Origin of the sequence: Salmonella sp. 741265073_HBA, assembly GCF_046569105.1 — a bacterium.
Taxonomy (GTDB): domain Bacteria; phylum Pseudomonadota; class Gammaproteobacteria; order Enterobacterales; family Enterobacteriaceae; genus Salmonella; species Salmonella enterica.
The window spans coordinates 57,672-173,014 of the sequence record NZ_JBKFRY010000007.1; the positions used below are offsets into that span (position 1 = coordinate 57,672).

Consider the following 115,343-nt stretch of genomic DNA (forward strand, 5'->3'; position numbering starts at 1 on the left):
CATCTGCGCCAGTTCAACCAGCGAGCGTCGGGCTACCGCCAGCGGCTTTTTGCCGTCGCTAAAATCGAACCCGCGCCCCGGCGCGATCCGCGCCAGTTTCTCCGGCGAGGGTCCGTAACCTGCCGACCAGACCATAAACGACGGCTTCATCTCCGTCAGCAGTTCGAGATTGGGTTCAGTGCGAAGACCCACATCAATCACCGAATCCGGCAACGGCGGTTCGCTAACCCACAGCTTATAATTTGGTACGTCCGCCACGCCATAAGGCGTAATACCGAGCGCCAGCAGCAGCTCAACCGGCAGCCACTCCAGCGCCACAATCCGGCGGGGATCGATAGCGGCAGCCTCCGCCGTATTCATTTGCCAAAGCAGCGGCGAGAGCGCCATCGCCGTTAATAAACGGCGGCGAGTAAGAGGATATAAATCACGCATTAATACACAAAACTCACAGGTGCGGCGCCCGCCGGATGCGGAAGGATACCCATCGGGATACCGTAAATCTTCTCCAGCGTTTCACTGCGCATCAGTTCCGCAGGCGTTCCTTGCGCAATCATTTCACCGCCGCGTAGCGCGACTAAATAATCACAGTAGCGGGCCGCCATGTTGATATCGTGCAGCACCGCAACCACCGTCAGCCCGCGCTGCTGGCTTAAGCGATGCACCAGCGCCAGCACGTCAACCTGATGGGCGATATCCAGCGCTGACGTCGGCTCATCCAGCAGCAAACAACGGCTGTCCTGCGCGACCAGCATGGCAATCCACGCGCGCTGGCGCTCGCCGCCGGAAAGGCTGTCTACCAGACGATGCGCCAGCTGTTTTAAGCCGACCAGCGTAATCGCCTCGTCTACTTTTTCCCGGTCCGCGACGCCAAAGCGTCCCAGCGCGCCGTGCCACGGATAGCGGCCAATCGCCACCAGTTCGCGCACCGTCATTCCTTCCGCCTGCGGCAATTGTTGAGGCAGATAGGCAACTTTGCGGGCAAACGCCTTGCTGCTCCAGCTCGCCAGCGGCTGATTGTCGAGCAGAATATCCCCTTCGGAAGGCGGCTGATGGCGGCCCAGCATTTTTAACAGCGTGGATTTACCGGAACCATTATGACCAATAAGTCCGGTGACGCGACCTGCGGGAAACGTTAACGAGAGAGGGTGTAAAAGCGTGCGGCCCGGCACACGAAAGGCGACGCTTCGCAGCGCAAAGGTGGTATCGGAATGAATGTGGTTTTCCTGCATCGCAGCCAACTTGTAAAACGGGCACGGCCAGCCGTGCCCAAAAAGAAATTAGAAACGGAAGGTTGCCGTTGCAACGACCTGACGTTCTGCGCCCCAGAAACAGCCGTAGGTCTGGAAGCAGCTGGCGACGTATTCGCGGTCGAGCAGATTATTAACGTTAACCGCAATGCTGGAGCCCGCCATACCAAAACGCGCCAGATCGTACTTGACGACCGCATCCATCACTGCTGCGCTGCCTACCTTGAAGCTATTGGCCGGATCGCCGTAACTGGAACCAATAAAACGACCGCCTGTTCCCAGCGTTAAACCTGACAACGGACCGTCGTTGAAGGTGTAATCGCCCCACAACGACGCCATGTGTTCAGGCACCTGCTCTGGCGTATTCCCTTTCAGATTAGTGTCTTTCGTGTATTCAGCATCAGTATAAGTGTAAGACGCCGTCATATTGATGTTAGCCGTCAATGCTGCTTTGGCTTCCAGCTCTACACCTCGCGCACGAATTTCGCCTGCCGGCACCTGCGCTAATGGGTTGGTTGGATCGGCGGTCAGGTTATTGGTTTTGGTCAGCTGATAAACGGCACCCGTAACAACAACCGGCATGTCTTTCGGTACATATTTCACCCCTGCTTCATATTGCTCGCCTTTTGACGGCTTGTAAGAAACGCGTGGGGTGCTCCACAAATCGAAGGCGCTTGGCTCGAAAGATTGGCTATAGCTGAAGTAAGGTGAAATTCCATTATCGAATACGTAGTTTACGCCACCGCGCCAGGTGAACTGGTGGTCATTACGTTCAATATATCCTTCTGTCGGCGTAGTGGAATTCTGACGCACCGTTGTCGCTTGTTTAGACCAGTCATAACGGCCGCCGAGAGTAAATACCCACTTATTCCATTCCGCCTGATCCTGAACATAAAGGCCTGTTTGTTTACTTTCGTTCATCTGGTACGGCTCGGCGCCGCCGAAAGCAAAGTATTCAGGATGGTAATTGTTATAGAGATCGATTGACGGCGCGCTACCAAACGTCGCGTTAATATCATTACGCATACGCATGAAATCGACCCCCGTCAGCAACGTATGATCAATATCGCCGGTCGCGAATTTACTTTCCAGTTGTGTATCTACGCTGAAATTCTGTAAACGCTCGTTGTCAACGATAGTACCGCGGTTAAGCGTATGGCCGTCCGCCGCAATCCCCGTGCCATAGACGCTTTTTTGCGCGGTTTTCATTTCGACAAAACGTAAATTCTGGCGCACGGTAAAAGTGTCGTTGAAGCCATGCTCGAAACTGTATCCCACCATTTTCTCGTTACGAGAATAGGTGTTGTTTGACGCCCCTTCGTTGAAATCCGTTGGCAAGCGTTTACCATTCGGTAACGGTTCAACCGTTCCCTCTTTCGGCAGCCAGCCGTAGTAGCCGGTCTCTGGTTCGTTCTGGAAATAAGAAAGGAACGTAAAATTCGTTTTCTCATCCGGACGCCAGGTAAAAGAGGGCGCAATCGCATAGCGCTGCGACTCAGAGCTCTTTTGCTGTTCGTTTGTCGAACGCGCCAGTCCCGTCAGACGATATGAGAACTCACCGTTGTCATCCAGGGAATCACTAAAATCAAAACCGGTCTGGAACAAATTGTCCGTCCCCATTTTGAATTGAATTTCTTTCAGCGGCTCAGTAGTCGGCCGCTTGCTAACCATCGAAATGATACCGCCCGGGTTGCTCTTACCGTAGAGAACGGACGTTGGGCCACGCATCAACTCAACACGCTCAAGCATGTAGGGATCAATAACCGCATCGTTGTAGAAGTTCCCCTGCAATTTCAGGCCATCCAGATAGTTGTTCTGGCTCAGGCCGACGGAAGAGAAGCCACGGATAATCACGAAGTCATAGGTATTGGAAGCGCCGCGACTGCTTACCGTTACGCCCGGCGTGTAACCCAACGCTTCTTTTACTGACTGGAATTGATGCATCTGCATCTCTTCGTTAGTGACCACCGAAACCGACTGTGGCGTTTTTTCGATAGGTGTATCAGTTTTGGTGGTAGTGGCGGAACGCTTCGCGGCGATGGTCGGAGCCGGTCCCCAGGCACTTTCCTGCGCGGCAGGCGCTGCGGTTACGGTAATGGTTTCTTCTTTCGGTTGAACCGCCGCCTGTGCATAGACAGACATGCCGCTAACCGCTGTGGCTACTACAACTGCGATTTTACGCAGTGAGGAGTTTGGCTGAGCAGTTTTAAGACGCGCCATTGGTATATCTCTGATGAAAGTGAATGATAACGTAAACGATAATTATTATTATAACCGCAGCATGATAGGCGAAATATCGTCGCAATGGCAAGCGATACGCGGCCCTACGAAAACTAAGGGGTTAAGAAATAACCAGATGAAAAGGAAGGGTTAATAAATTAGACTGAAATGTTATTTATAGGGGATTTGCCGGATGGCGACGTAAGCGTCTTATTCGGCCTACGTCGCGCGTAATAGAGTCGTAACGGTGTAGACCGGGTAAGCACAGCGCCACCCGGCACTATTACCGTGATTAATTGCCGCCGAACATCTCCTTAATCCAGCCGGCAACGCCGTCGCTCTTCTCTTCTTTCGGCGGCTGTTGCTGCGCAGGCTGCTGCGGCTGAGACGACTGATCGAACGGATTGCCTGACGGCTGCTGTTGCTGCTGCATCATCTCGCCCTGCTGGCACAGCGTATTTGGATCGTCCGTCCAGACCGGCAGAGTGCGCATACCGCCGCTACAGACAAAATTACCGTCGTAATCAACGCCCATATCCACCACATCTTCCGGCGGCGTCAGAACTAAAGGCGTCGGCGTCTGGTTCGCCAGATAGCGCTGGTAAATCGCCATCGCGCCGCTGGCGCCGTACAATTTCGTCGGCTGGTTGTTATCACGGCCTACCCAGGTGATAGTCACCTGGCTGCCGTCGATACCGGCAAACCAGGTATCGACATTGTTGTTTGTCGTCCCGGTTTTACCCGCCAGATGCAGACCCGGATATTTCGCGCCAAGCTGACGCCCCGTACCACGCTGGACGACCTGCTGCATTGTCCAGAGCGTCAGGTAAGCCGCCTGTGCCGGTACAGCGCGTTCAGCTTGCGGATAACTTTGGTACAGCACTTTACCATCTTCCGCAATAACCGAACGCAGCGCTGATAACGGCGCGCGATTTCCGCCGCTGGCGATAGTCTGGAACGCCTGCGCCACTTCGATCGGCGTCAGGTTCAGCGCCCCTAACAGCATCGCCGGAACCGGATTGAGCTGATCTTTCGGCACGCCGAGCTTCGTCCAGGTATCGGTTACCGCCGGTAGACCTAACGCCATCCCCAGATTGACCGTCGGTACGTTCATTGAGCGAGTTAACGCATCCACCAGCATCACTTTCCCGCTTTCGCTGTAGCGACGATCGTCGTTCTGCGGCGACCAGACCTGACCATTCGGCTGGCGCAGAGAAATCGGCGCATCGGCAATCCAGGTGTTCAGACGATATAAGTTCGGCTGACTTAACGCGGTCAGATAGGTCGCCGGTTTAGCCAGCGACCCGATGGAACGGCGCGCCTGCATGGCACGGTTATAGCCGGCATACTGCGGCTCCGCCCCGCCAACCATCGCGCGCACCTCGCCGCTAAAGCGATCCACCACCACCATCGCAGTTTCCAGATCGCTCAATTTACGCTGCTTCTTCAACGCCGGAATGCCTTCGACAACGGCTTTTTCTGCGGCATCCTGCGCCACGGAGTCAAAGGTGGTGAAGATCTTCACGCCGGAGAGATCTTTAATTTTATCCCCCAGCTTCGCCTGCAGTTCCTGACGAACCATCTGCATAAACGCTGGCTGCGGTGAAATAACGCCGCCACGCGGCTGTACGCCAAGCGGACGTGCGCTCAGCATGTCATAGAGTTCCTGATCGATGATTTTCTGCTGCTGTAACAGGCGTAACACCAGGTTACGACGCTCCAGCGCCAGTTTCGGGTTGCGCCACGGGTTATAAATCGACGCCCCTTTTACCATCCCCACCAGTAACGCCTGCTGATCGAGGCTCAGTTCCTCTACCGGACGACCAAAGTAATACAGGCTCGCCAGAGGAAAACCGCGAATTTCATTGTCCCCGCTTTGACCGAGGTAGACCTCGTTCATGTACAGCTCAAGAATACGATCTTTACTGTAACGGGCATCCATGATCAGCGCCATGTAGGCTTCATTCGCTTTACGCCAGTATGATCTTTCGCTGGAGAGGAACAGGTTCTTCACCAGCTGCTGGGTTAGCGTACTGGCCCCCTGCACCGTGCGTCCCGCCGTCAGGTTGGCCAGCACCGCACGCCCGATAGAGTAAAGACTAATGCCATCATGCTCATAGAAATGACGGTCTTCCGTCGCCAACAGCGTATCGACCAGCAGATCCGGGAAACCGCTGCGCGGGACGAATAAACGCTGCTCGCCATTTGGCGAAGAAAGCATGGTGATAAGCCGCGGATCGAGACGGAAGAAGCCAAACTGGCGGTTGTTATCCAGATTGACGATGGTTTCCAGACGCCCGTCACTGAACGTCAGCCGCGCGCGCACCTGCCCTTCTTTGCTGTCCGGGAAGTCAAACGGACGACGGATCATCTCAATGCTATTGGCCTGCACGGTAAATTCGCCGGGACGGGTCATCTTCGTCACCAGACGATACTGCGTCGCTTCCAGCAATTTCACCATCTCGTTTTTGCTGACAGGCATGTCTGGCTCAAGGTTCACCATCCGGCCATATACCGCCGCCGGAAGCTGCCAGACCTTGCCATCGATACGGCTGCGGATTTTTTGATCCAGATAGACGCCGTAAATGGCGAACAGCACCACAAAAACGATAAACAGTTTTAGCAATAGCCACAGCCAGCCGCGCTTGCCACGAGGCTTACGCCCTTTGCCCTTACCTTTACGCGGCATCGGTTCTTCATCCTCATAGTCATCATCATAATCGTCGTCATGCTGCCGACGACGGCTCACCTTTTGTTTCACAGGACGTGACGGTTTCCCCTTACGTCCAATCGGCTCGCGGTCATTCCCCGCCATGCTTTTTCTCCGCAACATACAGGCGCAAAGGCCCGATTCTCTATTCTTCCGCCAGACGACAGAAGAAGAAATCTCTCAATTATTACCGCTCTTTCGCCGGATGCGGCATAACGCCTTATCCGGCCTACAGTTACATTACGAATACTTCTTCGTGCGCCGCGTTGGGGCCGTATTCGCCGGATCGTCCGGCCAGACATGTTTGGGGTAACGGCCCTTCATCTCTTTTTGCACTTCGCGATACGCCCCCTGCCAGAAAGCGCTTAAATCGCGCGTAATCTGTAGCGGTCGCTGCGCTGGCGAAAGCAGTTCCAGCACCAGCGGCACGCGGCCCTGAGCGATGGTTGGGGTCTTCGCTTCGCCAAACATTTCCTGCATTCTGACCGCCAGTGCGGGCGGGTTATCTTCATGATAACGAATCGTTATTCGGCTTCCCGTCGGCACAGTGTAATGCCCAGGCAGTTCACTATCCAGACGTTGCAGCATGGCATAGTCAAGCAGTCCCCGTAACGCCTGAGTCACATTCAGAGATTTCAGACTCCGTAACGACTGTACGCCTGTCATGTGCGGCAGCAACCAGTTTTCCAGAGTCGCCAGCAGCGACGCCTCATCCACGGCAGGCCAGTCATATTCCGGCAGCCATTTCGCCGCACAGTGCAGACGCAGACGGAACTGCTCCGCTTCCAGCGTCCAGTTAAGGACGGCCAGACCTTTATCGCGGATGCCGTTCAGCATCGCCTGATGAAGCTCCTCTTCAGACGGTTTCGCCAGTGGCTGAACACTAACCGTCAACTGTCCAATACGCATTCTGCGCCACGCTTTCAACGTTCCCTGCGCTTCGTCCCATTCAACCGTGTCAGACTGGCGCAGTAAATCAGGACACGCCTGAATCAGCGAGGCGATATCCAGCGGCTGCGCCAACAATATTCGGGCGTCCGGCGAGGCGCTACCTTGCAGCAACAGCGGCGCGATCAGCCATTCATGACGTCCCAACGCGTCATCCGCATCTAACATCGCGCCCATACCATTGGCTAACTGATAGCGCCCTTCCTGACCACGACGCCGCGCGATGCGGTCGCTAAACGCTCTGGCCAACAGCGGCATAATAAGCGCGCTATCCGGCTCGCCATTACGCACCTGCAGCCGTTTTAAAAGCTGCTGGCTACGCTGCTGCCAGCCCGGCTGTCGCCGCGAAAATAGCACGCTTAAATCCGTACCACCGCCGCGCGGCGGGTCCTCAAGGATGGCCGCGAGCATGGCGGCGGTGGCGGCACTATCGCCCTCGCCGGCGTTGACTAACATCGCCGCCAGGCGCGGATCGTTACCTGTTGCCGCCATTTTCTGCCCGCGCGCGCTTAACCGCTCGCCCTCCAGCGCGCCTAACATCAATAATAAACGGCGGGCGGCCTGAAGATTCACCTCCGGCGGCCTGTCCAGCCAGAAAAGCGATGCCGGATCGTGACATCCCCACTGCAACACTTCCATCAACAAACCGGAGAGGTCGCTGTGTAAGATTTCCGGATCGCTTTGCGCCGCCGCCCGCTCCGCCTGTTCTTTGGCCAGCAGATGTAAACAGATTCCCGGCGCCAGTCTTCCGGCGCGCCCCGCGCGCTGCGTCATTGACGCCTGACTGATACGCTGCGTAACCAGCCGCGTCAGTCCCGTTCGCGCGTCGAATCGCGCCACGCGCTCCTGAGCGCTATCGACGACCAGACGAATCCCTTCAATCGTCAAACTGGTTTCGGCAATGTTAGTCGCCAACACCACTTTACGCATCCCGGCGGGGGCGGGAACAATCGCTTTGCGTTGCGCTTCCAGAGACAATGCGCCATACAGCGGACAAAGCAGGACATCGCTCCCTACCCGCGACGCCAGATGTTCATGAACGCGCTGTATTTCGCCTACGCCGGGTAAAAATAGCAGCAGCGAACCGTTTTCATTGCGCAGCAGTTCCGCTGTCGCCATCGCGACGGCTTCATCAAAACGCAAATGCGCCGCGAACGGCTGATAACGTCGCTCCACCGGGAACGCGCGCCCCTCCGAGACGATCGTCGGCGCATCAGGCAGTCGCTGACAGAGCTTGTCGTTATCCAGCGTCGCAGACATGATTAACAGCCTGAGATCGTCACGGAGCCCTTGCTGGATATCCAGCAACAGCGCCAACGCTAAATCCGCCTGTAAACTGCGCTCATGAAATTCATCCAGTATCACCAGCCCCACGCCGCGTAATTCGGGATCGCGCTGAATCATTCTGGTCAATACGCCTTCTGTCACCACTTCCAGCCGGGTACGCGGCCCCACGCAGCTTTGCGCGCGCATCCGGTAACCTACCGTTTCGCCAGGCTTTTCATTCAACGCTTCCGCCAGACGCTGCGCGACATTACGCGCCGCCAGACGACGCGGTTCAAGCAGGAGAATTTTTCCAGCAACCGGACCTTGTTGCAGGAGTTGCAACGGCAGCCAGGTGGATTTCCCCGCCCCGGTAGGCGCGGACAACAAAACCTGCGGCGCGGTTTTTAGGGCTGTCAACAATTCAGGCAATACGGCGGCAACGGGCAATGACGTCACAAACGGCTCCACGGGGTTAACTTTCTTTGCGCCGCATTGTAGCATCGTGTTAATCCATAACCGAGTATCCCTATGTCTGAGCCAAAACGGCTATTTTTTGCGATTGACTTACCCGACGACGCGCGCACGCAAATTATCGCCTGGCGCGCCGCTCATTTTGCGTCTGAAGACGGACGCCCCGTCGCAGCGGCGAACCTGCACCTGACGCTGGCCTTTTTAGGCGACGTCAGTAACGATAAGCAGCGCGCGCTTGCGCAACTGGCCGGACGAATTCGCCAGCCGGGCTTTACGCTACATCTGGATGACGCCGGTCAGTGGCTGCGTTCACGCGTGGTGTGGCTGGGGATGCGCCATCCGCCGCGCGGGTTGTTGCAGTTGGCTAATATGCTGCGCGCGCAGGCCGCCCGCAGCGGTTGTTACCAAAGCCCGCAGCCTTTTCACCCGCATATTACGCTGCTGCGCGACGCCAGCCATACGGTGGCTATCCCGCCGCCGGGCTTTTGCTGGTCATTTCCGGTTACGTCATTTGCGCTTTACGCCTCTTCGTATGGGCAAGGCCGTACCCGCTATGCCGAGCTGCAGCGCTGGACGCTGGGCGAATAATAATGAAGGAATGTCGATGCTATTCTCCCCCCCTTTACAACGCGCTACGTTGATTCAGCGCTATAAACGTTTTTTAGCCGATGTGATCACCCCTGACGGTACGACGCTTACGCTGCACTGTCCTAATACCGGCGCGATGACCGGCTGCGCCACGCCAGGCGATACCGTCTGGTATTCGACATCAGAAAATACTAAACGCAAATATCCGCATACCTGGGAATTAACTGAAACGCAATCCGGCGCATTCATTTGCGTGAATACGCTGCGGGCGAACCAGCTAACGAAAGAAGCGATTCAGGAGAATCGCCTGCCGGCGCTGGCGGGGTACAATATTCTGAAAAGTGAAGTCAAATATGGCACCGAGCGCAGCCGTATAGATTTTATGTTACAGGCAGATTTCCGCCCGGACTGCTATATTGAAGTGAAATCGGTCACGTTAGCGGAAAAAGAAAACGGTTATTTTCCCGACGCCATCACCGAACGAGGGCAAAAACATCTTCGGGAGTTGATGGGCGTTGCGGCGGCAGGTCATCGCGCGGTGGTGGTGTTCGCGGTGCTGCACTCCGCCATTACACGTTTTTCACCCGCACGTCATATCGATATAAAATACGCGCAGCTATTGAGCGAGGCTCAGAATAAAGGCGTGGAAGTTTTAGCTTATAAAGCAGAACTTTCAGCCCAAAAAATGGAACTGAACGAACCAGTACCCATAACGTTGTAGTGGAATAACAGCCTGATTATTAAGTATTCTGGCCGCGTGCGTAAATACGCTTTTCCTCACAGGGTTGTCAAGTGTTACGTTTAGATAATTGCTATCCGGAAAAGCATCTGCTATTTATAGCGACCTGATTTTCCCCCGAACATGGGGATCGATAGTGCGTGTTAAGGAGAAGCAACATGCAAGAAGGGCAAAACCGTAAAACATCGTCCCTGAGTATTCTCGCCATCGCTGGGGTGGAGCCGTACCAGGAGAAACCGGGCGAAGAGTATATGAACGAAGCCCAGCTATCGCACTTCAAGCGTATTCTTGAAGCATGGCGTAATCAACTCCGGGATGAAGTCGATCGCACTGTGACGCACATGCAGGACGAAGCCGCCAACTTCCCCGATCCGGTCGATCGCGCCGCGCAGGAAGAGGAGTTTAGCCTGGAGTTACGTAATCGTGACCGTGAGCGCAAACTGATCAAAAAGATCGAGAAGACGCTGAAGAAAGTGGAAGATGAAGACTTCGGTTATTGCGAGTCCTGCGGGGTGGAGATTGGTATCCGCCGCCTGGAAGCGCGTCCAACAGCCGATCTGTGCATCGACTGCAAAACGCTGGCTGAAATTCGCGAAAAACAGATGGCGGGTTAATCCCGTTCGTTTCTACCCTATTTATGACAGGCGGGAGTTTTCCCGCCTTATTCTTTATTGCCCGCAGCATGACTGACTCACACTATATTGGCCGTTTCGCGCCGTCGCCATCCGGCGAACTGCATTTCGGCTCGTTAATCGCCGCCCTCGGCAGCTATCTACAAGCCCGTGCGCAACGCGGAATTTGGCGCGTTCGCATAGAGGATATCGACCCCCCACGTGAAGTTCCCGGTGCCGCAGCGACCATTCTGCGCCAGCTGGAACATTACGGCCTGCACTGGGATGGCGAGGTCTTATGGCAATCACAGCGTCATGAGGCTTATCGCGAGGCGCTGGCCTGGCTTCACGAGCAGGGGCTGAGCTACTACTGCACTTGCCCCCGCTCGCGCATTCAACGTCTGGGCGGTATTTACGACGGCTATTGCCGGACGTTATATCACGGGCCGGAGAATGCCGCCGTCAGAATTAAACAGCAGCATCCGGTGATGCGTTTCCATGATGCCTTGCGCGGCGACATCCAGGCTGACCCACAGCTGGCGAGCGAAGATTTTATTATCCACCGCCGCGACGGACTGTTTGCTTATAATCTGGCCGTGGTGGTCGACGATCATTTTCAGGGGGTGACGGAGATCGTCCGCGGCGCAGATTTAATCGAACCCACTGTCCGACAACTTTCGCTGTATAAACAGTTTGGCTGGCGTGCGCCAGGCTACGTGCACCTTCCGCTGGCGCTCAACGAACAAGGCGCTAAACTTTCCAAGCAAAATCATGCGCCTGCGCTTGCGACAGGCGATCCGCGCCCGGTACTGATCCAGGCATTGCGCTTTTTAGGCCAACGCGACGTCGTAGCGTGGCAGGAGATGTCTGTTGAGGAGTTGCTGCGCTTTGCGGTGGCGCACTGGAGGCTTACAGCCGTACCCACATCGGCTAATGTAAATCCGGCATTCTCAAATGCGTCTCGCTGAGCTATGATTAGCCGCTATTTTTGCTCATCGTCTTTCGCATTGCTGCGGCGTTAATGATGCTTACAGCCCAGGTCGCGTTGCTCTCTTACGCCCGTCTGCCGTAATGCGAAAGACATAGAGTAAGTTGATCTTATTAATGTATGACACTACCGAGGTGCGCTATTTTTACCCGAGTCGCTAATTTTTGCCGTAAGGTGTTAAGCCGCGAGGAGAGCGAGGCAGAACAAGCCGTCGCCCGTCCACATATGACGATTATCCCGCGTGAACAGCACGCTATCTCCCGCAAAGATATCAGTGAAAATGCCCTCAAGGTACTGTACAGGCTGAACAAAGCGGGCTATGAAGCCTACCTGGTCGGCGGCGGCGTCCGCGATCTCCTGCTCGGCAAAAAGCCGAAGGATTTCGACGTGACCACCAACGCAACACCGGATCAGGTACGGAAATTATTCCGCAATTGCCGTCTGGTGGGGCGTCGTTTCCGCCTGGCTCACGTGATGTTTGGCCCGGAAATTATCGAAGTGGCAACGTTTCGTGGTCATCATGAAGGCAGTGAAAGCGACCGTACGACCTCTCAGCGTGGGCAAAACGGTATGCTGCTGCGCGATAATATCTTCGGCTCTATCGAAGAAGATGCCCAGCGCCGCGATTTCACCATTAACAGCCTTTACTACAGCGTAGCGGATTTTACCGTACGCGATTACGTCGGCGGGATGCAGGATCTGCAAGAAGGCGTGATTCGCCTGATCGGCAATCCGGAAACGCGCTACCGCGAAGATCCGGTTCGAATGCTGCGCGCCGTGCGTTTCGCTGCGAAGCTCAATATGCGTATCAGCCCTGAAACGGCTGAGCCAATCCCGCGTCTGGCAACCTTGCTAAACGACATTCCTCCCGCGCGCCTGTTCGAAGAGTCGCTGAAGCTGTTGCAGGCGGGGAACGGTTTTGAAACCTATCAACAACTGCGGGAATACCACCTCTTCCAGCCGTTGTTTCCTACTATTACGCGTTATTTCACCGAAAACGGCGACAGCGCAATGGAACGCATCATTGCGCAGGTGTTGAAGAATACGGATAACCGCATCCGTAACGAGATGCGCGTTAATCCGGCATTTTTGTTTGCCGCCATGTTCTGGTATCCGCTGCTGGAGATGGCGCAAAAAATCGCTCAGGAGAGCGGTCTGGCCTATTACGACGCTTTCGCGCTGGCCATGAATGACGTGCTGGATGAAGCCTGCCGTTCGCTGGCGATCCCGAAACGCCTTACCACGCTTACCCGTGATATTTGGCAGCTTCAGTTACGGATGTCGCGACGCCAGGGCAAACGCGCCTGGAAGCTGATGGAACATCCCAAATTCCGCGCCGCGTTTGATTTGCTGGAGCTGCGCGCTCAGGTGGAAAATAATACTGAGCTGCAACGTCTGGCGCAGTGGTGGGCCGAGTTTCAGGCTTCCGCGCCGCCGGAACAAAAAGGGATGCTCAACGAGCTGGACGACGATCCTGCTCCACGCCGCCGCCGTTCACGTCCGCGCAAACGCGCGCCGCGCCGCGAGGGAAGTGCGTGACTGTCGTTTATATCGCCATTGGCAGCAACCTCGCCTCCCCTTTGGAGCAGGTTAATGCTGCCGTGAAAGCGATCGGTGAAATCCCTGACAGCCGAATCGTGGCCGTTTCCTCGTTTTACCGCACACCGCCATTAGGCCCACAGGATCAACCCGATTACCTGAACGCCGCGGTGGCGCTGGATACCACTCTCGCCCCCGAAGAATTGCTTAACCATACCCAGCGCATTGAGCTACAGCAGGGCCGTGTGCGTAAAGCTGAACGCTGGGGGCCGCGAACGCTGGATCTCGACATTATGCTGTTTGGCGATGAAGTCATTAACACTGAGCGCCTGACGGTTCCGCACTACGATATGGAAAACCGCGGCTTTATGCTGTGGCCGCTGTTTGAAATCGCCCCGGAATTGCTCTTCCCAGGCAATACTCCGTTAAAAAACTATCTTGCTGCTTACCATCCTCACTGTCCCGCCCTCTGGTAATTTCGCTGTTAAAATAGCCGTTAAAAACTGTAAAATTATTTATACTAAACTATGAACTTAAAACAATTAATCATTCAATCAATAAATTAAATTTCATTTAATTTAAAATTAAATATTATTTAATTAAAAAAACCACTTACAAACAAAAAACCCCAATCAATTGAAAAGTAAGGAAATAATACCATTCTAATTTAGTTAGTTAAACCTCTAAGTTTCCAGATTACATCAAAAACCAAAAAAAACAATATAAAAATAAAATATCATCTTTACGATGAATTTTTAATAAAAAACAATTCACTCAACGGATTTTACAATGGAAAATAATGTCTGTATAAATCCCCACGAGTTCATAATTTTATTATGAGCTCACAACTAATTTTTTATAAGGATATTTTATGAATACGAAGTTACTGGCCCTTTCTGTCATCTTGTCCGCAAGTGTGTCCACATCTGCATTTGCATTGGATGGCGGTCAACTGAACTTTGCGGGTCTGGTAAGTGATAATACTTGCGATATGCACGTTGACGGAGGCGCGCAGGATAAAGACATTCAGTTATCAACAGCCTCTGTTGCTGAAGTCAATACTGCAGGCGACGTGAACCTCGCAACCCTCGGCGCAAAACCGAAGCTGTTCTCAATTACTGTCGATTGCAGTAACTCAGGAATGGATCTCACAGCGAAGCCGAACGCCACCATGGTGATGAGTTCACTGTTCTACAGTAACAGCCGCGGCACCCTGAATAACGATACCAGCATTAACAACCCATCAAGCGGTGTAAATCTGGCAATCCATAATGTTAAGGCTGATGGTACCTTCAAGCAGGTAAAAGTAAATGATCCTGCTGATGAATATACCGCTACTTTTAATACTAGCGGTGTAGCAAGCTGGGACTTTGCTGCTTCCTATGTGACACAAAACAAGACACTGGTACCGGTTGTTGCTGGCTTTGTAAAAAGCAACGCCGCTTACACTATTACTTATCCGTAATATTTACTTGTTATAAAGCGTCAACGAAAGGAAATAGTAGATGCTATTTCCTTTAATATCTATTCCGTTCACGGAGGAACAATAATGATTAAAGCACACGCTTTTACACTCGGGTTAATCAGCGCGATAGGCATGTTAGGTAGCCAATACGCGGCTGCTGATATCGTGCTTTCGGGTACGCGTATTGTATATAAAGAAGCACAAAAAGAAGCCGTCATTCGCATGGAAAATAAAGGCGAAAGGCCGCTGTTAGTACAAGCCTGGCTGGATACTGGCGATGATAACGCCGACCCTAGCACGCTAAATGTCCCCTTTACCGTTGTTCCTCCCGTTTCGCGTATTGAAGCAAAGCGTGGACAAACGGCAAAGATCACCTACACCGGCAACAAAGCTCTCGCTAAAGACCGAGAAACGGTTTACTGGTTTAACGCTCTGGAAATCCCCCCAAAAGTCAGTGAGCAAGATGCCAAAGGGAAAAACCTGCTACAGCTAGCATTTCGTACCAGAATTAAACTTTTTTACCGTCCGGACGGGCTGGAAGGCTCTGCGGCTGAAGCCCCCAGCAAATTAACATGGCGCGCACAGCAAAAAGACGGGCACCTGGTTATTCACATGAGTAACCCTACCCCTTATTTTGTCTCATTTAACTCTATCAATATTATCTCTGGCGGCAAAAAATATGAAGTACAGCCATCAATGTCAGAACCGAAGAGTGAAATGGATTTATTGGTAAAAGGGTTAAACAGCAAACCGACAGGCGCCACTCTGGAATATCATGCAATTAGCGATTTTGGCGGTGGAATAAAGGGCAAGGCCAATCTTTAATATTTTCAATTTTAATGTTTCACTGTGGAATTGTTATGTCGTATGCACCGAGTCATATTAAGTTTAAATACCTTGCTCAATTTGTTGCGTGCTGTACAACACTCGCGTGCAGTCATACAGTCCTGGCAGATGGGGAGAAGGTTGAATTTGACCAAAGCTTTCTAATGGGGCGCCAGGCAAATAGCATCGATTTAAGTCGTTATACACAAGGCAACGCTGCTCTACCTGGCACTTATGACGTCAGTATTTTTGTCAATGATAAATCCAACAGCAGTAAAAAAATTGAATTTATCGATATGGGTAAAGGCCAAAGCGCCCAGGCTTGTTTAACGCCGACCATGTTATTACAGCTTCATATTCGTCAACCCGAACGTAAAGATAACAATGAAGCCGTTTTGCGTAAAAGCACAGGGGATGGGGAAGACTGTCTTAATCTCTCCACCCTGATTCCCTTCTCATCTGTGCGTTACGATATGAGTGAACAACGCCTGGATATCACCGTACCGCAAGCGTTCGTTATGGCAGGGTATACCAATTATGTTGACCCTTCTCTGTGGGATGACGGTATCAATGCCGCCATGCTCTCATATAATCTCAATGCCTGGCGTAACGAGAACAACGGCATAAACAACGACAGCTTCTACGTGGGTTTAAATGGCGGAATTAATCTTGGCGGGTGGCATTTCCGTTCGCAGGGCAACTACTCGTGGGACAATAAAGGTAATAGATCCTTTGATTTCCAGAATCGCTATGTACAACATGATATTACCTCGCTTCGCTCACAGATTGTCTTAGGCGAAACAAGCACGTCAGGGGATGCATTTGACTCCGTTCGTTTTCGGGGCGCTCGCCTGTACAGTGAATCACGCATGTTGCCTAGCGCATTAGCCAGCTATGCGCCCGTTGTACGTGGTGTTGCGAAAAGTAACGCTAAAGTCACGATCACCCAAAATGGCTACAAGATATACGAAGCAACCGTCCCTCCTGGGCCATTTGAAATTAACAACCTGACGCCTTCGGGCTATGGTGCCGACCTGGACGTCACCGTCGAAGAAGCCGACGGTTCAAAACACACCTTCAGCCAACCATTTTCATCGCTAGTGCAGATGATGCATCCCGGTGTAGGCAGTTGGGATATCAATATTGGACAGGTCAATCAGGATGAGTTAGTCGATAAACCCGGCCTCGCCCAGGGGACATTTTATTATGGGCTGAACAATACCTTTACAGGTTATACCGGCTTTCAGGCCACGGACAATGGCTTCTACGCTGGATTGCTAGGTGCCGGTATGAATACTGTTCTCGGGGCGGTTTCTATCGATATTACGCAATCACATGCCGACATTCCCGACGATAAAAGTTACGAGGGGCAGAGTTACCGTGTTGCATGGAATAAATTTTTCGCACCCACAAATACATCGCTCAATATTGCGGCATATCGCTATTCAACCAAAAACTACCTTAGCCTGAATGATGCGCTATTGCTGATTGATAACGCGAATAATCCGACGAATGGTGATTACCACAGCATGTTGAGTGACAGACGCCTGAAAAATCAGTTCAACGTCAGCCTCAACCAAAGTTTGCAGAACGGTGACACAAATTATGGTTCATTATATTTAACGGGTACATGGAGCGACTACTGGGTTTCCAATAACACACAGAGCAGCTTCTCTTTTGGTTATAGTAATTCATTCAACTGGGGCAGCTACAGCGTCAGTCTGCAACGCAGCTACAACGAAGATGGCGATGAAGACGATTCAGTCTATGTCAGCCTGTCGATTCCGTTGGATAGATTATTCGGCACTGAACCCGACGCAGGTGGATTCCGCACGCTCAATACCAGTATGAGTAATGATTTTGATGGCACGAGCCAATATAACGTCAGCGCTAATGGCAACAGTGCGGATAATAAATGGAACTACAGCGTAGGCACCGGATACAACCTGGCGAAAGAGAGCCAGGATATCGCCACGGTCAACACCTTTGTGGGTTACGAATCCCCCTGGGGCACACTCTCTGGTTCTGCCTATGCCAGTAACAATAGTTCTCGTCAGTATTCATTAAGCACCGATGGCGGCTTTGTCTTGCACCGCGGTGGGTTAACCTTTACCAGTGATAGCTTTACCTCCAATGACACGCTGGTTGTCGTTAACGCTCCGGGTGCGGAAGGTGCCAACCTTAACTATGGCAACAGTACCATTGACCGTTTTGGTTATGGCGTGAGTAATTCCCTTTCTCCTTACCGTGAAAACACGATTTCTCTCGGCATTAGCAATCTGGAAAACGATGTTGAGCTAAAGAGCACAAGTACAACGCTGGTGCCAAGGCAAGGGGCCGTTTTGTTCAGTAAATTTGAGACCGATCAGGGGCGTTCTGCCATCCTGAATCTGATACGCAGCGACGGGTTACCCGTGCCTTTTGCCGCAGAATTGGTTACATCAAAAGGAACGGTCATCGGCGCAGTAGGGCAAGGTGGCGTCGCTTTTGTGCGTGGTATTGATGAGCAGGGGGAACTCACGGTGAATTGGATAGAGAAAAATCAATCGCGCGCCTGTCGGGTTCGCTACCAACTGCCTCAAACTATGCCGGAAAAAGGGAAGCCACTGGTCCTCAATGCCGTGATGTGCTCAATGGAATAAATCTCAAGGAAAGATGATGAAACTGCATTTGTATAAGCTCTTTCCGCTTGCGGGAATATTGTTCTTAGGGAGTGGGCACACCGCTGTTCGGGAACAGCAGTTGAGCGTTGATTACACCGCCACCATTGAAGAAACGACTTGCGTGATAACGATAACCGCCGTAGGAAGTACAACACTAACCAGCAGTGGCAACGCCGCTTATATCCTGACCCTCCCGGAAATGGGGGTACTGGATATCAGCAACCGCACCAGTCTCTCGGAGGGCAATTTTCGGCTTTTGCCAACAGAGTGTAATAACAATATTAGTTCGCTAACAATGACCATCACTGGGACCACTAGCGTAAGCAGTTATTTAATTGACGGTGACACAGGGGTAGCAAATGCCGCCGAGAATATTGCTCTGGGATTTAAACCGATGGGCAGCGATGATGGAAGCCGCGTAAAGGTCGATGGCTCGCAAAAAGTCACCTGGACTAACGATCAGGTTAAGAACGGCTATGATCTCAGCGCCATGATCCGCCGCTCGAACAGCAGCGCAGGTCCGCTTCCTGGAGAGTTTTCCGCCAAAGCCACCTTTGTATTTACCTATCAATGATGAGGGCGAACACAATGTTTAACCTGCGCTTTTCATGTTTGCCGCTATTATTTATCGCATTTATCGAAATGAGCATGGCGGGCAGTAATTCACTAGAGCTCACCGTAAAGACAACTGTGGCGCCAGGAACCTGCACCATGCAGCTTTATGACAATAACCACTCGCCAGGCTCAACGATTAATATTGGTGATGTTTATATTCCTGAGGTCATTAATAAATCCAAAGCGGTTCCCTTCTCGCTGGTATTTAGTGACTGTACCGGCCTGGCGAAAGAGCAGGCGATAGTCATCATGACCAGCACCACAGGTTGCGATGGCGTTGGTGGTAGCGGTAATAGTTATAAAAATGCTTTAAGCGGCGCAGGGGCGGCATCGGGCGTATCCGCAGAGGTATGGACCACGGAAACACCGCAGAGTACCGGGAGCAAGCAACTTACGTGTAAAGCAGCCCCACAAAATATCGTCGATGTCAGCGGTGCGAAAGATCAAAACACCGTCGTCTGGCCGCTCAGCACGCGCATCGTGCCTGAGACGGGCAAAACGACCAACGACCTACAGCCCGGTTCATTTGCGACCCAGGCCGTTTTCACGGTTCAATATGAGTAATATGCCAATGACACGATACCTCCCTTTTCTGATCGCTGGCGCGCTTGGCGTATCGACAAATAGTGTTGCAAACGAAAACGTCGAAATTAAGGCTAATATTCTTAATAGCAGCTGCGAAATCACACTTGAGAATAATGGGTCCATTGATTTAGGTACGGTAGATGGCAGCTATTTTGTCAACCAGGGCACGCCCGATGATATGCAAAGTGGTGGCCGCGCTTTTTATATCACACTAAAGTCATGTTATATGGTTGGTAGCACTACCCCGAGTAAAATTACTTTTCACTTTACACCGTTATCGGGAAATTTCTCCCGTTACTCTAATCAAATATTTGCTAATGAGACCGCCAGCGGCCCACAAAACGTAGGCGTCATAATATTGTCAACATATGACGCCCAGAATATTTTTAATGTTCTGAATACTGATGGCACGCCGCGCAGCATTTATGATGTTAGCGCAACAGAATATGAAAATACCCGTTACCCGTTTTATGCCAGGATGCAAAAAATTGTACCCGGCCAGTCAATCACCAGCGGAGCCGTATCCGCCAGCGTGCTTGTGGGAGTAACCTATGAATAAATATGTTATGCGATATACCATAACCGAGCATAAACAGTAACATATCATGGATGATAATAATATGAAGAAGATTCTTTACCTGTTTTTTTTACTGCTGTTTACACAAAACTGCGCAATAGCGCAAAATACGTTCGTTTACGGTGGTAATGTTGATGGTTCCGGGAAACGCGGCCCTGACAGGGATGGTTCGCAAACGTACACCTACAGCACCGGCAATACGCTGGTCTTTTCCAGAACATCAACGCTGGCCCCTGCCAATATTAAACTTGATTTAGGTGGCGCTTACTGGCGCGGCGCAACGGTTGGGTTGCTTTACTGTACGCGGAGTTCAAAAGGCTCAGGAGGCCCCCTTACGATTACATCTGGCATAGTGGATTCTGGTTATAGTTATGGCGGACATAAACTATTTAAAACCAATCTCACTGGGTTGTATTATACGTTTCACGTCACTGAGCTCCATGGATTTCACGTATCCTCAAATATTACTGAGTTTTATCTCGGCGAACAAAATTCGCTTAATGTTACCCTGACCGATGATTACGGCTGGTGTAACAATAGTTCTACCGGTAAAACCCCAGAATATGTTGATACCCAAGGCGCATTAAGTCTGATGGGACAAATTGAGTTCTTCACCGATGCTACTTTCGACCCTGCTGGTGGTGAATCCATCACGCTATTAACGACTGAAGATTATGTTTTTCGGGTTAAAAATGAAAACCCAGGCAGTGGCATTAGTAGTTATAATGATAAAATAATCACCAACCTGGTGGGGGTCAACGTAACGCTGCCTACCTGTATGACGACGCCGGTACTGAGCGGTTCAACCGTTAGCGGTTCCACCGTAAAACTGGGCTCATACAGCCCAAATAGCATTATAAATGGCGCTACCCCAGTCCAGTTTGCTATTGAGCTGCAAAACTGTATTCGTATTCATAATATTGAAGTCAAAATGGCTAGCTCAGTTACCGGGGTGGATACTTCTCTGTTAGGGAATACCATTGCCAGTAATGCCGCTCAGGGCGTTGGTGTAGAGATCAGCGGCCTGGCTAACGCGGTAAGCCCACAAATGGTATTAATCCCCAATGACAGCAACTCAATTTATAAAGATTATGAAGATGAAGAGGCTGGCTCCAATGGGATTTATGGTGATGGCGGTTCTGGAAGTACCACCTCACAAACCCTCCACTTCCAGGCATTATTAAAACGCGACGGTAACAGCACGATTACTTCTGGGGAGTTTAAAGCCACTAGCGTTTTCACCATCAGCTACCCATAACCTCTTTCTTCCCCGGCAGGCAAACTGCCGGGATTTCCCTACAAAAAGCTAACGTCTCCCCCTCTCTTCCCCTACAATGCGGCCATTCTATTCATCAATATTATGGCCGGAGAGGTTATGAGCAAACCCACTACTATCGCTGTGCTGCAGAAATGCAAACAAGAGAAAAAGCGCTTCGCGACGATTACCGCCTACGACTATAGCTTTGCCAAACTGTTCGCAGACGTTGGCATCAACGTGATGCTAGTCGGCGACTCGCTGGGCATGACCGTGCAGGGGCACGACTCCACCCTGCCGGTGACCATTGAAGATATCGCCTACCACACCCGCGCGGTACGCCGCGGCGCGCCCAACTGCCTGCTGCTGTCCGATCTGCCGTTTATGGCCTACGCTACGCCGGAACTGGCGTTTGAGCACTCTGCCACGGTGATGCGTGCCGGTGCCAACATGGTCAAAATCGAAGGCGGCGCATGGCTGGTTGATACCGTGAAAATGCTCACCGAACGCGCGGTGCCGGTTTGCGGTCATCTGGGGCTGACGCCGCAGTCGGTCAATATTTTTGGCGGCTACAAGGTACAGGGCCGCGGCGACGCCGGACAAGTGCTGCTGGATGACGCGCTGGCCTTAGAAGCCGCTGGCGCACAGCTGCTGGTGCTGGAGTGCGTGCCGGTTGAGCTGGCAAAACGCGTGACCGAAGCACTGTCGATTCCGGTGATCGGCATCGGCGCGGGCAACGTCACCGACGGTCAGATCCTGGTGATGCACGATGCGTTTGGCATCACCGGCGGCCACATCCCGAAATTTGCGAAAAATTTCCTTGCCGAAGCTGGCGACATGCGCGCCGCCGTACGGCAGTATATGGCTGAAGTGGAGTCCGGCGTTTATCCGGGCGAAGAACACAGCTTTCACTAATTTTTCTAACCGTGCCGGATGGCGACGCGACGCGTCTTATCCGGCCTACAGATCCTCAACGGATGTAGGCCTGATAAGCGCAGCGCCATCGGGCAGGATCATCAAGCAACTCAAGGAGTCTTGTTGTGCTAATCATTGAAACCCTGCCGCTGCTGCGCCAGCATATTCGTCGTCTGCGTCAGGAAGGCAAACGCGTCGCACTGGTTCCCACCATGGGCAATCTGCACGACGGTCATATGAAGCTGGTCGATGAGGCAAAAGCCCGGGCTGATGTGGTGTTCGTCAGCATTTTCGTCAATCCGATGCAGTTTGACCGGCCGGACGATCTGGTGCGTTATCCGCGCACGCTGCAGGAAGACTGTGAAAAGCTGAACAAGCGCAAAGTCGATTATGTCTTTGCGCCAGCCGTTGAGGAAATTTACCCGCAGGGGCTGGAAGGCCATACGTACGTTGATGTTCCCGGCCTCTCCACCATGCTGGAAGGCGCCAGCCGTCCAGGTCATTTCCGCGGCGTCTCGACCATCGTCAGCAAGCTGTTCAACCTGATCCAGCCGGATATCGCCTGCTTTGGCGAGAAGGATTTCCAGCAACTGGCGCTGATCCGCAAAATGGTGGCGGATATGAGTTATGACATTGAGATCGTCGGCGTGCCGATTATTCGCGCCAAAGACGGTCTGGCGCTCAGCTCACGTAACAGTTATCTGACCGCAGAGCAGCGCAAAATTGCGCCAGGTCTACACAACGTGATGAATAGCATCGCTGAAAAACTGATTGCGGGTAATCGTGAGCTGCAAGAGATTATTGCCATTGCCGAACAGGAATTGAATGAAAAAGGCTTCCGTGCCGACGACATTCAAATCCGTGATGCCGACACGCTGCAGGAGCTGACGGAAACCAGCAAACGCGCAGTGATTCTGGCCGCCGCCTGGCTGGGTCAGGCGCGTCTGATCGATAATCAAAGCGTTACATTAGCCCAGTAGACAGGGGTTAAAAATCGGGCAATACTGCCTGAGAATTTCCAAAGCAGGCCACAAGCGCCTGCTTAGTCAAGATAAACGACAGGGTATAGATGTTATGATTCGCACCATGCTGCAAGGCAAGCTCCACCGCGTAAAAGTCACGCAGGCGGACCTGCACTACGAAGGTTCCTGTGCCATTGACCAGGATTTCCTCGATGCCTCCGGTATTCTGGAAAACGAAGCGATTGATATCTGGAACGTGACCAATGGGAAACGTTTCTCAACCTATGCGATTGCGGCTGAACGCGGCTCCAGAATCATCTCGGTGAACGGCGCGGCGGCGCACTGCGCTGAGGTTGGCGACATTGTGATTATTGCCAGCTTCGTCACCATGTCTGATGAAGAAGCGCGTACATGGCGGCCGAAAGTGGCCTATTTTGAAGGCGACAACGAAATGAAGCGTACCGCGAAAGCCATTCCGGTCCAGGTTGCCTGATAGTCCTTACCCCTGCGGCTGGTTGCTGATCAGCCGCGACATCGTTTCCAGCGAATCCGTGCGCAGAATATACAGCCTTTTGAGCAGCATCGGATTATCTCCCGGCTTCACCTTCCCTCTCACCGTGGTGACCGCCAGATGGAAACCGGCGTCTTTTGCTGCTTTGATCGCGGTCGCGTTATAGCCGCCAAAGGGATAAGAAAGATAAAATACGTGCGGAGTAAACTGTGCGAGCGCCCGCCGCGAGCGTTCAAAATCAAACAAAATATTATGGTAGCTTCGGCTATATAAAATCGGACGACGATGCCCGTCCACCCGATGTAAAAAGTGGGTATGTGACTGAAAATCAAAAACATCGCTTATCTTGCGCAATTCGGACACGCTCATAAATTGCAGCGACATGGGATTCCATTTTTGCGGATGGCGCTTAATACGCGATGAGATAATAAATGCCGTCGCTTTCATATCGTACTGCTTTAATACCGGATACGCATAGCGACTCACCGATTTAAGGCCATCGTCAAAGGTGATAGCCACCGCGCGCGCCGGGAAATTAGCGCGGTTATGGATGTAATCCTCCAGTTGGTACATCGTCAACGTGGCATAGCCGCGATCGCGAAGCCAGGTCATTTGATTGCTGAATGCCCGAACCGAAGTCGTGGTGGACGTATGGCGAAAACGGGTATTCTCTTCATCACGTAAGATGTGATGATAGGTCAAAATCGGAATGCCGTTGTCTTCCTGCGCATCCATGGCGCTGACATAAGCCAGCCTGTCGCCAATACGAATCTGATACCAGGTTTGATGTAGCCTGCCTTTCAGCTTGCTAATAATGGGGTAACGCAAATTATCCACTAATACGCCAAACGGGGCGCTACTGATGTCCGGCGCGTTATACACCGGCGTGTCCTTCCAGGTCACCAGATTCTGATTGCTGAGCGGCTTGTTAAGATCGCCCAGCCCATCTTCCACTTTTTGTTTTCCCTGCACGGATTCCAGATGGCCTTTATCGATAAACGCCACACCGAAGCCAAATTTAAAGGCATAATAATCAGCCGCAACAGGCGTTACGGAAAGAATTTGTCCGGCGCGGATATTCCCTACGGTCACCATTTTATCGCCAATCTGCGACCAGATGGCGGCGTCTTTCGTCGTTTGCATATAACGAGCGGGCAAGGCAGCCAACACATTACCGGAGAAAAAGAACAGCAAGATAAGGACAACGCGCATAACCATATATCATAACCGAGGCGAAAGAACGCCGTTATTGTAGCAAAAGCGTCGTCAATGGTATTGATCAAAACTCATACAAATCATGCAGCAATACAAAAGGCGGATTTTTCTGCTGCTGATGCCAGAGACTGGTGACATCCGGTGCGCCAAGCGCGACAATCTGGTCGCGAAATGCTGAACTGCTCATCGACTCTCGCAAAGGAAGCATTTCCTCTATCAATGAATAGCTGACACCTGAAATAACTTCACATTGAGAATGTTTATGGCTCATCAGCGACGCTACACGATAAGGCGCCGCGCCGGAAATGTCGGTTAAAAATATCACGCCTTCACCGGAGTCGGTGGCATGGAGGGCATCACACATCATACGGCTCAGCATGTTTGAGCTCAGGCCGCGCCAAAAATTGACCGCCCGGCATTGCGCCAACGGACCATTTTTTCTCTCCAGGCGATCAAGCATATCCTGTGCGCGATCGTCATGGCAGGTAATCACCCAACCTAACATAGCCTACCTCCTTAGCAGTCAAGTAGTTTATCAGGGTTACCAATCAGGAATGATGACAGCCGTCAAAAGTCTCCTCCTCCCTCCTGGAGAAGAGGAGAATCGTATCAGCTACGCAAACCGCGCCCACGCTGGATCAGCGACCAGCACAGCAGGTAGAAAGCGGCGATAAAGATCACCAGTACGCCAAATGTGGTGACCAGCGGCACATCATGGATACCCAGGAAGCCGTAGCGGAAGCCGCTGATCATGTAGACGATCGGGTTCAGGTGCGACAACCCTTGCCAGAACGGCGGCAGCAGCGTCAGCGAGTAAAATACCCCGCCGAGGTAGGTTAGCGGCGTCAGCACAAAGGTCGGGATCAGGCTGATATCGTCAAAGGTTTTCGCAAACACGGCGTTCAGCAGTCCGGCCAACGAGAACAGAATCGCGGTCAGAATCAGCGTTAGCGCGACAAATACCCAGGAATGCACCTGGAAAGGCACGAAAAAGAGCGAAATCGCCGTCACCAGAATCCCCACGCACAGCCCGCGCGCTACGCCGCCGCCGACAAATCCGGCGATGATCACGTGCGTTGGTACCGGCGCGACCAGCAGTTCCTCAATATTGCGCTGAAACTTGGCGCTAAAAAATGACGACGCGACATTCGCGTAGGAGTTAGTAATAACCGCCATCATAATCAGGCCCGGCACAATAAATTGCATATAACTAAAACCATGCATTTCGCCAATGCGCGAACCGATCAGGTTACCGAAAATAATAAAATAGAGCGTCATCGTGATGACAGGCGGCACCAGAGTTTGCACCCAGATCCGCATAAAGCGGTGGATCTCTTTCGCCCAGATGCTTTTAAGGGCAACCCAGTAAAGCTGCATCATGCGCGATCTCCTTGTTTTTCATGCACCAGAGACACAAACAGTTCTTCCAGACGGTTGGCTTTATTACGCATACTTAATACCTGAACCCCCTGCTCGCTCAGTTGGCTAAAAACGCTGTTAACTCCCTGCTCGCGTAACACTTCCACCTCCAGAGTCGAGGTATCCACCAGACGATATTGATAACCCGCAAGCTTAGGCAGCGGGCTTTTTGGCGCTAAATCCAGAATAAACGTCTCCGATTTCAGCTTTGAAAGCAGATTTTTCATGGAGGTATTTTCCACCAGCTCGCCGTGCTGAATAATACCGATATTGCGGCACAGCATTTCCGCCTCTTCCAGATAGTGGGTGGTGAGAATAATCGTGGTGCCTTTGGCGTTTAAGTCTTTCAGGAATCCCCACATCGAGCGACGCAATTCGATATCGACGCCCGCCGTCGGCTCGTCGAGAATCAATAGTTTAGGTTCATGCATCAATGCGCGGGCGATCATCAGGCGGCGTTTCATCCCACCGGACAGCATCCGCGCGCGTTCACTACGTTTTTCCCACAGATCGAGCTGTTTTAAATACTTTTCGCTACGTAAAACCGCCTCTTTATGTTCCACGCCGTAATAACCGGCCTGATTCACTACGATCTGTTGCACCGTTTCAAACGGGTTAAAGTTAAACTCCTGTGGCACCAGTCCAAGCTGTCGCTTGGCGTTAACCACGTCTTTTTCCAGGTCGTAACCAAAAACGTTAACGCGCCCGGACGTTTTATTAACCAATGAGCTGATAATACCGATGGTGGTCGATTTCCCTGCTCCATTTGGCCCCAGAAGCGCGTAAAAATCCCCCGCTTCGACCTGCAAATCTATGCCGCGCAGCGCCTGAACGCCGCCGGGATAGGTTTTTTTAAGTTGTTGAAGTTCCAGCGCAATGGTCATAAATTCTCACTTACTTTACGTTCTTACACTTTATATATGGTTTAAATAACTACGGAGTTGCCCTATATTAGCCCAACGCACTTATTTGGTTACAGGTCGTTAACTTCCATGAAAGACATAGATACACTCATCAGCAACAATGCACTATGGTCAAAAATGCTGGTGGAAGAGGACCCCGGATTTTTTGAGAAACTGGCGCAAGCGCAAAAACCGCGCTTTCTATGGATTGGATGTTCCGACAGCCGCGTTCCCGCAGAGCGTTTAACCGGGCTTGAACCGGGCGAATTGTTTGTTCACCGTAATGTGGCTAACCTGGTTATTCACACCGATCTGAACTGTCTCTCCGTGGTTCAGTATGCGGTAGATGTTCTGGAAGTTGAGCATATTATCATTTGCGGCCACTCCGGTTGCGGCGGTATCAAGGCTGCGGTAGAAAACCCTGAGCTGGGCTTGATTAATAACTGGCTGCTGCATATTCGCGACATCTGGCTTAAACATAGCTCGCTGTTGGGAAAAATGCCTGAAGAGCAACGTCTGGACGCGCTCTATGAATTGAACGTCATGGAGCAGGTCTATAACCTGGGGCATTCCACCATTATGCAGTCAGCGTGGAAACGCGGGCAGAATGTGACCATTCACGGCTGGGCGTACAGTATCAATGATGGCCTGCTGCGCGATCTTGACGTCACCGCCACCAACAAAAAAACGCTGGAGAACGGCTATCATAAGGGTATCTCCGCCCTAAGTCTGAAATACATTCCCCACCAATAAGCCATTAGCTATAGGCCGGATAAGTCGCTTTAGCGACGCCATCCGGCATTTCTGCGCTTACTCGTCCAGCAGCACCACTTTACCAACATACGGTAGATGGCGATAACGCTGGGCGTAGTCGATACCGTAACCGACTACAAATTCGTCCGGAATCGAAAAGCCAACGAACTCAACCGGCACGTCCACTTCGCGGCGAGACGGTTTATCCAGCAGCGTACAAATCGCCAGCGATTTCGGCTCGCGCAGGCCCAGGATTTCACGGACCTTCGACAGCGTATTACCGGAATCAATAATGTCTTCGACAATCAGCACGTCTTTACCGCGAATATCCTCATCCAGATCTTTGAGGATTTTCACGTCGCGGGTGGTGGACATGCCGCTACCATAGCTGGAGGCGGTCATAAAATCGACTTCATGAGGAACCTGAACTTCACGGCACAGGTCCGCCATAAACATAAATGAGCCACGCAACAGACCTACCAGCACCATTTCACTGCCGCTGTCTTTATAACGTTCGGTAATCTGACGACCCAGCTCGGCAATACGTGCTTTGATCTCCGCTTCGGGGATCATGACTTCAACAGTATGTTTCATATTTATAACCATATGATTTAAAAACAAATCACTCAATGCCGGTGACTAATAACGCCGCATTGACGCGCAAGGCACGCAGTATAACAGCAAACGTATTCATTCGCGGCATTTGATAAGAAAGCTCATTTTGTGATGACGATCACACATGTTAATTCCTATACTTAATTGCTACTAAAAAATTAACAATTTGGGATGGTGTCTTTTTATGGCAGAAAATAACGCACGATCGCCACGATTACTCGTGACGCTGACGGCCCTCTTTGCAGCACTTTGTGGGCTGTATCTTCTTATCGGAGGTGTCTGGCTGGTTGCTATTGGCGGTTCCTGGTACTACCCCATCGCGGGCCTCGTGATGCTGGTTGTGGCCGGATTGCTATGGCGCAGTAAACGTGCCGCGCTGTGGCTGTATGCCGCCCTGCTGCTGGCGACAATGATTTGGGGCGTGTGGGAAGTCGGGTTCGACTTCTGGGCGCTCACGCCGCGTAGCGATATCCTGGTGTTTTTCGGCATCTGGCTAATATTGCCGTTTGTCTGGCATCGGCTGGTGGTTCCTTCCAGCGGCGCAGTAGCGGCACTGGTCGTGGCGCTGCTGATTAGCGGCGGCATTCTGACCTGGGCTGGCTTCAACGACCCGCAGGAGATCAACGGTACGCTTCGCGCCGACGCCACGCCCGCCGCAACAAGCTCGTCGATCGCCGACGAAGACTGGCCGGCCTATGGACGTAATCAGGAAGGCCAACGCTATTCGCCGCTGAAACAGATCACTGCGGATAACGTTCACCAACTGAAAGAAGCGTGGGTCTTCCGCACCGGCGATCTGAAACAACCCAACGATCCGGGCGAAATCACCAACGAAGTGACCCCGATTAAAGTCGGCGATACGCTTTATCTGTGTACAGCTCACCAGCGTCTGTTCGCGCTGGACGCCGCCAGCGGTAAAGAGAAGTGGCATTTTGATCCTCAGTTGAAGACCGATTCGTCTTTCCAGCATGTGACCTGCCGCGGCGTCTCTTATCATGAGGCCAAAGCGGATACCGCCTCGCCGGAGGTCATCGCCGACTGTCCGCGCCGCATTATCCTCCCGGTCAATGACGGTCGCCTTTTCGCGGTGAATGCCGAAACCGGCAAGCTGTGTGAAACCTTCGCCAACAAAGGCGTCCTGAATCTGCAAACCAATATGCCGGACACCACGCCGGGACTGTATGAACCGACGTCGCCGCCGATTATCACCGATAAAACGATTGTCATTGCCGGTTCGGTCACGGATAACTTCTCTACCCGCGAAACGTCCGGCGTTATCCGTGGTTTTGATGTTAATACCGGTAAACTACTGTGGGCCTTCGATCCAGGGGCGAAAGATCCGAACGCGATTCCAGCCGATGAGCACTCTTTTACCTTTAACTCGCCGAACTCCTGGGCGCCTGCCGCCTATGATGCGAAACTGGATCTGGTCTATCTGCCGATGGGCGTGACCACGCCGGATATCTGGGGCGGTAACCGCACGCCGGAGCAGGAACGTTATGCCAGCTCCATCCTGGCGCTGAATGCCACCACCGGGAAACTGGCCTGGAGTTATCAGACCGTCCATCACGATCTGTGGGATATGGACCTGCCGGCACAGCCGACGCTGGCAGATATTACCGTTGACGGTACTACCGTTCCGGTTATCTATGCGCCAGCGAAAACCGGTAATATCTTTGTGCTCGACAGACGTAATGGCGAGCTGGTCGTGCCCGCCCCGGAAAAACCGGTCCCGCAGGGCGCGGCAAAAGGCGATTACGTCGCCAAAACTCAGCCGTTCTCTGATTTAACCTTCCGCCCGAAAAAAGATCTCTCCGGCGCGGATATGTGGGGCGCGACCATGTTCGACCAACTGGTGTGCCGCGTTATGTTCCACCAGTTGCGCTATGAAGGTATCTTCACCCCGCCGTCCGAGCAGGGGACATTGGTATTCCCTGGCAACCTGGGGATGTTTGAATGGGGCGGTATTTCCGTCGATCCAGACCGTCAGGTCGCTATCGCTAACCCGATGGCGCTGCCGTTTGTCTCGAAGCTGATCCCACGCGGCCCGGGTAATCCAATGGAGCCGCCGAAAGACGCGAAAGGTACTGGTACAGAAGCAGGTATTCAGCCACAGTACGGCGTACCGTTCGGCGTCACGCTGAATCCGTTCCTTTCGCCGTTTGGCCTGCCGTGTAAACAACCGGCCTGGGGCTATATTTCCGCGTTGGATCTGAAGACCAATGAAATCGTGTGGAAGAAACGTATAGGGACGCCGCGCGACAGTATGCCGTTCCCGATGCCGGTTCCGGTGCCGTTCAACATGGGGATGCCCATGCTCGGCGGGCCAATCTCAACCGCCGGTAACGTGCTGTTTATCGCCGCGACCGCCGACAACTACCTGCGCGCTTATAACATGAGCAACGGAGAAAAACTGTGGCAGGGACGTTTACCCGCCGGAGGCCAGGCAACGCCGATGACCTATGAGGTAAACGGTAAGCAGTACGTGGTCGTTTCTGCCGGAGGCCACGGTTCGTTTGGTACGAAGATGGGCGACTATATCGTGGCCTATGCTTTGCCTGACGACGCGAAATAACCATTAATGCCCGGCGTATGCCGGGCATTGTGCCGGGTGGCGGCTTCGCCTTACCCGGCCTGCGTCACAGACATCGATTAGACCGTAAATCCTAACATCATTCCCGTATCTTCATGTTCTAACAGATGACAGTGCGCCATATAGGCATGTTCCTTCGGCGCGTCGTGATCGAACTTGACCAGCACTTCGCTGATACCGCCCTCAACGCGTACCGTATCCTTCCAGCCCGTTCTGTGCGCCGCTGGCGCTTTGCCGTTCTCTGACAGAATACGGAACTGCGTGCCGTGAATATGGAAAGGATGCAGCATCATGTCGCCCACGCCGGAAATCACCCAACGTTCATGTCGGCCTTTTTGCGCCGCGAACATCGGTTTGTTCATATCGAAGACCTGGCCGTTGATAAAGTTAGCGTTATGGAAGTCGAATTTTCCGCCGTGATTCATATTGCCCATCGCGCCATGATTCATCCCGCTGTGATCCATGTTGCCATGATCCATCTCGCCATGCCCCATATTGCCGCCCTGCATATGCGCGTTCATGCTGTCATGATCCATGCCGCTCATCGCCTGAGCGCCATATTTCTTCATCAGCATTTGCATCCCCATCATATCAAGGCGCGGGTCCATCGACAGTTTCAGGTTGCGCACCGTCAGCCCTTCCAGCGACGGCAGCGCCGGCATCGTCGTCAACGTATCCGGCAGCGTACCGGAGGCGGTAATCCGCAGCGGCTGGATACGCATCACCGGATGCGGTTTATCAAACGGAGCGATCGCCATTCCCATCTGGCTGACCGGCAGGGTCACCAGATCAAAGGCTTTCCCGTCGCTGATATCCACCAGCACTTCAAAACGCTCGCCCATTAATAACGGCAGTTCGGTGACTTTCACCGGCTCCGCCAGCAGGCCGCCGTCGCTGGCGATCACATAAAGCGGGCGATTATCGCTGGCGGCGATATTCAGCGAACGCGCATTACAGCCATTTAGCAAGCGCAGACGTAGCCAGCCTTTCGGCGCGGAATGCTGCGGATAGATAGCGCCATTGGTCAGCAGCGTATCGCCAAACCAGCCGACGGCGGCGGTCATAATATCCAGTTGATAATCAATCTGGCCATCGGCGGAGAAGCGTTTGTCCTGAATGATCACCGGCACATCGTCGATGCCCCACTGTTTCGGCAGGCGCAATTTGCGAATCTCGTCATCTTCAATCAGCACCAGCCCGGCAAGGCCCATCGCCACCTGGCGCCCGGTTTTGCCGTGTTTGTGCGGATGAATCCAGCAGGTCGCGGCGCGTTGCTCCGGCGTAAACGTCACCGTGCGGGTTCCGCCTGCGGGAATAATCCCCTGCGGGCCGCCGTCGACGATGCCCGGAATCTCCAGACCATGCCAGTGAAGCGTCGTGTCTTCGGCCAGTTGGTTATGGATATCAACGGTCACACTTTTTCCTTTGTGAAGCTGTACCGCTGGCCCCAGCAAATTACCGTTGTAGCCCCAGGTTGTCGCGTTCTTACCGGCGAATGTAGACTGTCCGGCTTTAACAATTAACTGCATACGGTTGCTCGCATCTGCCGTTAACAGGTCAGGAATAGGCAACGCGGGACGTTCGGCAGCAAAAGCGGCGCGGCTCCACAGCGGCAGCGCTGATGCAACCCCCAGCGCCACTGAATATTTTAAGAAATCACGGCGTAACATAATCATTTCCTTATAATGAACAGGCGGGTGTCTAAGCTTAGACCCTGCCCTAACGGGAAGGTCAAGCCAGCAACACGTCTTTACCATTCCTGACAGCAATACAATAAGAATGAAAACGCCGCGACCAATCCTGATAATAAAAGTCGTCGCTACGTTCTCAGTATGCTAACGTTGACTTTCCCTGATGCCGTGGTAGAAGCAATGAAGACGTTTTTCAGACCCGTGTTGTTTGGCAGCCTGATGGCCTTATGCGCAAATAGCTATGCGCTTACTGAATCCGAAGCTGAAGATATGGCCGATTTAACGGCGGTTTTCGTTTTTCTGAAAAATGACTGTGGTTACCAAAATTTACCCAACAGTCAGATTCGCCGTGCGCTGGTCTTTTTTGCCCAGCAAAATCAGTGGGACCTGAGTAACTACGACACCTTCGATATGAAATCGTTGGGCGAAGACAGCTACCGCGATCTTAGCGGCATCGGTATTCCGGTCGCTAAAAAATGCAAAGCTCTGGCCCGCGATTCTCTGAGCCTGTTAGCCTACGTTAAATAATCCTCCGCGATCCTATTGCTGAAATAATGACCGTGCATCCACGGTCATTGTTAGCTATGATGTTGCGCCCTTTTTTTACGGGTGTTAACAATGGAGGTATCAGCCAATGGCCGAAAATACGATGTGGCATGAAACGCTACACGACCAGTTTGGTCAATACTTTGCCGTAGACAACGTTCTGTATCATGAAAAAACCGATCACCAGGATTTAATCATCTTTGAAAACGCCGCTTTTGGCCGCGTGATGGCGCTGGACGGCGTGGTACAGACCACCGAACGCGACGAGTTTATTTATCATGAAATGATGACCCACGTCCCGCTGCTGGCGCACGGTCATGCGAAACACGTTCTGATTATCGGCGGCGGCGACGGCGCAATGCTACGTGAAGTTACCCGGCATAAAAACGTCGAAACCATCACCATGGTGGAGATCGACGCTGGCGTAGTCTCGTTTTGCCGCCAGTATTTACCCAACCACAATGCCGGCAGCTACGACGATCCGCGCTTTACGCTGGTGATCGACGACGGCGTGAATTTCGTCAATCAGACCCATCAGACCTTTGATGTGATCATTTCCGACTGTACCGATCCGATAGGCCCCGGCGAAAGCCTGTTTACCTCCGCCTTTTATGAAGGCTGTAAGCGTTGCCTGAATCCGGGCGGCATTTTTGTCGCCCAGAACGGCGTGTGCTTCCTGCAACAGGATGAAGCGCTCGACAGCCACCGCAAGCTGAGTCATTACTTCAGCGATGTCGGCTTCTACCAGGCGGCGATTCCGACCTATTACGGCGGCATTATGACCTTCGCCTGGGCGACGGACAACGACGCTCTTCGTCACCTGTCGAGCGAAATTATTCAGGCGCGTTTTCATGCCGCCGGCCTCAGATGTCGCTATTACAACCCGGCTATTCATGCCGCTGCATTTGCGCTACCGCAATATCTACATGACGCACTGTCCGCACAGTGACGTTAAGGAGGTGATAAAAATTGAAAAAGCTGAAACTGCATGGCTTTAACAATCTGACGAAAAGCCTGAGTTTTTGTATTTACGATATCTGCTACGCCAAAACCGCAGAAGAGCGCGATGGCTATATCGCCTATATCGATGAACTCTATAACGCCAACCGACTGACCGAGATCCTGTCGGAGACCTGCTCCATTATCGGCGCGAACATCCTGAACATCGCCCGTCAGGATTATGAACCCCAGGGCGCCAGCGTCACGATTCTGGTGAGCGAAGAGCCGATCGACCCGAAACTTATCGATCAAACCGAACATCCCGGCCCGCTGCCGGAAACCGTGGTGGCGCACCTCGATAAGAGCCATATCTGCGTGCATACCTATCCGGAAAGCCATCCGGAAGGCGGGCTTTGTACCTTTCGCGCCGACATCGAAGTGTCAACCTGCGGGGTGATTTCACCGCTAAAAGCGCTCAATTACCTGATCCACCAGCTAGAGTCCGATATTGTCACCATCGATTACCGCGTGCGCGGCTTTACGCGCGACGTCAACGGTATGAAGCACTTTATCGATCATGAGATTAATTCTATTCAGAATTTTATGTCGGAAGATATGAAGTCGCTGTATGACATGGTGGATGTAAACGTGTATCAGGAAAATATTTTCCATACCAAGATGCTGCTTAAAGAGTTCGATCTTAAGCACTACATGTTTCACACCAAACCGGAAGATCTCACTGAAACCGAACGCCAGGAGATCACCGCCGCGTTGTGGAAAGAGATGCGCGAGATTTACTACGGCCGCAATATTTCTGCGGTCTGATTCACCACTGGCAGCGCCTGACGGCGCTGTCACTCCGGCTGCACCAGCGTTAGCGCAAAAGCGCGCCCTTTCAGTTCAACCTGCGCTGACGGCGGCAGATTGACGTCGGTAATCACATCATTAAAGCGCTCAAGCGGCACCACATTAAAGAGCGAATGCGCGCCATACTTACTGCTGTCCGCCAGCAACACTTTGCGCTGCGCATTAGCAATAATCTCCTGTTTAAGCCCGGCCTTATCTTCCGTTGGGGTCGTCACGCCCGTTTTTACCCCCCATGAATTACAGCTCATAAACGCGATGTTCGGATACACGCTACGCAACAGCTTACGCCCATGCTCACCGATACAGGACTGACTGCTGTCATCGATACGACCGCCGACAATCGTCACTTCAATTTGCCGGAACTCAGCTAAAAACAGCGCAATATGCAGATCGACGGTGATGACCCGCAGCGGAAGATGGGTTAAGCATTTCGCCAGCTCCATCATTGTCGTACCGGCATCCAGCACGACGGCATCGCCAGCATTCACCAGCGATGCGGCAACGCGTGCGATCGCCCGTTTTTCAGCAGGCGATCGCAGTTGTTTTTCATTGGTGGTGGGCTGGGCGGGTTCAAAACGCCGCAGCGCCACGCCGCCATGACTACGGCTGATCACGCCCTGCTCATCCAGCTTGATCAAATCGCGACGGATAGTGGCTGGTGATGCGTCAACCGCCTCAACCAGCTGTTCTACCGTAACCAGCGTATGGTTTTTCAGATACGCCACAATGAGATCCAGACGGTGTTGTCCTTTCATAACAGGGAATTATGCCAGTTGCATTGCCAGTTTGATCGATACGGCCATGCTCTCAGATTTTGCTTTTCCCGTCCAGGCGATATCAAATGCGGTGCCATGATCGGCAGAGGTCCGAATAAACGGCAGCCCCGCGGTGATATTCACGCCATCATAAAAGCCAAGCAATTTCAACGGGATATGCCCCTGGTCATGATACATCGCCACCACCATATCATACTGCCCCTCATAAGCCTGGAGAAATACAGTATCCGGCGGGCACGGCCCATAAACGTCCATACCTTTTGCGCGGGCATCGGTAATGGCTGGCGTCAGGATACGCGTCTCTTCATCGCCAAACAGGCCATTCTCGCCCGCATGAGGATTCACGCCTGCCACGGCGATACGCGGTTTAACGTAACCCACACGCTTGAGGAAAGTATCAGCAATACCAATCACCGTTTCGACACGCGTGGTACTTAACGTATCAAGGAATTTACGCAGCGCGATATGCGTTGAAACGTGAATCACTTTTAGTTTATCGGTGTAAAGTACCATCGCGTAATCGCGGCTATGGGTCAGGGTCGCGAGCAGCTCGGTATGGCCCGGATAGTTGTGCCCCGCCAGGTGCAGCGCCTCTTTATTCAGCGGCGCGGTAGCAATAGCCTGTACGTCGCCCCGTAGCGCTAACTCGGTGGCGCGCTTCACGCAGCGATACGCTAAATCCCCCGCCTGCGCCTGAACTTTCCCGGCCTCCAGCGCCTCCGGCTGCGCCAGCGGCTCATCAATCACATGAATGATGCCGGGCGCAAAACGCGCTTCGGCGACCCGTTCAATGGCCCGTAACTCGACGTTCGGCGTGATGCCCTTCGCCTGTAAACGTTTCAACGTTGCGAGGCATCCAATAACCACCAGCGGCGCGCCGTTGAGACCGTCTTCGCTTAGCGCTTTAACAATAATTTCCGGCCCAATGCCCGCTGGATCGCCCATGGTAATGGCAACGGTTTTAGTCTCCACAATACATCTCCTCAATATAATAAAGCGCGTCACACAACGTACTGTCTGAACCGAATCCGCCCGCTTTGGTAATGACCGGCAGATCGTCAATTTCGCTGTTTACAAACGTTCCACAGGGAATACAGGGCGCCACCTCGCTCTGAATGCGATAACCTTCAGCGCCAAGCGCGCCGGCGACGGCGGTAGCGATATCGCCGCCGGTCAGAAACAGCCCGCCAATCCGCGCCTGCTCAATAATGTTTAACGTGACGACGCCAAGCCGCTGGCTCAGTCGCTCGCCCAATTGCTGACGGCTCATCGCGGATTTTTCGCACAGCGCGTCGATTAACTGTCGATCTTCTGCGCGACGGCTGGTGCGTAAAATCGTATGTCGATGCTGACTTAACAGCGTGCAGGCCTGCTCTACGACAGACGCGATTTCCTGCTCCGCGCTATCCGACACCATGCGCGCGGCATCAATATCCACGACCTCCGCACGTCCCCGGCACAGCGCATTATCCACCTGACGTCGCGTGGCTTCGCTCATCGAACCGGCTACCACCAGTACCGGCAGCCGCTGCCGGTCTTGCATAAAAAGTTCAACCGGCAACGCATTCGCCAGACCAGCTGCGCCGACGAGCAGCGGCATCGACGGTTGTTCGCACGCCGCTTGCGCAATCAACGTCAGGTCCCGCTCTTCCACCGCATCCACGACGATAATCCCTTCGCCCTCAGCCGCATAAGCCGTAAGTAAGGCGCTTAACCCGCCGCGTCGGACATCCTGCAAAAAGACTTCATACACAGGGATCTCACTTTGCAACGCCACTATCTCGGCAATGCGGGAAGAGACAATGGGCGTTTTCGGATCGCTGGCAAATTCGGTTTCCAGTAGCGGGACGCCATTAACCAGACATTTTCCTTCAAGCGTCGTGCGTCCGGCCGCAGGGATCGCGGCGGCGATAACGGCCAGTTTTCGCTGACTGGCGCGCATGGCCGCCGTCACTTCGGCGCCGATATTGCCGCGAAATGTAGAGTCGATTTTTTTGTACACCAGCGGCGCTGACGATGTCTCACACCACGGGGAAAGCGCGGCATAAACGGCAGATGCCGCCTGATCTGCGGGCATCGCCCGGCTTTCGGTGTTAATGACTAACACATCGGCGCGGCGGGACGGTTTTTGCGACGCGCTCAACATGACTTCCGTTCTCGCCCCCTTCTTCGCCAACTGGACACCGGTATCATTCGATCCGGTAAAATCGTCGGCGATGACTATCATTTTCATGCGTTTTTCTCCAAAGAAGCCTGACGCGCCTGTTTTTTCGCAACCCAGGAGGTCAACACTGGCGTCAGGATTGCCGTGGTGATCACCGAGGCGGCAATCAGCGGAGCGGCAGCAGCGGCCACCTCGGCGAGCGAAGGGTCGGCCTGCGCAATAGCCAGCGGCGTCGCAACGGCATTACCCGCGGTGCTGGAGGCCGCCGCCCCGGCAATGCCAGTTCCGCCAACCAGACGATCTGCGCGGATATTAAAGAAACCGCCAACAAACGTTGTCAGCACGCCGAGCAGAATTCCGGCAAGTCCGCCTTGCAGTAACATTTCCAGGTTGATGCCCGCCCCCAGCGCAAAAGCAAAGAAAGGAATGAGCAGCGGGCCGCCTTTGGTCAAAAAATCGCGCATATGAGGATCAAGATTGCCGAGGATCATGCCGACAACCAGCGGAACCAGCACCGCCACCAGCGCCATAATGGGAATGTTCGCCATCCCTGCCGCGCCCAGCGCAATCATCGTAAAGAAAGGGCCATCATTAAGAGACAAAATAGAGATAGCGCCGACGTCGCGCTCATTGCCGAATTCGCCTACCAACGCAGCATAAAGTCCGCCATTCGAATTGCTCATCGCCGCGATAATCGCCACGCCGCTCAGGCCAAAAATACCCTCCGCGCCGAAAAGATGCTCCACGCCCAGGCCAATGCCGATGGCGACAAGCAACTTAGTGAGCGTAATCGTCCCGCCCTGCAATAACGCCTGGGGCGCGGCTTTCACACTGATACCGGCTCCCATACACAGCAGAAAAGCGCCAATCAGCGGCGCCGCGCCGTTTTTAAATAAGGCGGTGGTAAAACCGCCGATCTCAAGCGCCTGTGGAGCGAAGGTGTTAATGACTGCGCCAATAACGAGCGGTACGACCATCATGCCGCCGGGTACGCGCTCTATTGCTTTTTTGATGTTCATGGTCTTACCGCCTGTTGCTTGTTGTGATTGAATAAAATCATAACGATTATATTCAATCAAATTAAGATCACAAACGCGTCAGATCACAGTTTTAAAATGATTAATAAAAATCAAAAAATCATTCTGCAATAAAAAAGCCGGGATACTCCCGGCTGGAATGTGTGGTGATTTCGTTTCCACTACCGCCCCCAACTGTCCGTCGACTGGCGTTACGGGACAATAACGAAGAGAGGGTCAGGCTTTACTGACGAATTCCCGATACGCGGCGACGACCCGTAGAAAATCCTCCATGCCGCACAGGGATAAACTCTCTTCATCGTAATAACTCATCCCCTCTTCCATCTCATCGCCGGAAAAATCCAGCTGATTGGCGCGAATCATCACCTCTTCGCCATCCATCCAGATCGTGTATTCATGCCCTGCTCGTTGCCAGGAGCGTTCGCTGCCTTTGACCGTACGCGCGGCTTGTTCTACTTCATCCAGTAGCGATAGGTTGTCTTTAACCTCTTCATTAAACCAGTGACCGACCACCTCGTGGCCCATCGACATTCGTACTTTTACCCCTCCGGTAACGTCGCGCAGAAATTCGTAATCCATAATGTGTTCCTCTGCAAAGCCCTTACAGTCATTATCGCAGCAGCGGAGAAGAAAAAAAGCGGGAACAGCAGGCGGAATGAAAATAAAAACCCACCGCAGTTGCGATGGGTGTTGTAGGCCCGGTAAGCGTAGCCGCCACCGGGCAATAAGAGGCGTAGGCATGGTAAGCCTGACGCCGTCAGGCAAATTACACCGCAGTCTGGAAAATCACGCCGTCCGCTTTCTCAGTGTACTGAGAGAGCTGGTCGAAGTTCAGGTAACGGTAGGTATCCACCGCCGTCTTATCTACCTGCGCCACAAAGGTCTGGTACTCTTCCGGCGTCGGCAGTTTGCCGATCAGCGCCGCCACCGCCGCCAGCTCCGCAGAAGCCAGGAAGACGTTCGCACCGGTACCTAAACGGTTCGGGAAGTTACGGGTAGAGGTAGAGACCACCGTCGCGCCGTCGGCCACACGCGCCTGGTTACCCATACACAGGGAACACCCCGGAATTTCGATACGCGCGCCACTCTTACCGAACACGCTGTAGTAACCTTCTTCGGTGAGCTGCGCGGCGTCCATACGGGTTGGTGGCGCTACCCACAGGCGGGTTGGCAACTGGCCTTTGTGGTTATCCAGCAGCTTACCAGCCGCGCGGAAATGGCCGATGTTGGTCATGCAGGAGCCGATAAACACTTCGTCGATCTTCTCGCCCTGCACGTCAGACAGCAGACGCGCGTCGTCCGGATCGTTCGGCGCACACAGGATTGGCTCTTTGATATCCGCCAGATCGATGTCGATCACCGCCGCGTACTCTGCGTCGGCATCGGCTTCCAGCAACTGCGGGTCCGCCAGCCATTTTTCCATGCCCTGGATACGACGTTCCAGCGTACGACGGTCGCCGTAGCCTTCGGCAATCATCCACTTCAGCAGGACGATGTTGGAGGTCAGGTATTCAATGATCGGCTCTTTGTTCAGCTTGATGGTACAGCCTGCCGCGGAACGCTCGGCGGACGCATCGGTCAGCTCAAATGCCTGCTCAACTTTCAGATCCGGCAGACCTTCGATTTCCAGGATGCGGCCAGAGAAGATGTTTTTCTTGCCTTTCTTCTCAACGGTCAGCAGGCCCTGTTTGATGGCGTACAGCGGGATGGCGTGTACCAGATCGCGCAGGGTGATGCCCGGCTGCATTTTGCCTTTGAAGCGCACCAGCACCGATTCCGGCATATCCAGCGGCATCACGCCGGTCGCGGCGGCAAACGCCACCAGACCAGAACCCGCCGGGAAAGAGATACCAATCGGGAAACGGGTATGGGAGTCGCCGCCGGTCCCCACGGTGTCCGGCAGCAGCATACGGTTCAGCCAGGAGTGGATAACGCCGTCGCCCGGACGCAGAGAGACACCGCCACGGTTCATAATGAAGTCCGGCAGCGTGTGGTGCGTGGTGACGTCAACCGGCTTCGGATAGGCTGCGGTGTGACAGAACGACTGCATGACCAGATCGGCGGAGAATCCCAGACAGGCCAGGTCTTTCAGCTCATCGCGGGTCATCGGGCCAGTAGTATCCTGAGAACCGACGGAGGTCATTTTCGGTTCGCAGTATGCGCCCGGACGGATACCTTTCACGCCGCAGGCGCGACCGACCATTTTCTGCGCCAGCGAGAAGCCACGGCTGCTTTCCGCCACGTCTTTTGCCTGACGGAATACATCAGAGTGCGGCAGACCCAGCGCTTCACGCGCTTTGGTGGTCAGGCCACGGCCGATAATCAGTGGAATACGGCCACCGGCGCGTACTTCGTCGATCAGCACGTCGGTTTTCAGTTCGAAGGTTGCCAGCAGTTCATCGGTTTCATGATTGCGCACTTCGCCTTTGTACGGGTAGACGTCAATCACATCGCCCATATTCAGGTTAGAAACGTCAACTTCAATCGGCAGTGCGCCCGCATCTTCCATAGTGTTAAAGAAGATAGGCGCAATTTTGCCGCCGAGGCACAGACCGCCGCCGCGCTTGTTCGGCACGTTCGGGATGTCATCGCCCATGAACCACAGCACGGAGTTGGTCGCGGATTTACGGGAAGAACCGGTGCCCACCACGTCACCCACGTAGGCCAGCGGGTAGCCTTTTTTCTGCAATGCTTCGATTTGTTTGATCGGGCCAACAACGCCTGGCTGATCCGGCTCAATGCCTTCACGGGCGTTTTTCAGCATCGCCTGCGCATGTAACGGGATATCCGGTCTCGACCACGCATCCGGCGCCGGAGAGAGATCGTCGGTATTCGTTTCGCCGGTCACTTTGAAAACAGTGACGGTGATTTTTTCCGCCAGCGGCGGGCGGCTCAGGAACCATTCGGCGTCAGCCCAGGATTGCATCACCTGTTTGGCGTATTCATTGCCCGCTTTGGCTTTCTCTTCTACGTCGTAGAAGTTATCGAACATCAGCAGGGTGTGGGACAGCGCTTTGGCCGCAATCGGCGCCAGTTTCGCATCGTCCAGCGCATCAATCAGCGGATGAATGTTGTAACCACCCTGCATAGTGCCCAGCAGTTCAATGGCTTTTTCTGGGGAGACCAGCGGGGAGGTGGTGTCGCCTTTCGCGACAGCAGCGAGAAAACCGGCTTTAACATAAGCGGCTTCATCTACGCCAGGAGGAACGCGGTTGATCAACAGGTCTAACAGGAATTCTTCTTCGCCCACAGGCGGGGTCTTCAGCAGCTCGACAAGCGCAGCCATTTGGGTTGCGTCTAAAGGTTTTGGCACAATCCCCTGGGCAGCACGCTCAGCTACGTGCTTACGGTATTCTTCTAGCACGACGATATCTCCTCGCTCTCATTGTCATAATGCGGCGCTTTTGTTGATGGGCGATTCTCTTCACGCTCCTGTGAGACAGTAGTTAGTAGGGTAAATGCCCGGTACCGCATACGGCACAATAACAGGATTTTCTTTAAGTGTTAATCTGTTTACAAAAAAGCAACATAAAAAAGTGGCTGAATCGTTAAGGATGGTCTAATGCTCTACTGAGACGGGAGCTGCAGCCATAAATGCTTACCTCATTTCGTGCTTTGATCGTCACATAACGTTATCGATCCCAACATTAGCTAAAAATTAAACTATCGTCCCTTTATACTCACGCGAAACTGCACCCCGTCGGCGGCAGGCATAATGACCATAGCGATTCTCTGGAATCGGGAGAGATAAAATGACGTTGCCCTTTAAACCCCATCTCATTGCCCTTGTCTGCAGTGCCGGGTTATTTGCCGCTTCGGGCGTACTGTATGTTAAAAGCCGCGCTCCCGAAGCGCCCGCGCAGGCGGCGGCTCCCGCCCCTGAGCCAACGCAGACCGCTGTGCCCGCGCCTGTCGCGAAAACGACCTTTACCACTGCGCAAATCGATCAATGGGTCGCGCCTGTCGCGCTTTATCCCGATGCCCTGCTTTCGCAGGTGCTCATGGCCTCCACCTACCCGGCGAACGTGGTTCAGGCCGTCCAGTGGTCGCGAGATAACCCCACGCTGCAGGGCGATGCCGCTATTCAGGCGGTGGCCAGCCAACCGTGGGATCCCAGCGTCAAATCGCTGGTCGCCTTTCCCCAGTTGATGGCGCTTATGGGCGAGAATCCGCAATGGGTGCAAAACCTGGGCGATGCGTTCTTAGCCCAGCCACAGGATGTGATGGATGCGGTGCAAAGGTTGCGTCTGCTCGCTCAACAAACCGGTTCGCTAAAATCAACGCCGCAGCAAACCGTCACCAGCGTGCCGAAGTCCAGCGCTTCTAGCGCCGTCACGACGACAACCACCACATCCGCCAGTACGCCAGCGACACCGTCGACCGTCATCAAAATTGAACCCGCGAATCCGCAGGTGGTGTACGTGCCGAACTATAACCCCGCGACGGTGTATGGCGCCTGGCCCAATACCGCTTATCCGCCGGTGTATTTACCGCCCCCTCCGGGACAGCAGTTTGCCGATAGTTTTGTTAAAGGTTTTGGTTATAGTCTGGGCGTCGCCACCACCTATGCGTTGTTCAGCAGCATAGACTGGGATGACGACGATCATCACCACCATGACGACGACCATCATGATGATGATTACCATCATGGTGGTAACGGTTATCAACACAATGGCGATAATATCAATATCAATGTCAATAATTTCAACCGGATATCCGGGCAAAACCTGCCGGGCCAAACGATGGGCTGGCAGCATAATCCCGCCTGGCGCAATGGCGTCCCCTATCCGAATAATACCGTTGCGCAACGGTTCCATCCCACCAATGTTAGCGGCGGGTTAAGCGCAACGCAGCAAGCGCCAGTGTCTCGCGACAGTCAGCGCCAGGCGGCCATGACGCAATTCCAACAGCGCAGCCATACGGCGAACGCTTCTTTGCCAGCGCCAGGCACCCGCGATGCCCAGCGTAAAGCGGCCTCACAACAATTAAATCAGATAGCCCGGCGTAATAATTATCGCGGTTATGACAATCAGTATGACAGCGCGCGTCGACAGACGGCGCAGCAGCATAGCGCGACGCTGAAATCCCAGACGCAGCAGCATCCCTTATCGCAGCAACAGCGTAACGCGGCGCATCAGCGGATCGCGTCCTCTACGCCACAGCAGCGTCAGGCATTTCGCCAGAATATGCACGCCAATGTGTTTAGCGGGAACGACAGTCGATCGCCGTCATGGCAATCGCAACAGCTACGCGGCCTGGAAAGCCGTCGCGGCAGCCACTTAAACACCGAGCAACACGCCGCCGCGCGGGAACATTTTTCTGAACATCATGAATTTCATCGCCGTTAACCGGAGCAGATAATGAAAAAGGTTATGTTAAGCGCTCTGTTACTGTCGTTACCCTTGCTGGGCTACGCGCAGGAACGGTTCCCCTCCCCGGAAGCGGCCGCCAGCGCCTTCGCCGCGGCGGTAGCCGGAAAAAACGAAACGCAGCTTACCGCGCTACTGGGCGATGACTGGCGGCAATTTCTGCCGCCGGAAGGCGCCGATCCCGAGGCCGTGGCCCGCTTCAACCGTGACTGGCGCGAAGGCCATCGCATTGTACAAAAAGACAATACGGCGCACCTGAATGTCGGACGAGAAGACTGGCAGCTCCCGGTGCCCATGGTGAAAGAGGCTGGCGGCTGGCGCTTTGATATGGCGGCAGCCGGGAATGAGATCCTCACCCGTACTATTGGGCGAAATGAACTTTCTACCTTACAGGCTATGCATGCTTACGTTGATGCACAGCAGGACTATTACTTACAAAACCATCGCTGGGCGCACAGGATAATCAGTAGCGAAGGCCAAAAAGATGGCCTGTACTGGCCAACCAAAGCAGGCGACGCCCCCAGTCCCTTAGGCCCAAACTTTAGCCCCGCAGCGCCAGATGAGGGTTACCACGGCTACCATTTCCGTATTATCAGCGATAACGACGGTCACGGCGCGGCGCTTCTGGCCTGGCCGATGCATTACGGCGAAACCGGGGTGATGAGTTTTATGGTCAACCAGGACGATCGTATTTATCAGGCGGATTTAGGCAAAGAGACGGAGAGTAAAGTTCAGGCTATCACGCGTTTTGCGCCAGACGCGCAGTGGCAGGTCGCCGAATAACCCGTAAGCGCCTGGCGTTATCGCCAGGCCATGATCATTAGCCCTGATGCGGCATTAATTCCGGGTGGCCTTGTACCGGCGGTTTGTTGCTGGTCAGCGCGGCTTCATCAGCCTGAATGCTGCCGGAATTGGCCGCCCATACGCCTTCATGCGTGTGGGTGATCTGCTGATGCTGCGCATTCAAATCCTCGCCCATTGCCGCAATATGCGTACTTTCCGTACCGCCGCTGTTAGTCGCCCAGGGGATGACGGGATCGCTGGCAAATGCCATGCCGGAGATCAACGTCGCGGTTAGCACTGCTGTTGTCAGAAAAAGTTTCATATATCAAACCTCATAATTAGCTCGCTATTATTTTATAGCGTTACTAATTTCAGGGTGATGACAAAGTAAGGAGAGGTATTTCTTATGAAACAATTAGTTGGTCGAAAATGACTGACAAAGGCACTACCGACGGCATAAGGTTTGAAAAGCGCACTGCTGCGGAAAAGATAAATTTTGCGGTTTCGTTATCCTTCGCCATCATTTGACACATCTGATTTGCCATGCATAAAAAAAGCGGCTGTAAAGCCGCTTTTCTGTGTCGAATGGCGCATTGCCACCTACAGAAGATTATTTCTTCTTCGCTTTCGGGTTCGGCAGGTCAGTAATGCTACCTTCGAAGATTTCCGCCGCCAGGCCCACGGACTCATGCAGAGTCGGGTGCGCATGAATGGTCAGCGCGATGTCTTCCGCGTCACAGCCCATTTCGATCGCCAGACCGATTTCACCCAGCAGCTCGCCGCCGTTGGTGCCGACAATCGCCCCGCCGATCACGCGGTGAGATTCTTTGTCGAAAATCAGTTTGGTCATACCGTCTGCGCAGTCAGAAGCGATAGCACGGCCCGAAGCAGCCCACGGGAAGGTGGCGGTTTCGTAGCTAATGCCTTTTTCTTTCGCTTCTTTCTCAGTCAGGCCAACCCATGCAACTTCTGGTTCAGTGTACGCGATGGAAGGGATAACTTTCGGATCGAAGTAATGTTTCTTACCGGCGATAACTTCAGCGGCAACGTGACCTTCGTGAACACCTTTATGCGCCAGCATCGGCTGACCGACGATATCGCCGATAGCAAAGATGTGCGGCACGTTGGTGCGCAGCTGTTTGTCAACGCGGATGAAGCCACGGTCGTCAACTTCCACGCCAGCTTTGCCCGCATCGAGGTTTTTGCCGTTCGGTACACGACCGATCGCCACCAGAACCGCATCATAACGCTGCGCTTCAGCCGGGGCTTTTTTGCCTTCCATCGAAACGTAGATACCGTCTTCTTTCGCTTCAACGGCAGTCACTTTGGTTTCCAGCATCAGGTTGAATTTCTTGCTGATGCGCTTGGTGAAGACTTTAACGATGTCTTTATCAGCCGCCGGGATAACCTGATCGAACATTTCAACCACGTCAATCTCTGAACCCAGCGCGTGGTATACGGTACCCATTTCCAGACCGATGATACCGCCGCCCATGACCAGCATACGCTTTGGCACTTCTTTCAGTTCCAGAGCGTCGGTAGAATCCCATACGCGCGGGTCTTCATGCGGAATAAACGGTAATTGGATCGGACGAGAACCTGCCGCGATGATCGCGTTGTCGAAGTTGATCACGGTTTTGCCGTTTTCGCCTTCAACTTCCAGGGTGTTCGCCCCGGTGAATTTACCCAGACCGTTGACCACTTTCACCTTACGGCCTTTGGCCATACCCGCCAGACCGCCGGTCAGCTGCGTGATCACTTTCTCTTTCCAGGTACGAATCTTGTCGATATCGGTTTTCGGCTCACCGAAGACGATACCGTGTTCAGCCAGCGCTTTGGCTTCTTCGATAACTTTTGCTACGTGCAGCAGCGCTTTAGAAGGGATACAGCCGACGTTCAGACAAACACCACCGAGGGTGCTGTAGCGTTCTACAATTACGGTTTCCAGACCTAAATCAGCGCAACGGAAAGCGGCAGAATAGCCTGCCGGGCCCGCCCCAAGTACCACGACCTGAGTTTTGATTTCAGTACTCATCATGACCTCTTTATTTGTATCCGGCGGTCTGGGGTACTTGATCGCCCATCATCCACCGGGTCGTTCTATCCGCCCGTATCTTACAAAATTGTTAACAATTTTGAAACAACAAACGGATCACGAATTATCGCTTTCGCTAATAACCTCACAAACTCCATGAGATTATCAAAAAAAAGCCGGCCGTCGGGCCGGCTTTTTCATTACATCACCAGACGGCGAATGTCAGACAACATATTGTTGATAATGGTAATGAAACGCGCACCATCAGCACCATCGATCACACGGTGGTCGAAGGAAAGAGAGATAGGCATCATCAGACGCGGCACAAACTCTTTCCCATTCCACACCGGTTCCATCGCCGACTTAGAAACGCCGAGGATAGCCACTTCCGGCGCGTTGACAATCGGCGCGAAGTGGGTAGTTCCCAGGCCGCCGATGCTGGAGATAGTGAAGCAACCCCCCTGCATTTCGCCAGCGGTCAGCTTACCATCACGCGCTTTTTTGGAGATGGTGGTCAGTTCACGAGACAGCTCGGTCACGCTCTTCTTATTCACGTCTTTAAAGACCGGAACCACCAGGCCATTCGGGGTATCAACCGCCACGCCGATGTTGATGTATTTCTTCAGGGTCAGACGCTGACCGTCTTCGGACAGAGAGCTGTTGAAGCGCGGCATCTGTTCCAGAGCAGCGGCAACCGCTTTCATGATGAAGACCACTGGCGTGTATTTCACGTCCAGTTTGCGCTTCTCAGCTTCGGCGTTCTGCTGTTTACGGAACGCTTCCAGATCGGTGATATCGGTTTTGTCGAAGTGCGTAACGTGCGGGATCATCACCCAGTTACGGCTTAGATTCGCGCCAGAGATTTTCTGGATACGGCCCAGTTCCACTTCTTCAACTTCACCAAACTTGCTGAAGTCCACTTTCGGCCACGGCAGCATACCCGGGATACCACCGCCCGTAGCAGCCGGCGCAGCTTCCGCGCGTTTGATAGCGTCTTTCACGTAAGCCTGAACGTCTTCGCGCAGAATACGGCCTTTACGACCGGTGCCTTTCACTTTCGCCAGGTTGACGCCAAACTCGCGCGCCAGGCGGCGAATCAGCGGGGTAGCGTGAACGTAAGCGTCGTTTTCAGCGAACTCAGACTTGCCTTCGGCTTTGGCAGCAGGGGCAGCTGGCTTCTCAGCTTTCGCCGCCGGAGCCGGTGCCGCCGCTTCCTGTTTAGCCGGAGCGGCCGCAGGCGCTGCGCCTTCTACTTCGAAGACCATAATCAGAGAACCGGTTTTCACTTTATCGCCGGTGCTGATTTTGATTTCTTTCACGGTACCCGCGAACGGCGCAGGCACTTCCATGGAGGCTTTGTCGCCTTCCACGGTGATCAGCGACTGTTCAGCGGCAACTTTATCGCCGACTTTGACCATCACTTCGGTGACTTCAACTTCGTCGCCGCCGATATCCGGTACGTTAACGTCTTTCACGCCCGTCGCTGCCGCTGGAGCAGCCGCAGCCGGAGCGGCTTCCGCTTTCGCTGGTGCTGCGGCAGGCGCTGCGCCCGCCACTTCGAAGACCATAATCAGAGAGCCGGTAGACACTTTATCACCGGTGTTCACTTTGATCTCTTTCACGGTGCCCGCGAACGGCGCCGGCACTTCCATAGAGGCCTTGTCGCCTTCGACGGTGATCAGCGACTGTTCAGCTTCGACGGTGTCGCCCACTTTCACCATCACTTCAGTCACTTCAACTTCGTCACTGCCGATATCCGGAACGTGAACGTCTTTCGCCGCTGCCGCAGCAGGTGCTGCTGCCGGCGCCGCTTCTTTCTTCTCTTCTGCCTTAGCAGGTGCAGCGTCAGCTGCACCGTCGGCGGAATCGAAAATCATGATAAGTGCACCGGTCTCGGTTTTGTCGCCGACAGAGACTTTAATCTCTTTCACGACGCCAGCCTGCGGAGACGGGACTTCCATAGAGGCTTTGTCGCCTTCTACGGTGATCAGCGACTGTTCAGCTTCAACTTTGTCGCCCACTTTGACCAGAATCTCGGTGATTTCAACTTCATCTGTCCCGATGTCCGGTACTTTGATTTCGATAGCCATTATTCTTTTACCTCTTACGCCAGACGCGGGTTAACTTTATCTGCATCGATGTTGAATTTGGTAATCGCATCCGCTACCACTTTCTTGTCGATTTCGCCACGTTTAGCCAGTTCGCCCAGCGCTGCAACAACCACATAAGAAGCATCAACTTCGAAGTGGTGACGCAGGTTCTCACGGCTGTCGGAACGACCGAAGCCATCCGTACCCAGTACGCGATAGTCGTCAGCCGGTACGTAAGTACGAACCTGCTCGGCGAACAGTTTCATATAGTCAGTAGATGCCACTGCCGGAGCGTCGTTCATCACCTGAGCGATGTACGGAACGCGCGGGGTTTCCAGCGGGTGCAGCATGTTCCAGCGTTCACAATCCTGGCCATCACGCGCCAGTTCGGTGAAGGAGGTCACGCTGTACACGTCAGAACCTACGCCGTAGTCGTTCGCCAGAATCTGTGCCGCTTCACGCACGTGACGCAGGATAGAACCGGAGCCCAGCAGCTGAACTTTACCTTTGCTACCTTCGAGGGTTTCGAGTTTGTAGATACCTTTACGGATACCTTCCTCGGCACCTGCTGGCATGGCCGGCATGTGGTAGTTTTCGTTCAGGGTGGTGATGTAGTAGTAAACGTTCTCTTGTTTCTCACCGTACATACGCTCCAGACCATCATGCATGATGACAGCCACTTCGTAAGCGTAAGCCGGGTCGTAAGAGATACAGTTCGGGATAGTCAGCGACTGAATATGGCTGTGACCATCTTCGTGCTGCAGACCTTCGCCGTTCAGCGTTGTACGACCGGAAGTCCCGCCGATCAGGAAGCCGCGAGCCTGCTGGTCGCCAGCCTGCCAGCACAGGTCGCCGATACGCTGGAACCCGAACATGGAGTAGTAGATGTAGAACGGGATCATCGGCAGATCGTTGGTGCTGTAAGAGGTCGCCGCAGCCAGCCAGGATGCGCCTGCGCCCAGCTCGTTGATACCTTCCTGCAGAATCTGGCCTTTCTCGTCTTCTTTGTAGTAAGCAACCTGCTCACGGTCCTGCGGGGTGTACTGCTGGCCGTTCGGGCTGTAGATACCAATCTGACGGAACAGACCTTCCATACCGAAAGTACGCGCTTCGTCGGCGATGATCGGAACCAGACGCTCTTTGATCGACTTGTTCTTCAGCATCACGTTCAGAGCACGCACGAAAGCGATAGTGGTGGAAATCTCTTTGCTTTGCTCTTCCAGCAGCGCGCCGAAATCTGAAAGTTGAGGCAGCTCTAACTTCTCGGTGAAGTTCGGCTGACGGCTTGGCAGGTAGCCATGCAGCGCCTGACGGCGTTCATGCAGGTATTTGTGTTCTTCAGAACCTTCCGGGAAGGTAATGTACGGCAGTTTTTCGAGATCAGCATCGGCAACAGGCACGTTGAAACGATCGCGGACGTAACGCACGCCGTCCATGTTCATTTTCTTAACCTGGTGAGCGATATTTTTACCTTCCGCGGTGTCGCCCATGCCGTAACCTTTAATGGTATGGGCCAGGATTACCGTCGCTTTGCCTTTGGTTTCCTGCGCTTTTTTCAGTGCCGCGTAGACTTTCTTCGGATCGTGACCACCACGGTTCAGCGCCCAAATCTGCTCGTCAGTCCAGTCGGCCACCAGCGCGGCGGTTTCCGGATATTTACCGAAGAAGTGCTCACGTACGTAAGCGCCGTCTTTGGATTTGAAGGTCTGGTAGTCGCCGTCAACGGTTTCGTTCATCAGTTGGATCAGTTTACCGCTGGTGTCTTTACGCAGCAGCTCATCCCAACGACCGCCCCACATGACTTTGATAACGTTCCAGCCAGCACCTGCAAAGATGCCTTCCAGTTCGTTAACAATCTTGCCGTTACCGGTGACCGGGCCGTCAAGACGCTGCAGGTTACAGTTGATAACAAAGACCAGGTTGTCCAGTTTTTCACGGGTGGCGATGGTGATAGCGCCTTTGGATTCCGGCTCGTCCATCTCGCCGTCGCCGAGGAAGGCGTAAACGGTCTGTTTAGAGGTATCTTTCAGGCCGCGGTGTTCCAGATATTTCAGGAATTTCGCCTGGTAGATAGCACCGATTGGGCCCAGCCCCATAGAGACGGTCGGGAACTGCCAGAATTCCGGCATCAGTTTCGGGTGCGGATAGGAAGAGAGGCCATTACCGTGAACTTCCTGACGGAAGTTATCCATCTGTTCCTGGGTCAGACGACCTTCCAGGAACGCGCGAGCGTAGATGCCCGGAGAGATGTGGCCCTGGAAGTACACCAGATCGCCGCCATCCTGTTCGTTGCGCGCACGGAAGAAATGGTTGAAACAGACATCATAGATCGTGGCGGAAGACTGGAAGGACGCCATGTGGCCGCCCAACTCAAGGTCTTTTTTAGACGCGCGCAGCACGGTCATGATGGCGTTCCAGCGGATAGCAGAACGAATGCGACGTTCCAGCTCCAGATTGCCCGGGTATTCCGGTTCGTCTTCAACGGCAATAGTGTTGATGTAATTACTGGCCCCTGCGCCTGCCGCGACTTTCACGCCGCCTTTGCGAGCTTCAGAAAGCAGTTGGTCAATCAGATACTGAGCGCGCTCAACACCTTCTTCACGGATGACCGATTCGATCGCCTGTAGCCAGTCGCGAGTTTCGATCGGATCCACGTCATTTGGGAAACGTTCTGACATGGGGGTATTCCTTATCTATCTAATACGTTGAGTTATCTGGAACCTGTCCCATTAAACTTTCGTCAGAAAGCTTAATAAGACAGGTTCTGCGTTTAGTTGCCGCGCACATTTTTACGCGTTATTCACAACATCTTCTGGTTAACGTTCTGCCAGAAAAAACTAATTCTTGCGCTGCTCCAGACGGCGTAAGGCGCGTTCACGACGGCTCTCCTCACGGCTTCTGTCCAGCATAATCTCTTCGATAAACGCCAGATGGCGGTGTGACGCTTCACGCGCTTCTTCTGGTTTTCCGGCCATAATGGCTTCAAATATACGGGTGCGATGCGTACTCACCAGCGGCAGCATCTCCCGACGCGCATACAGCAATTCGAAGTTCTGCCGCACGTTTTGCGCCAGCATCGGCTCCATACACCTTAGCAGATGAAGCAATACCACGTTGTGCGCCGCTTCGGTGACGGCGATTTGATACTGGAGCACGGCTTCGGACTCGGCATCCAGATCGCCGGACTCTTGCGCCAGCTCAATAGCGTGGTGCAGCTCGCGAATACGGTCTTTATCTTCGTCGGTGCTGCGCAGCGCCGCGTAATAAGCCGCAATGCCTTCCAGCGCATGGCGCGTTTCGAGCAGGTCAAACTGGGATTCAGGGTGATCGGAGAGCAGTTCCACCAGCGGGTCGCTAAAGCTCTGCCACAGGCTGCTCTGCACGAAGGTTCCGCCGCCCTGGCGACGAAGCAACAATCCCTTCGCTTCGAGACGTTGAATCGCCTCGCGCAAGGAGGGACGGGAGACGTCGAACTGTTTTGCCAGTTCACGTTCCGGTGGGAGTTTTTCTCCGGGACGCAATGTTCCCTCAAGGATTAAAAACTCCAGCTGCTGCTCGATCACATCGGAGAGTTTTGGTTGGCGGATTTTGCTGTAGGCCATGATTTCCTGTCTTAAGCCATTTGCCCGGAGTCAATTGGTCTTACCAATTTCATGTCTGTGACGCTAAAGTAACAAAGTATTCACCTTCTGTCCATACAGGTTTTGATTGAAATCAGTAAAGGAGGCACATTTTAACAATTTTACAGAAATCATGTTTCAAAACTGTAACTGTGCACAAATGTTAAATTTACCCACCAGGAGGTAGATTTAACGTATTTGAAACGATAAAAAATCTCATCTGAACCGATTCAACAGCAGATTAAATGCATTTATATGCATAAATAACGAATAGAAATAAATTAACCTCTGCAAGGGAAAATAAAAGGAGGTATTTACAAGTGCTTTCTTTTTACGCAACTCGTCATCACCCCTGCACAAAGCAGGTGCATTCGCGGTCACATACCATTATTCTGATCAAGACGAAAGAGTTGAAGTGACATTTAAAAAAACGAATCTGTAAATAAATAAATACAAAAAGCGGAATTGCAAACTTACACACGCACTACTGCATCGTTCAAAATAAGCGCGTTATAAATAAACCGCGCCCGATACACGAGGTTTTATGATGGACAGTCAGCAGCACGGCGAGCAGCTCAAGCGCGGCCTGAAAAACCGCCATATTCAGCTTATCGCATTAGGCGGCGCGATAGGGACAGGCTTGTTCCTGGGAAGCGCCTCCGTTATTCAGTCGGCGGGGCCAGGAATTATCCTGGGCTATGCGGTTGCAGGCTTTATTGCCTTTCTGATTATGCGCCAGCTGGGGGAGATGGTGGTTGAAGAACCGGTCGCCGGCTCTTTTAGCCACTTCGCCTATAAATACTGGGGCGGCTTTGCCGGATTCGCTTCCGGCTGGAACTACTGGGTACTGTACGTATTAGTTGCCATGGCGGAACTGACCGCAGTGGGTAAATATATCCAGTTCTGGTATCCGGAGATCCCCACCTGGGCCTCTGCGGCAGCCTTCTTTGTGATTATTAACGCCATCAACCTGACCAACGTTAAAGTGTTCGGTGAGATGGAGTTTTGGTTCGCCATTATTAAAGTGATCGCCGTCATCGCTATGATTCTGTTCGGCGCGTGGTTACTCTTCAGCGATACCGCTGGTCCGCAAGCCACCGTGCGCAACCTGTGGGAACAGGGCGGCTTTCTGCCGCATGGCTGGACCGGGCTGGTGATGATGATGGCCATTATTATGTTTTCGTTCGGCGGACTGGAGCTGGTAGGGATCACCGCCGCTGAAGCCGATAACCCGGAACAGAGCATCCCCAAAGCCACCAATCAGGTTATCTATCGCATCCTGATTTTTTATATCGGCTCGCTGGCGGTTCTGCTTTCGCTGCTGCCATGGACGCGCGTCACCGCCGATACCAGCCCGTTTGTCCTTATCTTCCATGAGCTGGGCGATACGTTTGTCGCCAATGCGCTGAATATCGTGGTTCTCACCGCCGCGCTATCGGTTTATAACAGCTGCGTTTACTGCAACAGCCGTATGCTGTTCGGTCTGGCCCAGCAGGGAAATGCGCCGAAAGCGCTGCTGAACGTCGACAAACGCGGCGTGCCGGTGAGCTCCATTTTGGTTTCCGCCGTCGTGACGGCGTTGTGCGTGCTGCTCAACTACCTGGCTCCAGAGTCCGCATTCGGACTGCTGATGGCGCTGGTGGTCTCCGCGCTGGTCATTAACTGGGCGATGATTAGCCTTGCCCATATGATGTTCCGTCGCGCGAAACAGCAGCAGGGCGTGAAAACCCGCTTCCCGGCCCTGTTTTATCCGTTCGGCAACGTTCTCTGTCTGCTGTTTATGGCGGCGGTATTGATCATTATGCTGATGACGCCAGGTATGGCGATCTCCGTGTGGCTGATTCCGGTATGGCTGCTCATCCTGGGCGTCGGCTACCTGTGTAAAGAAAAAACGGCAAAAACGGTGAAAGCCCACTGATCGTGGCGTTACTTTTCCGCCCTCCCCGTCCGGGGAGGGTGTTATCTGCCTCACAGTTTCCCACGTATAACCATTTTATCCATATCAGCGGCGTGATCCTGCTACGCAAATAAAAGCTCGCAGGCGAATAATTACCGCCATCATCTGATGGGGAGAAGTCTCAATGGATAAGGGCAGACTTTCGGTAAGAGAGAAAATCGGGTATGGCATGGGTGACGCCGGATGTAACATTATTTTTGGCGCTATCATGCTGTTTGTTAATTATTTTTATACGGATATTTTTGGTCTTGCCCCGGCGTTAGTCGGTGTTTTACTCCTTTCAGTACGCGTTATCGATGCCGTTACCGATCCGGTGATGGGCGCGCTTGCCGATCGTACCCAAAGTAAATATGGTCGTTTCCGCCCCTGGCTACTGTGGATTGCATTTCCCTACGCGCTGTTCAGCGTGCTGATGTTCACGACGCCGGACTGGGGCTATAACAGCAAAGTTGTCTATGCTTTCGTCACCTATTTTCTGCTTTCTGTGACCTACACCGCCATCAATATTCCCTATTGCTCACTGGGCGGCGTGATCACCAATGATCCAAAAGAGCGCGTGGCCTGTCAGGCTTATCGCTTCGTGTTAGTCGGCATCGCGACGCTGTTGCTATCGTTAACGCTATTGCCGATGGTGGACTGGTTTGGCGGCGGCGACAAAGCCAAAGGCTATCAGTTGGCGATGACCGTGCTGGCGATTATCGGCATGGGTATGTTTCTGTTCTGCTTTGCCAGCGTCCGCGAACGCGTTCGCCCTGCCGTTCCGACGCACGATGATATGAAGAATGATTTCAAAGACGTGTGGAAAAACGATCAGTGGGTACGCATTCTGCTATTGACCTTATGTAACGTCTGCCCGGGGTTTATCCGTATGGCGGCGACCATGTATTACGTCACCTGGGTGATGGGACAAAGCACCCATTTCGCTACGCTTTTTATTAGCCTTGGCGTGGTCGGTATGATGATCGGCAGTATGCTGGCAAAAGTCTTAACCGATCGCTGGTGTAAATTGAAGGTATTTTTCTGGACCAATATCGCGCTGGCGATTTTCTCCTGCGCGTTCTATTTCTTTGATCCGAAAGCCACCGTGATGATAGTGGCGCTCTACTTCCTGCTCAATATTCTGCATCAGATCCCTTCCCCGTTGCACTGGTCGCTGATGGCGGACGTCGATGATTACGGCGAATGGAAAACCGGCAAACGCATTACCGGTATTAGCTTCTCCGGTAATCTGTTCTTCCTGAAACTGGGCCTGGCGATTGCCGGGGCGATGGTCGGCTTTTTGCTCTCCTGGTACGGTTATGACGCCAGCGCCAAAGCGCAAAGCGCCTCGGCGATGAACGGTATTATGCTGTTGTTTACCGTTATCCCCGGCGTTGGCTATCTGATTACCGCAGGCGTGGTACGTCTGCTGAAAGTTGACCGTGAACTGATGAAAAAAATCCAGGACGATTTGGAAAAACGTCGCACTAATTACCGCGAATTGAGTGAGTTGCAGGAGCTCAAAGCCGCTGAAAGCGTAAGGAAAGCCTGATGGCAAACTGGCCAAACCCGTTTATTGAACAACGTGCCGATCCGTTTATTTTACGCGACGGCAGCGATTACTACTTTATTGCCTCCGTACCAGAATATGACAGGCTGGAAATCCGCCGGGCTAATTCGCTGGAAGGGTTGCGCGCCGCCGACCCCGTTGTCGTCTGGCGTAAACAGGAAAGCGGCCCGATGAGCCAGCTCATCTGGGCACCGGAACTTCATCATCTGGCAGGCAAGTGGTACATCTATTTTGCCGCTACCCATACTCAAGCGCTTGATAAGCAGGGAATGTTCCAGCACCGCATGTTTGCCCTGGAGTGTGCCGATGCCGACCCACTCACCGGCAAGTGGACGGAGAAAGGTCAAATTAAAACACCGTTTGATACCTTCGCCCTCGATGCCACCACTTTTTATCATCAGGGAAAACAGTGGTATCTGTGGGCGCAAAAAGCGCCGGATATTGCCGGTAACTCAAATATTTATCTGGCTGAACTGGAAAACCCGTGGACTCTTAAAGGCGAGCCGGTAAGACTCAGTAAGCCAGAGTACGACTGGGAGTGTCGGGGTTTTTGGGTTAACGAAGGTCCGGCCGTCGTGGTGCATGGCGACAAGCTGTTTATCAGCTATTCGGCCAGCGCCACCGATGAAAACTACTGTATGGGGTTACTGTGGATTAACGTAAACGACGATCCGCGCGATCCGGCCAACTGGCATAAATCACCGCGCCCGGTCTTTACCACCAGCTATGAGAATCGCCAGTATGGGCCGGGACACAACAGCTTTACGCAAACGCCGGAAGGTGAAGATGTACTGGTGTACCACGCGAGAAATTACACCGAAATTGAAGGCGATCCGTTGTACGATCCCAACCGCCATACGCGTCTGAAACGGGTGCGCTGGGACGAAAACGGGATGCCTGATTTTGGCGTACCGCCAGCCGATACGATCTAAGCCGTTGCACTGCCCGGTGGCGCTAACGCTTACCGGGCCTACAGATTTTTCCATTGTAGGCAGCATAAGCGTTAGCGCCACCGGCACAACGTTACACTAATGCCCCATAAATGGTGAGCAACGCAATAATCACCACCACCACAAACGAGGCCTTCTTCGCCATCGACACCGCCGCTTTAGGGGTTTCCACTTTGTCAGTATGCGGTTCGCGCGCCAGTGAGAACTGCGCCAGACGTGTGAGCACCTGATACTGCGAAGTATGCAGATCCGCCAGCGAGGCAAACCAGGCCGGCAACGCTTTCTCGCCATGCCCCAGTAATGCATACACAACGCCCGCCAGACGTACCGGAATCCAGTCCAGCACATGAAGAATAGCGTCAATGCCGGATTGCAAACGTTGGTGCGGCGTCTGATAGCGCGCCAGCCAGGTCTGCCAGGCCCGTAAAAACGCATAACCCACCAGCGTTACCGGCCCCCATGGACCGCCAACGATAAACCAAAATAGCGGTGCGAGGTAAAAACGGAAATTTATCCATAACAACGCATTTTGCAGCTCACGCAAAAATTCACGCTCATTACAATCCGGCGGCACGCCGTGAATCAGCGTAAGCTCGCTGGCCATCGCCTCGCAAGGATGCGGATCGTTACGGGACGCCGCTTTCAGCCAGGCGTGATAATGTACTCGCACTTTGCCCGCGCCGATACACAGCACGCCCAGGAGAATCCACACCACCAGCGTCGGCACGTTAAATAGCAGCCCTTTTAACGCCTGGAGCAGTAGAAAAGTCACCGCCATCGCGATCGCCGTCATTCCCATCGTGCGCAACATCGAAAAATGCGTAATCCGACGGAATAGCGCCTCCAGCCGATGATCGAGCTGCCAGTGCTCGCCCAGCTTAAACAGGCGCTCGACAATCAGCACCAGTAATGTCGTAAACAGCGTCATGTCATCTCCTTGTGCGACGAGAGGGCTACCAAAGCGCGAAAACGCGGCCAGTCAAAGGCAGGGCCAGGGTCCGTTTTGCGGTCAGGCGCAATGTTACAGTGTCCGGTCATATTGTCGGCGATCGCCGGATAGCAAGCGATAAGCGTGCGCGTCACGGCGGCTAGCTGCTGATACTGCGCATCGGTATAAGCCAGCGTATCCGTCCCCTCCAGCTCAATACCAATGGAGAAATCATTACAACGTTCCCGCCCCTGATAGTTTGATACGCCCGCATGCCACGCACGCTTATCAAAAGGCACATACTGGACGATTTCACCGTCGCGACGAATCAGACAATGGGCCGAAACACGAAGATGAGCGATTTCTGCAAAAAAAGGATGGGCGTCTGGATCTATCGTTCCGGTGAATAATGCATCGATCCACGGACCGCCAAACTCGCCGGGGGGCAGGCTAATATTATGCACCACCAGCAAGGACGGTTTTTCGTCATCCGGACGGCAATCATAATGCGGAGAAGGGACGCGTCGCGCCTCTACCAACCAACCCTTATCTGGCAACATGCAGAGTCTCCTTTTGAGTGGTGCTTATAGCTGCTTCAGAGTAGCATGTTTCTACCTTATGATTCGTTAGCAATTTGGAGTTTTATCATGCCGCCTCGCCGTTATAACCCAGACGACCGACGTGACGCGCTACTGGAACGCATTAATCTCGATATCCCTGCCGCCGTTGCTCAGGCGCTGCGTGAAGATTTAGGTGGAGAAGTCGATGCTGGCAACGATATCACCGCGCAACTTTTGCCGGCAGATACGCAAGCCCATGCCACGGTGATCACTCGTGAAGACGGCGTTTTCTGCGGCAAGCGCTGGGTTGAAGAGGTCTTCATCCAACTGGCGGGCGATGATGTGCGCCTCACCTGGCATGTCGATGACGGCGACGCCATTCACGCCAACCAAACAGTGTTTGAACTGAACGGCCCCGCTCGCGTATTGCTGACCGGCGAGCGCACGGCGCTAAACTTTGTCCAGACCCTTTCCGGCGTCGCCAGTGAAGTACGCCGCTACGTTGGACTGCTGGCTGGCACCCAAACCCAGTTGCTCGACACGCGTAAAACGCTGCCGGGTCTGCGCACTGCGCTCAAATATGCGGTTTTATGTGGCGGCGGCGCCAATCATCGTCTGGGCCTCACTGACGCGTTCCTGATTAAAGAAAACCATATCATCGCCTCCGGTTCTGTTCGTCAGGCGGTGGAAAAAGCGTTCTGGCTCCATCCGGACGTGCCGGTAGAAGTCGAGGTCGAAAATCTGAATGAACTGGACGATGCGCTGAAAGCAGGCGCGGATATTATCATGCTGGATAATTTCAACACCGACCAGATGCGCGAGGCGGTGAAACGCGTCAACGGCCAGGCGCGGCTGGAAGTATCCGGCAACGTCACCGCGGAAACCTTACGCGAATTTGCTGAAACCGGGGTGGATTTCATCTCCGTTGGCGCGCTGACCAAGCACGTACGCGCGCTCGATCTCTCCATGCGTTTTTGCTGATCCTCTCCACCCGATGGCGCTGCGCCGTCGGGTCTATAAATCACCTGTCCGGCGATCCGCGTCGTGATTCGGTAAAATATTCGTAGCGCCTCGCAATAACGTTGCCGTGTCATGTAACGCAGCGAAAATCTTCAGAATCCGCCTTCCCGTTTTACCTTTTGCCGCTCGCCCGCTCTTCCCACGTTTGCCACAGTAGCGCCAGCTAACTCAAGGAGCGAACAATGGAAAAACAACGCGGTTTCACGCTTATCGAACTGATGGTCGTTATTGGCATCATCGCCATTTTAAGCGCCATTGGCATTCCGGCTTACCAGAACTATCTGCGTAAAGCGGCGCTGACGGATATGTTGCAAACGTTTGTCCCCTACCGTACCGCCGTCGAACTCTGCGCTCTGGAACATGGTGGGACGAGCACATGCGATGCGGGCGTCAACGGTATCCCCTCGCCCATCATCACCCGTTATGTTTCGGGCATGAGCGTGGAAAAAGGCGTCATCACGCTTACCGGCCAGGAGAGTCTGAGCGGGCTTAGCGTCATCATGACGCCCGCCTGGGACAATGCTAACGGCATTACCGGCTGGACGCGTAACTGCAATATTCAAAGCGACAGCGCGTTACAACAGGCTTGTGAAGATGTCTTCCGTTTTGACGCCAACTAAGGAGACAAGATGAAAGACGCTCAGCTCAACACATTGTGTCAACGTCATCAGGCTGTACTGATCAATAGCGCCAGCAACAGTATCACTGTTGCGGTGGTCGACGCGCCCTCTCATGCATTACTGGACGCTCTGCATTTCGCCACGCAAAAACAGATTGATATTGTGTGCTGGACTCGCCAGCAAATGGAAAATCATCGGCATAAGCCGGATCAGGCCCCCTCGGCAAACGCCGCGAAAGGCGGAGAAACCGCGGCCCAGCTTCTCAATCAGACATTACGCTCGGCGATGGCGAAACGCGCCTCTGATATCCATCTCGAACCAGGCGCCAGCCGCTACCGGATAAGGCTCCGCATCGATGGCGTTCTTCATATTCTGCAGGACATCGCCAAAGAGATGGGGCTTGCGCTGACGGCCAGATTGAAAGTCCTGGGAAATTTGGACATCGCTGAACATCGGCTGCCGCAGGACGGGCAATTTACCGTTGACCTGACGGGCGACAGCATCTCTTTTCGTATCGCCACGCTTCCCTGTAAAGAAGGCGAAAAAGTCGTCTTACGGTTGTTGCATCAGGTTGAACAAACGCTGGATCTGGACACGCTGGGCATGTACGGGGCACAACTTACCGCTTTTAGACAAGCCCTACAGCAACCTCAGGGGCTGGTACTGGTGACTGGCCCCACCGGTAGCGGAAAAACGGTCACGCTATACAGCGCGCTACAAACCCGGAATACGCCGGGTATCAACCTCTGTAGCGTTGAGGATCCGATAGAAATTCCACTGGATGGGATTAACCAGACGCAGATCCATCCCCGCGCCGGGCTCACCTTTCAAAATGTGCTGCGCGCGCTTTTACGCCAGGACCCTGACATCATCATGGTAGGTGAAATTCGTGACGGCGACACCGCAGAAATCGCCATTAAGGCGGCACAAACGGGCCATCTGGTACTTTCAACGCTCCATACGAACTCCACCAGTGAAACGCTGATACGTTTGCAGCAAATGGGCGTAGCACGCTGGATGATCTCATCGGCGCTTACGCTGGTGGTAGCGCAACGCCTAGTAAGGAAGCTTTGCCCGCACTGCAAACAGCGTCTGAGCGATCCCGTGGTGCTATCGCCCAATCTTTGGCCCAGCGCGCTACCGCGCTGGCAGGCAAGCGGCTGTCAGCATTGCTACCACGGCTTTTATGGCCGAACCGCGTTATTCGAAGTGTTAACCGTTACCCCGGCATTACGTCAGTTAATTGCGAGCGGCGCATCGGCGCAAGCACTGGAAGCCCACCTCCAACAGACCGGTACAGGGACGCTTTTTGAAAATGGCTGTCGCGCCGTTGAGCAAGGCATGACGTCCTTTGAAGAGATACTGCGCGTTCTGGGAATGCCCCATGAGCGTTAAACAGCTCTGGCGCTGGCAAGGCGTTAACGATAAAGGTCAACTGGAACAAGACGTTGTATGGGTGGACAATCGTCTGGCGCTGATCATCACCCTGCAACATCAGCGCATTATGCCGCTTCGCATCAAGCGCATGGGTGTTAACGCCGCACTGTGGAAAGAAGAGCAAAGCGCTGAAATTATTCATCAGTTGGCCACGCTCATTCATGCCGGACTGACGCTTTCTGAAGGGCTGGAACTCCTTGCGAAACAGCATCCACACCGACAATGGCAAGCGCTGTTGCGCACGCTGGCTCACGAGCTTGAACAGGGCGTCCCTTTTTCCAGCGCATTAGTCTCCTGGCCGCAGGTATTTCCGCCGCTCTACCAGACGATGATCCGCACCGGAGAACTGACCGGCAAACTGGCCGAATGCTGCTTTGAACTGGCCCGTCAGCAAAAAGCGCAACGGCAGATTACGGTTAGCGTGAAAAAGGCGCTGCGCTATCCCGCCATTATTCTGACAATGGCCGCCCTGGTCGTTTTCGCCATGCTGCACTTTGTTCTGCCGGAATTTGCCGCCATTTACCGTAGCTTCAATACCCCGCTCCCTCTTCTGACGCGCGGTATTATCGCGATAGCGCAATGGGGGGCGGCATGGGGTTGGCTCATCTTGTTCCTGACGATGCTCATTGCTATCGCTCACCGCAGGGTAAAACAAAAACCGTCCTGGCAAGCGCAGCGGCAGCGTCTTCTGCTACGGCTTCCCGTGATGGGTCGCCTGATAAGAGGCCAGAAACTAGCGCAAATATTCACCGTACTGGCATTGACCCAAAGCGCAGGAATTCCTTTTCTTCAGGGACTGGAAAGCGCTATCGAGAGTCTCGGCTGCCCTTACTGGTCACAGCGTTTAACGCAGGTACATCAGGAGATCGCCGCGGGCAATCCGGTCTGGTTGGCGCTAAAAAATACCCAGGAATTTAGTCCGCTATGCCTGCAACTGGTCAGAACGGGCGAAGCGTCCGGTTCACTCGATATCATGCTGCATAACCTTGCCCGTCACCACAGTGAAACTACGCTGGCGCTGGCCGATAATCTGGCGTCGCTGTTGGAACCGGCGTTATTGATCATCACCGGTTTAATTATCGGTACGCTGGTGGTGGCGATGTATTTGCCGATTTTTCATTTGGGAGACGCGATGAGCGGGATGGGATAAGGCTGGCGCACATTTACGCCAGCCAGAATATTAGAGGCTATTGAAAATGCGGTTTTCTTGTTCCTGCACCCGAATAAAGGTGGTGCGTTTGGTCAACTCTTTCAGGCGAGACGCGCCGACATAAGTGCAGGCTGAGCGCAGACCGCCCAGGATATCGCGGGCGGTATTGCCCACCGGCCCACGCAGCGGCAATTTAACCGTTTTACCTTCTGCCGCGCGGTATTTCGCAACGCCGCCGACATGACGGTTCATCGCAGATTCCGAACTCATGCCATAGAACAGCATAAATTTCTCGCCGTTCTCTTCTACCACGCTGCCGCCGCTCTCTTCGTGACCCGCCAGCATACCGCCCAACATAACGAAATCCGCGCCGCCGCCGAAGGCTTTTGCTACGTCGCCTGGCATGGTGCAGCCGCCATCGCTGACGATCATGCCGCCCAGGCCATGCGCCGCGTCAGCACATTCGATAACCGCCGACAGTTGCGGATAACCGACGCCGGTTTTTACACGCGTCGTGCATACGGAGCCGGGACCAATTCCCACTTTCACGATATCGGCGCCGGAGAGGATAAGCTCTTCGCACATCTCGCCCGTTACCACATTGCCTGCGCAGATTGTTTTTGTCGGCCATGCTTCACGTGCTTTCGCGACGAACTGCACAAAATGTTCTGAATAGCCATTGGCCACATCAATACAGACAAAGTTCAGCGCAGGATTCAGCGCCAGAATCTGCACGGTTTTTTCGAAATCAGCATCAGAGGTCCCGGTGGAAACCATCACATGCTTGAGAACATCAGCCGAAGCCGAGTTGATAAAAGCTGCCCACTCTTCAACGGTATAATGTTTATGTACAGCAGTCAGAATATCAAACCCGGCCAATGCTTGCGCCATTTCAAACGTCCCGACGGTATCCATATTGGCCGCGATAATCGGTACGCCAGACCAGGTCTGACCTGAGTGTTTAAAGGTGAATTGACGTTCCAGTTCGACATCGGAACGGCTTTTGAGGGTAGAACGTTTAGGACGGATAAGAACGTCTTTGAAACCTAACTTCAGATCTTCTTCAATACGCATGTGCGGATTCCTGGGGTTAATGGCGAAAAATCGAAACTCACAACTCCAGTGACGCTATCATACGCACTAATCATGGCCGTACAAGACTGCGAAATTCTCTTTTTTTACGTTACAATCCCATAAATTTACCTGGCGAATAGTAGGTTAATGCTCAGAGCGCATCGTCTTTGTATGTTTAAAATTTAACCTTTTGATTATCAAACTAAAATTCCGGAAGCTGGAGATATGAGGTATACCGTAGCCTTAACCGGCGGTATTGGCAGCGGTAAAAGTACCGTCGCTGATGCCTTCGCTGACCTCGGAATAACCGTCATCGACGCGGATATTATCGCGCGCCAGATGGTTGAGCCAGGGCAGCCCGCCCTGAACGCAATAGCGGAACATTTTGGTTCTGAACTTATCGCCGCCGACGGCACGTTACGTCGCCGGGCGCTGCGTGAGCGTATTTTTTCGCATCCGGAAGAAAAAGCCTGGCTTAACGCTCTGCTTCATCCCTTAATTCAGCAGGAAACCCAACGACAGTTTCAACAGGCTACGTCGCCCTATGTGTTATGGGTTGTGCCTCTGCTGGTTGAAAACAAGCTGTATCAAAAAGCCAACCGTGTACTGGTGGTTGACGTGACGCCTGAAACGCAGCTTATGCGCACAATGCAGCGTGATGATGTTACGCGCGAGCATGTTGAACACATTCTCGCTGCGCAGGCGACGCGTGAAGCGCGCCTTGCCGTGGCGAACGATGTTATTGATAATAACGGCGCACCGGATGCTATCGCATCAGATGTGGCCCGCCTGCACGCCAGTTATCTTAAGCTCGCGTCGCAGTTTGTCTCACAGGAAAAACCGTAATGCACACCCAGGTCCTATTTGAACACCCTCTCAATGAGAAGATGCGTACGTGGCTGCGCATAGAGTTTTTGATCCAACAGCTCTCCATCAACCTGCCAATTGCAGACCATGCTGGCGCACTGCATTTTTTCCGTAACATCAGCGATCTACTGGATGTGTTCGAACGGGGCGAAGTCCGTACCGAACTGCTGAAAGAACTGGAGCGCCAGCAGCGTAAATTACAGGCCTGGGTTGAGGTTCCCGGCGTCGATCAAGACCGTATTGAAGCCCTGCGCCAGCAGTTAAAATCCGCGGGCAGCGTGCTGATCTCCGCCCCGAGGATTGGCCAGCAGCTACGCGAAGATCGCTTGATTGCCCTTGTGCGTCAACGCTTAAGTATTCCTGGCGGCTGTTGCAGTTTCGATTTACCCACTCTGCATATCTGGTTGCACCTACAACAGGCGCAGCGCGACGCCCAGATTGAAAGCTGGCTTGTCAGCCTGAATCCCCTCACCCAGGCGCTGACTTTGGTACTTGATCTGATCCGTAATTCAGCGCCTTTCCGTAAGCAAACCAGCCTGAACGGTTTTTATCAGGATAACGGGGACGACGCCGATTTGCTGCGTCTTATGCTGACGCTCGATTCACAACTTTATCCGCAAATTTCCGGCCATAAGAGCCGTTTTGCCATTCGCTTTATGCCGCTGGATAGTGAAAATGGTCTGGTGCCGGAGCGTCTTGATTTTGAACTGGCCTGTTGCTAAGGAGTAAAAATGTCTGACGTGACCGTCGTAAACTGTCCGACCTGCGGTAAACCGGTCGTCTGGGGAGAAATTAGCCCCTTCCGCCCATTTTGTTCTAAACGCTGTCAGTTAATTGATTTGGGCGAATGGGCCGCCGAAGAGAAACGAATCGCCAGCAGCGGCGACCAGTCTGATAGCGACGACTGGAGCGAAGAGCGCTAACGGAGAGGGCTCTGTTGAGACGGCAATATCGCCTTATGACAAAAATAATCAATAAATACGCGTAGTTTTGGCGCCATATGCGCGCGGCCGGGATAATACCAATAAACCGGCGAGATTAGGCTATAACAGAAACGTAGCCGCCACTGCGCCAGAAAACCCTGGCGCGTTATCACTGACCCTAAGCCCGCAGGAGCTGACGGCAATTGAGGCGGTTTTTCCTCACGACGCCGCGGCCGGCCCCCGCTACTGGCCGGAAATTATGTCGACATTAAATCGCTAATAAGATCGATGGGGATCGTGTTGCGATCCCCCACTAAGGCGCAAATTGGCGTAATTTACGAATAATCGGTTCATTGGCCGGCGGAAAATCGTCCGTATTCAACGCGTTTTGCGCGATCCACCGTCCCGGCTGTCCTTCTTTCCCCCACGGTTCGCCCTCCCAGCGTTCAACCAGCCAAAACCACAGCGTAATGTGTCGGTCCGGGAATTGATATTCCAGAGTGTCGAATAATGTCACCTGTGTTGGCGTAATCCCCACCTCTTCCTGTAGCTCCCGGATCAACGCCTGCTCTGGTGTTTCGTCGGCTTCAATTTTTCCGCCGGGAAATTCCAGCTTGTTCGCCATATGCGCATCCGCGGCGCGTCGGGTAATAAAAATTTCATCGTTCGGGTTGCGGATAATCCCAACCGCGATTTGCAGTCTTTTCATCTTGTTGCATCCATAAAAAAGGCGCAGTCACCTGCGCCTTTTTATCTGTGTTCAATGTCAGGCCGAATAAGCGTAGCGCCCTTCGGCAATAATGCCAGCACCGACCTGATGGCAACACATTATGTCTTATCAGGCCGGTAAGTTTACCGCATTAGCTCAGGCGACCGTGACACTGTTTGTATTTCTTACCGGAACCGCAAGGGCAAGGATCGTTACGTCCAATCTTACGTTCGCCTGTTTGGGCGGCCAGATCGGCAGCCACGGCGGCATCGTCATCCTGATGGCTTAGCTGCTGCATCTGCGCCAGGCGCTCCGCCTCTTCGCGACGCTGCATTTCCATCGCTTCGACCTCTTCCGGCATACGTACCTGGACTTTGCTCAGGGTACTGATCACTTCATATTTCAGCGATTCCAGCATCGCGGCGAACATAGCGAAGGATTCGCGCTTGTATTCCTGCTTCGGATCTTTTTGCGCATAGCCGCGCAGATGAATACCCTGACGCAGGTAATCCATCGCCGCCAGGTGCTCTTTCCACAGGGAATCGAGCGTTTGCAGCATCACGCCTTTTTCGAAATGACGCATCATTTCAGCGCCAACCACCTCTTCTTTACGCTGATACACCTCGATGGACTGCGCCAGGATGCGCTCACGCAGCGTCTCCTCATGCAGCTCCGGCTCTTTATCCAGCCATTCGGCAATCGGCAGCTCCAGGTCGAAGTCGTTTTTCAGGCGTTCCTGCAAACCCGGGATGTCCCACATCTCTTCCAGCGACTGCGGCGGAATGTAGGCGTCGATAGTCGCCTTAAAGACATCTTCGCGAATGCTGTTAATGGTGTCGCTCACGTCAGACACATCCAGCAGTTCGTTACGCTGGGTATAAATTGCACGACGCTGATCGTTCGCCACATCATCATATTCCAGCAGTTGCTTACGAATATCGAAGTTACGGCTTTCTACTTTACGCTGCGCGTTAGCGATAGCTTTCGTCACCCACGGGTGCTCAATCGCTTCGCCCGGCTTCATCCCCAGTTTACGCATCATACCGGAGACACGATCGGAGGCGAAAATACGCATCAGCGCATCTTCCATCGACAGGTAGAAACGGGAAGAACCCGGATCGCCCTGGCGACCGGAACGGCCACGCAGCTGGTTGTCGATACGGCGGGATTCATGGCGCTCGGTGCCAATAATATGCAGACCGCCGGCAGCCAGAACCGCGTCATGGCGTACCTGCCAGTCCGCTTTAATCTGCGCAATCTGTTCTTCCGTCGGCGCTTCCAGCGCGGCGACTTCCGCCTGCCAGCTACCGCCCAGCATAATATCAGTACCACGCCCCGCCATGTTGGTAGCGATAGTGACCGCCGCTGGATAACCAGCCTGCGCAACGATGCCTGCTTCGTTGGCGTGGAATTTTGCGTTCAGTACGTTATGTTTGATGCCCGCTTTGGTCAGCTCTCTGGAAACCACTTCAGATTTCTCGATAGAAATCGTCCCGACCAGCACTGGCTGACCGTTCGCGGTACGTTCTTTAATATCTTCGATAATGGCCTGGATTTTTTCCGCTTCGGTCATGTAGACCAGATCCGGCAAATCTTTACGGATCATCGGACGGTTGGTCGGAACAACGACGGTGTCCAGCTTATAGATAGAGCTAAATTCGAAGGCTTCAGTATCCGCCGTACCGGTCATACCGGCCAGCTTTTCATACAGACGGAAGTAGTTCTGGAAGGTAATAGACGCCAGCGTCTGGTTTTCATTCTGAATTTCAACGCCTTCTTTCGCTTCTACCGCCTGGTGCAGACCGTCAGACCAGCGACGCCCCTGCATGGTACGACCGGTATGTTCATCAACAATGATGACTTCGCCGTCTTTCACAATGTAATCCACGTCACGGGTAAACAGCGCGTGCGCGCGCAGCGCGGCGGTGACGTGATGCATCAGCATAATATTGCCAGGCGAGTAGAGCGACTCGCCTTCATCCATAATGCCTTCTTGCACCAATAGCTCTTCAATCAGCACCAGACCGCGTTCGGTCAGGTTAACCTGGCGCGCTTTCTCATCAACGGAGAAGTGGCCTTCGCCCTGGAAAGTGTCAGAATCTTCTTTCTCCTGACGAATCAGGTGCGGAATGATTTTGTTCACTTTTTTGTACATTTCCGAGCTATCTTCCGCCGGGCCGGAAATAATCAGCGGCGTACGCGCTTCATCGATCAGGATGGAGTCAACCTCATCCACCAGCGCATAATGCAGTTTACGCTGCACGCGCTCTTCCGGGCTGAACGCCATGTTGTCGCGCAGGTAGTCAAAACCGTATTCGTTGTTAGTGCCGTAAGTGATGTCGGCAGCGTAAGCTTCACGTTTAGCTGGCGCAGGCATACCTGGCAGGTTGATACCAACGGACATGCCGAGGAATTCGAATAGCGGACGGTTGTTTTCGGCGTCACGCTGCGCCAGATAGTCGTTCACGGTTACCACATGAACGCCTTTGCCGGACAGCGCGTTCAGGTAGGCTGGCAGCGTTGCGGTCAGCGTTTTACCTTCACCAGTACGCATTTCGGCGATACAGCGATCGTTGAGCACCATACCACCCAATAGCTGAACGTCGAAGTGACGCATCCCAAAGACGCGTTTACTGGCTTCACGCACCACCGCGAACGCTTCCGGAATCAGGCTCTCTACACTTTCGCCTTTTTCAATACGGGCGCGAAATTCGTTGGTTTTCGCTTTCAGTTCGTCATCGGAGAGTTTTTCCATCTCCGGTTCCATCGCATTAATAAGGCTGACGGCCTTACGCATACGACGCAGCGTACGATCGTTACGGCTACCGAATACTTTGGTTAATAATTTGATTAGCATAATAAAGTCTCAAATGCCCCGCGCCGCGGAGCTACAAATAAAGTAAAAGGGTCTTTTTTCGTTAGCTGAGACGTTGCGGACCGGCGCGGATACCCTGCGCCTGACTTATCCAGGCCGGGATGCTAAATGCGGTTTGTGGCGCAAAATACGCCAGGGAGAGGCGGCGAACAATCGCCGGCGGCGTGCCCTCCTGCGTGAGCATCGCGCTGAGCGTATTCAGTAAGGCGATATGATGCGCCTGTAATGGCGACGGCGCGTCGGCAACGGGCAGCGTTTGCGGCGCCATTGCAAAAGAAAGGTGGCGAATCACCGTGCGAATAGCGTGCTGATGCCAGTAATCTACGGTGAAATTGGGACGACGGTTAGAGGCTTCTAACAGCGCAAGATGGCTAAAGTTAACTTTAGACGCGGTGCTGGCGGTCGTCCTTGCAGGCGTATTGGTTTCAGCGGCGTTACTGAGCGCGGGCAAACCAAAACTCGCCGCGACCATCCCTAATAAGAGATGCGGCCAGAAGTATCGTCTGCCTAACTGTCGCCAGCGCGTCAGTATTCCACTCACGTCATTGCCACCTGATATGCCCCTCATGGGCTTACGGAATCAAAACAATTTGCGCACAAATCTTATCATTAAAGCGTACGCGCTACAGCAGTAATGACGAGAAGCTAAGGTGAAAATCGGCTAAGAAAACAGCGAACGCGCCGTGTTTCCATTTAACCCTGTCAAAATGGCTGTATTAAGGAAAGCGCAGATAAAGAATAGTAAAAAAAACGACTGGCTCGCCTGGCCGGAGAGAGTGCCAGGTTAACCAGTCGAATTTTATACGACAGCGTATGTCGTTATGCCAGTACCGTCGAAGGCGCTTTGAAAGCCAACGGCAGTTCTGCGTCGTCCTGGAAGGTCACAAATTCCCAGGCTTCCTGTTTTGCCAGGACTGCCTGTAACAATTTGTTATTCAATGCGTGACCGGATTTATACGCGGTAAACGCACCAATAATATTGTGACCACACATGAACAAGTCACCGATCGCGTCAAGCATTTTGTGACGAACGAATTCATCTTCAAAACGCAGGCCGTCTTCGTTCAATACGCGATAATCGTCAACAACGATGGCACAATCGAAGCTGCCGCCCAGGCACAGGCCGCGGGACTGCAGATATTCAATATCGCGCATAAAACCGAAGGTACGCGCACGGCTGATCTGGCGCATGAACGCATCCGCAGAGAAGTTCATCGCGTAGCGCTGGCTGCTGGAATCGATCGCCGGATGGTTAAAGTCGATGGTGAAATCCAACGTAAAACCATTGTACGGTCTGAATTCAGCCCATTTATCGCCATCTTCAACCCGAACAGTCTCTTTGATGCGTACGAATTTTTTGGCGCAGTTCAGTTCATCAATACCGGCATCAAGCAGCAGGTAGACAAACGGAGCGGCACTGCCATCCATGATCGGGATTTCCGGGGCATTAACCTCAATAACGATGTTATCGATACCTAAGCCCGCCAGAGCAGCGTTCAGGTGCTCAACGGTTGAAATCCGTACATCATGCTCATTCACCAGACACGTACAGAGCATGGTATCACGCACAGATTTGGCATCGGCCGGGAAATCTACCGGTGGATTCAAGTCGGTGCGACGATAGATGACCCCGGTATTGGCCGGCGCAGGGCGTAATGTCAGGGTGACTTTTTTGCCGGTGTGTAAACCGACGCCAGTCGCCTGAACGATACGTTTAAGTGTCCTTTGTTTGATCATCGTATAATCTCGCCAAATTACCTATCCAACCGAAGTGTACTATACATTCGGCGGGCCAGTTTAGCACAAAGAGCCCAGAATCCCAAATTCCAGCTAATTCTTAATCAGCTTGCTTACGCAGGAATGCGGGGATATCCAGATAATCCGGCTCTTTCGCCGCCTGTGGTGTATTGTCGTTAACCACTTTCGCGACCGTTTTTTGCTCCTGCGTCAGCGGCGCCATACCGTGCTGCTGATAACGATCCAACACCGGCTGCTGCACCTGTTTATTGGTGACCAGAGTGATTTCCGGACGTTTGTCCATACCAATACCGGTCGCCACTACCGTCACGCGCAGTTCATCATTCATATCCGGGTCCAGAGAGGTACCGATAACCACGGTGGCGTTATCCGACGCAAACGCGCGAATAGTGTTACCGACGGTTTCAAACTCGTCCAGACGCAGGTCGAAGCCCGCCGTAATGTTGACCAACACGCCGCGCGCGCCGGACAGGTCGATATCTTCCAGCAGCGGAGAAGAAATAGCCATTTCAGCCGCTTCTTCCGCACGGTCTTCACCGCTCGCCACGCCGGAGCCCATCATTGCGTAGCCCATTTCAGACATCACGGTACGCACGTCAGCAAAGTCGACGTTCATCAGGCCTGGGCGGGTGATCAGCTCTGCGATACCCTGAACCGCGCCTTTCAGCACGTCGTTAGCCGCGCCGAACGCGTCGAGTAGGGAGATACCACGGCCCAGCACTTTCAGCAGCTTGTCGTTCGGGATGGTGATCAACGAGTCCACATGCTTGGACAGCTCGGTGATACCCTGCTCCGCAAATGCCATGCGCTTTTTGCCTTCAAAATTGAAAGGCTTAGTCACCACGGCAACGGTCAGAATACCTAAATCTTTTGCCACTTCAGCAACCACTGGTGCCGCGCCGGTTCCGGTACCGCCGCCCATGCCTGCCGCGATAAATACCATGTCTGCGCCTTCAAGCGCCGCACGCAGCGCTTCACGGTCTTCGTCCGCCGCGTTACGACCGACTTCCGGGTTAGCGCCGGCACCCAGACCTTTGGTAATGCCGCTACCAATTTGAATGGTCTGGCCAACCGCCGTTTTACGCAACGCCTGAGCGTCGGTATTCACCGCGAAGAATTCAACACCTTCGATGCGCTCGCGCACCATGTGTTCAACAGCGTTACCGCCGCCGCCACCGACGCCGATGACTTTAATCACCGCGTCGTTGGTTAGTTCCATAGGTTCAAACATAATCTCTCTCCGTCATGTGCCTGTCGCCTGAGGCCGTAATATCTGGCGGCCTCATAAAAATTAAAACTCTTTTCGCAGCCAGCTATTAAGTCGCTTGATCCACGAGCCAACTGATGCCGTAACACGTTTTTCCACTTCTGCTTCACCGTTTAAGTGGGACTCTTTCCCGTAGTGAAGCAATCCCACCGCCGTTGAGTAATACGGCTCCTGGGCATAATCCGTCAGACCGGTAATATTCAGCGGCGCGCCGATACGCACCTGCGTATGAAACACGCGCTGAGCGCAAGCAGCAAGCCCTTCGATTTGCGCCGCGCCGCCGGTTAACACAATCCCCGCCGCCAGGTGATGTTTTACCCCTTGTTGGCGAAGCTGTTCCTGTAATTGCAATATCTCTTCGTTGACCAGATTGAGCAGCTCGGTGTAACGCGGCTCAATCACTTCCGCCAGCGTCTGACGTTGCAGGCTGCGCGGCGGACGCCCGCCTACGCTCGGTACTTCAACGCTTTCGTCTTTACCGACGATGGAACCCAGCGCGCAACCGTGGCGGACTTTAATGGCTTCAGCATCGCTCGGCGGCGTACCAAAGGCATAAGCGATATCGCTGGTCACCACGTTCCCCGCGTAAGGGATCACTTTGGTATGACGCAGCGCGCCGCCAGTATAAACGGCGATATCCATTGTACCACCGCCGATATCCACGACACAGACGCCCAGTTCACGTTCATCTTCCGTTAACACGGAATAACTGGCCGCCAGTCCGGCAAATATCAGTTGGTCAACTTTCAAACCACAACGTTCAACAGCTTTGACAATGTTTTTTGCCATATCGTTGTGGCAGGTAATCAAATGTACTTTCGCCTGCATACGCACGCCGGAAAGACCGACCGGATTTTTAATGCCTTCCTGGTAGTCAATGGCGTACTCCTGAGGAATCACATGCAGCACGCGATGTTCATCGCGCACGCGCACTGACTTCGCAGTATGCACGACGTTTTCCACATCTTCTTGCGTCACTTCCTCTTCGGAAATGGGTACCATACCAATTTCATTCTGACAGCTAATATGTTTGCCGGAAAGCGCCAGATATACCGAGGAGATCTGGCAATCGGCCATCAATTCCGCCTGGTCAATGGCGCGCTGAACGCATTTCACCACTGACTCAAGGTCATTCACCCCGCCTTTATCCATACCCCGCGATGGGCAACTGCCCACGCCAATGATATTGACCATACCGTCGGGCAGAACTTCCCCTACTAAAGCGGCAACCTTCGCGGTGCCAATCTCCAGTCCTACTACCAGTTTTCTGTCCGTCGCCTTGATCATTGTTGTTCTGCCTGTGCCTGATTCTGTTGCTGATTAGATTCCTCAGGGGGGAGCGGCGCCCAGCCAACTGCCGCACCTGAGTCATAACGCAAATCAACGTAGCTAATCCGTTTGCCATCGGTTTGCGCCTGCTGCTGTAAAACCGGATAGAGTTCTACAAAGCGAGCCAACCTTTTCATCGTATCGCCCCTGCCGAGATTGAGCTTAATGCCGTTATTAAGCGTCAATTGCCAGGAGCGACGTGCGGTCATCGCCGCTTCCTTTAGAGTGAATTTATCCTTAGCCAGCACCTGCCCCATCTCGCGGTATCCCTGCAACACTTCACTCGCGCTGCCTTCCGGGCCATACAACATGGGTAAAACCTGTTTGCCGATGCGGTCTGACGGCACGCTGAAGGTGTTCCCTTCAGCATCGACCATATGTTGATCATTCCAACGCGCAATCGGCACATATTCAACCAGATGAATCTTCAATTCATCAGGCCACTGTTTTCTGACGCTGGCCTGTTTAATCCACGGCAAACGCTCAATCTGGCTCTGGATAATGTTCACATCCTGCGTCATGAAGGTTCCCGGCGCGCCCAGAGCCAGTATCGCCTGACGGATATCATCGTTACGCGTGTAGTGACGCTCGCCGGTTAATACCAGCTTTGATAACGGTAAACGCTGCGCATCTTCCATCCACCCTAACACGACCCACCCGCTAACAAACACGGTGCACAGCACCGTCAGCAGGAACAGTATTCCTGCAAGACGCGTTCCATTGTTACGGCGTGAAGAAGGCGTCTCTTCATCACTGTTTCGCGTGTTCAGCGCAGCCTGCGACATATCAGTCCGCCAACTCCAGAATTCGTACCACTAACTGCGAGAAGCTCATTCCCGCCTGACGCGCCGCCATCGGCACCAGACTATGGCTGGTCATCCCCGGAGAAGTATTGGCTTCCAGCAGATAAAACTGACCATCGCTGTCCAGCATGACGTCAATACGCCCCCATCCCGTGCAGCCTAAAGCTTTCCATGCCTGCAGGACGAGAGACTGTAGCGCGGCTTCCTGGGACGCTTCTAAACCGGCAGGGCAGAAATACTGAGTCTCATCAGAGAGATACTTCGCCTCATAATCATAGAAGGTTCCTGCCGGTTGGATACGAATTGACGGTAAAATTTCTTCGCCAACTATCGCCACCGTAAATTCCGGACCGCACAGCCATTTCTCAATCAGTATTTCGTCATCATGCTGAAAAGCCAATGATAACGCACCCTGTAAAGCATTTTCTTCTACTACTTTCGTCATACCGACGCTGGAGCCTTCACGGCTGGGTTTGACAATTAGCGGTAAACCCAGCGCCGAAATTCGCGCTTTTTGTTCTTCGCTAAGGCCTTTTTCAAACTCAGCGCGCGTCAGCGCGACCCACGGCGCAACCGGTAAGCCTGCGCCCTGCCACAGCAATTTACTGCGCAGTTTATCCATTGAAAGCGCCGAGGCCATCACACCGCTGCCGGTATAAGGCAGGCCGAGCAGTTCAAGCATTCCCTGTAAGGTGCCATCTTCACCGCCGCGGCCATGCAACGCAATAAAGACCTTCTGAAAGCCCATTGCTTTAAGCTGCGCGACATCGACCTCTTGCGGATCGACGGGATGCGCATCAATGCCGCCTTCACGTAACCCGGCCAACACTGCCGCGCCGGAATTTAACGAAACGTCCCGCTCCGCAGAGGTTCCGCCCAACAGGACCGCGATTTTATCAGCCATGTTGTTCTTCCTCCTGGATTTGCGGCTTCAGCTTGATTTCAGATAAGTAACGCGCAATTTTGCCAACATTTCCTGCGCCTTGCACTAATATCAAGTCGTTACCCGTCAGCACCGGCGCTAACATTGTCGCAACCTGAGCCGGATCGGAAACCAGAATCGGGTCAATTTTTCCCCGATTACGAATCGTGCGACATAAAGAGCGGCTATCCGCGCCCGGAATCGGCGCTTCGCCCGCCGGGTAAACGTCCAGCATCAGCAGCGCATCAACCTGGGTCAGCACATTGGCGAAATCGTCATACAGATCGCGCGTGCGCGTGTAACGGTGCGGCTGAAACAGCATCACCAGTTTTTTATCCGGCCACCCTGCTCGCGCAGCTTTAATGGTGGCGTCTACTTCAGTCGGATGATGGCCATAATCATCCACCAGCATCGCTGTCCCGGCTTTACCATTCACCGGCTCAAGCGGGAACTCGCCGAGGAAGTCAAAACGACGCCCGGTCCCCTGGAAGCTTTCCAGCGCGCGCAGGATAGCATCATCGTCGATGCCTTCTTCGGTCGCTACCGCCACTGCCGCGGCGGCATTCAGGGCATTGTGGCGACCCGGCGCATTCAACGTGACATGCAGATCCGGCATTCCCTGGCGCAACAGCGTAAAGTGCCCCTGCGGCCCTATCTGCTGATAATCTTCTACGCGGACGTCAGCATCCTCGCTAAAGCCATACGTCGTGGTCTGACGCCCCACCCGCGGCAGCAACTCGCGGATGACCGGATCGTCGACGCACATTACCGCGCGACCGTAGAACGGCAGGTTATGCAGGAAGTTAATAAACGTCTGCTTTAAATTTTCAAAGTCGCCATGATAGGTATCCATATGGTCGGCTTCGATGTTGGTGACGATCGCGACCATCGGCTGCAAATGCAGGAAGGATGCGTCGCTCTCATCTGCCTCGGCAATCAGGTAACGACTATGGCCCAGACGCGCATGAACGCCTGCGGCTTTCACCAGACCGCCATTCACAAAAGTCGGGTCCAGCCCCGCTTCGGCATAAATACTGGACACCATCGCGGTCGTTGTGGTTTTTCCGTGCGTCCCGGCAATGGCGATGCCGTGGCGAAAACGCATCAGTTCCGCCAGCATTTCCGCACGGCGAATAACCGGAATACGCGCTTCATGCGCCGCGACAATTTCCGGGTTATCCGCGGAAATTGCGCTGGAAACGACGACCACGCTGGCATCACGCACATTTTCCGGACGATGGTTAAAGAAAATCGTCGCCCCCAGGCTCGTCAACTGCTGGGTCACCGGATTCGGCGCTAAATCGGAACCACTGATCTGATACCCTTCATTGGCCAGAACTTCGGCAATACCGCCCATACCAGCACCACCGATGCCGACAAAGTGAATGTGCCGAACGCGACGCATTTCGGGCACGATGGAACGCAGTTTTGCCAGTTGTTGTGTATTCATTCTTTACGCCATTAACTCCAATACCCGCCATACTTCAAATTGCAGATGCGTTGGCTTGCCTGCAACCCAAATTATTGAGGGTAGAAAAACCCTGCGATGCAAAAGGCACCGCCACAAATTATGTCCGGGCAACCCGGCTGACTTCACTGGCGACGCGCTCGGTAGCATCCGGAATGGATACCGCGCGGGCACGCTCCGCCATGGTTAACAACGCCTCGCGCGACCACCCCGCCAGGGTGTCGGCGACAGCCTCTACAGTAAACTGCGGCTGCTCAAAAATCTTAGCTGCGCCGGCGTTTTCTAACGGTAGCGCATTCCAGTACTGCTGCCTGTCTTTATGCTGAAACGGCACGAATATCGCCGGTAATCCGGCGGCGGCGATCTCGCTCACCGTTAAAGCGCCGGAACGACATACCACCACATCCGCCCACGCATAGGCGGCGGCCATGTCATCGATAAATTCCGTTACCTTATGTTGCGGTTGTCCCGCCCCGGCATATGCCTGCTCTACCGTGAGCTGCGCGCCTTTTCCGCTTTGATGCCAGATTGTAACCGTATCGCCCAGTCTGGCGGCAACCTGCGGCATCGTCTGGTTCAGGACTCGCGCCCCCTGAGAACCGCCGACCACCAACACGCGAATCGGGCCGTCACGACCGGCCAGACGCTCCTGCGGCAACGGCAACGCCAGTACGTCGGTACGCACCGGGTTACCCACCACTTCCGCGTTCGGAAACGCACCGGGAAACGCCTGCATCACCGTGGTCGCGATTTTGGCCAGCCACTGATTGGTTAGCCCGGCGATACCGTTTTGCTCATGCAAGACGACCGGAATACCCAATGACCAGGCGGCAAGACCGCCGGGGCCGGAAACATAACCGCCCATTCCCAGCACGACATCCGGCTTAAACCGCTTCATGATCGCCCGCGCCTGCCGCCAGGCGTTAAAAATCCGCAACGGCGCCGCCAGAAGCGCTTTTACGCCTTTACCGCGCAGACCGGAGATCCGAATAAAGTCAATATCGATGCCATGCTTCGGCACTAAATCCGCTTCCATACGATCGGCGGTACCCAGCCAGCGAACCTGCCAGCCCTGGGCCATTAAATGATGCGCAACGGCCAGTCCCGGGAACACGTGCCCGCCGGTACCGCCCGCCATCACCATTAACCGCTTCGGTTGACCACTCATCGAGAACCTCGTGTAAACGCCTGCGCTTTTTCCAGACGCGTTTCATAATCAATACGTAATAAAAACATAATGGCCGTCGACATAATCAGCAGACTCGACCCGCCATAACTGATGAGCGGCAGCGTAAGACCTTTGGTCGGCAGCATCCCCGCGGCCGCGCCAACGTTTACCAGCGCCTGGAAACTAAACCAGATACCGATAGAACACGCTAAAAATCCGGAAAAACGGTGGTCAATCTCCAATGCCTTACGGCCAATCGACATCGCGCGAAAAGCGACGAAGAATACCATTAAAAGCGCCAATACCACACCGATATAACCCAGTTCTTCCCCAATAATGGCGAAGATGAAATCGGTGTGCGCCTCCGGCAAATACTCCAGTTTCTGCACCGAATTCCCCAGCCCTTGCCCCCATATCTCACCGCGCCCAAAAGCCATCAGCGACTGCGTCAGCTGATAACCGCTGCCGAACGGATCTTCCCAGGGGTTCCAGAACGAGGTAACGCGGCGAATACGATACGGTTCGGCGAGGATTAACAGAATCACCGCCGAGATGCCCATCCCGATAATGGCGATGAACTGCCATAATTTCGCCCCGGCGAGAAACAGCATCGCCAGCGTGGTGACAAACAGTACGACCACCGTCCCGAGGTCAGGCTGCGCCAGCAGTAACACCGCCAGCACCAGAATCACGCCCATTGGTTTTAAAAAGCCGCGCAGGTTATTTCGCACCTCATCAACCTTACGCACCAGATAGTTCGCGAGGTAGCAGAACAGCGACAGCTTGGTAAACTCCGCAGGCTGAATACGCAGCGGCCCCAGCGCAATCCAGCGCGACGCCCCGTTGACCGAGCTCCCGACGACCAGCACGATAAGCAGCATAATGATCGACGCTATCAGCATCGTCGTGCTGTATTTTTGCCAGAAGGTCATGGGCAAACGTAGCGTGACCATCGCCAGACAAAATGCCAGGAAGATATAGAGCGCATCACGTTTGGCAAACAAAAACGGATCGTTCGCCAGGCGCTGCCCGACTGGCATGGAGGCCGACGTCACCATGACAAAACCAATCGCCGCCAGCCCGAAGGTCAGCCATAGCAGCGTGCGGTCATACATGATCAGACTGTCGGCGTCTTTATCGCGCGAAGCCATCACCCAGCCTTTAAGCGCCGCAAACAGCCAGGCCAGGAGGCCAAAGCCTGGTACGCGCGGCATTCTCAGACGGGGGAGAGATAAACGCATCAACCTAACTCCTTCGCCAGACGGGTAAAGACATCGCCCCGTTGCTCAAAATTTTTAAACTGATCGAGGCTGGCGCAGGCGGGCGACAACAGCACCATATCACCCGGCTGAACGCGCGGCGCCAGCAAACGCATCGCCTCTTCCATCGTCTCAGTCTGTTGGGCGATTTCCGGACGCAGTGCGGCAAGCTGCGCGCCATCGCGCCCAAAGCAATACAGGCGGATACGATCGCCGGTCAGATAGCGCGCCAGCGGAGAAAAGTCTGCCGACTTACCGTCGCCGCCCAGCAGCAGATGTAGCGTACCGTCCACATGCAAACCGTTTAGCGCCGCTTCGGTACTGCCGACGTTGGTCGCTTTCGAGTCGTTGATCCAACGTACGCCGTTATGCTCCAACGCCAGCTGGAAGCGATGCGCCAGACCGGTAAATGTCGTCAACGCCTTCAAACTGCTGGCGCGCGGCAGACCTACGGCATCCGCCAGCGCCAGCGCCGCTAACGCATTGGTATAGTTATGCTGCCCGGAAAGCTTCATCTCTTTCACGTTCAGCACCTTCTCGCCTTTGACTCGCAGCCAGGTTTCGCCCTGCTGACGATTAAGGTGATAATCACCCATATTGACGCCAAAGCTGACGCAGCGCTCATCGGCCCCGCGAACCGGCATCGTCAACGCGTCATCGGCATTCACTACGCACACTTTCGCCTTCTCGTAGACGCGCAGTTTCGCCGCCCGGTACTGTTGCAAACCAAACGGATACCGGTCCATATGATCTTCAGTGACGTTGAGCACCGTTGCTGCCGCCGCTTGCAAACTTGACGTGGTTTCCAGTTGGAAACTGGATAATTCCAGCACGTACAATTCGCGATCGGCATCCAGCAGCATCAGCGCCGGAAGACCGATATTGCCGCCAACGCCGACATTGACGCCCGCCGCTTTCGCCATCTCGCCCACTAAGGTGGTCACGGTGCTTTTGCCGTTCGAGCCGGTGATGGCCACAATCGGCGCTTGCGCTTCGCGGCAAAACAGTTCGATATCGCCGACAATTTCCACTCCAGCGCTGGCGGCAGCGCTAAGAGAGGGATGTGCCAGGGCGATGCCAGGGCTGGCGACGATTAAATCCGCCGCTAAGAGCCACTCGTCGTTCAGGCCGCCAACGTGACGCTCAACCTCTTGCGGCAGCTTATCCAGACCCGGCGGCGTCACGCGAGTATCCATCACCCGCGGCGTGACGCCGCGGGCAAGGAAAAAGTCCACGCAAGAGAGTCCGGTTAAGCCCAGACCAATAATGACGACGTTTTTGTCCTGGTAATCAGCCATGATTAACGTACCTTCAGCGTTGCCAGGCCAATCAGCACCAGCATCAGCGAAATAATCCAGAAGCGCACAATTACGCGCGGTTCCGGCCAGCCTTTCAGTTCATAGTGGTGATGGATAGGCGCCATACGGAAAATACGCTGTCCGCGTAGTTTAAAGGAGCCCACCTGCAGGATGACCGACAGAGTTTCCACCACAAAGACTCCGCCCATGATCACCAGCAGGAACTCCTGACGCAGCAGCACGGCGATAATGCCCAACGCGCCGCCCAACGCCAGCGATCCGACGTCGCCCATAAAAACCTGCGCCGGATAGGTGTTAAACCACAAGAATCCTAATCCCGCGCCGACAATCGCCGTACAGACAATCACCAGCTCCCCCGCATGGCGTAAATACGGAATATGCAGGTAATTGGCGAAGTTCATGTTCCCGGTCGCCCAGGCCACCAGCGCAAAGCCGGCGGCAACGAAAACAGTCGGCATAATCGCCAGACCATCAAGCCCGTCGGTCAGGTTCACGGCGTTACCCGTACCGACGATGACAAAGTAGGACAGCAGAATGTAAAACAGCCCCAATTGCGGCATAACATCTTTAAAGAACGGCACCACCAGTTGGGTCGCGGGCGTGTCTTTCCCGACGAGATAAAGCGCAAAGGCCACGCCGAGCGCGATAACCGACATCCAGAAATATTTCCAGCGCGCAATCAGCCCTTTGGTATCTTTCCGCACCACTTTGCGATAGTCATCGACAAAACCGATAATGCCGTAGCCAATCAATACCACCAGCACGCACCAGACATACGGGTTAGACGGGTAAGCCCATAACAGAACGGAAATCACAATCGCCGTCAGGATCATGATGCCGCCCATCGTCGGCGTACCGCGTTTACTGAAATGCGATTCCGGGCCATCGTTACGTACCACCTGGCCAAAAGAGAGTTTTTGCAGACGAGCGATCATACGCGGGCCCATCCATAAAGAGATGAACAGCGCGGTCAACAGGCTGACGATGGCGCGAAACGTCAGATAAGAAAAGACGTTAAAGCCGGAATAATATTTGACCAAATGCTCGGCCAGCCAAACTAACATGAACCTTTCTCCTGTAACGCATGAACCACATCTTCCATCGCGGCGCTGCGTGATCCTTTCACTAAAATAGTCATCATTGGTTGCTCCTGAAGCAGAGCGTGTAAACGCGCAATGAGCGCGGCTTTATCGGCAAAATGTTCGCCGACGCCGCTGGCGTGGCTGATAGCCTGACTGAGTTTTCCGGTGCTTAACACGCGATCAATACCCGCCGCTTTTGCGGCCTCGCCAACCTGGAGGTGGCACGCTTCGCTTTCTGCGCCCAGCTCGGCCATATCGCCTACCACCAGCACGCGGTAGCCGGGCATTTCAGAAAGGACCTGCACTGCGGCGGTCATCGAACCGACGTTGGCGTTATAAGCATCATCGAGTACCAGTTGGTTTTCACTTAGCTGAATCGGGAACAGACGCCCGGGTACAGCTTTTAACGCCGCCAGCCCTGCTTTAACCGCCGTCAGCGTCGCCCCCACCGCCATTGATAAAGCAGCGGCTGCCAGCGCGTTAGCAATATTGTGCCGCCCCGGCAACGGCAGCAGCACATCAATGCTGCCCATCGGGGTTTGCAGGGTAAATTCGGTACCGTGTGACGTCACGTGGATATTCGCAGCGGTAAAGTCGCTGTTTGCCGCATTCGGCGAAAAACGCCACACCTGACGATCGCCAATAATGCTTTGCCAGTTCAGCCAGTCATTATTATCGGCATTCATAATCGCGATACCGTTCTCAGGCAAACCGGTATAGATTTCGCCTTTCGCTTTCGCCACGCCAGCCAACGAGCCGAAGCCTTCCAGATGCGCCGCCGCCAGGTTATTGACCAGCGCCGCTTCCGGGCGTGTCAGGCTAACGGTCCAGGCGATTTCTCCCTGGTGGTTAGCGCCTAACTCGATTACCGCATAGTCATAATCATGGTTTAAGCGCAGCAGCGTTATCGGAACGCCGATGTCGTTGTTAAAATTGCCTGCGGTATACAGAGTGTTTCCGCACTGGCTAAGAATCGCGGCGGTCATCTCTTTGACCGAAGTTTTGCCGGACGAACCGGTTAACGCCACCACCCGCGCCGGTACCTGCATACGTACCCAGGCGGCCAGTTGGCCAAATGCCTGACGCGTGTCTTTTACAATCACCTGCGGAAGATCGATATCCAGAAGACGACTGACCAGCAGGGCGCCAGCGCCGTTCGCTTTTGCTTTATCAGCAAAATCATGCGCATCAAAGCGTTCCCCTTTCAGCGCCACGAACAGGCATCCCGGCGTCACTTTCCGTGTGTCGGTAATGACCGTATCGAGCGTGAGATCCGCCCCGCGGTGTTCGGCGCTAAGGACATCGGCAATTTTGCTGAGCGTTACGCTAATCATGCGATCACCCCCAGCAAACGCGCTGCGGTCACGCGGTCTGAATAATCAAGACGCTGCGTGCCGACAATCTGGTAATCCTCGTGCCCTTTACCTGCAATCAGCACGACGTCATTGTCTTTTGCCTGCATAATGGCATTGGTTACCGCCTCAGCGCGGCCTTCCATTACCCTGACCTGCCCGGCGTCCAGCATTCCGGCCAGAATATCGTTGATAATGGCGCGCGGCTCCTCGGTACGCGGGTTATCGTCAGTCACCACGACGATATCCGCGAATTCTTCGGCAATGGCCCCCATGAGTGGGCGCTTACCTTTGTCACGATCCCCGCCACAGCCAAAGACGCACCACAATTTTCCGGCGCAGTGCAGGCGCGCCGCCTGCAACGCTTTTTCCAGCGCATCCGGCGTGTGCGCGTAATCCACCACCACCGTCGGTTTGCCTGGCGCAGTGAACACTTCCATACGCCCGCAAACCGGCTGCAAACGCGCGGCGGTTTTCAGCAAATCCGTTAACGGATAGCCCAGTGCCAGTAGCGTCGCCAATGCCAGCAGTAAGTTGCTGACGTTAAACGCGCCCATCAGGCGGCTTTCGATTTCGCCTTCACCCCAGCTTGAAGCAAAACGAATCGTCGCTCCGCGGTCGTGGTACTCCACCGCCTCCGCTTTCAGCCAACGACCATGACAGTTAGGGTTGATATGCCCTTCCATTGATACCGCGACCGCATCGGGTAGCGACGCCAGCCAGCGGCGTCCAACTTCATCATCGGCGTTGACGATTGCCTGACCGTGATGGTGGGTGGAATAAAGCATCCATTTTGCCGCCTCGTAATGCGCCATATCGCCATGATAGTCGAGATGGTCGCGGCTCAAATTAGTAAACACGGAGGCGGCAAATTTCAGCGCCGCCACGCGATGCTGCACCAGGCCGTGAGAAGAGACTTCCATCGCGCCGAAGGTCGCGCCCTGCGCAACCAGACTGGCCAGCACATGCTGAACATCCACAGCGGAACCGGTTGTGTTCTCCGTCGGGATCACTTTACCCAACAGTCCGTTGCCTACCGTTCCCATCACTGCGCTGGTTTCGCCGAGCAACTGGCTCCACTGCGCCAGTAGTTGAGTAGTGGTGGTCTTGCCATTGGTGCCGGTCACCGCCACCAGACGCATGTTTTCAGATGGCTCATGGTAAAAGCGGCCCGCCAGCGCAGATAAACGCTCATTGAGCTGGCTGAGATAGACGACCGGTACGCCGTGCATTTCGCGAATCTCACCGTCGGCCGCCTCGTCTTTCGCCTCTGCAATAATGGCAGCTACGCCTTGCGCTATCGCCTGCGGGATATATCGACGCCCGTCCGCCTGATGACCCACTACTGCCACAAAGAGATCGCCCGCCGCAGCCACACGGCTGTCGAGCGTCATCTCTCGCAGTTCTCGCGCGGGTAGTCCAGCCACCCACGGAGCAAGAAGGTCGCGCAAATTACGATCTGCCACCTGTTCCCTCGCCTTGATTAATTACGAATTCATTTTTTTCGCCCGTTGCCAGCGCGTCTGGTTCGATGTTCATGGTGCGCAGAACGCCGCCCATGATGGCACCAAATACCGGCGCGGAAACGGCCCCGCCGTAGTATTTACCCGCCTGCGGATCGTTGATGACAACCACCAGCGCGAAGCGCGGCTGACTCGCAGGCGCGACGCCTGCGGTGTAAGCAATGTATTTGTTGATGTAGCGACCGTCCGGCCCCACTTTTTTCGCCGTACCGGTTTTAATCGCGATACGATAGCCTTTAATCGCTGCCTTCACGCCGCCGCCGCCCGGCAGCGCTACGCTTTCCATCATATGCACCACGGTGCGTACGGTGGATTCAGGGAAGATGCGTTCGCCGGGTACAGGCGGATCAACTTTGGTAATCGACAGCGGGCGATAAATGCCATAGCTGCCGATCGTTGCATAGACTCGCGCTAATTGTAACGGCGTTACCATTAGCCCGTAGCCGAAAGAGAAGGTGGCCCTCTCTATGTCGGACCACCGTTGTTTTTGAGGATATAAGCCACTGCGTTCTCCGACCAACCCCAAATTGGTCGCCTTTCCTAGCCCAAAACGTGAGTAAGTATCTACTAACGCTGAGGACGGCATCGCTAACGCCAGTTTGGATACGCCGACGTTACTCGACTTCTGCAGAACCCCGGTCAGGGTTAATTCGCTGTAGCGCGCCACGTCTTTAATTTCGTGGCCGTTAATTCGGTATGGAACGGTATTCAACACCGTATTTTCATTGACGATACCGCGCTGAAGCGCAGTCATCACCACCATCGGCTTAACCGTAGAACCCGGTTCAAACACGTCGGTGATGGTACGGTTACGCATCGCGTCTTTCGGCGTACCGGCAAGGTTGTTGGGGTTATAGGAAGGGCTATTCGCCATCGCCAGTACTTCACCGGTATTGACATCGACCAGCACCGCGCTACCGGATTCCGCCTTGTTAAACGCCACCGCGTTGTTCAGTTCGCGGTAAACCAGCGCCTGTAAGCGTTCATCAATGCTTAACGCCAGGTTGTGCGCTGCCTGACTGTCAGTGGAGGAGATATCCTCAATCACGCGACCATAGCGGTCTTTACGCACGATTCGCTCGCCAGGCTGACCGGTAAGCCACTTATCAAAGCTCTTTTCAACGCCTTCAATCCCCTGACTGTCGACGTTGGTAAAACCGATGAGGTGAGCGGTTACTTCTCCTGACGGGTAGTAGCGGCGGGACTCTTCACGCAAATGAATGCCCGGCAGTTTGAGTTTTTTGATGTAGTCCGCCATGTCAGGATTTACCTGGCGCGCCAGATAAATAAAACGCCCTTTCGGGTTGGCGTTGATACGGGCAGAGAGCTGATCGAGCGGAATATTGAGCGCAGTAGAAAGCGCTTTCCAGCGATCGCCGACGCTGATGCCGCCGGCGTCATGAACTTCTTTCGGGTCGGCCCAGATCGCCTTAACCGGTACGCTGACCGCCAGTGGACGCCCGGAACGGTCGGTAATCATACCGCGTGAGGTGGAGACTTCCTGAACACGCAGCGAACGCATATCGCCCTGACGCACCAGCATATCCGGGGCGATAATCTGTAGCCACGCCGCGCGTCCAAGTAAAAAAACCAGCGCCAGTAAAATACAGCCGCATAGCAACGCAAAACGCCAACTGATGAAGTTGGTCTGTTCTTCCTGGCGTTTCGATTTTTGCGTTTTTGCCGCTGCTTTCATGCGTCGCGTTTATCCTTATTTTTGCACTACGATATTTTCTTGGGACGGGTCAACATGCTGCATTTGCAGCTTTTCCGTTGCGATCCGCTCCACCCGGCTGTGATCGCCGAGCGCATTTTCTTCAAGGATCAGGTTGCGCCATTCAATGTCCAATGCATCGCGCTCCAGAACCAGTTGTTCACGCTGCGCGGTGAGTAAACGAGTATGGTGCGCCGTCGTGACCACCGTCACCGCCGTTAAAATGATGCAAATGAACAAGCAGAGTGGCAGCTTCCCGAACCGCAAAAGATCGTCACCGATCACGCCAGGCAAGGCATGGCGCTCGTTGCTTCCTATCGATCCCTTCACTTTGCTTAGGGCTTCTGTCACTCTGCTGATCATGCGTTCGTCCTCTCTGCGATACGCAGAACTGAACTACGGGCCCGAGGATTTTCAGCTACCTCTTTTTCACCCGGCATCAACTTGCCTAACGCTCGTAACTCACGACCGCCCAGTTTTTTGAGCTGCGCTTCCGTCATCGGTAATCCCGCCGGTACCTGCGGACCGCGGCTTTGCTCACGCATAAAGCGTTTCACAATACGGTCTTCCAGCGAGTGGAAACTGATGATTGAAAGCCGCCCGCCTGGGGCCAGTACGCTGAGCGAGCTTTTTAGCGCCTGCTCTATCTCCTCCAGTTCACTGTTTACCCAGATGCGCACCGCCTGGAAGGTACGGGTCGCGGGATGTTTGAATTTGTCTTTTACCGGGGTCGCCGCCGCAACCACTTCCGCCAGCTCTTTGGTGCGGGTCATCGGCTGTTCGCGATTGCGCTCAACAATGGCGCGAGCAATACGTTTGGCAAAACGCTCCTCGCCGAATGTTTTCAGCACCCAGGCGATATCCGCCTCCTCCGCCGTTTGTAACCACTCGGCGGCAGACTGGCCGCGCGTCGGGTCCATTCGCATATCCAGCGGACCGTCGCGCATAAATGAAAAACCGCGCTCCGCATCGTCAAGCTGCGGAGAAGAGACGCCAAGATCGAGAAGGATCCCGTCAATCTTGCCGGTAAGCTCGCGCTCGGCTACATAATCAGCCAGCGCGGAAAAAGGTCCATGAATGATGGAGAAGCGAGGATCATTAATGGTCTGCGCAACGGCGATCGCCTGCGGATCGCGATCGATCGCCAGCAAGCGCCCCTCTTCGCCCAGTTGCGAGAGGATCAGGCGCGAGTGGCCGCCGCGACCAAATGTGCCATCAATATAGATACCATCCGGACGAATATTCAGCCCATTAACGGCTTCATCCAACAGTACCGTAGTGTGTTTAAAATTTTCCATCATCTTATAGAGACAAGTCCTGCAGCCGCTCCGATAACGTTTCGGTAGCTGACTGTTCAGCGTCGATATCTTCCTTGACCTGTTGATACCAGGTCGTTTCATCCCACAGCTCAAATTTGTTGAACTGTCCAACCAGCATCACTTCTTTCGTCAGTCCGGCATGTTGCCGCAGAACTGGCGCGATCAGTAATCGACCTGCACCATCCATCTGACATTCGCTGGCATGGCCCAACAGTAAACGCTGTACGCGACGTTCTACCGGGTTCATGCTCGACAGACGAGATAACTTTTGCTCAATAATTTCCCATTCAGGCAGGGGGTAAAGCAGCAGGCATGGGTGATGGATGTCAATGGTACATACCATTTGACCGGTAGCGCTCTCGATCAGTTGCTCCCGATAACGGGTCGGCACGGTCAAGCGCCCTTTACTGTCGAGATTGACTAACGTTGCCCCCCGGAACATGCCAGTCTCACCCCTTCTTACCACTTTATCCCACAAATTCCCACTCGAAGGAGTTTACGGAGCGGAGGAAAAGCTTGTCAAGCAAGTCACAACGCTTACCTAAGTAAAAAAGCCAATGTTTACGGCGAATATCTGCGTTGATTAATTTCCGTCCAGCGCGCAAGCCAAATTAACGTTATGAATATTTGTAAGAAAAAAACCAAAGACCCACCGCCGTTTAAAACGGACTCAATATAATCCGAGAAAAATATAAAGTGTCAGTTTGCGACGCGAGCGGCATTTTAGGACATATTGCACCGTGTTAACAGTGCCTGTTTAACGTGTGCAGCGCCTGCTATACCAGCGCCTACGAGCGACTGTCGCGCCAAAGACAAAAAGTGGCTGTTAATTCGACGATTTCTTGCCTGCTTGTAACAAAACAAGACAAAGGAAAAGACTCGTTACGTCTTAATTAGTGGAATATGGACGATTTCGGACAAAAGAAAGGTAATAAAAAAGAATTCTCGGATAATTTTAAGGAATAATCTTAATTATTTAAGGGATATTTTTACTGATACGCATTTGTTTGACGGCGGCAGAAGAGAGAATCTTTTACCGCCGGTCCTTTAGCTACGGCTCAGAATGCCGCGACGATACAGGTTTCGCCGAATACGCGTTAAGCCGGGTTTCGGTTTACGCGGTTCATCAAGACTTGCCAGCACAATCTCCAGCACGCGTTCCGCGACATCACGATGACGCTGCGCCACCGCCAGTACCGGGCATTGCAGAAAATCCAGCAGCTCATGATCGCCGAAGGTCGCAATCGCTAAATCCGAAGGCAGTTTTCCATCGCGCCGCAGCGTAACGTCCATCACGCCCTGTAATAGCGCGAACGATGTCGTAAAGAGCGCCTGCGGCATAGGATGCGTTTCCAGCCATTTCTCAAACAACTGCGCGGCGGCTTCGCGCTCATAGCTGTTGGCATATAAGAAACTCACCTCCCGCGGATCGTCCTTCCATGCGGTGCGGAACCCCTGCTCGCGCAGGAAACTGACGGACAACTCCGGCAGCGCGCCCAAATAAAGCACCGTTTCCGCCGGGAATTTACGCAGCTCTTCCGCCAACATCTCGGCATCATCCTGATCGGCGCCGACCACGCTGGTGAAATGTTCGCGATCCAGCGCGCGGTCGAGCGCGACGATGGGGAACGGATCGTTGGCCCAGCGCTGATAGAAGGGATGCTCCGGCGGTAACGAAGTTGAAACAATGATTGCATCCACCTGGCGTTGCAAAAGGTGCTCAATGCAGCGCATTTCGTTATCCGGCTGATCTTCAGAACAGGCGATCAGCAGTTGGTAGCCACGCTGGCGTGCCTGGCGCTCAAGATAGTTTGCGATACGGGTGTAGCTCGTGTTTTCAAGGTCCGGGATCACCAGACCAATGGAACGTGTGCGTCCAGCACGCAGCCCGGCAGCCACAGCGTTAGGATGGTAATTGTGCTCACGCACTACCGCCATGACTTTTTCTACGGTTTTGTCGCTCACGCGGTATTGCTTTGCTTTACCGTTTATAACGTAGCTTGCAGTTGTGCGCGAGACACCGGCCAGCCGAGCGATTTCATCCAGTTTCACAATTGCCCCTTGTGTAAATTGTACAAACCATAACCTTTATGTCGGCATGGGTTAAAATCGTTAACATCTAAGCGCAGTTTGATCACTCCGGCAACCGCTTTTATTCCGGGTTACCACGGATTTCGCAAAAAAAAGCCCAACCGGTGATATTGGGTTGGGCGATAATTCCTGTTGGCTGATATCCGGCAAACCTGCCTGATGGCGCTACGCTTATCGGACCTGGGCCAGATATCAGCCTGCAGGCCGGATAAAACGCAAGCGCGTCGTCATCCGGCAAATCTGCTCAGCGCATAATCTTATCGCCGCGCGAAAGCCCGACGACGCCTGAACGCGCCACTTCAACAATTTTCGCCACGTCGCGCAGCGAGGCCAGAAAAGCATCCAGTTTATCGCTGGTGCCCGCCAGTTGAACGGTATACAGCGTTGGCGTAACGTCAATAATCTGACCACGGAAAATTTCCGTATTACGCTTCACCTCTTCCCGTCCGTAGCCGCTGGCCTGGATTTTCACCAGCATGATTTCCCGCTCAACGTGCGCTCCCTGTCCCAGCTCGCTGACGCGCAGCACATCAACCAGCTTGTGCAGTTGCTTTTCAATTTGCTCAAGCACTTTTTCATCGCCTACCGTCTGGATAGTCATGCGCGACAACGTCGGATCGTCTGTCGGCGCGACGGTCAGGCTTTCAATATTATATCCGCGTTGCGAAAAGAGGCCGATAACCCGCGATAACGCCCCAGATTCGTTTTCCAGTAATACCGATAAAATCCGGCGCATCATCAGGTCCTCTCCGTTTTGCTTAACCACATTTCGTCCATCCCGCCCCCGCGAATCTGCATCGGATAGACATGCTCGCTGCCATCAACGGTGACATCGACGAACACCAGTCGGTTATTACGCACATGCTCAAGGGCTTCGCTGAGTTTACTTTCCAGCTCATCCGGACGGTTAATCTGCAGCCCGACATGGCCATATGCTTCCGCCAGGCGCACAAAATCCGGTAACGACTGCATATAAGACTGAGAATGGCGACCGGAATAGATCATATCCTGCCACTGTTTCACCATCCCCAGATAACGGTTGTTCAGGTTCAGAACCAGTACCGGCAGTTCATACTGTAAGGCTGTCGACAGCTCCTGAATGTTCATCTGTATACTGCCATCGCCGGTCACGCAGACCACCATTTCTTTCGGCAGGGCCATTTTAACGCCCAGCGCAGCCGGTAGGCCAAAACCCATCGTGCCGAGCCCGCCGGAATTAATCCAGCGACGTGGTTTATCGAACGGGTAATAGAGAGCGGCAAACATCTGATGTTGTCCTACATCGGACGTCACGTAAGCGTCGCCCTTCGTCAGACGCCAGAGGGTTTCAATCACCGCCTGGGGTTTAATGCTTTCGCTTTCCGCGTCATATTTCAGGCACTGACGGGCGCGCCAGCTATCTATCTGCTGCCACCAGTCGCGAATATCATCCTGCGGCTGAGACGGCGCATCCTGCGCCAGTAGCTCCAGCATTTGTTCCAGTACCAGGCGGGCATCGCCCACCACCGGGATATCAGCGTTAACCGTTTTGGATATGGACGTCGGGTCAATGTCGATGTGTAATACCGTCGCGTTCGGACAATATTTAGCGAGATTATTCGTCGTGCGGTCGTCAAATCGTACGCCAACAGCGAAAATCACGTCGGCGTTATGCATGGTCATATTGGCTTCATAAGTGCCATGCATTCCCAGCATTCCTAACGACTGGCGATGAGTAGCAGGAAACGCGCCCAGTCCCATTAATGAAGAGACCACCGGCAGGTTAAAGGTTTCAATGATGTGGCGCAGCGGCGCATAGCTGGCCGCGCTTATCGCCCCTCCCCCAACGTAGACCACCGGCTTTTTTGCCGACGCCAGCGTTTGCAAAGCACGCTTAATTTGTCCTTTATGTCCTGATGTTGTGGGATTGTAAGAGCGCATACTGACCGTTTCCGGCCAGACATACGGCATTTTTTTCGCCGGATTCAAAATATCTTTCGGTAAATCCACGACCACCGGCCCAGGACGTCCGCTTGCCGCCAGCCAGAAGGCCTTTTTAAGCACCTGGGGAATATCTTCCGTCTGTTTGACCAGGAAGCTATGTTTGACCACCGGTCGGGAAATCCCCACCATGTCGCACTCCTGAAAGGCATCATAGCCAATCAATGAGGTGGCGACCTGGCCGGAAAGAATCACCAGCGGAATGGAATCCATATAGGCCGTAGCAATCCCGGTAATCGCATTGGTCGCTCCCGGTCCGGAAGTCACCAGCACCACGCCAACGTCGCCAGTGGCTCGCGCCAGGCCATCCGCCATATGCACCGCGGCCTGCTCATGACGCACCAGCACATGATCGATCCCTCCAACGGTATGTAGCGCATCATAAATATCAAGCACTGCGCCTCCAGGATAGCCGAACACCTGCTTTACGCCTTGATCGATAAGCGATCGGACGACCATCTCGGCTCCAGACAACATCTCCACGGCTTGCCTCCACTTTATACCTGTCATCACGGTTTGACGGACACCTTAACCGCTCGCTATCACGCCTGGCAATTGGGTGGAATGACGTAAAGATGGGGAAGGTTAGAATAATCAGGAGGCAAGAAGAGAAGAAATGGAGAAATACTCCGTCTGAATCACACCAGGTAATAAATAATCGCTTATAAATGCAGACTTACAGCAATTCATCTATTTTTCACAGCGACGAAAAGAATCGCTCACCGTTAAATCAGCATAAAATTTTTGATATACGCTAAAAAGCAGAATAAACCAGAATTTGTTTCTGATTTATTCTGCCCGGTTTTATCGCTTACAAACAGAAACTAATAAATCTTCCATCCATTGGTGCCCTTTATCACGCCCAGCCGCTTCATGCCAGGAAAGGTAGCATGTCCGACTATTCAGTTTTAAAGGCAACGGCAATATTTGCAGCTCCAGCGACTCCGCAAACTCTTCCACCAGCCAGCGCGGGGCAATAGCGACCAAATGCGTCTGCGAGACCACATTCAGAACGCTGATAAGCGCCATGCCCTGATAAGCCACGCTTGACTGTTTATCCGACGTGTCATACCACGGCTGGCTAAATGACGCATAACGATCGAGAGAAACAACCGCATGTTGTTCATTATAAACATCGCCTTCCAGTAGCGGGCCGCTAATACGTGGGTGTTTTCGGCTGGCCACTAAAACCATTTCATCTTTAAATAGCGGTACGCTGGTAAACTCAGGACGACGGAATTCTTCATAACTAATAACGAACTCGGTTTCCTGATAGCGTAGCTGATGCTCAGTATTCTGATTCAACGACGCTTTAAAAACGACATGAATATTTGGCGCAATTTGTTCTACACGATTATAAATCTGTGACGTCAGGATATTATCCAGCGGACTGCACACGCAAAGATTGAATACACGTTCGCTGCTGGTCGGCTCAAACCCCGATCCCGGCAATTCATTTTGCACCAATTGCAACGCCTGACGGACTGAACCAAATAACTGAAATGCACGGGCAGTCGGCTGAATTCCTCGTCCATATCGAACAAAAAGTTCGTCATTAAACATAACCTTCAGACGCGCTACGGCGTTACTGACCGCAGGCTGCGACATTCCCAGCGTGTGGGCGGCGCGCGTAATATTCTGCTCTTGCATTACCGCATCGAACACGGTCAATAGGTTCAAATCAACCATGCGAAGCTGTGGTTTGCCCATATCTAAAAGATGCGGCTTTTCGGTTTTGACCTCTGGCATATTTAACTCCACTGTCACGCTTAACTCCCTTTTTCTGGCTGAAGGCAGAAATAATTCCTGAAAATATGATTTACCATGCATATAAAATAAGAAAAAGGGAAAGCGTTAAAATTCGGAAAACATAAAGACGCTGACAGAGACAAATAGAATGCCAGCGCAAACGTAATGTGTCCTGAGTCACACCATTGCGATTCATAATGTTTAAATTACGCAAGCAATATAACCATAACTATGGCGAATACACAATCATACACCAAGTGAATGATCATTTAAGTTTCAATTAAATGTTTATATTATTAATGGCTAAAAAGTTAACATTAATTTATCAATAACTTTATCCTTATCCATTAAGTAAACAAGGTTATTTGTTAAAATATAAAATAAATCAAAAAGATAAACCAAACCTTTAGCATACCTTTAACAGGCCACTGCCCTAACCAATTTGCAAACAAAAATGCCTAAATATTTCAAACAATGAAAAGTATGAATGTCCACTCGTTCTTTTATCCTTTATTGGACGCGCAGCCCAGCACAATTAGCTAAAGTACGTATCCGGATATCGTCAACAAAATGCAATGGCGACAGAAAATAGAGTTGACATTAAACGGCATATCCAGTACCACTAAAAGCATAACGCATTCGCTGGAGCTGAATTAATGTCACATATCGTTCGTTTCACTGGGCTACTACTACTCAACGCATTTATTGTGCGCGGTAGACCGGTGGGCGGCATTCAACATTAAGTCAGCTCGAAGTCAAACAAAACCCGCGCCGTTGCGCGGGTTTTTTTATGCCTGACGCAAGGCGCCCTGGAGACAAGGACCACATCATGAGCCAGCAAGTCATTATTTTTGATACGACCTTACGCGACGGCGAACAAGCGTTACAGGCCAGCCTGAGCGCGAAAGAGAAGCTGCAGATTGCCCTGGCCCTTGAGCGCATGGGTGTTGATGTCATGGAAGTAGGCTTCCCGGTCTCTTCTCCGGGTGATTTTGAATCCGTCCAAACCATCGCCCGCACCATCAAAAACAGCCGCGTTTGCGCCCTGGCACGTTGTGTAGAAAAAGACATCGACGTCGCGGCACAGGCGCTGAAGGTCGCCGACGCGTTTCGCATCCATACTTTTATCGCCACCTCGCCAATGCACATCGCCACCAAGCTGCGCAGCACGCTGGATGAGGTCATCGAACGCGCGGTATACATGGTTAAGCGGGCGCGTAATTACACTGATGACGTGGAGTTCTCCTGCGAAGATGCTGGCCGGACGCCTGTTGACGATCTGGCGCGCGTGGTGGAAGCCGCTATAAACGCCGGCGCGAGAACCATTAATATTCCCGATACCGTGGGCTATACCATGCCGTTTGAGTTCGCGGGAATCATTTCCGGCCTGTATGAACGTGTCCCCAATATCGACAAAGCTATCATCTCCGTTCATACCCACGACGATTTAGGGATAGCAGTAGGTAACTCGCTGGCGGCAGTACATGCGGGCGCGCGTCAGGTTGAAGGCGCGATGAACGGTATCGGAGAACGTGCCGGTAACTGCGCACTGGAAGAAGTGATCATGGCGATTAAAGTGCGCAAAGACATCATGAACGTACACACCAACATCAATCACCACGAAATCTGGCGCACCAGCCAGACCGTCAGCCAGATCTGTAACATGCCGATCCCGGCCAACAAAGCGATTGTCGGCAGCGGCGCTTTCGCCCACTCTTCCGGCATCCACCAGGATGGCGTCCTCAAGAACCGCGAAAACTATGAAATCATGACGCCAGAGTCCATCGGTCTGAACCAGATACAGCTGAACCTGACCTCCCGCTCTGGCCGTGCCGCCGTGAAACATCGCATGGAAGAGATGGGTTACAAGGACACAGACTACAACATGGACCACCTGTACGACGCGTTCCTGAAGCTGGCGGACAAAAAAGGCCAGGTGTTCGACTATGACCTGGAAGCGCTGGCGTTTATTAATAAACAGCAAGAAGAACCAGAGCATTTCCGTCTGGATTACTTCAGCGTGCAGTCCGGCTCCAGCGATATCGCCACCGCTTCCGTGAAGCTGGCCTGTGGTGAAGAGATCAAGGCCGAGGCGGCGAACGGCAACGGCCCGGTCGACGCCATCTATCAGGCGATTAACCGCATCACTGGCTACGACGTTGAGTTGGTTAAATACGACCTGAACGCCAAAGGCCAGGGCAAAGACGCGCTGGGTCAGGTCGATATCGTCGTGAACCATCATGGTCGCCGCTTCCACGGCGTCGGGCTGGCGACGGATATCGTCGAATCCTCCGCCAAAGCGATGGTGCACGTACTGAACAATATCTGGCGCGCAGCCGAAGTTGAAAAAGAATTGCAACGCAAAGCTCAAAATAAAGAGAACAACAAGGAAACCGTGTAATGTCGAAGAACTATCATATTGCCGTACTGCCGGGCGACGGTATCGGCCCGGAAGTCATGGCGCAAGCCCTGAAAGTTATGGATGCGGTACGCAGCCGTTTTGATATGCGTATCACCACCAGCCGCTATGACGTCGGCGGTATTGCTATCGACAATCATGGTCATCCACTGCCGAAAGCCACCGTTGAAGGGTGCGAGCAGGCGGATGCCATTCTGTTTGGCTCCGTCGGCGGCCCGAAATGGGAAAATTTGCCCCCGGAAAGCCAGCCAGAGCGCGGCGCCCTGCTGCCGCTGCGCAAACATTTCAAATTATTCAGTAATCTGCGTCCGGCGAAACTGTATCAGGGACTGGAAGCATTTTGCCCGTTGCGCGCCGATATCGCCGCTAACGGTTTCGATATCCTGTGCGTGCGCGAGCTGACCGGCGGGATCTATTTCGGACAGCCAAAAGGCCGCGAAGGCAACGGTCAGTACGAAAAAGCCTTTGATACCGAAGTTTATCACCGCTTTGAGATCGAGCGCATTGCCCGTATCGCCTTTGAATCGGCGCGTAAACGCCGCCGTAAAGTCACCTCTATTGATAAAGCCAACGTACTGCAAAGCTCTATCCTGTGGCGTGAGATCGTCAATGATGTCGCGAAAACGTATCCCGATGTGGAACTCGCGCACATGTATATCGATAACGCCACCATGCAGTTGATTAAAGACCCGTCGCAGTTTGACGTACTGCTGTGCTCTAACCTGTTCGGCGACATTCTGTCCGACGAATGCGCGATGATCACCGGCTCAATGGGGATGTTGCCCTCCGCCAGCCTGAACGAGCAAGGGTTTGGCCTGTATGAACCGGCTGGCGGCTCCGCGCCGGATATCGCCGGGAAAAATATCGCCAATCCAATTGCGCAGATCCTGTCGCTGGCGCTGCTGCTGCGCTACAGCCTGGATGCCAACGATGCGGCAACGGCCATTGAACAGGCGATCAATCGCGCATTAGAAGAGGGCGTTCGCACCGGCGATTTAGCCAGGGGCGCTGCCGCAGTCAGTACCGATGAGATGGGCGATATTATCGCCCGCTATGTCGCAGAAGGGGTGTAATCATGGCCAAAACATTATACGAAAAATTATTTGATGCCCACGTGGTCTTTGAGGCGCCAAACGAAACGCCGCTGCTGTACATCGACCGCCACCTGGTGCATGAAGTCACCTCACCGCAGGCGTTTGATGGTCTGCGCGCGCACCATCGTCCGGTACGTCAGCCAGGGAAAACCTTCGCCACGATGGATCACAACGTCTCGACGCAGACTAAAGACATTAATGCCTCCGGTGAAATGGCGCGTATCCAGATGCAGGAACTGATTAAGAACTGTAACGAGTTCGGCGTCGAGCTGTATGACCTGAATCACCCATATCAGGGCATCGTCCATGTGATGGGGCCGGAACAGGGCGTCACCCTGCCGGGCATGACCATCGTCTGCGGCGACTCCCACACCGCCACCCACGGCGCGTTTGGCGCGCTGGCCTTCGGCATCGGCACTTCTGAGGTAGAACATGTACTGGCGACGCAAACCCTGAAACAGGGGCGCGCTAAAACCATGAAGATTGAAGTCACGGGCAACGCCGCGCCGGGCATTACCGCCAAAGACATCGTGCTGGCGATCATCGGTAAAACCGGCAGCGCCGGCGGCACCGGACACGTGGTGGAATTTTGCGGCGACGCGATCCGCGCGCTGAGTATGGAAGGCCGCATGACGCTGTGCAATATGGCGATTGAGATGGGCGCCAAAGCCGGTCTGGTCGCCCCGGATGAAACCACTTTCAACTACGTAAAAGGGCGTTTGCACGCGCCGAAGGGCCGCGATTTTGACGAAGCCGTCGAGTACTGGAAAACGCTGAAAACCGATGACGGCGCGACCTTTGATACTGTCGTCACCCTGCGAGCAGAAGAGATCGCGCCGCAGGTGACCTGGGGCACGAATCCGGGCCAGGTGATTTCCGTCACCGACATCATCCCCGATCCCGCCTCCTTTAGCGATCCGGTTGAACGCGCCAGCGCCGAAAAAGCGCTGGCTTATATGGGCTTACAGCCGGGCGTACCGTTAACGGACGTTGCTATTGATAAAGTCTTTATCGGCTCTTGTACCAATTCGCGTATTGAAGATTTGCGCGCGGCGGCGGAAGTCGCCAAAGGGCGCAAAGTTGCGCCTGGCGTGCAGGCGCTGGTGGTGCCGGGTTCAGGTCCGGTGAAAGCGCAGGCAGAAGCGGAAGGTCTGGACAAGATCTTTATCGAAGCAGGATTTGAATGGCGCTTACCGGGCTGTTCCATGTGCCTGGCCATGAATAATGACCGCCTGAACCCGGGCGAGCGCTGCGCATCCACCAGCAACCGTAACTTTGAAGGCCGTCAGGGCCGCGGGGGTCGCACGCATTTAGTCAGCCCGGCGATGGCCGCCGCCGCCGCCGTTACCGGCCACTTCGCCGACATTCGCAGCATCAAATAAGGAAACTACCATGGCAGAGAAATTTACCCAGCATACCGGCCTGGTTGTCCCACTGGATGCCGCCAACGTCGATACCGATGCAATTATCCCTAAACAGTTTTTGCAGAAGGTTACGCGTACCGGTTTTGGCGCCCATCTGTTTAACGACTGGCGTTTCCTGGACGAAAAGGGTCAACAGCCAAATCCGGAATTCGTACTGAACTTTCCGGAATATCAAGGCGCGTCGATACTGTTGGCGCGGGAAAACTTTGGCTGCGGCTCGTCACGCGAGCACGCGCCGTGGGCGCTGACCGACTACGGCTTTAAAGTGGTAATCGCGCCAAGCTTCGCCGACATCTTCTACGGCAACAGTTTCAATAACCAACTGCTGCCGGTAACCCTGAGCGACGCACAGGTCGATGAGCTGTTTGCTCTGGTGAAAGCCAATCCGGGGATTCATTTTGAAGTGGATCTGGAAGCACAGGTGGTGAAAGCAGGCGATAAGACCTACAGCTTTAAAATCGACGACTTCCGCCGCCACTGCATGTTGAACGGTCTGGACAGCATCGGGCTGACGCTGCAGCACGAAGACGCGATTGCCGAGTACGAAGACAAGCAGCCTGAGTTTATGCGTTGATACCAAAACGACCAGCAATAAGCGATACTCATCGCTTATTGCTGGTATCTATCTTATTTTAATCCCAGAGCCTGTTTAATCTGAACCATTGACGCCAGAGCCTGCTTACACGCAGCATCCTGGTCGGATGCAGCTACAGTTTCCAACTGTTTTTTTGACGCTTCGAGTTGAGGCTTCATCGCGTCAAATTGCTGTTTTGCCTGTTCACTCGTTGCTGCAGCCTGCTCAACCAGGGCATCAATATCATTAAAATATTGCTGACAACTTTCAGCCATTGCCGCGAAAGAGGAGTTGGACATAGCAAAAAGCGCTGCAAGCAAAAAAACCTTTTTCATTATCATTCCTTTGTACTAAACACGTTAAAGCACCATGCGATAACGCGTATAAGATTAGCGATGATAAAAATAAAAAAAGTCTGTTTCAGTACCATGCAAAATGGCGCTTGTCACGCAACATTACACGTCTTTTACTCGCCCGGTCATCACCTGCGTGACCACAGAAACCGCCGTATAAATCCCGTTGAGACGCCGTCCCATCGTCGTCATCCAGAAACAGCCGAAATAAAAAAAGCCAGCAGGTATTATCTGCTGGCGGGTGATTTTAGGCTATCGCCTACACCAATACTCAGTCACACATGATGTCTGCAATTGGCTTCAATCGGTCGCCTCCCACTGCATCAGTTCCGCGAGCATTTTTAAGCGCTGCGGCGCGCTCAGGCAAGCCAGCCAGGACGTTTTTTCCGTCGCGGCAAAATATCTCAACCAGAACTGGTGCATAGTGACCTCTTCCTCTTGCTTCATCGAAAGATATTATTGGCCTAATATAGGGATAATAAAATTGCTGAGTTTTTCATCGGAGTTCCCCTTTTATGCCCTCAGGTCGCCTGCAACAACAATTTATCCGTCTCTGGCAATGTTGTGACGGTAAAACGCAAGACACCACGCTTAATGAGCTGGCGGATCTGCTGAACTGTTCGCGTCGCCATATGCGTACGCTGCTAAATACGATGCAGGCGCGCGGTTGGCTAACATGGGAAGCCGAAGTTGGGCGCGGAAAGCGTTCGCGTCTGACGTTCCTGTATACCGGACTGGCGCTGCAACAGCAGCGGGCGGAAGACCTGCTGGAACAAGATCGAATCGATCAACTGGTACAACTGGTCGGCGATAAAAGCGCTGTCAGGCAAATGCTGATTTCCCATCTGGGACGCAGCTTCCGCCAGGGGCGGCATATTCTGCGGGTTCTTTACTATCGTCCGATGCATAATCTCCTGCCGGGAACCGCATTACGTCGCTCGGAAACCCATATTGCCCGGCAAATTTTCAGTTCGCTCACGCGGGTAAATGAGGAAAACGGGGAACTGGAAGCGGACATTGCGCACCACTGGCAGCAAATTTCCCCTTTACTGTGGCGCTTCTACCTGCGCCCCGGCATTCATTTTCATCATGGCCGCGAGCTGGAGATGGAAGATGTCATCGCCTCGCTGACGCGTATCAATACGCTTCCGCTTTACTCGCACATCACAAAGATAGACTCCCCTACCGCGTGGACGCTGGATATTCATCTTTCCCAGCCGGATCGCTGGTTGCCGTGGCTGCTGGGCCAGGTCCCGGCGATGATTTTGCCGCGGGAGTGGGAAACGCTGGCTAATTTCGCCAGCCACCCTATCGGCACCGGGCCTTATGCCGTGCGGCGTAATACGCCGAACCAACTCAAGATACTCGCCTTTGATGATTACTTCGGCTATCGGGCGTTGATAGACGAAGTGAACGTCTGGGTACTGCCGGATATCAGTGAAGAACCGGCCTGCGGCTTGATGCTGGAAGGGCCGATACAAGGCGGTGAAAAAGCGATAGAAAGCCGACTGGAAGAGGGGTGCTATTACCTGCTATTCGACGCCAGAACGCCGCGCGGCGCGCATCCGCAGGTCAGAGAATGGGTAAGCCACGTCCTCTCCCCCACCAATTTACTCTATCATGCCGATGAACCGCTACAGCAGCTCTGGTTCCCGGCCTATGGGCTTTTACCGCGCTGGCATCACGCCCGTCCAGGCCCGGGCGAAAAACCCGCCGGTCTGGAAACCCTCACGCTGACCTTCTATCGCGAACACATTGAGCACCGGGTTATCGCCCGTATCATGAGCGCGCTTCTGGCTGAACATCAGGTGCATCTGCATATTCAGGAGATCGACTACGATCAATGGCACGCCGGCGAGATCGAAAGCGATATCTGGCTCAATAGCGCTAACTTTACGCTGCCGCTGGATTTCTCGCTGTTCGCGCACTTGTGCGAAGTACCGCTCTTGCAGAACTGCATTCCGCGCGACTGGCAGGACGACGCCGCGCAGTGGCGCGCTGGCGAGATGAACCTGGCGAACTGGTGCCAGCAACTGCTGGTCAACAAAGCGATTGTGCCGTTGATCCACCACTGGCTGATTATCCAGGGACAACGCAGTATGCGCGGGCTGCGCATGAATACCCTCGGCTGGTTTGATTTTAAATCGGCGTGGTTTGCGCCGCCAGATCCTTAACGCCAGCTCTTGATTGCTGCCCGGCAACAAAATCACTACACTAACGCCGAACTCAACGGGGTGCCGCGCTCATGCGCGCGCTGAGAAAATACCCGTCGAACCTGATCCGGATAATGCCGGCGAAGGGATTTGAGGCTACCTCTCAAGTCCTTTGCCACTCTTTAACTGAGGTGCAAAGTGTTAAAAAAATATCTTCCGCTTTTACTCCTGTGCGCGGCGCCTGCTTTCGCCAAACCCGTTCTCACCGTCTATACCTACGACTCGTTCGCCGCCGACTGGGGGCCAGGCCCGGCGGTGAAAAAAGCGTTTGAAGCCGATTGCAACTGCGAGCTGAAACTGGTGGCGCTGGAGGATGGCGTTTCACTGCTCAACCGCCTGCGGATGGAGGGGAAGAACAGCAAAGCCGATGTGGTGTTGGGGCTGGACAACAATCTGCTGGAAGCGGCCACGCAAACTAAACTCTTTGCCAAAAGCGGCGTGGCGAATGAGGCGGTCAAGGTGCCCGGCGGCTGGAAAAACGACACATTTGTGCCGTTCGATTACGGCTATTTCGCCTTTGTCTACGATAAAAGTAAGCTGAAAAATCCGCCGAAAAGCCTGAAAGAACTGGTCGAGAGCGATCAAAAATGGCGGGTGATTTATCAGGACCCGCGTACCAGTACGCCAGGGCTGGGACTGTTACTGTGGATGCGCAAAGTCTATGGCGATAACGCACCGCAGGCCTGGCAAAAACTGGCGGCCAAAACGGTGACGGTGACGAAAGGCTGGAGCGAGGCCTACGGTTTATTTCTGAAAGGTGAAAGCGATTTGGTGCTCAGTTACACCACCTCTCCGGCGTATCACATTATTGAAGAGAAGAAGGACAATTACGCCGCCGCGAACTTCAGCGAAGGCCATTACTTACAGGTAGAAGTCGCGGCGCGTACCGTCGCCAGTAAGCAGCCGGAACTGGCTGAGAAATTCCTCAAATTTATGGTTTCTCCGGCGTTTCAGAACGCCATACCCACCGGCAACTGGATGTACCCGGTAGCGGACGTCGCCTTACCAGCAGGGTTTGAATCATTGGCAAAACCCGCCACAACGCTGGAATTCACGCCGCAACAAGTGGCAGCACAACGCCAGGCATGGATTAGCGAATGGCAACGCGCCGTCAGCCGTTAATTCCCGGCTGGCTGATTCCGGGACTGTGCGCCGCCGCGCTGATGATAACCGTCTCGCTGGCGGCCTTTCTGGCGCTTTGGCTGAACGCGCCGTCGGGCGCGTGGTCGACAATCTGGCGGGATAGCTACCTGTGGCATGTGGTGCGCTTCTCATTCTGGCAGGCGTTTCTGTCCGCAGTGCTGTCTGTGGTCCCGGCGGTTTTTCTCGCCCGCGCGCTTTATCGACGCCGTTTTCCTGGGCGTCTGGCGCTGCTGCGTCTGTGCGCCATGACGCTGATTCTGCCGGTACTGGTTGCCGTGTTCGGCATTCTTAGCGTGTATGGCCGTCAGGGCTGGCTGGCCTCGCTGTGGCAGATGCTGGGGCTTCAGTGGACATTCTCCCCCTACGGCTTGCAGGGCATTTTACTGGCGCACGTCTTTTTTAACCTGCCAATGGCGAGCCGTTTGTTGCTGCAATCTTTGGAAAGCATTCCCGGCGAGCAGCGCCAGCTCGCCGCCCAGCTCGGTATGCGCGGCTGGCATTTTTTCCGTTTTGTCGAATGGCCGTGGCTGCGCCGCCAAATTCCGCCCGTCGCGGCGCTGATTTTTATGCTCTGCTTCGCCAGTTTCGCAACGGTTCTGTCGCTCGGCGGCGGCCCGCAGGCCACCACTATCGAGCTGGCTATCTTTCAGGCGCTCAGTTATGACTACGATCCTGCCCGCGCGGCGATGCTGGCATTAATCCAGATGGTCTGCTGCCTGGCGCTGGTACTGCTAAGCCAACGGTTGAGCAAAGCGATTGCGCCGGGGATGACTCTGACGCAGGGCTGGCGCGATCCTGACGATCGTCTCCACAGCCGTCTGACGGACGCCTTATTAATCGTGCTGGCGCTGCTGCTGCTGCTTCCGCCGCTGGTCGCCGTGGTGATCGATGGCGTCAACCGCAGCCTGCCGGAGGTGCTGGCGCAACCCATTCTGTGGCAGGCTGTCTGGACATCGCTACGCATTGCGCTGGCGGCGGGCGTTCTGTGTGTGGTGCTGACCATGATGCTGCTGTGGAGTAGCCGCGAGCTACGCCAACGCCAGCAACTATTCGCCGGACAAACGCTGGAACTCAGCGGGATGTTGATCCTCGCGATGCCGGGGATCGTGCTGGCGACAGGCTTCTTTTTACTGCTCAATAACAGCGTTGGCTTACCGGAATCCGCCGACGGCATCGTGATTTTCACCAATGCGCTGATGGCAATCCCCTACGCGCTAAAAGTCCTGGAAAACCCAATGCGCGATATTACCGCCCGTTATGGAATGCTGTGCCAGTCATTAGGAATTGAAGGCTGGTCGCGGTTAAAGGTCGTGGAACTGCGGGCGCTGAAACGTCCGCTGGCGCAGGCGCTGGCGTTTGCCTGCGTACTTTCTATCGGTGATTTTGGCGTCGTCGCGCTTTTCGGCAATGACAATTTCCGCACGCTGCCGTTTTATCTGTATCAGCAGATCGGCTCCTACCGCAGCCAGGACGGCGCGGTGACCGCGCTGATACTATTGCTGCTCTGCTTTACGTTATTTACCCTCATAGAGAAACTACCGGGCCGACATGCTAAAACTGATTGATATCACCTGGCTTTACCATCATTTGCCGATGCGTTTTACGCTGGCGGTAGAACGCGGCGAGCAGGTGGCGATTCTTGGCCCCAGCGGCGCGGGGAAAAGCACGTTGTTGAATTTAATTGCCGGTTTTCTTGCGCCTGCCAGCGGTACGCTACTGATTGCCGGCGAAGATCATACGCTTACGCCGCCCTCACGCCGTCCGGTCTCAATGCTGTTTCAGGAGAATAATTTATTCAGCCATCTGAATGTGCAGCAAAATATCGGTCTGGGGCTAAACCCCGGGTTAACGCTCAACGCCAGCCAGCGGGAAAAACGGGACGCTATCGCACGTCAGATGGGCATTGAGAGTCTGATGGCGCGTTTGCCGGGCGAACTGTCCGGCGGCCAGCGTCAGCGGGTAGCGCTGGCGCGCTGCCTGGTACGTGAACAGCCGGTGCTGCTGCTGGATGAACCGTTCTCCGCGCTCGATCCCGCGCTGCGTCAGGAGATGCTGACGTTGGTCAGCGATATCTGCCGCGAGCGACAGCTCACGCTGTTGATGGTCTCGCACAGCGTGGAAGATGCGGCGCGAATTGCGTCCCGGTCAATCGTCGTGGCCGACGGACGCATTGCGTGGCAAGGCAAAACAGACGAGCTACTAAGCGGTCAAGTCAGCGCCTCAGCGCTATTGGGCATCAAATCCCATATTTTGTAGGCCGGATAAGGCGAAGCCGCCATCCGGCAAATGAATCGTTAGTAACCCACAACTTTGCGCAGAATATCGATATATATCGGCATCAGCGGGTGGCGAACCAGCACCACCAGCGCGACCACGCCGATCCCGAGCGTCAACGGCGCCAGATACAGCAAACGGCTGCGGGGGAAATACGCGGTTAAACGATCGACTGCCGCTTTGCCGCTGCGCCACAGCCGCCAGCATAGCCAGCCTCCGACCCACAGCAGCAACGCCGTCGCCAGCAGCAGCCATTTGAAATCTCCGCTCTGCATATCGGAAGGAATATCGATTGCCGCTCCCGCCAGAATGCCCGGCAGGAAATAAAACGGCGGCCACAGCAAACAGCCAATCAAGTTCGGCCCAATAAATTTCGCCACGGGAAGATCCAGCATCCCTGCCACCATCGGCACCAGCGGCCTCGTCGGACCGACAAAACGTCCGACCAGGATCGTGAACATACTGTGCTGATGCAGCGCGTGTTCGGTTTTATCCAGCAGCGACTTGTTCTTTTTCATAAAAGACCAGCGGTGTAGCGGCTTTTTAAAGCGCCACCCCAGCCAGAACGAAATCCAGTCGCCCATCAGACAGCCGATAATACCCACCAGCCAGGCATGCCAAAAATTGAGCTCGCCGCTGCCGATAAGCGCGCCCAGCCCCGCCATCAGTACCGTGCCGGGTAAAATCAACCCCACCAGCGCCAGCGATTCCAGGAAGGCGACCAGCAACACGGCGATAAGCGAATACAGAGTGGATTGGGTGATAAAGTGTTCCAGCAGTGCTTGCATAGTGTGTCCGTCAGCGTGATGAAGCAGGGATTCTGCTTACCCCGTCCCCCTTCGTCAAGCCGTCAATTATCCGAATAGTTACGGCTTATGACATCTTTGTGGACACATCATTCACTTTTTATTCACATCCGGCCCTGAACTCGCTAGGACTTGCCCCGGTGCATTTTTTAAATACCCGCGAAAAATAGAGCTGATCGTCAAATCCAACATTGCGCCCAACGGACGCTATCGGCATTCGCGTAGTGCTAAGCAGAAGTTTCGCCTGGCTGATACGCTGATCTTCGCGCCAGCTCAATACGCTAATGCCTAACTGCTGGCGGAACAGATGCGATAACCGGGAGGGCGACAGGCAGACATGCTGGGCGACGCTGGCGATATCAAAATGACTGTCTGCCAGATGGTCGCTGATATACTGGCAGGCATCGCGCACACGGCTATCCATCGGCGGGTGCAACGACTCATTAATTACCGCCATACGTCTGAGCAACAACTGCTCCAGCAGATTGATCGCCAGTAGCTCAGAATAGCGGCCTTCCCCTTGCCCAGCGCTGATGATCTGCCCGAACAGTTCGCTGAAATGCGGCTGGCGCGCCTCGTCCGGGCGGAAAAATCCTGTCTGGGCAAAGATTGTCGGCCAGGTCAGCCACTCCTGCCAGTAGGCGCGAGGCCGGAAATAAACCCACTGGTGATACCACTCGCTGGCGTCCGGATGCCGTCCATAGTGATGAATCTCGCCCGGCGGAAACAATAATATATCGCCAGGCCGACAGACAAACTGCTCGCCATTATTATTAATGACGCCCTCTCCGCGGATGGTCAGGTTAAGAATATATCCCTTCATGCCCAACGGACGATCGATAAAAAAATCCAGATATCCATTCGCTTCAATTGGCGTCAGTCCGGCGACCAGATGGGCATTAAATGAATATCCCGGCAATAGCGGATCATTTTGCGTTTCAGCCATGATTTCTCTACCCCCCGATGTTCAGAGAAGAAACAAATTGTCCATATTGACCAGGACAACAGAGCTTACGTCTCCGCAAGACCTTGCGCTTGATGAAAGCACGTATCAACCCCGCTTGTGAAAAGCGCTTTGTAACAAAAGCGTACAGTTCAGGCGATAAAATTAAGTAACAGAAGTGTCTATAACTATGGCTGGAATGTCCACATTGAATATTTGCACAGCGTCACACTTTACAAAGCATTAGCATTTTTGTCCATAAGATTAGCGGATCCTGCCTGACGGTTTTTGCCGCGACTCTCTACTGTTTCTCCATACCTGTTTTTCTGGATGGAGTAAGACGATGGCAATTGCAATTGGCCTCGATTTTGGCAGTGATTCAGTGCGCGCTCTGGCAGTGGACTGCGCCACCGGCGACGAGATCGCCACCAGCGTAGAGTGGTATCCGCGCTGGCAAGAAGGCCGTTATTGCGACGGCCCGAACAACCAGTTCCGTCATCATCCGCGCGACTACATGGAGTCAATGGAGGCCGCGCTGAAAGCCGTTCTGGCACAATTAAGCGCCGCGCAACGCGCAAATGTCGTTGGCATTGGCGTTGACAGCACCGGCTCTACGCCAGCGCCGATTGACGCCGACGGTAACGTCCTGGCGCTGCGTCCGGAGTTCGCCGAGAACCCGAATGCAATGTTTGTGCTGTGGAAAGATCACACCGCGGTGGAAGAGGCCGACGAAATCACTCGTCTGTGCCATAAGCCAGGTAAGGTCGACTACTCCCGCTATATTGGCGGCATTTACTCCAGCGAATGGTTCTGGGCGAAGATTCTGCACGTCACCCGTCAGGATAGCGCCGTCGCGCAGGCCGCCGTCTCGTGGATTGAGCTGTGTGACTGGGTGCCGGCGCTGCTTTCCGGCACCACTCGCCCGCAGGATATCCGCCGTGGCCGCTGCAGCGCCGGGCACAAAACGCTGTGGCATGAAAGCTGGGGCGGCCTGCCACCCGCGAGCTTCTTTGATGAACTCGATCCGTGCATTAACCGTCATCTGCGCTACCCGTTATTTAGCGAAACCTTCACCGCCGATCTGCCCGTGGGCACCCTGTGCGCCGAATGGGCGCAGCGCCTCGGCTTGCCGGAAAGCGTAGTGATTTCCGGCGGCGCGTTCGACTGTCACATGGGCGCGGTCGGCGCGGGCGCGCAGCCCAATACGCTGGTAAAAGTCATCGGCACGTCTACCTGCGACATTCTGATTGCGGATAAACAGAGCGTCGGGGATCGCGCCGTGAAAGGCATTTGCGGTCAGGTTGATGGCAGCGTGGTGCCGAACTTTATCGGTCTGGAAGCGGGGCAATCTGCTTTCGGCGACATCTACGCCTGGTTTAGCCGCGTGTTGAGCTGGCCGCTGGAACAACTTGCCGCGCAGCACCCGGAACTGAAAACCCAGATTAACGCCAGCCAGAAGCAGCTACTGCCAGCGCTCACCGACGCCTGGGCGAAAAATCCGTCCCTGGATCACCTGCCGGTGGTGCTCGACTGGTTTAACGGTCGCCGCACGCCAAACGCTAATCAGCGTCTGAAAGGCGTCATTACCGATCTCAATCTCGCCACCGACGCGCCAGCGCTGTTTGGTGGTCTGGTCGCCTCGACCGCCTTCGGCGCGCGCGCCATTCAGGAGTGTTTTACCGATCAGGGTATCGCGGTCAATAACGTGATGGCGCTTGGCGGCATCGCCCGTAAAAATCAGGTCATTATGCAGGTCTGCTGCGACGTACTGAATCGTCCGTTGCAGATCGTCGCTTCCGACCAGTGCTGCGCATTAGGCGCCGCTATCTTTGCCGCCGTCGCTGCGAAGGTCCATGCCGATATTCCTGCCGCCCAGCAAAGCATGGCGAGCGCGGTAGAACGCACTCTGCGCCCCCGCTCTGAACAGGCGCAACGCCTCGAACAGCTTTACCGCCGCTACCAGCAGTGGGCGCTAAGCGCAGAACAACATTATCTTCCGACTGCCGCGCCGGCGCCAACGACCCCGGCCAATCAGGCAATCCTGACTCATTAAGGACACGACAATGACGATTTTTGATAATTATGAAGTATGGTTTGTGATTGGCAGCCAGCATTTGTATGGCGCAGAAACCCTGCGTCAGGTCACTCAACATGCCGAGCATGTGGTCAACGCGCTGAATACCGAAGCCAAACTGCCATGTAAACTGGTATTAAAACCGCTGGGCACCTCGCCGGATGAGATTACCGCCATTTGTCGTGACGCCAATTATGACGATCGCTGCGCAGGGCTGGTGGTCTGGCTGCACACCTTCTCCCCGGCCAAAATGTGGATCAACGGGCTGAGTATCCTTAACAAACCACTACTGCAATTCCATACCCAATTTAACGCCGCCCTGCCGTGGGACAGCATCGATATGGACTTTATGAACCTGAACCAGACTGCGCACGGCGGCCGCGAGTTCGGCTTCATCGGTGCGCGGATGCGCCAGCAGCACGCGGTCGTCACTGGCCACTGGCAGGATAAAGAGGCCCATACGCGTATCGGCGCCTGGATGCGCCAGGCGGTCTCTAAACAGGATACCCGCCAGCTAAAAGTCTGCCGCTTCGGCGACAATATGCGTGAAGTCGCAGTGACTGACGGTGATAAAGTGGCCGCGCAAATCAAATTTGGCTTTTCGGTCAATACCTGGGCGGTCGGCGATCTGGTGCAGGTGGTGAACGCCATCAGCGACGGCGATATCAACGCTCTGATTGACGAGTATGAAAGCAGCTATACCCTGACGCCCGCCACCCAGATCCACGGCGATAAACGCCAGAACGTGCGGGAAGCGGCGCGTATTGAACTCGGTATGAAGCGTTTCCTGGAACAGGGCGGCTTCCACGCATTCACTACTACCTTTGAAGATTTACACGGTCTGAAACAGCTTCCGGGTCTGGCCGTACAGCGTCTTATGCAACAGGGCTACGGCTTTGCGGGCGAAGGCGACTGGAAAACCGCCGCTCTGCTTCGCATTATGAAAGTGATGTCAACCGGTCTGCAGGGCGGCACCTCATTTATGGAGGATTACACCTACCACTTCGAGAAAGGCAACGATCTGGTGCTCGGCTCGCACATGCTGGAGGTGTGTCCGTCCATCGCGGTGGAAGAGAAACCGATCCTCGACGTCCAGCACCTCGGCATTGGCGGCAAGGAAGATCCGGCGCGTTTGATTTTCAATACCCAAACCGGCCCGGCGATCGTCGCCAGCCTGATCGACCTCGGCGATCGTTATCGCCTGCTGGTCAACTGCATTGACACCGTAAAAACGCCGCACTCCCTGCCGAAACTACCGGTGGCTAACGCGCTGTGGAAGGCGCAGCCGGATCTGCCGACCGCCTCCGAAGCGTGGATTCTGGCTGGCGGCGCGCACCATACCGTCTTCAGCCACGCGCTGGATCTGAACGATATGCGCCAGTTTGCAGAAATACACGATATCGAAATCGCGGTAATTGATAACGATACCCGTCTGCCAGCCTTTAAGGACGCGCTGCGCTGGAATGAAGTGTATTACGGGTTCAAACGTTAATTGGTGAAACGGATTGCCCGGCGGCACTGCATTTACCGGGCCTACGGTCCTGTAGGCCGAATAAGGCATTAGTGTCGCCATCCGGCACACCGTCGCTCGTAGGCCGGATAAGCGAAGCGCCATCCGGCAGGGAGAAAACAATGTTAGAAGATCTCAAACGCCAGGTACTGGAAGCCAATCTGGCGCTGCCAAAACACAACCTGGTCACCCTCACCTGGGGTAACGTCAGCGCCGTCGATCGCGAACGCGGCGTACTGGTGATTAAGCCGTCCGGCGTCGATTATAGCGTCATGACCGCTGACGATATGGTGGTGGTCAGTCTGGAGACCGGTGAAGTCGTTGAAGGTCATAAGAAACCGTCGTCCGATACGCCAACCCACCGTTTGTTATATCAGGCATTTCCGACTATCGGCGGCATCGTACACACCCATTCGCGCCACGCGACTATCTGGGCGCAGGCGGGTCAGCCGATTCCGGCGACGGGAACCACCCATGCCGACTATTTCTACGGTACGATCCCCTGCACTCGCAAAATGACCGAAGCGGAAATTAATGGCGAGTATGAATGGGAAACGGGCAATGTCATTGTTGAAACCTTTGAAAAACAATGCATTAACGCTGCTCAAATGCCCGGCGTGCTTGTCCATTCGCACGGCCCGTTTGCCTGGGGTAAAAATGCCGAGGATGCAGTGCATAACGCCATCGTGCTGGAAGAAGTGGCCTATATGGGGATCTTCTGCCGCCAGCTTGCGCCGCAGTTGCCCGACATGCAGCAATCCCTTCTGGATAAACACTATCTACGCAAACACGGCGCAAAAGCCTATTACGGGCAGTAATGCCTCTAAAAACGCGTCCCATTGGGGGCGCGTTGATGAGTCTGGTCGGTGATATATTCAGCAAATGCGCTTTGATAGACGTAATTATCAGAACTCACATATTCAATAATATTATCATAATGTCCCTGCAACACTTTTCCTTCCAGCGCATGGAAGAAAATATAATCTTCGATTGTTGACTGCCAGCGTTGCCCATTTAACAGATAATTAATAATGGTATCCCGATGCCCGTTTTTTCTGTCGTGTCCTTGCCAGTGAAAAAAAGCATTGCCGTTTTCAATAATTTCGGTACGCCAAATCTGATCTGTCCATGTTTTATACTCAAAAAATCGACTCACGGTTTTTATGGAAGGGTTAGCGCGTTGAGTATTGACGAAAAGATAACGTTCGTTCCCTACCGGACACGCCTGCATATTCACATTCATAAAAGATAATTCCCGAATACCACACATTTTGATAAAAACACCCGCACCTGAAAGTCAAAATAAAATTATATTCTAAAATAAAAATTAAATTATGCAGAGAGTTCCCGACGAATTCGCACTGTAATCCATTTTTATTTAACCATAGCGGCCAATTGGAATATTATATTTCTACCTGACGGTGCGGATGTTTCAAATGAAATTCTTACACTTTTCATTAATTAAAACAAACAAAAAATATCGCTTTTTTGTTAATCCGAGAAATAAGTAACAGATTCGAGCAAGCACTATTCTGAAAAATACTGAATGTATGGAAACAGACTTGACACAAAACAACCAACCTATGGATAAAAATTGTAAATAAACATGATTCAAAATTAGCAGTTATAGGATAATTATATCAGCTGTCTACACCGATACCATTATATTGATAAATATACGTCAGCAAAAATATCTGACGCTAAAAGTTCTTTTATCGTTAAAATATCCATTACACCCGTCATGGGGAACGAACTCATTCATGAAATATCGCTACATCACCAGAATCGCGGCAGGCATAATTCTCATTATGGCTACGGTGTTTATCCATAACGCTATCGCTATTTATCAGTTCAGTCAGCAAAACCAGACGCGCGTAGCTGACTGCGCGATTGTCGCAGGAGCAGGCGTTAGCGGAAAAACGCCTTCTCCCGTTTTTCAGGCCAGACTGGATCATGCCATCTGGCTTTACCAACAACACATTGTCCGCGCGTTGGTATTAACCGGCGGCTACGGCGCTGGCGCAACGGTTTCCGACGCGGCGATAGCCCGTCAACACGTTCTGGAAAAAGGGATTCCGGCTAAGGCGATTTTTATTGAAGAGCGCTCTACCGTGACGCGCGAAAATATTCGTTACACAAAACAGATACTGCGACAACAACAATGGCGCACAGCATTACTGGTCAGCGATCCGCTGCATATGCTGCGTCTGAAAACTATCGCTCAGGATAATGGTATCGATAGCCGCTCATCACCCACGCGATCCACCCGCTATAAATCCTGGTGGGCGAAAACCCGCTTCTTACTGCGAGAAACTTTTTATTACAGCGGATATCGGCTTTTACGTTATATGCCTGTACAAAATAACAGTATCACCCCCTAAAACAGGTTATAATTAGCGTGAATTTTTTAGACAGGTAATCATCGTGGCGCAGGCAGGTTTCATTTTAACCCGGCACTGGCGGGATACGCCGCAAGGAACGGAGGTCTCTTTCTGGCTGGCGACAGACAACGGCCCTGTGCAGGCGACGCTGGCACCGCAGGAATCCGTGGCGTTTATTCCGACCAGCCAGACCTCCCGCGCCGCCTCGCTGCTACAGGCGGAAAAAGACTATCGCCTGACGCCGCTCCAGCTGCGAGACTTTCATCGTCAGCCGGTATCCGGTCTGTATTGCCGCACTCACCGCCAGCTTATGCGGATGGAGAAACTGCTGCGCGAAAACGGCGTCACCGTTTATGAAGCGGATGTACGCCCGCCGGAACGTTACCTGATGGAGCGTTTTATTACGTCGCCCGTTTGGGTAGACGGCGAGATGCGCAACGGCGTTATCCGCAATGCGCGTCTTAAACCCCACCCCGACTATCGACCGCCGCTAAAATGGGTCTCGCTGGATATCGAAACCACGCGACACGGCGAACTGTATTGCATTGGTCTGGAAGGCTGCGGCCAGCGTACCGTTTATATGCTGGGTCCGGCGAATGGCGATGACCGCCAACTGGACTTCGAGCTTGTGTATGTCGCCAGCCGCCCGCAGTTGCTGGAAAAACTCAACGCCTGGTTTGCCGAACATGATCCTGACGTCATCATCGGCTGGAACGTGGTGCAGTTCGACCTGCGTATGCTGCAAAAACATGCCGAACGCTACCGTATCCCTTTACGGCTGGGGCGAGACAATAGCGAACTGGAGTGGCGCGAACATGGCTTCAAAAACGGCGTTTTTTTCGCCCAGGCCAGAGGGCGAGTCATTATCGATGGTATCGACGCGCTTAAATCCGCGTTCTGGAATTTTTCGTCTTTTTCGCTGGAAGCCGTCTCGCAGGAACTGCTCGGCGAAGGAAAATCCATTGATAATCCCTGGGATCGTATGGATGAGATCGATCGTCGCTTTGCCCAGGATAAACCCGCCCTCGCCACCTACAACCTGAAAGACTGCGAGCTGGTCACGCGCATTTTCCATAAAACCGAGATCATGCCGTTTTTGCTGGAACGCGCGACGATCAACGGCCTGCCGGTCGATCGCCACGGCGGTTCGGTCGCCGCATTCGGGCATCTTTACTTTCCGCGAATGCACCGCGCCGGCTATGTCGCGCCCAATCTCGGCGAAGTGCCGCCGCTGGCAAGTCCCGGCGGCTACGTAATGGATTCACAACCCGGATTATACGATTCAGTACTGGTGCTGGATTATAAAAGCCTGTACCCGTCGATTATCCGCACGTTTTTGATTGATCCCGTCGGGCTGGTCGAAGGCATGGCGCAGCCGGATCCGGAACACAGTACCGAAGGTTTCCTTGACGCCTGGTTTTCACGAGAAAAGCACTGCCTGCCGGAAATTGTTAGCCAAATCTGGCACGGGCGCGATGAAGCCAAACGTCAGGGCAATAAACCGCTCTCGCAGGCGCTTAAAATCATTATGAACGCCTTTTATGGCGTACTCGGCACCACGGCCTGTCGCTTTTTCGATCCCCGTCTGGCGTCGTCAATCACCATGCGCGGCCATGCGATTATGCGCCAGACCAAAGCGCTGATTGAGGCGCAAGGTTATAACGTAATTTATGGCGATACCGATTCCACTTTCGTCTGGCTCCGGCGTGCGCATTCAGAAGCCGACGCGGCGGAAATCGGGCACAGGCTGGTGCGTCACGTGAACGAATGGTGGGCGCAGACGTTACAACAGCAAAATTTGACCAGCGCGCTGGAGCTGGAGTTTGAAACCCACTTTTGCCGTTTTCTGATGCCGACCATCCGCGGCGCGGATACTGGCAGTAAAAAACGCTACGCGGGCCTGATTCAGGAAGGCGACAGCCAGCGCATGGTATTTAAAGGTCTGGAAACGGTGCGGACCGACTGGACGCCGCTGGCGCAGCGCTTTCAACAGGAGCTGTATCTGCGCGTTTTTCGCAATGAACCTTATCAAGACTATGTGCGTGAGACTATCGATAAACTGATGGCGGGCGAACTGGACGCGCAGTTGGTTTATCGTAAGCGTCTGCGTCGCCCTTTACATGAGTACCAACGTAACGTTCCGCCGCACGTTCGCGCCGCCCGGCTGGCGGATGAACAAAACCTGAAGCAGGGTCGTCCGGCGCAGTATCAGAATCGCGGCGCCATAAAATATGTCTGGACTGTTAACGGCCCCGAGCCCGTGGATTACCAGCAGTCGCCGCTGGATTACGAACACTAT

General features: G+C 53.7%; 100 protein-coding genes, 2 pseudogenes and 1 riboswitch (2 of these 103 cut by a window edge). Of the genes and pseudogenes, 48 read left to right on the top strand and 54 right to left on the bottom strand.

Annotation, left to right across the window (positions count from 1 at the left end; all coding sequences use genetic code 11):
• The 5 genes from fhuD to hrpB form a co-directional block, all read right to left on the bottom strand.
• Positions 1–432, bottom strand: the 5' portion of a protein-coding gene (fhuD, locus tag ACLD3P_RS11680; RefSeq protein ID WP_411006440.1) for a Fe(3+)-hydroxamate ABC transporter substrate-binding protein FhuD. The gene continues 459 nt to the left of window position 1, outside the view; 432 of the gene's 891 nt are visible here — the first part of the coding sequence; its start codon is at positions 430–432; the stop codon falls past the left edge of the window.
• Positions 432–1,229, bottom strand: a complete 798-nt coding sequence (gene fhuC, locus ACLD3P_RS11685) for a Fe3+-hydroxamate ABC transporter ATP-binding protein FhuC (protein ID WP_411006441.1) — start codon at positions 1,227–1,229, stop codon at positions 432–434. Before fhuC ends, fhuD begins: the two co-directional genes overlap by 1 nt.
• A 48-nt stretch (positions 1,230–1,277) precedes the next feature.
• Positions 1,278–3,467: a ferrichrome porin FhuA gene (gene fhuA, locus ACLD3P_RS11690; RefSeq protein ID WP_000113219.1), complete on the bottom strand. Its 2,190-nt coding sequence runs from the start codon at positions 3,465–3,467 to the stop codon at positions 1,278–1,280.
• 292 nt (positions 3,468–3,759) lie between these two features.
• The gene (gene mrcB / locus ACLD3P_RS11695) at positions 3,760–6,282 is read right to left on the bottom strand and encodes a bifunctional glycosyl transferase/transpeptidase (protein WP_000918127.1); all 2,523 of its coding nucleotides are present in this window, start codon (positions 6,280–6,282) and stop codon (positions 3,760–3,762) included.
• A gap of 135 nt (positions 6,283–6,417) precedes the next feature.
• On the bottom strand, positions 6,418–8,847 hold the full coding sequence (gene hrpB, locus ACLD3P_RS11700) for an ATP-dependent helicase HrpB (protein ID WP_172957616.1): 2,430 nt from the start codon (positions 8,845–8,847) through the stop codon (positions 6,418–6,420).
• A gap of 72 nt (positions 8,848–8,919) precedes the next feature.
• Between hrpB and thpR the strand changes: the two genes are divergently transcribed.
• The 16 genes from thpR (at position 8,920) to panD (ending at position 23,682) form a co-directional block, all read left to right on the top strand.
• Positions 8,920–9,450: an RNA 2',3'-cyclic phosphodiesterase gene (thpR, locus tag ACLD3P_RS11705; protein WP_001294185.1), complete on the top strand. Its 531-nt coding sequence runs from the start codon at positions 8,920–8,922 to the stop codon at positions 9,448–9,450.
• A 16-nt stretch (positions 9,451–9,466) separates the two neighbouring features.
• Positions 9,467–10,171: a DNA/RNA nuclease SfsA gene (gene sfsA / locus ACLD3P_RS11710; RefSeq protein ID WP_076934773.1), complete on the top strand. Its 705-nt coding sequence runs from the start codon at positions 9,467–9,469 to the stop codon at positions 10,169–10,171.
• A 176-nt stretch (positions 10,172–10,347) separates the two neighbouring features.
• On the top strand, positions 10,348–10,803 hold the full coding sequence (gene dksA, locus ACLD3P_RS11715) for an RNA polymerase-binding protein DksA (RefSeq protein WP_001155232.1): 456 nt from the start codon (positions 10,348–10,350) through the stop codon (positions 10,801–10,803).
• 68 nt (positions 10,804–10,871) lie between these two features.
• Complete coding sequence (gene gluQRS, locus ACLD3P_RS11720; RefSeq protein ID WP_131046593.1) at positions 10,872–11,768, top strand: tRNA glutamyl-Q(34) synthetase GluQRS; 897 nt, start codon at positions 10,872–10,874, stop codon at positions 11,766–11,768.
• A gap of 161 nt (positions 11,769–11,929) precedes the next feature.
• Positions 11,930–13,327 carry a polynucleotide adenylyltransferase PcnB gene (gene pcnB, locus ACLD3P_RS11725; protein ID WP_205041962.1) on the top strand — a complete coding sequence of 466 codons (1,398 nt, stop codon included), beginning with the start codon at positions 11,930–11,932 and terminating at the stop codon, positions 13,325–13,327.
• Positions 13,324–13,803, top strand: a complete 480-nt coding sequence (gene folK, locus ACLD3P_RS11730) for a 2-amino-4-hydroxy-6-hydroxymethyldihydropteridine diphosphokinase (RefSeq protein WP_253777115.1) — start codon at positions 13,324–13,326, stop codon at positions 13,801–13,803. The genes pcnB and folK overlap by 4 nt, the downstream gene beginning before the upstream one ends.
• Positions 13,804–14,198: 395 nt before the next feature.
• Entirely contained in the window at positions 14,199–14,792 is a 594-nt protein-coding gene (locus tag ACLD3P_RS11735; RefSeq protein ID WP_115286330.1) for a fimbrial protein, read from the top strand.
• An 84-nt stretch (positions 14,793–14,876) separates the two neighbouring features.
• Positions 14,877–15,617 carry a fimbrial chaperone gene (locus tag ACLD3P_RS11740; protein ID WP_115286331.1) on the top strand — a complete coding sequence of 247 codons (741 nt, stop codon included), beginning with the start codon at positions 14,877–14,879 and terminating at the stop codon, positions 15,615–15,617.
• Positions 15,618–15,652: 35 nt separating this feature from the next.
• On the top strand, positions 15,653–18,259 hold the full coding sequence (locus ACLD3P_RS11745; protein WP_411006442.1) for an outer membrane usher protein: 2,607 nt from the start codon (positions 15,653–15,655) through the stop codon (positions 18,257–18,259).
• 13 nt (positions 18,260–18,272) lie between these two features.
• The gene (locus ACLD3P_RS11750; RefSeq protein ID WP_078057564.1) at positions 18,273–18,854 is read left to right on the top strand and encodes a fimbrial protein; all 582 of its coding nucleotides are present in this window, start codon (positions 18,273–18,275) and stop codon (positions 18,852–18,854) included.
• A gap of 14 nt (positions 18,855–18,868) precedes the next feature.
• The gene (locus ACLD3P_RS11755; protein WP_183058095.1) at positions 18,869–19,459 is read left to right on the top strand and encodes a fimbrial protein; all 591 of its coding nucleotides are present in this window, start codon (positions 18,869–18,871) and stop codon (positions 19,457–19,459) included.
• Positions 19,452–20,039 carry a fimbrial-like protein gene (locus tag ACLD3P_RS11760; protein ID WP_223228848.1) on the top strand — a complete coding sequence of 196 codons (588 nt, stop codon included), beginning with the start codon at positions 19,452–19,454 and terminating at the stop codon, positions 20,037–20,039. The genes ACLD3P_RS11755 and ACLD3P_RS11760 overlap by 8 nt, the downstream gene beginning before the upstream one ends.
• Before the next feature lie 46 nt (positions 20,040–20,085).
• On the top strand, positions 20,086–21,315 hold the full coding sequence (locus tag ACLD3P_RS11765) for a fimbrial protein (protein ID WP_134945020.1): 1,230 nt from the start codon (positions 20,086–20,088) through the stop codon (positions 21,313–21,315).
• A 117-nt stretch (positions 21,316–21,432) separates the two neighbouring features.
• Positions 21,433–22,227, top strand: a complete 795-nt coding sequence (panB, locus tag ACLD3P_RS11770; RefSeq protein WP_411006443.1) for a 3-methyl-2-oxobutanoate hydroxymethyltransferase — start codon at positions 21,433–21,435, stop codon at positions 22,225–22,227.
• A 125-nt stretch (positions 22,228–22,352) separates the two neighbouring features.
• Positions 22,353–23,207 carry a pantoate--beta-alanine ligase gene (gene panC, locus ACLD3P_RS11775; RefSeq protein WP_134945021.1) on the top strand — a complete coding sequence of 285 codons (855 nt, stop codon included), beginning with the start codon at positions 22,353–22,355 and terminating at the stop codon, positions 23,205–23,207.
• A gap of 94 nt (positions 23,208–23,301) precedes the next feature.
• Entirely contained in the window at positions 23,302–23,682 is a 381-nt protein-coding gene (gene panD / locus ACLD3P_RS11780) for an aspartate 1-decarboxylase (RefSeq protein ID WP_000621526.1), read from the top strand.
• 6 nt (positions 23,683–23,688) lie between these two features.
• Here the strand turns inward: panD and ACLD3P_RS11785 are convergent, their stop codons facing one another.
• From ACLD3P_RS11785 to ACLD3P_RS11800, 4 genes are all read right to left on the bottom strand, one after another.
• Positions 23,689–24,918: a polysaccharide deacetylase family protein gene (locus tag ACLD3P_RS11785; protein WP_078057562.1), complete on the bottom strand. Its 1,230-nt coding sequence runs from the start codon at positions 24,916–24,918 to the stop codon at positions 23,689–23,691.
• Between the two features lie 61 nt (positions 24,919–24,979).
• Positions 24,980–25,420 carry a PTS sugar transporter subunit IIA gene (locus tag ACLD3P_RS11790; protein WP_000901967.1) on the bottom strand — a complete coding sequence of 147 codons (441 nt, stop codon included), beginning with the start codon at positions 25,418–25,420 and terminating at the stop codon, positions 24,980–24,982.
• A 104-nt stretch (positions 25,421–25,524) separates the two neighbouring features.
• Positions 25,525–26,295 carry an ABC transporter permease gene (locus ACLD3P_RS11795; RefSeq protein ID WP_000983418.1) on the bottom strand — a complete coding sequence of 257 codons (771 nt, stop codon included), beginning with the start codon at positions 26,293–26,295 and terminating at the stop codon, positions 25,525–25,527.
• Positions 26,292–27,218 (bottom strand): ABC transporter ATP-binding protein, encoded by a 927-nt coding sequence (locus ACLD3P_RS11800; protein ID WP_001523220.1) that lies wholly within the window; start codon positions 27,216–27,218, stop codon positions 26,292–26,294. The genes ACLD3P_RS11795 and ACLD3P_RS11800 overlap by 4 nt, the downstream gene beginning before the upstream one ends.
• A gap of 108 nt (positions 27,219–27,326) precedes the next feature.
• Between ACLD3P_RS11800 and can the strand changes: the two genes are divergently transcribed.
• Positions 27,327–27,989 (top strand): carbonate dehydratase, encoded by a 663-nt coding sequence (can, locus tag ACLD3P_RS11805; RefSeq protein WP_000651590.1) that lies wholly within the window; start codon positions 27,327–27,329, stop codon positions 27,987–27,989.
• Positions 27,990–28,046: 57 nt separating this feature from the next.
• Here can and hpt read toward each other — a convergent pair whose 3' ends face one another.
• Complete coding sequence (gene hpt, locus ACLD3P_RS11810) at positions 28,047–28,583, bottom strand: hypoxanthine phosphoribosyltransferase (protein WP_000683342.1); 537 nt, start codon at positions 28,581–28,583, stop codon at positions 28,047–28,049.
• 205 nt (positions 28,584–28,788) lie between these two features.
• Here hpt and ACLD3P_RS11815 point away from each other — a divergent pair, with 205 nt between their 5' ends.
• Positions 28,789–31,179 (top strand): glucose/quinate/shikimate family membrane-bound PQQ-dependent dehydrogenase, encoded by a 2,391-nt coding sequence (locus tag ACLD3P_RS11815; protein WP_023138984.1) that lies wholly within the window; start codon positions 28,789–28,791, stop codon positions 31,177–31,179.
• A gap of 77 nt (positions 31,180–31,256) precedes the next feature.
• Here ACLD3P_RS11815 and cueO read toward each other — a convergent pair whose 3' ends face one another.
• Positions 31,257–32,867: a multicopper oxidase CueO gene (gene cueO / locus ACLD3P_RS11820; protein ID WP_000946047.1), complete on the bottom strand. Its 1,611-nt coding sequence runs from the start codon at positions 32,865–32,867 to the stop codon at positions 31,257–31,259.
• A 201-nt stretch (positions 32,868–33,068) separates the two neighbouring features.
• On the opposite strand from cueO, the gene ACLD3P_RS11825 reads away from it, so the two are divergent.
• The 3 genes from ACLD3P_RS11825 (at position 33,069) to speD (ending at position 35,198) form a co-directional block, all read left to right on the top strand.
• Positions 33,069–33,416 carry a YacC family pilotin-like protein gene (locus ACLD3P_RS11825; protein WP_000846613.1) on the top strand — a complete coding sequence of 116 codons (348 nt, stop codon included), beginning with the start codon at positions 33,069–33,071 and terminating at the stop codon, positions 33,414–33,416.
• Positions 33,417–33,522: 106 nt separating this feature from the next.
• Positions 33,523–34,383 carry a polyamine aminopropyltransferase gene (speE, locus tag ACLD3P_RS11830; protein WP_079841608.1) on the top strand — a complete coding sequence of 287 codons (861 nt, stop codon included), beginning with the start codon at positions 33,523–33,525 and terminating at the stop codon, positions 34,381–34,383.
• 20 nt (positions 34,384–34,403) lie between these two features.
• Positions 34,404–35,198 (top strand): adenosylmethionine decarboxylase, encoded by a 795-nt coding sequence (speD, locus tag ACLD3P_RS11835; RefSeq protein ID WP_000734276.1) that lies wholly within the window; start codon positions 34,404–34,406, stop codon positions 35,196–35,198.
• 29 nt (positions 35,199–35,227) lie between these two features.
• On the opposite strand, the gene ACLD3P_RS11840 is transcribed toward speD, so the two are convergent.
• The 6 genes from ACLD3P_RS11840 to acnB form a co-directional block, all read right to left on the bottom strand.
• Positions 35,228–35,995, bottom strand: a complete 768-nt coding sequence (locus ACLD3P_RS11840) for a DeoR/GlpR family DNA-binding transcription regulator (RefSeq protein WP_000678254.1) — start codon at positions 35,993–35,995, stop codon at positions 35,228–35,230.
• Positions 35,996–36,004: 9 nt separating this feature from the next.
• Positions 36,005–36,988: a D-threonate 4-phosphate dehydrogenase gene (locus tag ACLD3P_RS11845; RefSeq protein WP_000448749.1), complete on the bottom strand. Its 984-nt coding sequence runs from the start codon at positions 36,986–36,988 to the stop codon at positions 36,005–36,007.
• Positions 36,978–38,249 carry a four-carbon acid sugar kinase family protein gene (gene dtnK, locus ACLD3P_RS11850; RefSeq protein WP_411006444.1) on the bottom strand — a complete coding sequence of 424 codons (1,272 nt, stop codon included), beginning with the start codon at positions 38,247–38,249 and terminating at the stop codon, positions 36,978–36,980. The genes ACLD3P_RS11845 and dtnK overlap by 11 nt, the downstream gene beginning before the upstream one ends.
• Positions 38,246–39,199, bottom strand: coding sequence for a 2-keto-3-deoxygluconate permease 1 (locus tag ACLD3P_RS11855; RefSeq protein WP_001022089.1), 954 nt, complete (start codon positions 39,197–39,199; stop codon positions 38,246–38,248). The genes dtnK and ACLD3P_RS11855 overlap by 4 nt, the downstream gene beginning before the upstream one ends.
• Positions 39,200–39,433: 234 nt before the next feature.
• Entirely contained in the window at positions 39,434–39,796 is a 363-nt protein-coding gene (gene yacL, locus ACLD3P_RS11860) for a protein YacL (RefSeq protein WP_000384308.1), read from the bottom strand.
• Between the two features lie 187 nt (positions 39,797–39,983).
• Positions 39,984–42,581: a bifunctional aconitate hydratase 2/2-methylisocitrate dehydratase gene (acnB, locus tag ACLD3P_RS11865; protein WP_000888949.1), complete on the bottom strand. Its 2,598-nt coding sequence runs from the start codon at positions 42,579–42,581 to the stop codon at positions 39,984–39,986.
• A 388-nt stretch (positions 42,582–42,969) separates the two neighbouring features.
• Here acnB and ACLD3P_RS11870 point away from each other — a divergent pair, with 388 nt between their 5' ends.
• The gene (locus ACLD3P_RS11870; RefSeq protein ID WP_000174511.1) at positions 42,970–44,565 is read left to right on the top strand and encodes a DUF3300 domain-containing protein; all 1,596 of its coding nucleotides are present in this window, start codon (positions 42,970–42,972) and stop codon (positions 44,563–44,565) included.
• Positions 44,566–44,577: 12 nt separating this feature from the next.
• Complete coding sequence (locus ACLD3P_RS11875; protein ID WP_000757447.1) at positions 44,578–45,369, top strand: DUF2950 family protein; 792 nt, start codon at positions 44,578–44,580, stop codon at positions 45,367–45,369.
• Between the two features lie 37 nt (positions 45,370–45,406).
• On the opposite strand, the gene ACLD3P_RS11880 is transcribed toward ACLD3P_RS11875, so the two are convergent.
• From ACLD3P_RS11880 to pdhR, 5 genes are all read right to left on the bottom strand, one after another.
• Complete coding sequence (locus ACLD3P_RS11880) at positions 45,407–45,691, bottom strand: hypothetical protein (RefSeq protein WP_000765368.1); 285 nt, start codon at positions 45,689–45,691, stop codon at positions 45,407–45,409.
• A 288-nt stretch (positions 45,692–45,979) separates the two neighbouring features.
• Entirely contained in the window at positions 45,980–47,404 is a 1,425-nt protein-coding gene (gene lpdA, locus ACLD3P_RS11885) for a dihydrolipoyl dehydrogenase (protein WP_001529952.1), read from the bottom strand.
• Between the two features lie 200 nt (positions 47,405–47,604).
• Positions 47,605–49,494 (bottom strand): pyruvate dehydrogenase complex dihydrolipoyllysine-residue acetyltransferase, encoded by a 1,890-nt coding sequence (gene aceF, locus ACLD3P_RS11890; protein WP_000963591.1) that lies wholly within the window; start codon positions 49,492–49,494, stop codon positions 47,605–47,607.
• A 14-nt stretch (positions 49,495–49,508) separates the two neighbouring features.
• Entirely contained in the window at positions 49,509–52,172 is a 2,664-nt protein-coding gene (gene aceE / locus ACLD3P_RS11895; protein ID WP_411006445.1) for a pyruvate dehydrogenase (acetyl-transferring), homodimeric type, read from the bottom strand.
• A 159-nt stretch (positions 52,173–52,331) separates the two neighbouring features.
• On the bottom strand, positions 52,332–53,096 hold the full coding sequence (pdhR, locus tag ACLD3P_RS11900) for a pyruvate dehydrogenase complex transcriptional repressor PdhR (protein WP_000331771.1): 765 nt from the start codon (positions 53,094–53,096) through the stop codon (positions 52,332–52,334).
• A 562-nt stretch (positions 53,097–53,658) separates the two neighbouring features.
• Here pdhR and aroP point away from each other — a divergent pair.
• The 3 genes from aroP (at position 53,659) to ACLD3P_RS11915 (ending at position 57,552) form a co-directional block, all read left to right on the top strand.
• Positions 53,659–55,032, top strand: a complete 1,374-nt coding sequence (aroP, locus tag ACLD3P_RS11905; protein ID WP_001539002.1) for an aromatic amino acid transporter AroP — start codon at positions 53,659–53,661, stop codon at positions 55,030–55,032.
• A gap of 163 nt (positions 55,033–55,195) precedes the next feature.
• Positions 55,196–56,602 carry a glycoside-pentoside-hexuronide (GPH):cation symporter gene (locus tag ACLD3P_RS11910; RefSeq protein WP_000357539.1) on the top strand — a complete coding sequence of 469 codons (1,407 nt, stop codon included), beginning with the start codon at positions 55,196–55,198 and terminating at the stop codon, positions 56,600–56,602.
• Entirely contained in the window at positions 56,602–57,552 is a 951-nt protein-coding gene (locus ACLD3P_RS11915) for a family 43 glycosylhydrolase (RefSeq protein WP_411006446.1), read from the top strand. The genes ACLD3P_RS11910 and ACLD3P_RS11915 overlap by 1 nt, the downstream gene beginning before the upstream one ends.
• A 91-nt stretch (positions 57,553–57,643) precedes the next feature.
• Here the strand turns inward: ACLD3P_RS11915 and ampE are convergent, their stop codons facing one another.
• Both ampE and ampD read right to left on the bottom strand, forming a co-directional pair.
• Positions 57,644–58,498 (bottom strand): beta-lactamase regulator AmpE, encoded by an 855-nt coding sequence (gene ampE / locus ACLD3P_RS11920; RefSeq protein WP_001654571.1) that lies wholly within the window; start codon positions 58,496–58,498, stop codon positions 57,644–57,646.
• A complete protein-coding gene (gene ampD / locus ACLD3P_RS11925) occupies positions 58,495–59,058 on the bottom strand; it encodes a 1,6-anhydro-N-acetylmuramyl-L-alanine amidase AmpD (protein ID WP_000936326.1) in 564 nt (187 codons plus the stop codon). The genes ampE and ampD overlap by 4 nt, the downstream gene beginning before the upstream one ends.
• 87 nt (positions 59,059–59,145) lie before the next feature.
• Between ampD and nadC the strand changes: the two genes are divergently transcribed.
• The 4 genes from nadC to hofC all read left to right on the top strand — a co-directional run bounded on the left by nadC (position 59,146) and on the right by hofC (position 63,285).
• Positions 59,146–60,039, top strand: coding sequence for a carboxylating nicotinate-nucleotide diphosphorylase (gene nadC, locus ACLD3P_RS11930; RefSeq protein ID WP_001135137.1), 894 nt, complete (start codon positions 59,146–59,148; stop codon positions 60,037–60,039).
• A gap of 221 nt (positions 60,040–60,260) precedes the next feature.
• Entirely contained in the window at positions 60,261–60,698 is a 438-nt protein-coding gene (gene ppdD, locus ACLD3P_RS11935; RefSeq protein WP_076934752.1) for a prepilin peptidase-dependent pilin, read from the top strand.
• Between the two features lie 9 nt (positions 60,699–60,707).
• Complete coding sequence (gspE, locus tag ACLD3P_RS11940) at positions 60,708–62,093, top strand: type II secretion system protein GspE (RefSeq protein ID WP_131046600.1); 1,386 nt, start codon at positions 60,708–60,710, stop codon at positions 62,091–62,093.
• Positions 62,083–63,285, top strand: a complete 1,203-nt coding sequence (gene hofC / locus ACLD3P_RS11945; protein ID WP_183058107.1) for a protein transport protein HofC — start codon at positions 62,083–62,085, stop codon at positions 63,283–63,285. The genes gspE and hofC overlap by 11 nt, the downstream gene beginning before the upstream one ends.
• Before the next feature lie 30 nt (positions 63,286–63,315).
• Here hofC and ACLD3P_RS11950 read toward each other — a convergent pair whose 3' ends face one another.
• Positions 63,316–64,359 (bottom strand): GMP reductase, encoded by a 1,044-nt coding sequence (locus tag ACLD3P_RS11950; protein ID WP_076934750.1) that lies wholly within the window; start codon positions 64,357–64,359, stop codon positions 63,316–63,318.
• Positions 64,360–64,584: 225 nt separating this feature from the next.
• Here ACLD3P_RS11950 and coaE point away from each other — a divergent pair, with 225 nt between their 5' ends.
• The 3 genes from coaE to yacG are packed head-to-tail and all read left to right on the top strand — an operon-like array spanning position 64,585 to position 66,149.
• Positions 64,585–65,205 (top strand): dephospho-CoA kinase, encoded by a 621-nt coding sequence (coaE, locus tag ACLD3P_RS11955; protein ID WP_411006447.1) that lies wholly within the window; start codon positions 64,585–64,587, stop codon positions 65,203–65,205.
• Positions 65,205–65,948 carry a cell division protein ZapD gene (zapD, locus tag ACLD3P_RS11960; RefSeq protein WP_001726852.1) on the top strand — a complete coding sequence of 248 codons (744 nt, stop codon included), beginning with the start codon at positions 65,205–65,207 and terminating at the stop codon, positions 65,946–65,948. The genes coaE and zapD overlap by 1 nt, the downstream gene beginning before the upstream one ends.
• Positions 65,949–65,957: 9 nt before the next feature.
• Positions 65,958–66,149, top strand: a complete 192-nt coding sequence (yacG, locus tag ACLD3P_RS11965) for a DNA gyrase inhibitor YacG (RefSeq protein WP_001286419.1) — start codon at positions 65,958–65,960, stop codon at positions 66,147–66,149.
• On the opposite strand, the pseudogene ACLD3P_RS11970 reads toward yacG, so the two are convergent.
• Positions 66,146–66,253: pseudogene (locus tag ACLD3P_RS11970) on the bottom strand (LysR family transcriptional regulator); the annotation flags it as partial. The gene yacG and the pseudogene ACLD3P_RS11970 sit on opposite strands and share 4 nt — an antisense overlap.
• Positions 66,254–66,288: 35 nt before the next feature.
• On the opposite strand from ACLD3P_RS11970, the pseudogene ACLD3P_RS11975 reads away from it, so the two are divergent.
• Positions 66,289–66,429: pseudogene (locus ACLD3P_RS11975) on the top strand (aldo/keto reductase); the annotation flags it as partial.
• A gap of 33 nt (positions 66,430–66,462) precedes the next feature.
• On the opposite strand, the gene mutT reads toward ACLD3P_RS11975, so the two are convergent.
• From mutT to leuO, 23 genes are all read right to left on the bottom strand, one after another.
• The gene (gene mutT, locus ACLD3P_RS11980) at positions 66,463–66,858 is read right to left on the bottom strand and encodes an 8-oxo-dGTP diphosphatase MutT (RefSeq protein ID WP_000826474.1); all 396 of its coding nucleotides are present in this window, start codon (positions 66,856–66,858) and stop codon (positions 66,463–66,465) included.
• 151 nt (positions 66,859–67,009) lie between these two features.
• Complete coding sequence (gene secA / locus ACLD3P_RS11985; RefSeq protein WP_000905754.1) at positions 67,010–69,715, bottom strand: preprotein translocase subunit SecA; 2,706 nt, start codon at positions 69,713–69,715, stop codon at positions 67,010–67,012.
• A 61-nt stretch (positions 69,716–69,776) separates the two neighbouring features.
• Positions 69,777–70,274, bottom strand: coding sequence for a secA translation cis-regulator SecM (gene secM / locus ACLD3P_RS11990; RefSeq protein ID WP_000014336.1), 498 nt, complete (start codon positions 70,272–70,274; stop codon positions 69,777–69,779).
• A 278-nt stretch (positions 70,275–70,552) separates the two neighbouring features.
• Positions 70,553–71,470: a UDP-3-O-acyl-N-acetylglucosamine deacetylase gene (gene lpxC, locus ACLD3P_RS11995; RefSeq protein ID WP_000595487.1), complete on the bottom strand. Its 918-nt coding sequence runs from the start codon at positions 71,468–71,470 to the stop codon at positions 70,553–70,555.
• Between the two features lie 100 nt (positions 71,471–71,570).
• Entirely contained in the window at positions 71,571–72,722 is a 1,152-nt protein-coding gene (gene ftsZ, locus ACLD3P_RS12000; RefSeq protein WP_000462785.1) for a cell division protein FtsZ, read from the bottom strand.
• A 60-nt stretch (positions 72,723–72,782) separates the two neighbouring features.
• Positions 72,783–74,045 (bottom strand): cell division protein FtsA, encoded by a 1,263-nt coding sequence (gene ftsA, locus ACLD3P_RS12005; protein WP_000588463.1) that lies wholly within the window; start codon positions 74,043–74,045, stop codon positions 72,783–72,785.
• Positions 74,042–74,872 carry a cell division protein FtsQ gene (ftsQ, locus tag ACLD3P_RS12010; RefSeq protein WP_000075728.1) on the bottom strand — a complete coding sequence of 277 codons (831 nt, stop codon included), beginning with the start codon at positions 74,870–74,872 and terminating at the stop codon, positions 74,042–74,044. The genes ftsA and ftsQ overlap by 4 nt, the downstream gene beginning before the upstream one ends.
• A 1-nt stretch (position 74,873) precedes the next feature.
• Positions 74,874–75,794 (bottom strand): D-alanine--D-alanine ligase, encoded by a 921-nt coding sequence (locus ACLD3P_RS12015; RefSeq protein WP_000763895.1) that lies wholly within the window; start codon positions 75,792–75,794, stop codon positions 74,874–74,876.
• Positions 75,787–77,262, bottom strand: a complete 1,476-nt coding sequence (murC, locus tag ACLD3P_RS12020; protein WP_001096071.1) for a UDP-N-acetylmuramate--L-alanine ligase — start codon at positions 77,260–77,262, stop codon at positions 75,787–75,789. Before murC ends, ACLD3P_RS12015 begins: the two co-directional genes overlap by 8 nt.
• Before the next feature lie 118 nt (positions 77,263–77,380).
• Positions 77,381–78,448, bottom strand: coding sequence for an undecaprenyldiphospho-muramoylpentapeptide beta-N-acetylglucosaminyltransferase (gene murG, locus ACLD3P_RS12025; RefSeq protein WP_023241679.1), 1,068 nt, complete (start codon positions 78,446–78,448; stop codon positions 77,381–77,383).
• Entirely contained in the window at positions 78,445–79,689 is a 1,245-nt protein-coding gene (ftsW, locus tag ACLD3P_RS12030) for a cell division protein FtsW (protein WP_001239803.1), read from the bottom strand. The genes murG and ftsW overlap by 4 nt, the downstream gene beginning before the upstream one ends.
• Positions 79,689–81,005, bottom strand: coding sequence for a UDP-N-acetylmuramoyl-L-alanine--D-glutamate ligase (gene murD / locus ACLD3P_RS12035; RefSeq protein ID WP_000796443.1), 1,317 nt, complete (start codon positions 81,003–81,005; stop codon positions 79,689–79,691). Before murD ends, ftsW begins: the two co-directional genes overlap by 1 nt.
• A 2-nt stretch (positions 81,006–81,007) precedes the next feature.
• Entirely contained in the window at positions 81,008–82,090 is a 1,083-nt protein-coding gene (mraY, locus tag ACLD3P_RS12040; RefSeq protein ID WP_000964138.1) for a phospho-N-acetylmuramoyl-pentapeptide-transferase, read from the bottom strand.
• Positions 82,084–83,442 (bottom strand): UDP-N-acetylmuramoyl-tripeptide--D-alanyl-D-alanine ligase, encoded by a 1,359-nt coding sequence (gene murF, locus ACLD3P_RS12045; RefSeq protein ID WP_131046602.1) that lies wholly within the window; start codon positions 83,440–83,442, stop codon positions 82,084–82,086. Before murF ends, mraY begins: the two co-directional genes overlap by 7 nt.
• A complete protein-coding gene (gene murE / locus ACLD3P_RS12050; RefSeq protein WP_001726862.1) occupies positions 83,439–84,926 on the bottom strand; it encodes a UDP-N-acetylmuramoyl-L-alanyl-D-glutamate--2,6-diaminopimelate ligase in 1,488 nt (495 codons plus the stop codon). Before murE ends, murF begins: the two co-directional genes overlap by 4 nt.
• Complete coding sequence (gene ftsI, locus ACLD3P_RS12055) at positions 84,913–86,679, bottom strand: peptidoglycan glycosyltransferase FtsI (RefSeq protein WP_000642235.1); 1,767 nt, start codon at positions 86,677–86,679, stop codon at positions 84,913–84,915. The genes murE and ftsI overlap by 14 nt, the downstream gene beginning before the upstream one ends.
• A gap of 15 nt (positions 86,680–86,694) precedes the next feature.
• Positions 86,695–87,060, bottom strand: a complete 366-nt coding sequence (ftsL, locus tag ACLD3P_RS12060) for a cell division protein FtsL (protein WP_000625651.1) — start codon at positions 87,058–87,060, stop codon at positions 86,695–86,697.
• Positions 87,057–87,998: a 16S rRNA (cytosine(1402)-N(4))-methyltransferase RsmH gene (rsmH, locus tag ACLD3P_RS12065; protein WP_000970444.1), complete on the bottom strand. Its 942-nt coding sequence runs from the start codon at positions 87,996–87,998 to the stop codon at positions 87,057–87,059. The genes ftsL and rsmH overlap by 4 nt, the downstream gene beginning before the upstream one ends.
• 1 nt (position 87,999) lies before the next feature.
• Complete coding sequence (gene mraZ / locus ACLD3P_RS12070; RefSeq protein WP_000488294.1) at positions 88,000–88,458, bottom strand: division/cell wall cluster transcriptional repressor MraZ; 459 nt, start codon at positions 88,456–88,458, stop codon at positions 88,000–88,002.
• Positions 88,459–89,063: 605 nt separating this feature from the next.
• Positions 89,064–90,068, bottom strand: coding sequence for a catabolite repressor/activator (gene cra, locus ACLD3P_RS12075; protein ID WP_000762407.1), 1,005 nt, complete (start codon positions 90,066–90,068; stop codon positions 89,064–89,066).
• Between the two features lie 283 nt (positions 90,069–90,351).
• The gene (gene ilvN, locus ACLD3P_RS12080; RefSeq protein WP_001563086.1) at positions 90,352–90,843 is read right to left on the bottom strand and encodes an acetolactate synthase small subunit; all 492 of its coding nucleotides are present in this window, start codon (positions 90,841–90,843) and stop codon (positions 90,352–90,354) included.
• Positions 90,844–90,845: 2 nt separating this feature from the next.
• A complete protein-coding gene (gene ilvI / locus ACLD3P_RS12085) occupies positions 90,846–92,570 on the bottom strand; it encodes an acetolactate synthase 3 large subunit (RefSeq protein WP_411006448.1) in 1,725 nt (574 codons plus the stop codon).
• A gap of 321 nt (positions 92,571–92,891) precedes the next feature.
• Complete coding sequence (gene leuO, locus ACLD3P_RS12090; protein ID WP_024797379.1) at positions 92,892–93,836, bottom strand: transcriptional regulator LeuO; 945 nt, start codon at positions 93,834–93,836, stop codon at positions 92,892–92,894.
• A 656-nt stretch (positions 93,837–94,492) separates the two neighbouring features.
• Here leuO and leuL point away from each other — a divergent pair.
• From leuL to leuD, 5 genes are all read left to right on the top strand, one after another.
• Positions 94,493–94,579 carry a leu operon leader peptide gene (gene leuL, locus ACLD3P_RS12095; protein ID WP_001575587.1) on the top strand — a complete coding sequence of 29 codons (87 nt, stop codon included), beginning with the start codon at positions 94,493–94,495 and terminating at the stop codon, positions 94,577–94,579.
• A gap of 86 nt (positions 94,580–94,665) precedes the next feature.
• On the top strand, positions 94,666–96,237 hold the full coding sequence (gene leuA, locus ACLD3P_RS12100; RefSeq protein ID WP_000082819.1) for a 2-isopropylmalate synthase: 1,572 nt from the start codon (positions 94,666–94,668) through the stop codon (positions 96,235–96,237).
• The gene (gene leuB / locus ACLD3P_RS12105) at positions 96,237–97,328 is read left to right on the top strand and encodes a 3-isopropylmalate dehydrogenase (RefSeq protein WP_131046604.1); all 1,092 of its coding nucleotides are present in this window, start codon (positions 96,237–96,239) and stop codon (positions 97,326–97,328) included. Before leuA ends, leuB begins: the two co-directional genes overlap by 1 nt.
• Before the next feature lie 2 nt (positions 97,329–97,330).
• A complete protein-coding gene (gene leuC, locus ACLD3P_RS12110) occupies positions 97,331–98,731 on the top strand; it encodes a 3-isopropylmalate dehydratase large subunit (RefSeq protein WP_001140632.1) in 1,401 nt (466 codons plus the stop codon).
• A 10-nt stretch (positions 98,732–98,741) separates the two neighbouring features.
• Positions 98,742–99,347, top strand: a complete 606-nt coding sequence (gene leuD / locus ACLD3P_RS12115; RefSeq protein ID WP_000818265.1) for a 3-isopropylmalate dehydratase small subunit — start codon at positions 98,742–98,744, stop codon at positions 99,345–99,347.
• Positions 99,348–99,400: 53 nt separating this feature from the next.
• On the opposite strand, the gene ACLD3P_RS12120 is transcribed toward leuD, so the two are convergent.
• Positions 99,401–99,682, bottom strand: coding sequence for a DUF5339 family protein (locus ACLD3P_RS12120; RefSeq protein ID WP_000755258.1), 282 nt, complete (start codon positions 99,680–99,682; stop codon positions 99,401–99,403).
• Positions 99,683–100,000: 318 nt separating this feature from the next.
• Positions 100,001–100,123 (bottom strand): glucose uptake inhibitor SgrT, encoded by a 123-nt coding sequence (gene sgrT, locus ACLD3P_RS12125; protein ID WP_000553886.1) that lies wholly within the window; start codon positions 100,121–100,123, stop codon positions 100,001–100,003.
• Between the two features lie 92 nt (positions 100,124–100,215).
• Here sgrT and sgrR point away from each other — a divergent pair, with 92 nt between their 5' ends.
• From sgrR to thiQ, 4 genes are all read left to right on the top strand, one after another.
• Complete coding sequence (gene sgrR / locus ACLD3P_RS12130; protein WP_001726866.1) at positions 100,216–101,874, top strand: HTH-type transcriptional regulator SgrR; 1,659 nt, start codon at positions 100,216–100,218, stop codon at positions 101,872–101,874.
• Between the two features lie 46 nt (positions 101,875–101,920).
• A riboswitch (TPP riboswitch) is annotated at positions 101,921–102,020 on the top strand.
• 31 nt (positions 102,021–102,051) lie between these two features.
• Entirely contained in the window at positions 102,052–103,035 is a 984-nt protein-coding gene (gene thiB, locus ACLD3P_RS12135) for a thiamine ABC transporter substrate binding subunit (protein WP_000915326.1), read from the top strand.
• Entirely contained in the window at positions 103,011–104,621 is a 1,611-nt protein-coding gene (gene thiP / locus ACLD3P_RS12140) for a thiamine/thiamine pyrophosphate ABC transporter permease ThiP (RefSeq protein ID WP_088524213.1), read from the top strand. Before thiB ends, thiP begins: the two co-directional genes overlap by 25 nt.
• The gene (gene thiQ, locus ACLD3P_RS12145) at positions 104,605–105,312 is read left to right on the top strand and encodes a thiamine ABC transporter ATP-binding protein ThiQ (protein ID WP_131046605.1); all 708 of its coding nucleotides are present in this window, start codon (positions 104,605–104,607) and stop codon (positions 105,310–105,312) included. Before thiP ends, thiQ begins: the two co-directional genes overlap by 17 nt.
• 38 nt (positions 105,313–105,350) lie before the next feature.
• Here thiQ and ACLD3P_RS12150 read toward each other — a convergent pair whose 3' ends face one another.
• Positions 105,351–106,118: a DedA family protein gene (locus ACLD3P_RS12150; protein ID WP_131046606.1), complete on the bottom strand. Its 768-nt coding sequence runs from the start codon at positions 106,116–106,118 to the stop codon at positions 105,351–105,353.
• A 118-nt stretch (positions 106,119–106,236) separates the two neighbouring features.
• On the bottom strand, positions 106,237–107,082 hold the full coding sequence (gene araC / locus ACLD3P_RS12155; protein WP_000852385.1) for an arabinose operon transcriptional regulator AraC: 846 nt from the start codon (positions 107,080–107,082) through the stop codon (positions 106,237–106,239).
• Between the two features lie 340 nt (positions 107,083–107,422).
• Between araC and araB the strand changes: the two genes are divergently transcribed.
• The 3 genes from araB to araD all read left to right on the top strand — a co-directional run bounded on the left by araB (position 107,423) and on the right by araD (position 111,481).
• Positions 107,423–109,132: a ribulokinase gene (gene araB, locus ACLD3P_RS12160; protein WP_131046607.1), complete on the top strand. Its 1,710-nt coding sequence runs from the start codon at positions 107,423–107,425 to the stop codon at positions 109,130–109,132.
• 10 nt (positions 109,133–109,142) lie between these two features.
• Complete coding sequence (araA, locus tag ACLD3P_RS12165) at positions 109,143–110,645, top strand: L-arabinose isomerase (protein WP_063808746.1); 1,503 nt, start codon at positions 109,143–109,145, stop codon at positions 110,643–110,645.
• 140 nt (positions 110,646–110,785) lie between these two features.
• Complete coding sequence (gene araD, locus ACLD3P_RS12170) at positions 110,786–111,481, top strand: L-ribulose-5-phosphate 4-epimerase (RefSeq protein WP_411006449.1); 696 nt, start codon at positions 110,786–110,788, stop codon at positions 111,479–111,481.
• A gap of 5 nt (positions 111,482–111,486) precedes the next feature.
• Here the strand turns inward: araD and ACLD3P_RS12175 are convergent, their stop codons facing one another.
• Complete coding sequence (locus ACLD3P_RS12175; protein ID WP_097361980.1) at positions 111,487–111,906, bottom strand: DUF4751 family protein; 420 nt, start codon at positions 111,904–111,906, stop codon at positions 111,487–111,489.
• 517 nt (positions 111,907–112,423) lie between these two features.
• Between ACLD3P_RS12175 and ACLD3P_RS12180 the strand changes: the two genes are divergently transcribed.
• Positions 112,424–113,044 (top strand): YdcF family protein, encoded by a 621-nt coding sequence (locus ACLD3P_RS12180; RefSeq protein ID WP_131046608.1) that lies wholly within the window; start codon positions 112,424–112,426, stop codon positions 113,042–113,044.
• A gap of 43 nt (positions 113,045–113,087) precedes the next feature.
• Positions 113,088–115,343 carry the 5' portion of a DNA polymerase II gene (gene polB, locus ACLD3P_RS12185; protein ID WP_023228074.1) on the top strand. Its footprint extends 96 nt past the window's final position, so only the first 2,256 of its 2,352 coding nucleotides appear in the window; its start codon is at positions 113,088–113,090; its stop codon lies beyond the right edge, outside the window.

What these genes read in the sequence shown, in the direction of transcription:
- fhuC (WP_411006441.1), bottom strand. Translation starts at nt 1,229, where the DNA reads ATGCAGGAAAACCACATTCATTCCGATACCACCTTTGCGCTGCGAAGC.
- fhuA (WP_000113219.1), bottom strand. Translation starts at nt 3,467, where the DNA reads ATGGCGCGTCTTAAAACTGCTCAGCCAAACTCCTCACTGCGTAAAATC.
- mrcB (WP_000918127.1), bottom strand. Translation starts at nt 6,282, where the DNA reads ATGGCGGGGAATGACCGCGAGCCGATTGGACGTAAGGGGAAACCGTCA.
- thpR (WP_001294185.1), top strand. Translation starts at nt 8,920, where the DNA reads ATGTCTGAGCCAAAACGGCTATTTTTTGCGATTGACTTACCCGACGAC.
- sfsA (WP_076934773.1), top strand. Translation starts at nt 9,467, where the DNA reads ATGCTATTCTCCCCCCCTTTACAACGCGCTACGTTGATTCAGCGCTAT.
- dksA (WP_001155232.1), top strand. Translation starts at nt 10,348, where the DNA reads ATGCAAGAAGGGCAAAACCGTAAAACATCGTCCCTGAGTATTCTCGCC.
- gluQRS (WP_131046593.1), top strand. Translation starts at nt 10,872, where the DNA reads ATGACTGACTCACACTATATTGGCCGTTTCGCGCCGTCGCCATCCGGC.
- ACLD3P_RS11735 (WP_115286330.1), top strand. Translation starts at nt 14,199, where the DNA reads ATGAATACGAAGTTACTGGCCCTTTCTGTCATCTTGTCCGCAAGTGTG.
- ACLD3P_RS11740 (WP_115286331.1), top strand. Translation starts at nt 14,877, where the DNA reads ATGATTAAAGCACACGCTTTTACACTCGGGTTAATCAGCGCGATAGGC.
- ACLD3P_RS11745 (WP_411006442.1), top strand. Translation starts at nt 15,653, where the DNA reads ATGTCGTATGCACCGAGTCATATTAAGTTTAAATACCTTGCTCAATTT.
- ACLD3P_RS11750 (WP_078057564.1), top strand. Translation starts at nt 18,273, where the DNA reads ATGATGAAACTGCATTTGTATAAGCTCTTTCCGCTTGCGGGAATATTG.
- ACLD3P_RS11755 (WP_183058095.1), top strand. Translation starts at nt 18,869, where the DNA reads ATGTTTAACCTGCGCTTTTCATGTTTGCCGCTATTATTTATCGCATTT.
- ACLD3P_RS11760 (WP_223228848.1), top strand. Translation starts at nt 19,452, where the DNA reads ATGAGTAATATGCCAATGACACGATACCTCCCTTTTCTGATCGCTGGC.
- ACLD3P_RS11765 (WP_134945020.1), top strand. Translation starts at nt 20,086, where the DNA reads ATGGATGATAATAATATGAAGAAGATTCTTTACCTGTTTTTTTTACTG.
- panB (WP_411006443.1), top strand. Translation starts at nt 21,433, where the DNA reads ATGAGCAAACCCACTACTATCGCTGTGCTGCAGAAATGCAAACAAGAG.
- panD (WP_000621526.1), top strand. Translation starts at nt 23,302, where the DNA reads ATGATTCGCACCATGCTGCAAGGCAAGCTCCACCGCGTAAAAGTCACG.
- ACLD3P_RS11785 (WP_078057562.1), bottom strand. Translation starts at nt 24,918, where the DNA reads ATGGTTATGCGCGTTGTCCTTATCTTGCTGTTCTTTTTCTCCGGTAAT.
- ACLD3P_RS11790 (WP_000901967.1), bottom strand. Translation starts at nt 25,420, where the DNA reads ATGTTAGGTTGGGTGATTACCTGCCATGACGATCGCGCACAGGATATG.
- ACLD3P_RS11795 (WP_000983418.1), bottom strand. Translation starts at nt 26,295, where the DNA reads ATGATGCAGCTTTACTGGGTTGCCCTTAAAAGCATCTGGGCGAAAGAG.
- ACLD3P_RS11800 (WP_001523220.1), bottom strand. Translation starts at nt 27,218, where the DNA reads ATGACCATTGCGCTGGAACTTCAACAACTTAAAAAAACCTATCCCGGC.
- can (WP_000651590.1), top strand. Translation starts at nt 27,327, where the DNA reads ATGAAAGACATAGATACACTCATCAGCAACAATGCACTATGGTCAAAA.
- hpt (WP_000683342.1), bottom strand. Translation starts at nt 28,583, where the DNA reads ATGAAACATACTGTTGAAGTCATGATCCCCGAAGCGGAGATCAAAGCA.
- ACLD3P_RS11815 (WP_023138984.1), top strand. Translation starts at nt 28,789, where the DNA reads ATGGCAGAAAATAACGCACGATCGCCACGATTACTCGTGACGCTGACG.
- cueO (WP_000946047.1), bottom strand. Translation starts at nt 32,867, where the DNA reads ATGTTACGCCGTGATTTCTTAAAATATTCAGTGGCGCTGGGGGTTGCA.
- ACLD3P_RS11825 (WP_000846613.1), top strand. Translation starts at nt 33,069, where the DNA reads ATGAAGACGTTTTTCAGACCCGTGTTGTTTGGCAGCCTGATGGCCTTA.
- speE (WP_079841608.1), top strand. Translation starts at nt 33,523, where the DNA reads ATGGCCGAAAATACGATGTGGCATGAAACGCTACACGACCAGTTTGGT.
- ACLD3P_RS11840 (WP_000678254.1), bottom strand. Translation starts at nt 35,995, where the DNA reads ATGAAAGGACAACACCGTCTGGATCTCATTGTGGCGTATCTGAAAAAC.
- dtnK (WP_411006444.1), bottom strand. Translation starts at nt 38,249, where the DNA reads ATGAAAATGATAGTCATCGCCGACGATTTTACCGGATCGAATGATACC.
- ACLD3P_RS11855 (WP_001022089.1), bottom strand. Translation starts at nt 39,199, where the DNA reads ATGAACATCAAAAAAGCAATAGAGCGCGTACCCGGCGGCATGATGGTC.
- yacL (WP_000384308.1), bottom strand. Translation starts at nt 39,796, where the DNA reads ATGGATTACGAATTTCTGCGCGACGTTACCGGAGGGGTAAAAGTACGA.
- ACLD3P_RS11870 (WP_000174511.1), top strand. Translation starts at nt 42,970, where the DNA reads ATGACGTTGCCCTTTAAACCCCATCTCATTGCCCTTGTCTGCAGTGCC.
- ACLD3P_RS11875 (WP_000757447.1), top strand. Translation starts at nt 44,578, where the DNA reads ATGAAAAAGGTTATGTTAAGCGCTCTGTTACTGTCGTTACCCTTGCTG.
- ACLD3P_RS11880 (WP_000765368.1), bottom strand. Translation starts at nt 45,691, where the DNA reads ATGAAACTTTTTCTGACAACAGCAGTGCTAACCGCGACGTTGATCTCC.
- lpdA (WP_001529952.1), bottom strand. Translation starts at nt 47,404, where the DNA reads ATGAGTACTGAAATCAAAACTCAGGTCGTGGTACTTGGGGCGGGCCCG.
- aceF (WP_000963591.1), bottom strand. Translation starts at nt 49,494, where the DNA reads ATGGCTATCGAAATCAAAGTACCGGACATCGGGACAGATGAAGTTGAA.
- aceE (WP_411006445.1), bottom strand. Translation starts at nt 52,172, where the DNA reads ATGTCAGAACGTTTCCCAAATGACGTGGATCCGATCGAAACTCGCGAC.
- pdhR (WP_000331771.1), bottom strand. Translation starts at nt 53,096, where the DNA reads ATGGCCTACAGCAAAATCCGCCAACCAAAACTCTCCGATGTGATCGAG.
- aroP (WP_001539002.1), top strand. Translation starts at nt 53,659, where the DNA reads ATGATGGACAGTCAGCAGCACGGCGAGCAGCTCAAGCGCGGCCTGAAA.
- ACLD3P_RS11910 (WP_000357539.1), top strand. Translation starts at nt 55,196, where the DNA reads ATGGATAAGGGCAGACTTTCGGTAAGAGAGAAAATCGGGTATGGCATG.
- ACLD3P_RS11915 (WP_411006446.1), top strand. Translation starts at nt 56,602, where the DNA reads ATGGCAAACTGGCCAAACCCGTTTATTGAACAACGTGCCGATCCGTTT.
- ampE (WP_001654571.1), bottom strand. Translation starts at nt 58,498, where the DNA reads ATGACGCTGTTTACGACATTACTGGTGCTGATTGTCGAGCGCCTGTTT.
- ampD (WP_000936326.1), bottom strand. Translation starts at nt 59,058, where the DNA reads ATGTTGCCAGATAAGGGTTGGTTGGTAGAGGCGCGACGCGTCCCTTCT.
- nadC (WP_001135137.1), top strand. Translation starts at nt 59,146, where the DNA reads ATGCCGCCTCGCCGTTATAACCCAGACGACCGACGTGACGCGCTACTG.
- ppdD (WP_076934752.1), top strand. Translation starts at nt 60,261, where the DNA reads ATGGAAAAACAACGCGGTTTCACGCTTATCGAACTGATGGTCGTTATT.
- gspE (WP_131046600.1), top strand. Translation starts at nt 60,708, where the DNA reads ATGAAAGACGCTCAGCTCAACACATTGTGTCAACGTCATCAGGCTGTA.
- hofC (WP_183058107.1), top strand. Translation starts at nt 62,083, where the DNA reads ATGAGCGTTAAACAGCTCTGGCGCTGGCAAGGCGTTAACGATAAAGGT.
- ACLD3P_RS11950 (WP_076934750.1), bottom strand. Translation starts at nt 64,359, where the DNA reads ATGCGTATTGAAGAAGATCTGAAGTTAGGTTTCAAAGACGTTCTTATC.
- coaE (WP_411006447.1), top strand. Translation starts at nt 64,585, where the DNA reads ATGAGGTATACCGTAGCCTTAACCGGCGGTATTGGCAGCGGTAAAAGT.
- zapD (WP_001726852.1), top strand. Translation starts at nt 65,205, where the DNA reads ATGCACACCCAGGTCCTATTTGAACACCCTCTCAATGAGAAGATGCGT.
- yacG (WP_001286419.1), top strand. Translation starts at nt 65,958, where the DNA reads ATGTCTGACGTGACCGTCGTAAACTGTCCGACCTGCGGTAAACCGGTC.
- mutT (WP_000826474.1), bottom strand. Translation starts at nt 66,858, where the DNA reads ATGAAAAGACTGCAAATCGCGGTTGGGATTATCCGCAACCCGAACGAT.
- secA (WP_000905754.1), bottom strand. Translation starts at nt 69,715, where the DNA reads ATGCTAATCAAATTATTAACCAAAGTATTCGGTAGCCGTAACGATCGT.
- lpxC (WP_000595487.1), bottom strand. Translation starts at nt 71,470, where the DNA reads ATGATCAAACAAAGGACACTTAAACGTATCGTTCAGGCGACTGGCGTC.
- ftsZ (WP_000462785.1), bottom strand. Translation starts at nt 72,722, where the DNA reads ATGTTTGAACCTATGGAACTAACCAACGACGCGGTGATTAAAGTCATC.
- ftsA (WP_000588463.1), bottom strand. Translation starts at nt 74,045, where the DNA reads ATGATCAAGGCGACGGACAGAAAACTGGTAGTAGGACTGGAGATTGGC.
- ftsQ (WP_000075728.1), bottom strand. Translation starts at nt 74,872, where the DNA reads ATGTCGCAGGCTGCGCTGAACACGCGAAACAGTGATGAAGAGACGCCT.
- ACLD3P_RS12015 (WP_000763895.1), bottom strand. Translation starts at nt 75,794, where the DNA reads ATGGCTGATAAAATCGCGGTCCTGTTGGGCGGAACCTCTGCGGAGCGG.
- murC (WP_001096071.1), bottom strand. Translation starts at nt 77,262, where the DNA reads ATGAATACACAACAACTGGCAAAACTGCGTTCCATCGTGCCCGAAATG.
- murG (WP_023241679.1), bottom strand. Translation starts at nt 78,448, where the DNA reads ATGAGTGGTCAACCGAAGCGGTTAATGGTGATGGCGGGCGGTACCGGC.
- ftsW (WP_001239803.1), bottom strand. Translation starts at nt 79,689, where the DNA reads ATGCGTTTATCTCTCCCCCGTCTGAGAATGCCGCGCGTACCAGGCTTT.
- murD (WP_000796443.1), bottom strand. Translation starts at nt 81,005, where the DNA reads ATGGCTGATTACCAGGACAAAAACGTCGTCATTATTGGTCTGGGCTTA.
- mraY (WP_000964138.1), bottom strand. Translation starts at nt 82,090, where the DNA reads ATGTTAGTTTGGCTGGCCGAGCATTTGGTCAAATATTATTCCGGCTTT.
- murF (WP_131046602.1), bottom strand. Translation starts at nt 83,442, where the DNA reads ATGATTAGCGTAACGCTCAGCAAAATTGCCGATGTCCTTAGCGCCGAA.
- ftsI (WP_000642235.1), bottom strand. Translation starts at nt 86,679, where the DNA reads ATGAAAGCAGCGGCAAAAACGCAAAAATCGAAACGCCAGGAAGAACAG.
- ftsL (WP_000625651.1), bottom strand. Translation starts at nt 87,060, where the DNA reads ATGATCAGCAGAGTGACAGAAGCCCTAAGCAAAGTGAAGGGATCGATA.
- rsmH (WP_000970444.1), bottom strand. Translation starts at nt 87,998, where the DNA reads ATGATGGAAAATTTTAAACACACTACGGTACTGTTGGATGAAGCCGTT.
- mraZ (WP_000488294.1), bottom strand. Translation starts at nt 88,458, where the DNA reads ATGTTCCGGGGGGCAACGTTAGTCAATCTCGACAGTAAAGGGCGCTTG.
- ilvN (WP_001563086.1), bottom strand. Translation starts at nt 90,843, where the DNA reads ATGCGCCGGATTTTATCGGTATTACTGGAAAACGAATCTGGGGCGTTA.
- leuO (WP_024797379.1), bottom strand. Translation starts at nt 93,836, where the DNA reads ATGCCAGAGGTCAAAACCGAAAAGCCGCATCTTTTAGATATGGGCAAA.
- leuL (WP_001575587.1), top strand. Translation starts at nt 94,493, where the DNA reads ATGTCACATATCGTTCGTTTCACTGGGCTACTACTACTCAACGCATTT.
- leuA (WP_000082819.1), top strand. Translation starts at nt 94,666, where the DNA reads ATGAGCCAGCAAGTCATTATTTTTGATACGACCTTACGCGACGGCGAA.
- leuB (WP_131046604.1), top strand. Translation starts at nt 96,237, where the DNA reads ATGTCGAAGAACTATCATATTGCCGTACTGCCGGGCGACGGTATCGGC.
- leuC (WP_001140632.1), top strand. Translation starts at nt 97,331, where the DNA reads ATGGCCAAAACATTATACGAAAAATTATTTGATGCCCACGTGGTCTTT.
- leuD (WP_000818265.1), top strand. Translation starts at nt 98,742, where the DNA reads ATGGCAGAGAAATTTACCCAGCATACCGGCCTGGTTGTCCCACTGGAT.
- ACLD3P_RS12120 (WP_000755258.1), bottom strand. Translation starts at nt 99,682, where the DNA reads ATGAAAAAGGTTTTTTTGCTTGCAGCGCTTTTTGCTATGTCCAACTCC.
- sgrT (WP_000553886.1), bottom strand. Translation starts at nt 100,123, where the DNA reads ATGCACCAGTTCTGGTTGAGATATTTTGCCGCGACGGAAAAAACGTCC.
- sgrR (WP_001726866.1), top strand. Translation starts at nt 100,216, where the DNA reads ATGCCCTCAGGTCGCCTGCAACAACAATTTATCCGTCTCTGGCAATGT.
- thiP (WP_088524213.1), top strand. Translation starts at nt 103,011, where the DNA reads ATGGCAACGCGCCGTCAGCCGTTAATTCCCGGCTGGCTGATTCCGGGA.
- thiQ (WP_131046605.1), top strand. Translation starts at nt 104,605, where the DNA reads ATGCTAAAACTGATTGATATCACCTGGCTTTACCATCATTTGCCGATG.
- ACLD3P_RS12150 (WP_131046606.1), bottom strand. Translation starts at nt 106,118, where the DNA reads ATGCAAGCACTGCTGGAACACTTTATCACCCAATCCACTCTGTATTCG.
- araC (WP_000852385.1), bottom strand. Translation starts at nt 107,082, where the DNA reads ATGGCTGAAACGCAAAATGATCCGCTATTGCCGGGATATTCATTTAAT.
- araB (WP_131046607.1), top strand. Translation starts at nt 107,423, where the DNA reads ATGGCAATTGCAATTGGCCTCGATTTTGGCAGTGATTCAGTGCGCGCT.
- araA (WP_063808746.1), top strand. Translation starts at nt 109,143, where the DNA reads ATGACGATTTTTGATAATTATGAAGTATGGTTTGTGATTGGCAGCCAG.
- araD (WP_411006449.1), top strand. Translation starts at nt 110,786, where the DNA reads ATGTTAGAAGATCTCAAACGCCAGGTACTGGAAGCCAATCTGGCGCTG.
- ACLD3P_RS12175 (WP_097361980.1), bottom strand. Translation starts at nt 111,906, where the DNA reads ATGAATGTGAATATGCAGGCGTGTCCGGTAGGGAACGAACGTTATCTT.
- ACLD3P_RS12180 (WP_131046608.1), top strand. Translation starts at nt 112,424, where the DNA reads ATGAAATATCGCTACATCACCAGAATCGCGGCAGGCATAATTCTCATT.